Source organism: Pseudarthrobacter sp. LT1 (genome assembly GCF_035621795.1).
Lineage (GTDB): Bacteria > Actinomycetota > Actinomycetes > Actinomycetales > Micrococcaceae > Arthrobacter.
In genome coordinates, this window is record NZ_CP141830.1 from 281,777 (window position 1) to 393,446 (window position 111,670).

Consider the following 111,670-nt stretch of genomic DNA (forward strand, 5'->3'; position numbering starts at 1 on the left):
CACGAGCAGTTCCTGGCCGAAAACCGGGAGTCGATCGAGCTGTTCCGGGAAAAGCAGGGTGCGGCCTTCGCGGTGGAACGCCAGGCGTGGGCCGACGCCGGCGAGTTCGACCGCGCGGAGGCGCTGGCCGCCGTCGTGGCCCCTTCAACGGACGAGGTGGAGGTTCCGGAGGGCGGTGCGCTGGTCTCCGCACCCTTCGCCGCCAGCGTCTGGAAAGTGGACGTTGCGGCCGGGGACCACGTGGTCAAAGGCCAGCCGCTGGTGTCCCTGGAGGCCATGAAGATGGAAACCGTCCTCGAAGCGCCCTGCGACGGCGTGGTGCTCCGCGTCCTGCCCGCCGCGGGTTCACAGGTGGTGGCAGGCGAGGCAGTGGTGGTCCTAGGCGCCACCACCGAACCCACAGGGCTGGAAGAGCTGGAATTGGAAGAGGCAGCGGTATGAGCACCACAATCACCGGCAACGCCACCCGGCGCGTGAAGGCAGCGCTCGCCGCCATTGAAGCAGCGGACCGGCCCGAAATCTGGATCACGCTGCGCGGCGGGGACGATCTCCTGGCCGAGGCAGCATCAATCGACGCCGCAGTGACCGCCGGCGCGGACCTCCCCCTCGCCGGGCTCCTGCTCGGCGTGAAGAACAACGTGGACGTGGCAGGCATCCCCACCACGGCAGCGTGCCCCGGCTTTGCGTACAACCCGGACAAGGACGCCGAAGCCGTGGCCCGCCTCCGCTCCGCGGGTGCGCTGGTCCTGGGCGCCACCAACCTGGACCAGTTCGCCACGGGACTGGTCGGCACCCGGAGCCCGTTCGGCGCCGTCCGCGACTCGCGCCGCCCGGACCACATCTCCGGTGGGTCCAGTTCCGGGTCCGCGGTGGCCGTGGCACTGGGACTGGTGGACATCGCCATCGGTACTGACACGGCCGGCTCAGGCCGCGTCCCTGCCGGGCTGCAGGGCATTGTTGGAATCAAGGCCACGCTGGACGTCGTTTCCACGGCCGGAGTGGTTCCCGCCTGCCGGTCCTGGGACGCCGTCACCATCTTTGCCCGGGACCTGTCCACCGCTGAACTTGCCATGGGCGTCATGGCCGGCAACTCCCGCGCCTGGCCCACGGACGTCAGGCTGGCTGCACCATCACGGCCCCGCGTCGCGTATCCGGCCACCCTGCCGGCCCTTCCGCCGGCATGGGCTGCCGAGTTTGGCCGGCAGGTCGCCCGTCTCACCGCCTCCGGTGTGGAAACAGCCGGCATCGAATTCGACGACTTCCTCCAGGCGGCACGGCTGCTGTACGACGGCGGGCTGGTGGCCGAACGCCACGCCGCCGTGGGCAGCTTCCTCGAGGAGTACGACGCCGGCGCGGACCACGCGGGGATCGATTCCACGGTGGGGCGCATCATCCGGGCGGCCGGGACAGTGCTGGCGCATCAGTACGTTGCCGATACCGCCCGGCTGCAGGAACTGAAATCCAGGGCCATGGCCCGGCTGGAGGGCTTCGACGCCCTGCTCATCCCCACGGCGCCGTTCCACCCGACGCTTGCCGAAGTGGCAGCGGATCCGGTGGGCGTGAACTCCCTGATGGGCACCTATACCAACTTCTGCAACCTGTTTGACCTCTGCGCCGTGGCAGTCCCTGCCGGGGAGGTGGACGGCGCCCAGTTCGGGCTCACAGTGGTGGGCCGGACCTTCGATGACGCCGTGGCCGCTGACATCGCCCGCCGCATCGAAGCCACCCCCGCCCCGCCGGCACTGTTTGCCGCCGCGGGGGTGCCGGGCGGTGCAGGACCGGAGGCAACCGCAGGAGCCGGCCATCCGTCGTCGTCCGTTCCCTGGCCAGTGGCCGCCGGCGCCGGCGCCGTGGCCGTGCCGTTGGTGGTGGTGGGCGCGCACCGGAAGGGGCAGCCGCTGGCGCAGGAGCTGGAGGAGCGCGGCGCGTTCTGGGACGGCCCCGTCCGGACTGCTGCACGCTACCGGATGGTGTCGCTGGATACAGTGCCGCCCAAGCCGGGCGTCTACCGGTCCGACGACGGCGCTGGACTGGTGGGGGAGCGGTGGCTGTTGTCCCCGGCCGCCCTGGGGACGTTCCTGGCGTCCCTCCCCGAACCCATGCTGCTCGGTTCCATTCAGCTCGCGGACGGGTCAACTGCTGTCGGGTTCGCCTGCGACGCCGTTGCCGCTGAACGCGGGGAGGACATCACCGCCTGGGGCGACTGGCTGGCCGACCGCAGTGTTGCACCGACGCCGCGGACGGTATGGCGGGATCTCGGCGAGGCTGCGCTCGCCGGGTTCAGCCGCGGCGAACGGGGATAGCCTCAGGAGCGTCCGGGCGGGGGTTCCCGTCCGGACCTTCATCCTTGAAGTACGCCGAGATGTCCTTCACCAGTTCCTTCACGGCCGCTGGAATGGAGCCGTGGAAGCACTTGGGGGACAGCTGGTAGGTGCTCCCCGGCACTGCTGCGTGGAGCCGTTCCGCCGTCACCCTGTAATAGCTGGGACTCTTTCCGCCTGCCATGAAGTGGGTTCCGGCGGGCAGCACGCTGAAGTCCCTGGCGTGGTCCTTTTCGTCGTAAGCCGCCCTCAGCTCTCCCACGCCGCTGGGCATGACCTGCTGGAACATCCTGTTGACCTTGGTCCGCGACAACACCGCCATCAGGCCGGCCAGGACCGGTTCCGGAATCCTGGCCATGGCCGAGCCCGGGCTGGTGGCCTTCTTCATGTGCGCCAGCGCGTGACCCACCCTGCCGTTGTTCACGGCGTCCTCGAATCCGTCCAGCCACGCGGTGTCGATGCTGCCGTCGATGTTCACCGCCGCGTCGTACACGGCGAGCTTGTCAGGGACGAACCCGGTCCCGGTGAACTCCTGGACGGCGTTCAGGGCCACCGATCCACCCAGGCTGTGGCCCAGGATATTCCGGGCGCCGGTGGCTTTAAGCACAGTCCGGACATCCTCGATTTCGGTGGCCATGGAGTAGTCCGCGGGCTGTCCGGACGAGTTGCCCCGGCCCCGCCGGTCGTAAACGTCAACAGCCCAGCCGTCGCCCAGGCCGTTCGCCAGAGCAATGGAGAACGGCCGGTAAATCAGGGCCGTGAGGAACGCGCCACCGATCAGCAGTACCCGCTTTTCGCCGGGCGCATCCCCGGCGCCGTAGCTGTACAAAGCCAGCCTGCCGCCGTCGTGCGTTGGAAGTTCCCGTTCTTTCACCCGCCCATCCTAGGGCGCAAGCCTGCGCAGGAGCTGAAAGTCGGGGCAGCCAATGCCCGGTAAACTTGATGATTGTGACTTCCCAAAACACCCCCGCGCCCAAGAATGCCCAAGAGCCCATCGACGCCAGCGAGCAGATGCGGATCCGCATGGAAAAGCGCGCCAAACTTCTTGAGCGCGGCACGGAGGCGTACCCCGTGGGAGTGGAACGCACGCACTCCCTCGCCGAAATCCGGGAAAAGTACGCCCACCTCGAGGCGGACGACACCACCGGCGACATCGTGGGCGTCACCGGCCGGGTGGTCTTTGTCCGCAACACCGGAAAGCTCTGCTTCGCCACCCTGCAGGAAGGCGGCACCGACGGCAAGGGAACGCGCCTGCAGGCCATGCTGAGCCTGGCCAACGTGGGCGAGGAAGCGCTTGCCGACTGGAAGGCCCTGGTTGACCTGGGCGACCACGTCTTCATCAAGGGCGAGGTCATCTCGTCCCGCCGCGGCGAACTGTCCATCATGGCCGAGTCCTGGTCCATGGCCTCCAAGGCACTGCGCCCGCTGCCCGTCCTGCACGCGGAACTGAACGAGGAAACCCGCGTCCGCCAGCGCTACGTTGACCTGATGGTCCGGGACGAGGCCCGCGAGATGGTCTACACCCGAGCCGCCATCACCCGCTCCATCCGCGAAACGCTGTTCCGGCACCGCTACGTGGAAGTGGAAACGCCCATCCTGAACCTGGTCCACGGCGGCGCCCTGGCGCGTCCGTTCGAGACCCACATGAACGCCTTCGACCAGAAGATGACCCTCCGCATCGCCACCGAGCTGTACCTCAAGCGCGCCGTGGTGGGCGGGATCGACCGCGTCTACGACATGGGCCGCGTGTTCCGCAACGAGGGCGTCGACTCCACGCACAGCCCGGAATTCACCACCCTTGAGTGCTACGAGGCCTGGGCGGACCAGTTCGTCATGGCCGAGCGGATCAAGGAAATCATCCTCGACGCCGCGGACGCCGTGGGTGCCGGACGCGTCCTGCAGACCGAGGCGGGGGAGATCAACCTCGACGGCGAGTGGACCTGGCTGGCCGTCTACCCCGGACTTTCCGACGCCGTTGGGCAGGAGATCACGCCGGACACTTCCGCTGAGGTGCTTCGGGAAATCGCAGCCAAGCACGAAGTCAAGGTTGACCCCAAGTGGGACGCCGAGAAGCTGGCAGTGGAGCTCTTCGGTGAAATCGTGGAGCCCACCCTCCTGAACCCCACCTTCGTCTACGACTACCCGCCGTCCGCGCAGCCGCTGGCCCGCCCGCACCGCGAGGACGGCCGGCTGATCGAGGCCTGGGACCTGATCATCGGCGGCATGGAGCGCGGCACCGCCTTCTCTGAACTGATCGACCCCGTCATCCAGCGCGAACGGCTCACCGAACAGTCCCTGCACGCGGCTGCCGGCGACGTCGAGGCCATGCAGCTTGACGAGGACTTCCTGCGTGCCCTGGAATATGGCGCTCCTCCCATGGGCGGCATTGGCCTGGGCATCGACCGGCTGGTGATGCTCTTCACCGGAGCCGGCATCCGCGAAACCATCCTGTTCCCCCTGCTGAAGCCCGAAGGGCACTGATCATGGAATACGTTGCAGTGATTCTTCCCTCCCTCGTGGTGGGCCTGCTTTTCTGGTTCGCCATGAAGGCGATCTTTAACGCCGACAAGGCCGAGCGGCAGGCGGAAGCCCGCGCCCAGGCCGAAGCGGGCGGCCTCCCGGTTCAGCCTACGGACCGTCCGGGTTCGGAATCCAAATAGATAAACCCCCTACTTTCCGGTTTTATCCCCAAGGAACCATTAGGCGCTTTGACGCGTTGCCAAGATAAGAGTCATACTTTTTTTGGGAAACATCCTGCTTTTCTGAAAACCGAACTTTCCAGCAAGAGGAAGACCTTTAATGGCACAGAAAGTAAACATCATCCTCGTTGATGATTTGGATGGGGGATCCGCAGACGAGAATGTGAAGTTTGGCCTCGACGGGGCCAGCTACGAGATTGACCTGTCGGCAGCCAATGCCGCTGAACTCCGGTCTTCATTGGAGAGGTTCATCAACGCTGCACGCAAGGCTTCCGGTGGAAGCCGGGGGCAGCGGACCAAGGCGCCAACAGGGGGCCGCAGCCACGATTCGGCGCAAATCCGGCAATGGGCGCGGGATAACGGGTACACCGTTAACAGCCGCGGCCGAATTCAGGCCGAAATCCAGGAAGCCTACCAGAAGGCAAATTCCTAGCGCCGCCTTTAGCTCCACCGAAACCCCGCTTACCGCCGACAGGCGGGGCGGGGTTTTTCAATTTGCCGATATTGCTGCTACTGGCGGTGTCTGCCGTTGCCCATTTGACTCAATTGGGACGATGCAGCGGCCCCTTGGCAGCTGGCCGGATTGAAGGGGTTTGCCGGGTCCCTTCCGGGCGCCAGGGCCGGCTGCTGCCCCGCCTTCCCCGTCCAGGGCGCCGCGCTGCGGCTGCCCGCAACGTTATTCCCGCAAGGGGCGCGGTTTCCCCTGTGGCGAACACGCTCCACAACTCAGGGGCGGCCACGTAGCATCAAAGTACGTCGTAGCTAGGAGTGTGGCGAAATGTTTGAGCGATTTACGGACCGTGCCCGTCGCGTAGTTGTGCTTGCCCAAGAAGAGGCACGCATGCTGAACCACAATTACATCGGTACCGAACACATCCTCTTGGGTTTGATCCATGAGGGTGAGGGCGTTGCCGCCAAAGCTCTTGAGTCTTTGAGCATTTCGCTCGACGGCGTTCGCGAGCAGGTGCAGGAGATCATCGGACAGGGCCAGCAGGCCCCCTCCGGCCACATCCCCTTCACCCCCCGTGCCAAGAAGGTACTGGAGCTCTCGCTGCGCGAAGCCCTCCAGCTGGGCCACAACTACATCGGCACGGAGCACATCCTGCTCGGCCTGATCCGTGAAGGTGAAGGCGTTGCCGCCCAGGTTCTGGTCAAGCTCGGCGCCGACCTCAACCGGGTCCGCCAGCAGGTCATCCAGCTCCTTTCCGGCTACCAGGGCAAGGAAACCACCGGCGCAGGCGTCGGCGGCGGACAGCCTGAGGGCGCCCCTGCCGGGTCCGTGGTCCTGGACCAGTTCGGCCGCAACCTGACCCAGGCTGCGCGCGAGAACAAGCTGGACCCGGTCATCGGGCGCGAGCAGGAAATGGAACGCGTCATGCAGGTCCTTTCCCGCCGCACCAAGAACAACCCGGTCCTCATCGGCGAGCCCGGCGTCGGCAAGACCGCCGTCGTCGAGGGCCTGGCCCAGGCGATCGTGCGCGGCGACGTCCCGGAGACCATCCGCGACAAGCAGCTGTACACCCTGGACCTCGGCTCCCTGGTGGCAGGCTCCCGTTACCGCGGTGACTTCGAAGAGCGCCTGAAGAAGGTCCTCAAGGAGATCCGCACCCGCGGCGACATCATCCTGTTCATCGACGAGATCCACACCCTGGTGGGTGCCGGTGCCGCCGAAGGCGCCATCGACGCAGCCTCGATCCTGAAGCCCATGCTGGCCCGCGGCGAGCTGCAGACCATCGGTGCCACCACGCTGGATGAGTACCGCAAGCACATCGAGAAGGACGCCGCGCTGGAGCGCCGCTTCCAGCCGATCCAGGTCAAGGAACCCTCCGTGGCGCACGCCATCGAGATCCTCAAGGGCCTGCGCGACCGGTACGAGGCACACCACCGCGTCACCATCACCGACGGCGCCCTGGCCTCCGCTGCCAGCCTGGCCGAGCGCTACATCTCGGACCGCTTCCTGCCGGACAAGGCGATCGACCTGATCGACGAAGCCGGTGCACGCCTGCGCATCCGCCGCATGACCGCTCCGCCGGAGCTCAAGGCCATGGACGAGCGCATCGCCAAGCTGAAGATGGAGAAGGAATCCGCCATCGACGCCCAGGACTTCGAAGGTGCAGCTTCGCTCCGCGACAAGGAGCAGAAGATGATCTCCGAGCGGGCCGAGAAGGAGCGCCACTGGAAGTCCGGCGGCATGGACGACATCTCCGAGGTGGATGAGGATCTCATCGCCGAGGTGCTGGCCAACTCCACCGGCATCCCCGTCTTCAAGCTGACCGAGGAAGAATCCTCGCGCCTGCTCAAGATGGAAGAGGAACTGCACAAGCGTGTGGTGGGCCAGGACGAGGCCATCAAGGCACTGTCCCAGGCCATCCGCCGCACCCGTGCAGGACTCAAGGACCCCAAGCGTCCCGGTGGCTCCTTCATCTTCGCCGGCCCCACCGGCGTCGGCAAGACCGAGCTCGCCAAGGCACTCGCGGAGTTCCTGTTCGGTGAAGAGGACGCCCTCATCACCCTGGACATGTCCGAGTACTCCGAGAAGCACACCGTTTCGCGGCTCTTCGGTGCCCCTCCGGGCTACGTGGGCTACGAAGAGGGTGGCCAGCTGACCGAGAAGGTCCGCCGCCGTCCGTTCTCCGTGGTGCTGTTCGACGAAGTGGAAAAGGCCCACGCGGACCTCTTCAACTCGCTGCTGCAGATCCTGGAAGACGGCCGCCTGACCGACTCCCAGGGCCGAGTGGTGGACTTCAAGAACACCGTGATCATCATGACCACCAACCTGGGTACCCGGGACATCTCCAAGAGCGTTGCCACCGGCTTCCAGTCCGGCACCGACACGCAGACCGGCTACAACCGCATGCGTGCTCGTGTCACGGAGGAACTGAAGCAGCACTTCCGCCCCGAGTTCCTGAACCGTGTTGACGACGTCGTGGTGTTCCCGCAGCTCACCCAGGACGAGATCATCGAGATCGTGGACCTGTTCGTGACCCGCCTGGAGAAGCGCCTCAAGGACAAGGACATGGGCATCGAGCTCACCAAGGCCGCCAAGGTGCTCCTGGCAACCCGCGGCTACGATCCCGCCATGGGGGCCCGGCCGCTGCGCCGCACCATCCAGCGCGAGATCGAGGACCAGCTCTCCGAGAAGATCCTCTTCGGCGAGATCCACCCCGGCGACATCGTCGTGGTGGATGTCGAAGGCGAAGGCGACGACGCGAAGTTCACCTTCGCCGGCAACGCCAAGCCGCGCATCCCGGAAATCGCCCCGAGCGTCTAGGCGCCACAGCCAAAGCCCCGCCACTCCGCAAGGAGCGGCGGGGCTTTCGTTTTGCCCTCTGTACCCGTCAGTGGCTTAGGGTTTGTGACGGCGGCCACAAAGCGTGTTGAATCGGGGCATGGCTAATCAGAATCCGGCGATCCCGGACGAGCAACCACTGACTCCTTTCCACGACCTCGACCACTACCTGTCCATCCCGCGGGTAAGCGGACTGGCGCTGAGCCCGGACGGCTCCCGCCTGGTCACCACCGTCGCCACCCTGAACGGCAAGGGCACCGAGTTTGCCACCGCCCTGTGGGAGCTGGACCCGGCGGGGCAGAAGCACGCCCGGCGCATCACCCGCAGCGCCAAGGGCGAAGCGGGCGCGGCTTTCGCCGCGAACGGCGACGTCTACTTCACCTCCGCGCGCCCCGACCCGGACAGCCCCGACGAAGAACCGGTCAATGCACTGTGGCTCCTTCCGGCCGACGGTGGGGAAGCCCGCGTAGTCCTCAGCCGGCCCGGCGGCGTCAGTAAGGTGATGACTGCCAGGAACGCTGATGCGGCATTCGTGGCGGCTGAGGTTCTGGCAGGGTCAGCCGATGAGGAGGACGACGCCGAGCGGCGCAAGTCCCGCAAGGACAGGAAGGTCTCCGCCATCCTGCACAGCGAGTACCCGGTCCGGTACTGGGACGCCGACCTGGGTCCCGGCCAGCCGCGGATCTTCGCCGTGGAAGCCGGGGCGGACAAGGGGCCCGGCAAACCCGCAACCGTTGACGCCACAGCTCCCCTGGTCCTGCGGAACTTGACTCCGTATGCCGGCCCGCGGCTGAGGGAAGCCGAGACAGTGGTCAGCCCGGACGGGAAGACCGTCTACAGCAGCTACACCAAACCCCTCGCCAAGGCGGACAGCCGGTCCGTCCTGGTGGCGGTGGATGTGGCATCGGGCAGCCTCAAGGTGCTCCTGGACCAGGAGGGCATGAGCTATTTCCCGGGTCCGGTCAGCCCCGACGGCAACACGCTGGTGGTGGTCAGCGAAAGTGATTCCACCCCCCAGCGGGCCCCCGAGGTCAGGATGCACCTCCTGGACGTCTCCGGCAGCGCCGGGGATGCCGGGTTGCAACCGTTGGCCCATGACTGGGACCGCTGGCCCAAGCCGGCAGCCTGGCTTCCGGACGGTTCCGCCCTCCTGGTCACGGCGGACGACGACGGCGCGTCGCCGGTTTTCCGGGTCAGCGTCCCCGCGGCTGCCGCTGAGGTGGGTGTTGCCCGGGTGACGCAGGACGCGGCGGCCTACTCCGACGTCGTTGTTTCGCCGGAAGGGCGCTATGCGTACGCCCTGCGCAGCTCCTACGAATTCCCACCCGAGGCAGTGCGGATCGACGTGGCCACAGGGGAAACCACCCGGCTTCCAGCCCCTGCCGACCGGCCGTCCCGCCCGGGTCGGCTGGAGCGGATCGCCGCCACGGCTCCGGACGGTTCCCGGGTTCCTGCCTACCTTGCCCTGCCCGAGGGTGCATCAGCAGAGGAGCCCGCACCGATGCTGCTGTGGATCCACGGCGGTCCCCTGGGGTCCTGGAACGCGTGGACGTGGCGGTGGAATCCCTGGCTCCTGACGGCGAAGGGCTACGCGGTGCTGCTCCCGGACCCTGCATTGTCCACGGGCTACGGGCAGGCCTACATCCAGCGCGGATGGGGTGCCTGGGGCAAAGCGCCGTTCACCGACCTCATAGCCGTTACGGACGCGGCGGTGGAGCGTCCGGACATCGATGAGGCCCGGACTGCTGCGATGGGCGGATCCTTCGGCGGGTACATGGCCAACTGGGTGGCGGGCAACACGGACCGGTTCAAGGCCGTGGTCACCCACGCCAGCCTGTGGGCGCTGGACCAGTTCGGACCCACCACAGATGCCTCGCAGTACTGGCTGAAGGAAATGACCGAGGAGATGGCGCTGGAGAATTCACCGCACCTGCACGCGGAGAAGATCGGTTCGCCCATGCTGGTGATCCATGGCGACAAGGACTACAGGGTGCCCATCGGGGAGGGCCTGCGGCTCTGGTACGAGCTGCTGTCCAAATCGCGGCTGGCGGCGGACCAGGACGGGCAGACCCCGCACAGGTTCCTCTACTTCCCGGACGAAAACCACTGGGTCCTCCAACCGCAGCACGCCAAGGTCTGGTACCAGGTGGTGGAGTGGTTCCTGGCGAAGAACGTCCTGGGCCAGGAGCTCGAGCTGCCGGCCGAACTGGGCACCTAAGCTCCCGGCTCCTGCGGCTCGGAGGGTGGGACATTTACCGCTTGCTGCTCCGCCGTCGCTTTGACGGAAGCTACGTAAATGTCCCACCCTCCTTCGCCTCGTAGGATGGCTTTGTGACCGACTCCTTCCACATCCGCCCAGCACGCACCAGTGACGTCCCCGCCATCAAGAAGCTGGTGGCGCCCCTGGCCGAGGAACGCATCCTTATGGCGAAGGAGACGGTGGCGTACTACGAGAGCCTGCAGGAGTTCCGCATCGCCGAGTCGAGCGACGGCGAAATGATCGGCTGCGGGGCGCTGCACGTCATGTGGGAGGACCTGGCCGAAATCCGCACCCTCGCGGCGTCCGGGCAATGGCGGGGCAAGGGCGTGGGCCATGTCCTGGTGGAAAGCCTGCTGGAGGAAGCCCGCGCCCTCGGAGTGTCCCGGGTCTTTTGCCTTACCTTCGAGGTGGACTTCTTCAAGCGCCACGGCTTCGAAGTTATGGCGGACCAGTCCGCAGTGGACCCGGAAGTGTATTCGGAGCTTCTCCGCTCGCACGACGAAGGCGTGGCTGAATTCCTGGACCTGGCACGGGTCAAGCCGAACACCTTGGGCAACACCCGGATGATCCGCACCCTATAGGCCCCGGGGCCGCCCAGGACATACCCCTCTTGGTTTTACTCGAATTGATGGATAAACTATTGGAGGCCGATATGTGGGGGGCCTCAGGAAAGGGACAGTTATTGGGGGCTGTCCCTTTGCTGCGTCCCGGACCGGTCGCCGGCGGACGCTGACTGAAAACCGGGCCGGAGGAACCTACCGCCACCTGCGATCCCGGTAGTAGGGTCGGAAACACATCCTTCAGGAGCACAGCCAGGAGCACCGCCATGAAGAAACTCATCAACGATCCAAAAGCCGTTGTCCAGGAAGCTGTCCAGGGCTTTGGCCTGGCACACGCCGGGCTGGTCACCGTCAGTGAAGACCCTACCTACATCACGCGCAAGGACGCGCCAGTGGCAGGCAAGGTGGGGCTGGTTTCAGGCGGCGGCAGCGGGCACGAGCCGCTGCATGCCGGTTACGTGGGGCGGGGCATGCTCGACGCCGCCGTGCCCGGGGCGGTGTTCACCTCACCTACCCCGGACCAGATCCTTCCCGCCACCCTCGCAGTCAACTCAGGTGCCGGCGTCGTGCATATCGTCAAGAACTACACCGGGGACGTCCTGAACTTCGAGACCGCGGCCGAACTGGCCGAGGCTGAGGGCGTAAGCGTCCGGACCGTACTGGTCAACGACGACGTCGCCGTGGAGGACTCGCTGTACACCGCCGGCCGCCGGGGAGTGGGCGGCACCGTGCTCGTGGAGAAGATCGCCGGCGCCGCTGCCGAGCGTGGTGACGGCCTGGATGCCGTGGCCGCCATCGGAGAACGGGTCAATGCCAACGTCAGGACCATGGGCGTTGCGCTGTCAGCCTGCACGGTGCCGCACGCAGGCACGCCAAGTTTCGACCTCGCCGAGGATGAGATCGAGATCGGCATCGGCATCCACGGCGAACCCGGCAGGCACCGGATCCCCATGGAGAACGCGGACAGCATCACCAACCGCCTGCTGGAACCCGTCCTGGCCGATCTGAGGGTCAGCTCCGGCGACAAGGTGCTGCTCTTCGTCAACGGCATGGGCGGCACCCCGCTGAGCGAGCTCTACATCGTGTACCGGCGGGCGGTGCAGGTGCTGGCGGATGCAGGCGCCACGGTGGAACGTTCGTTGGTGGGCAACTACATCACCGCGCTGGAGATGCAGGGCTGTTCCATCTCGGTCCTCCGGCTCGACGACGAGCTCACCGAACTCTGGGACGCTCCCGTGCATACCCCCGCCCTGCGCTGGGGCGTGTAGCCGTGGTGCTGGATGCCAATTGGGCCGTCAAGTGGCTGACCCTGTGCGCGCAGGCCATGGCTGAACACCGCGTTGAACTGATCGAACTTGACCGCGCCATCGGGGATTCGGACCACGGCGAGAACATGGACCGCGGCTTCCAGGCGGTCCTTGCCAAGCTCGGTGAATCCACGCCCGAAACGCCGGGGGCGGCGCTGAAGATGACAGCCATGACCCTGATGTCCAAGGTGGGCGGCGCAGCCGGCCCGCTTTACGGAACAGCGTTCCTCCGCGCCGCCACCGCGCTGGGTGATTCCGCCGAGATTGATCCCGCCGCCTGGGCCGGCGCCCTGGAGGCGGCCCGGGACGGGATCGTGGCGCGCGGCAAAGCGGAGTCCGGGGACAAGACCATGGTGGATGCGTGGACACCGGCGGTTGATGCTGCCCGCGCGGCGGCCGACGGCAGCGGCACGGACGTCCTCAGCGTCCTGGTGGCCGCCGCCGAAGCTGCCGAGGCAGGGGCCGTGGCCACCGACCCGATGGTGGCACGGAAAGGCCGCGCCAGCTATCTTGGCGAACGCAGTGCAGGCCACCGGGACCCGGGAGCAGTGTCCAGCGCGCTGATCCTCCGTGCTGCCGTTGGGGCGGCCGCGTGAACGTCAGCATCGTGGTGGTATCGCACAGCGAAAAAATTGCCGACGGCGCCGTGGAGCTTGCCGCCCAAATGGCCCCGGACGTAATGATCCTGCCAGCCGGGGGCACCGACGATGGCAGGATCGGCACCAGCCTGGAGAAGGTCCTCGCGGCCCTGGAAAAGGCCGGGGGAGAGGCTGGCGGTGAACCTTCCGGGCGTGCCGGCGGGGATGGTGCCGGGGTAACGGGCACGGTGGTCCTGACAGACCTGGGATCAGCCGTGATGACCGCGGAATCGGCACTCGAGTTTTTGGAGAATCCCGCCGGTGTCCTGCTTGCCGACGCACCGTTGGTGGAAGGCCTGGTGGCCGCGGCCGTCGCTGCGCAGGGTGGTGCGGACGTCCACGCGGTCCTTAAGGCGGCCGAAGGTGTGCGGGGGCTGGCGCACGAACCGGAGCGGGGCGGGGCGGCAGCCGAACACGAGCCTGTCAGCAGCGCCCCGCCGGACTTCACGGGCGACTTTGAGCTGGTGAACCAGGCCGGCATGCATGCCCGGCCTGCTGCGAAAGTGGCAGGGGGCCTGGCTTCGCTGGACGCTGAGGTCACCATCAACGGCGTGGACGGTGCGTCCATGACCGGGCTGATGACCCTGGGCGCGGGCAAGGGCACCGTGCTGCACGTGGAAGCGTGGGGCGCGGATGCTGAACGGGCCGTGGAGTATGTGGGCGGCCTGGTGGAGGCCGGCTTCGGCGAGCCCTGAGCTCCCCGGCCGTTCCTGGGAATAAGCTCGATGGCATGGAACGGCCGCTTGCAGACAACACCCAGGAAATCGAAGTGCTGGACGGCCAAATCTCCGTGGAGGAACTGCTCGCCGAACTGGGCTTCAACTGGAGTGCTGAACCGGTGGGCAGTGGCCCCGCGGCCGGAGCTTCCGACGACGGGACCTTCACCCAGCCGGCGCTTTTCTAGCCCCGCGGCTTTTGGGATGCCGGCTGCTGGTGCAGCCCGTCGCCGTCCAGCGTAAGTGATGCCGACAGGAACTTCCCGCACTGCCCACCGAACGGATACAGCGCCTGCGGGCGGAACTCCAGGGTGCGGACGGCCAGCGCTGTCCCGTCAGGAGCCGTGCCGGAAGCGGTCACCGTCATGGGTGATTCCGCAAGGGTCTCCAGCATCAGTGTCGCCACCTTGGTGCCGTCGGGAGAAGCCGTGGCCGAACAGGCGCCCTCTTCCGTGCACCCCTGGTCAACGGAGGAGCTGCCGGGGCGCAGTTCGACGTCGGACTCCTTGCAGGCGCCGTCCTGGCATGCCCGCAGATGCAGCGTTTGTACCTGGGCGGAGTAGTCAGCGGTGATTGTCACGGCCACGACGGTGGCCTGCGCAATCGCCGGGCATGCGTTGCCGGCGGGCCCGCAGGCAGCGAGGAGCGCCGCAGCCATCCCCAATGGCACCAGCATTCCGGGCCTGTGCATGCCTTCAGGCTACCGCGCCGGCGGCACAGTCAGCCGATTGGAAAAATGCCGATAAACCAGAACGAGGCGACTGCGAAGACCGCGAAAAACGCGATCAGGCAGCCCATGGCCCTGCGCGGCTCGGAGGATACTTGGAGTGATTCGTTGGGGTTGGACGGGTTGTAAGCCACCTCGATCAGCGAACCCGGCACGGGCTGCTCCACCCCGGAGATTTCGGACTTGCCCATGAAGAGGGTGCCCTGCGGATCGGTGAACTGGTACGTGGGGAAGTAGCGGAGGTTCCGGCTGGCACCGCCCACGCCGCTGGTCCAACCGGTTGCGCTGCCGGTGACGGTTGCCTGCGCCTTGGGCCAGGATGCCATCTGTTGTTCCTGCCGCTTGGTCCGGCGCGACGCATAGAGCAGCGAAAATATCGCCGCGGCAACAAACAGTGCCCAGACGATGTACAGAATGGTCTTCATGGCTTCCCCCGGTTCCGGTCACCAAGAAGTATGCCATCCCGGGCCCACGCCGCCGGTGGGTCAGGCAGGAAGCCGGTAGCCGCCGTCGTGCATCTCTGCCAGCCCGTCCGCCAGCAGCCCCGCAAGCGCCCGCTCCAGCTGTTCAGGGGCGGAGTTGAGCCGGTGCAGCGCGGCCAGCGGCACGCCGATTCCTTCCGGGGCAAAGCCAAGGTCGGCAGGTTCACGCTGGAACATGTCCGGCGGCACGGGCGACTCCGCCAGCCGGAGCACGGCCAGCACGGCGCCACGGACCTGGCGGTCGGTGCCGTGCCATGCCTGCCCTTTGGGAACGTACGACGGCGGGGGCTCACCCGCCGCCAGCCACGCGCAGGAGTCTTTGACCGGGCAGGCGGCGCACTTCGGCGCCCGGGCCGTGCACACCAAAGCCCCAAGCTCCATGACCGCAGCGTTCCAGCGCACGGAAGTTTCGTCGTCGTCCGGCAGCAGGGCGGCGGCCAGGCGCATCTCCGCCGCGGTCAGCGCCGGGGCGGGAAGCGCGACGCCGGTGACCAGCCGGGCGTGCACCCTGCGGATGTTGGTGTCCACCACCGTTTCCCGGCGGCCGTACGCGAACGCTGCCACTGCGGCGGCGGTGTAGCTGCCCACCCCTGGAAGGGCCAGCAGCTCGGCGTGGGTGTCCGGGACCTTGCCGCCGTGGTCCTGCACGATCGCCGTGGCCGCGGCATGCAGCCGAAGCGCCCGGCGGGGGTAGCCCAGCCGGCCCCACGAGCGGACGGCTTCCCCTGCCGGTTCCCCCGCCAGCCCGGCGGGGGTGGGCCAGCGCTTCAGCCACTCATGCCAGACGGGAAGCACCCGGACCACCGGGGTTTGCTGCAGCATGATCTCGCTGACCAGGACGCCCCAGGGGGAGCAGCCGGGCTCGCGCCAGGGCAGGTCGCGGGCAATGCCGGCGAACCAGCCGTTGATCCGGTGGTGGAGCAGCTCCAGGTTTGCGGGGTCCGCCGGAGCGTGCTTTGCGGGGGAGGTTTGAGTGTCGATGCCAACACTGTAGTGGATTGGTTCCGGCGGCCCGCAAACCGGTTGTGACCAGCGCGATGGGCCTGCGGCGGCGTGGTGGCAGTGCAGATCCGGCGGGTTTCCCTAGCCTAGGAGGATGGGCAGGCAAGGCAATTCATCAGCGCGCGGCACGGCATCGGGTTCCAGCAGCGTCCGGAAGCCCAGCGCCGCCGTGTACCGCCGGCGACGAATGGTTGTTGGTGGTGCGCTCCTGCTGGTGATCGCGCTGGTGGCGGGCGGGTTCGCGCTCGCCGCAGCCTTCACGGGTGGGTCCCGGAAAGCATCCTCCACCCAGCCGTCGTCCACCGAAACCGCGTCGAACCCGGCCGCATCCCCGTCTGCTGCCGCCACGCCCTCTGCCTCCGCGGCTGCTTCCGCCACACCGTCGCCCACTGCCCCGGCGACCCCCACCTGCAACCAGAACCTGGTGACTGTCTCGGCTGCCACGGACAAGCCCGCTTACGGTCCCGGGGAAAACCCGCTGCTCACCCTGAAGGTGACCAACGGCGGCACCGTGCCCTGTGAGGTCAACATTGGAACCTCCCAGATGGAGTTCCTGGTGACCAGTGGCTCTGACCGGATCTTTTCCTCGAAGGACTGCCAGGCATCCAGCGAGGACCTGGTGAAGGTGATTGCGCCCGGTGCCAGCGAAACCGCCAACTTCCCGTGGAGCCGGAACCGCAGCGCCGATGGCTGCAAGGCCGTTGCTGCGGCCCCCGGTGGCGGCGGGGCGTACTACATCTTCACCGCGAAGCTGGGTTCCCGGGCCAGCCCCAAGGCCGTCTTCCAGCTGAACTGAGCTGCTGCTTCATCGATTGCTCCGTAACAGTCGTTTTCAGGCTTCATAACGACAACTACGGAGCACTCGATGAGCGTTATCCCACGGATGGGGATCTTAGAGGAAGCGGTCCAGGAGGCTTGCCTCGGCCATCCGGCTCAGGCCTTCGCGAACGGTGCGGGCGCGCTGGTCGCCGATGCCGTCAACGGTCATGAGGTCATCAATGGTGGCGGCCATGAGGTACTGCAGGCCCCCGAAATGGTCCACCAGGCGGTCCGCCACGGCCTTGGGGACTGCCTTGAGGCCGGACAGCAGCCGGTAGCCGCGGGGCTGGACCACTGCGTCCAGATTGGCTTCGCCGCCGGCAAACCCCACAATCGCGGAGATCTTGCCAAGGTCGATCAGTTCCGTGGGGCCCAGGCTGACAAGCTCATGGACGGCCTTGTCGATGTCGTCCGCGGAGGCATTGGGGCTGGCGTAGTCACGGATGATCACATCGCTGCCGGGGCCCCTGCCCACGGTGAGTTCGTCCAGCTGCAGAGAGAGAAGCCTGCCGTCTTCGCCCAGTTCCAGCACATACTGCGAGATTTCCTCCGAGATGCGGCGGACCATTTCCTGCCGCTGGAGGGTCACGGCCACGTCCCGCACCGTCACCATCGCCTCGATTTCCAGAGCAGACAGCGAACTGGTGACCTGGTCCAGCCGGGCGCGGTAGCGCTCCAGGGTGGCGAGTGCCTGGTTGGCGCGGGCAAGAACGTTCTCGGAGCCCTCCAGGACATGCCGGAGACCGTTGACGTAAAGGGCGATGATTTGCATGGACTGGCTGACGGAGATCACCGGGACTCCGGTCTGCTTGGCCACCCGTTCCGCAGTGCGGTGGCGGGTGCCTGACTCCTGGGTTTCGATGCTTGAGTCCGGGACCAGCTGGACCGCCGCGCGCAGGATGTTGCCCGCGTCCTTGTCGCAGATGATGGCACCGTCCATCTTGGCCAGTTCCCGCAGCCGGGTGGGCGAGAACTCGATGCCGATATCGAATCCGCCGGAGCAGATGGAATCGATGGTGCGGTCGGAGCCCAGGACGATCAGTGCGCCGGTCCGGCCGCGGAGGATCCGTTCCAGGCCGTCGCGAAGCGGTGTTCCGGGTGCAACCCTGCCCAGAGTGGCCCTCAGCGATTCTTCGGGGCTCCGCGCCATAGGTGTTTCCCTTCAAAGGTGCGGACCGCCGCCCGCAGGAATGCCGGCATCCGCAGTTGGCCGGCAGGATCAAAAAGTGCTCTGATTCCCGCAAGCTCAATGATAGGGGCAAGAAGCCCAAGTTCCGCACGGGCAAGCCCCAAAGTGCCCCATTAGGGGGTAACCGGGCAGGGCGGAAAAGTGCCCCCTGGATGTCATGCAGGGCAGGCACTTTTGCTCTTTTCAGACGCGGTCATGGCGGCCGGCTCAGGCAGCCCCTGCCAGGAGCGTGATCGTTTTGGTGCTGCTGTCCCACAGCCGGGCTGCCGTGCAGCGGCCCTCCACGCGAAGGTCCAGCAGGTCCATGGCCGTCCCGAGTTGATGGCCGGGGATACGGCGGGAGATGGTGACGTGCGGTGTCCAGCCCTCCGGAAGGGTGAGCGGCAATGCACCTGCAAGCCCTTGGTGCAGGTGCCTGTGCAGATCCAGCAGGGGAGCGGTCAGCAGGACAGACCGGGCCAGCACATACCTGCCGGCTCCGGCGGGAAAAACGATGGCGCCCGAAAACGTGATGTCCAGGGGCAGCGCCTGCCAAGGCCCTTCCTGGCCGGACTGCAGGTCCGCTCCTGCGGCAAGCGTGATGTGTGGACTGTTGCTGGGTGAGGTGTGCGCTGCCATGCTGGGGAGGCCGGCGGCTTCGAGCCGCGCCCAGTCGGCTCTGAGGAGGGCGTCCGTGCGGTCATCAAAGACCAGTTCGATGCTGCGCATAAGCACATCATGCCGTTACCCGCTGTCCCTTGCGCCACGTGTTGTGGCGCGCGCCGGGACAACCGGGCCGCCGACAGAGATTTCAGCGCCTGCGCTCCCTGAGCATCCGCTCCAGATCCCTGCTGACTTTCGAGAGGGACGCGGCGCGGAGCGCCTTGTGTTCCGCCGCCGTCTGGACGCCCCGTTGCCGCAGCGGGGCCGAGGGAATCGCTCCGCCGGGCCCCTGCGCACCCGCACCAACCGGTCCGGGGGCCAGGTTGGGGGCCAGAGGATCAAAGAAAAGGTTGCCTGAGAAAGTGGCGCCATGCATCATTCGCCCAAGCTAACGGTCCGGCATTTCGCGGCCTTGAACGGGCGGTTTCGCCCGCGTTAAGCACGGCCCATGCCGGTTTGCGGCCCTGCGATAAACTTGTACTTTGGCCGTTTGCCAATCCTGATTCCCCGCCCTCGAGTCGCAGCGCAGAACCCGAATGGCCCCTGGGCAGCCTCAACCGCAGCGAAAGTAGCACCGTGTCCCAAGATGTCCTGACCCCCGCCCGGATCTCCGAGATTCACAAGCAGGCGGGCCGCCGCAGGACCTTCGCCGTCATCTCCCACCCGGACGCCGGCAAGTCCACGCTCACCGAGGCGCTGGCCCTGCATGCAAAGGTGATCGGCACCGCGGGCGCCTCCAGCGGCAAGGCCAACCGGAAGGAAACGGTCTCGGACTGGATGCAGATGGAGAAGGACCGCGGCATCTCCATCAGCTCCGCAGCCCTGCAATTCTCCTACCGCGACACGGTCATCAACCTCCTGGACACCCCCGGCCACGCCGACTTCTCGGAGGATACCTACCGCGTGCTCGCCGCCGTGGACTGTGCCGTGATGCTGGTGGACGCCGCCAAGGGCCTGGAAACCCAGACCATGAAGCTCTTCGAGGTCTGCAAGCAGCGCAACCTGCCCATCATCACCGTCATCAACAAGTGGGACCGGCCGGGCCTGGACGCCCTGGCGCTGATGGACGAGATCACCGAACGCACCGGCCTGCAGCCCATGCCGCTGACCTGGGCCGTGGGCATCTCCGGCGACTTCCGCGGCGTGTGGGACCTGCGCAACGACCGCTTCGCACGGTTCCAGCGCAACAACGCCGGCGCCCAGATCGCCATCACCGAATACTTCACGCCGGAGGAAGCCGCCGAGAGCCAGGGCAGCAACTGGTCGGACGCCGTGGACGAGGCAGGCCTGGTGATCGAGTCCAACCTCGAATTCGACGTCGACGCCTTCCACGCGGGGAAGGCCACCCCCATCCTGTTCAGCTCCGCCGCCCTGAACTTCGGCGTCAAGGAGCTGCTGGACGCCCTGGTGGACTTCGCTCCGCCGGCGTCCCCGCGCCCCGACGTGGACGGTGCGCCCCGCCCGGTTGAGTCGCCGTTCTCGGGCTTCGTCTTCAAGGTGCAGGCCGGCATGAACAAGGCGCACCGTGACCACGTGGCCTTCATCCGTGTCTGCTCAGGCGTCTTCGAGCGCGGCATGGTGGTCACCCAGACCCGTACCGGCAAGTCCTTCGCCACCAAGTACGCTCAGCAGGTGTTCGGCCGGGAACGCGAAGTCATCGACGAGGCGTATCCCGGGGACGTGGTGGGCCTGGTCAACGCCTCGTCCCTGCGCGTGGGTGACAGCCTCTTCCTTGAGGAACCCGTCGAGTACCCGGCCATCCCGCTGTTCGCCCCCGAGCACTTCCAGGTGGCCCGGTCCAAGGACCCCAGCAAGTTCAAGCAGTTCCGCCGCGGCATCGAGCAGCTCGAGCACGAGGGCGTCATCCAGGTGCTCCGCTCCGACGTCCGTGGCGACCAGGCCCCGGTGCTTGCCGCCGTCGGGCCCATGCAGTTCGAAGTGGTGGAGGACCGCATGGCCCACGACTTCAGCGCCCCCATGCGCCTGGAACGCCTGCCCTACTCGCTGGCGAGGATTTCGACGGCGGACGCCATGCCCGCGCTGGCCAACGTACCGGGGGCGGAGGTGCTTTTGCGGTCCGACGGCGAATACCTCGCCTTGTTCAACGACGTCTGGGCGCTCCGGCGGATCGAGAAGAACCACCCGGACCTGACACTCGTGCCCATCGGCACGCACAACCCGGCGAAGTAAGGCATCCGTGAACACTCCTGCACCCCGCGCCGTCGTCACCGGTGCCGGCACCATCAACCCGCTCGGCACCACGGTCAAGGAGACCTGGGAGGCGCTGCTTGAGGGGCGCTCCGGGATCACCGCGCTGGACCAGGACTGGGCGGAGCAGCTGCCGGTCAAAATCGCCGGGCAAATTACTGCCGACCTTTCGGAGCACCTCAGTACCCGCGAAATGAAGCGGATGGACCGTTGCGGCCAGCTCGCCCTGGTCTCAGCCCGGGAGGCATGGACGCAGGCCGGCAGTCCCGAGGTTGACCCCGAGCGGTTCGCGGTGGTGATCGGTTCCGCATACGGCGGCCTGGGCTCCACCATCGAGCAGGACCGCACGCTGAACCAGTCAGGGCCGCGGAAGGTTTCCCCGCACACGCTTACCCGGCTGATGGCCAACGGTCCCGCCGCCTGGGTCTCCATCGACCTTGGCGCCCGCGGCGGTGCGCGGACGCCCGTCAGCGCCTGCGCCTCCGGGGCTGAGGCGATTGTCCAGGCAGCCGAGCTGATCCGCTCCGGTGCCGCCGACGTCGTCATTGCCGGCGGCGTTGATGCCTCCGTCAATGACCTGGTGATCAGCGGCTTCGCCCAGATCCGTGCACTGTCCACCCGCTCGGATAACCCGCAGCGGGCCGCGCGCCCGTTCGACGGCGGCCGGGACGGCTTTGTACTCGCAGAGGGCGCCGCGGTGGTGGTGCTGGAGAGCGAAGAACACGCCCGTGCCCGCGGCGCCGCCATCCTGGGTGCCGTCGCCGGGGGAGCGGTGACATCCGATGCCAACGACATCGTGGCGGCAGATCCTGCGATGCAGCGCCGCGTCATGCAGAAAGCGCTGGACTCGGCCGGGATGGAACCGGCGGAGATTGGGTTTGTCCACGCCCACGCCACGTCCACCCCCGTGGGCGACCGGCTGGAAGGCCAGGCAATCAACGCCGTCTTCGGCGCCTCCGTGCCGGTGACGTCCACGAAGGGCCACACCGGACACCTGCTGGGCGGCGCGGGCGCGCTGGCCGCCGTCGTGGTCCTCGAAGCCCTCCGCACCGGCCAACTCCCCGGGACGCTGAACGTGGAGGCGCTGGACCCGGAAGTGGACCTCAACGTCGTCACCGAAAGCGCCCACCAGCTCCCGCCCGGGTTTGCCCCGGCAGGACTGGTGAATGCGTTCGGCTTCGGCGGCCACAGCGTGGCTCTGGTGCTCACCGGCGCCTAGCCAAACGCCGAAAACGCCGGAACGGTGCGGGGACGCCGGAACTGACCGGCGTTCCCGCACCGTCCCGGCGATCCGGATGCAGCAGCGCGTCAAACGGGTGGTCTAGCTGGCCGCCATGTTCTCAACCAGTGCATCGAGGATGGGCAGCTGGCCCTTGACGAGTTTGAGCCGGGCCTCCTGCTCAGGGAACCAGCGGGCGTCGTCAATTTCGGGATAATGCTGGATCCGGCCGGACCCCTTGGGCCATTCCAGCGGAAAAGTGTTGCTGTTAATCACCTCCGGGGCGAACTCAGCCTGCGCCGCGTAGGCGGTAATGAGCTTCCCCGAGGACTGCCGGAACTCGCCAAGCAACCGGTATTCAGCCTCCGGGGCAGCAGTCCCCATCTCCTCTGCGAACTCCCGCAGTGCAGCAGCCAGCGGGTCCTCGCCGTCGGCGTACTCGCCCTTGGGGATGGACCAGGCGTGGGTGTCCTTGCGCGCCCAAAATGGACCGCCCATATGGGCTATCCATACCTGCAGCCCGTCCGGGGCGCCGTCGGGGGCGGCCGGGTCCCGGCGGTACAGCAGGATGCCTGCGCTTCGAATGGGCATTTGGTCTCCGGATCGTCAGGAAGTGCAGTTGCCGTCCGCCGTTAACGTGGAGTTCACGGCGCTGCTCTAGGTTATTCCTTCAGGCACCCTTGCCAGGCACTCCGCTCGAAAGGAGCACTCATGGCCAACATCGCTGAGGTTTTGGGACGGCTCACCCCGGAAGAAGTGGACGAACTCCGCAGCCTTGGTCCGCAGGGCCACCTGCCGCGGCATCTGGTGGAAGCCCTGGACCGCGCGGCCGGGGGAACAGGGTCGGGCCGCGGGTACTACGTGGCCAATGGCAATGTGAGCGCCACCGGCGGGCCGCTGCTGGTGCTGCGCAGCGACGTTTCCAGCTGGCTGGCCGGCGCCTCTTCCTGACTGTCCGGAGCTGTCAGAGTCCCGGCAGGATGAAGGTTGCAGTGGTGCCCACGCCGGGCTCACTGTGCAGGGTGATGGATCCACCGTGGCCCTCAACGATGGTCTTGCTGACGGGCAACCCCAGCCCCGCGCCCGGGATGGCCGTGTCCCGCGACCGGGCCGAACGGAAGAACTTGGTGAAGGCCTGTTCCTGCTCTTCCTCCGTCATTCCCACCCCCGTATCGGTGACGGAACAGACCAGGCCCGCATCGGTCCTGACGGCCCCGGCAGTGATTAAGCCGCCGCTGGGGGAGTACTTGATGGCGTTCGAGAGCAGGTTCCTGACTACCTGGCTGATTCGCTCCGGATCCACCCTTGCCGGCAGCGGCTGCTCCACGTCAAGGACCAGCTGCAGCCCGTTGCCTGCGGCCTTGGGCAGTGCGGCATCCACCTCCAGCGCCAGCAGCCGGGCCAGGTCCGTTTCCTCCAGCGACAGGTCCATCCGCTCGGATGCCACAGCGATCAGGTCATTGACCAGGCTCAGCAGGTGTTCCGCATTCCGGCGTACCACCAGGAGCTCCTCCCGGATGTCCTCATGCCCGGGTTCGTCCAGGACCAGTTCCAGGTAACCCAGGATGGACGTGAGCGGTGTCCGCAGCTCGTGAGAGACGGTGGCAACAAAATCGTCCTTGGCGGCCAGCGCACTGACCAGGGTGGTGACGTCCACAAAGGTGATGACGGCACCACCTTCCTGGCCGCCGGCGGAAGGGAAGCCATGCGAGCTTACGGAGTAGGCGCGCTGGCGGTCTGCGGGGCCGGCCCAATACAACTCGTCCGTGAAGGCATCGCCGGCTGCGGCCCGGGCTGCGGGAAGCAGGCCTGACGGTACCGGCGTACAGCGGTCCGCCAGCATCAGCATGCCCGGCCCCCCGGCAGGGTCCATCACGCCGCCGAGGGCGGGGTCCGTGCGCATCGCCCTGTTGGCCAGCACCGTGTGGCCCCGGGTGTCCACGACCCAGACGCCCACCCCAACGGCCTTCAGCACTGCGTCAAGCAGGGCCTGGCGGCGTACGCTTTCAGCCAGCGTGCGGGCCAGGTCCTGTTCGTTTTGGACAAGCCTGACGCGATGGCGGCGGATGGTGGTGGCCACCACGTGGGCAGTCACCGCGATGACGGACATGACCAGGGGCAGGATGAGGGTGCGGATCATGGATCCCCCGGTAAGCGGCGCCCCTTGGACAACGGACGGGGCCAGCGTGCTGAGGACAGTCCCTGCAATGGCCAGGACCGGCATGTACGGCCGGGCCTGCGCCGAGAGCCAGACAACGGGGAACACCAGCATCATGCTCAGCACGTTGAAGGCGGGACCTCCAGCCTCGCGGGTGAAGCCGATGGCAAGGCAGTCCAGGAGCGGGATCACGGCGAATGCCCCGGCGGGAAGCCTGGCCCAGGGAACGGCCAGGCACGTTGCGGCGATTGCGAGATGAAACAGCAGCGCGGCGAGAAAGATACTGTTGGCCAGCGTCGCCGGACTGAAGATTGCCGCGGCGAGGACCACGAGCGCAATGGTCAAGGTGACGGGCAGCTGGCTCGCCACCACGCGCTTCCGAGCACTGAGTGCACCGAATAAACCGTCGAGACGGTCGGACACAACAGGCTGCATGGGCCCCCTGCGTGCGTGGCCAGCAACGCCTGCGGCGCCCTGCTGTTCCTGGATGACCAAGCTTCCCCCAGCACAGAAATCTTTGACCTCCGTTGGCGTGAAGGTTCTGGACTTAGAGTACCCGCCGGGAAGCAGTGCCCTGCCCGGTATCCTCCGCACCCGGCCCCTTGAACGGATCCGCTAGCCAATCAGGAGGCTGAGCGCCTCCGTGAGGTGCTCGACTTCACGCACCGAGAATCCCGCCGGCACGGGACCGGGCCCGGTGTGGCTTGCCGGAACCACGGCGTGGGTGAATCCCAGCCGGTGGGCTTCCTGGATGCGCTGGTTGATGCCCGGTACGGGCCGGACCTCGCCTGCCAGGCCCACCTCGCCGAACGCGATCAGCCGGATGGGCAAAGGCTTGCGGGCCTTGGCCGACGCCACGGCAAGGGCCACCGCAAGGTCCGTGGCCGGTTCGCTGAGCTTCACCCCGCCCACGGTGGCAACGTAGGAATCATCCTTATGCAGCATGGTCCCTGCGCGCTGCTGCAGCACGGCCAACAGCATGGACACGCGTGAGCTGTCCAGGCCGCTGGTAGCGCGGCGGGGCTGCGCGTTGGGGCTTTCGGCGAGCAGCGATTGCACTTCCGCCAGCAGCGGGCGGCGCCCCTCCATGGTGACGGTGATGCAGGTCCCGGAAACCGGGTCCTTGGTGCGGCTGACGAACAGCCCGCTGGGATCGGCCAGTCCCTCGATGCCGTTTTCGTTCAGGTCGAAGCAGCCAACGTCGTCGGTGGGTCCGTACCGGTTCTTCACGGCGCGCAGCAGCCGCAGCCGGGAGTGCCGCTCGCCCTCAAACTGGCACACCACATCCACCAGGTGTTCCAGCAGGCGGGGCCCGGCAATGGAACCGTCCTTGGTAACGTGCCCCACCAGCAGGGTGGTCATGTTCCGCCGCTTGGCGGCCGCGATAATGGAGGCCGCCACCTCGCGGACCTGCGACACCCCGCCGGCGCTGCCGTCAACATCGGCGCTGCTGAGGGTCTGCACCGAGTCCACGATCAGCAGCCGCGGTTCGATCTTCTCCACCTGGCCCAGGGCCTGGCCGAGGTCCGTCTCCGCAGACAGGTACAGGGATTCGGCGACGGCGTCGATCCGTTCGGCCCGCAGTTTGACCTGCGCGGCCGACTCCTCGCCAGTGACATAGAGGACGTCCTGGGCGGTGCGGGCGAACTTTGCAGCGACGTCCAGCAGCAGCGTGGATTTACCGACGCCGGGTTCGCCGGCCAGCAGGATGACCGCACCCGGGACCAGGCCGCCGCCCAGCACCCGGTCCAGTTCGTCCACGCCGGTGGGCAGGAAAGCGGCGGTGGTGGCATCGACGTCGGCAATCCGGCGCGCGGGCTCCGCGACTGTTGTGGCCGCCGTCGTCCGTGCCACGGCCGTGCCTGTTTCCTCCACCGTGCCCCACGCCTGGCACTCGCCGCAGCGGCCCACCCACTTGACCGTGGTCCAGCCGCACTCGGCGCATTTGTACGCGGGCGCCTTGGACGCCCGGGAAGTCTTTGTTGCCATGCGTCCAACCCTAGCGGCGGGCACCGACACACCCCACCCCGCACTGGCCTCGCAAGCCGGCCAGGGAACCCTGCGGCTGTGGGCCCACCCCATCCGCCCGTCCGGAGCTACAGCGCGGGCAGCACGTCCCTGGCCTCGCCCGCATCCATACCGGTGGCTTCCAACAGGTCCACCATCAGCGGCCGGAACAGCATGACAACGGTTTCGCCCTCCAGCCGCGTCACCTCCAGCAGCTTGGGATGCAGGCGAAGGGCGATCTCGCTCAGGTCCCGCCGGGCAGTGCGCAAGTGGGCGCGGCGAACGCCTTCGTGCGTCTCCGCAAGGCCCAGGGAAAGCTCATCAATGGCGGCAGCGGTCTCCTGCAGCACCCCCGCGATGCTGTCCGTCGCCTCGTCCGAGAGCGCCGTGTGGTTGATGGCGCTGGTCAACCGCCGCGCAAACACGCGGCTGTTCCTCAGGGCAAGGTCGATGAAATCCAGCGACTGCTTCAGCCGGTCCAGTTCATCACGGTGCCGCCGGTAAGCGGGCGCCAACGTGGCCACCTCGCCGGACGCGCGGAGGGACTGGCGCATGGCATCCACCAGCGGCTGGCAGTTCCGGCCGCGGATCAGCGCATGCCAGGCCTGGGTGGAGTCACTGTTGGCCAGCGCCCCGGCACATTCACGCAGTACCTCCGCCAGTTCATGCAGCAGTTTCTGCACATCCCGGCGCGGCTCCTGGCGGGGGTCCTTTGGCACCAGGATGGTCACCAGCAGGGCGCACATGCCGCCCACCACGGCATCGATACTCCGGGTGAACGGGCCCCCGGACGGTGCGGGCAGCAAGACCACGAGCAGCGATTGAAGCGCCAGCTGGGTGGTGAAGATACTTCCGCTGTCCAGGAAGCGGGCCAGCAGGATCGAGAAGAGGAGCACGACGGCGGCCACCCAGATATCGCCGCCCAGCCAGTGCAGGAGCAGGTCACCGACGGCGATGCCGATGGTGCAGCCCAGGCCCACTTCCATCACGCGCCGCAGCCGTGGCTCCCGGGAAAATCCAAGGGCGATCAGCGACGAGGTGGCAGCGAACAGGGGGCCGGAGTGGCCCAGGATGTATTCGGCGAACGCATAGGCGCCCACCGCGCACACGGTCATCTGGATGGCGGGCACAAAGGAGTTGCGGCTTCGGATCAACCCGGTCCGGATCCGGCTGCGCAGGAACCGCCTGGTCGCTGAGAGTCCTGCTGGGATGGCCATGGGTCCAAGTCTATTCAGTGCCGATCCACTGCCCGGCGCAGGTGCACTACGACTGCGCATGTGATCTGCGCAATGGTGACCCGGCATTTGTCAGCCAATATCCCGCCGTCGTTAATCCTCCGTTCACTTTGGACAGCCCATCCCGTTACCTGCGGCCCTTAACTTTCTTGAAGGTACAAAACGTACGCATCGCGCAGCAGGGTTCTCCGTCCCTGTCCCGCACCTGAATAACCCTGGAAGGGGTACATCTAGTGAAGGCACTCCGCTTCGGCCGCCACGCGGCTATCGCTGTTATCGCAGCCGGCGCACTCGCGCTCTCCGCCTGCGGTTCAGACAACGCCACGGGCACCGCCCCTGCCGGCACCCAGTCCGCCGGCGGCACCAAGGTGACCGGTACGCTGACCGGCATCGGTTCCTCCGCCCAGGGCGCCGCCATGGACGCCTGGAAGACCAACTTCGCCTCCGCCAACTCCGGCGCCACCGTGCAGTACTCCCCGGACGGCTCGGGCGCAGGCCGCAAGGCCATCCTGGACGGCTCGGCCCAGTTCGCCGGCTCGGACGCCTACCTCAAGGATGACGAGTACGCCTCGTCCAAGTCCGTCTGCGGACCCGACGGCGCCATCAACGTCCCCGTCTACATCTCCCCGATCGCCGTGGCCTTCAACGTTCCCGGCGTCACCGACCTGAAGCTGGACGCCACCACCGTGGCCAAGATCTTCCGTGGCCAGATCGCCAAGTGGAACGACCCCGCCATCGCAGCCCTGAACGCCGGCGTCTCGCTGCCGGACCTGAAGGTCACCCCGGTGAACCGCTCCGACGACTCGGGCACCACGCAGAACTTTACTGACTACCTGGCCGCCGCCGCCTCGGACGTCTGGACCGACAAGGCCGCCGGTGTGTGGCCCGCCAGCCTCCAGGGCGAAAACGCCAAGGGCACCTCCGGCGTGGTCAAGACCGTCACGGACACCCCCGGTGCGGTGACCTACGCCGACGACTCCGCCGTCAGCGGCAAGCTGGGCGTTGCCCAGATCAAGGTAGGCGACTCCTTTACCAAGATCTCCGCCGATGCTGCTGCCAAGGCAGTGGACGCCGGCAAGCCCGTTGAAGGCCGCGCCGCCAATGACCTGTCCATCAAGCTGGACCGCAAGACCACCATCGCGGGCGCCTACCCGATCGTCCTGGTGTCCTTCCACGTCCTGTGCACCACGTACGACAAGCAGGAGACCGTTGACCTGGTCAAGGCCTTCGAGCACTACGTAGTTTCCGCAGAGGGCCAGAAGGCCGCAGCAGAGTCGGCCAAGTCCGCCCCGCTGTCCTCGGACCTGGCAGCCAAGGCCGCCAAGGCCATCGACTCGATCAAGGTCAAGTCCTAGCCAACGCTGTAAAACCGGGTTCCCCGCCTGCCGGACGGCAGTGCGGGGAACTTGGCTTTGCACCCCGCATCCTTAATCCAGCTACGAATCGAAGGGCCGTCGAATGACCGCCACCTCCCTGACCAGTACCCAGGGCGCCGGGCGCGCCGGGGACAAAGTCTTCTCCGGCGCCACGCTGGCAGCCGGGTGCCTGATCCTCGCCGTCCTTTTCGGCGTCGCGCTTTTCCTGGTAGTCCAGGCAATCCCCGCGCTGACCGCGCCCGCAGACAAGATCCAGGGCGGCCAGGGCTTCTTCGCCTACATCGGGCCCATCGTGATCGGCACGCTCATCGCCGCCGCCATTGCGCTGGTGATCGCCACCCCCGTCGCCATCGGCGTGGCGCTGTTCATCTCCCACTTCGCACCCCGCCGACTGGCCTCCGGCCTCGGCTACGTGGTGGACCTGCTCGCCGCCATCCCCTCCGTTGTCTACGGCGCCTGGGGTGCCGCTTTCCTTGCCAAGGAGATCGCGCCGGCGTACGGCTGGCTCGCGGCCAACATGGGCTGGCTCCCCATCTTCCAGGGCCCGGCCTCAACCACCGGCAAGACCATCCTCACCGCCGGCATCGTCCTTGCCGTCATGGTCCTGCCCATCATCACCTCGCTGTCCCGCGAGATCTTCTTGCAGACCCCCAAGCTGCATGAGGAAGCTGCGCTGGCACTCGGTGCCACCCGCTGGGAAATGATCAAGATGGCCGTCCTGCCCTTCGCCCGGCCCGGCATCATCAGCGCCATCATGCTGGGCCTGGGGCGCGCACTGGGTGAGACCATGGCCGTTGCCCTGGTGCTCTCTTCCGGTGCCCTGACCGCCAGCCTGATCCAGTCCGGCAACCAGACCATCGCAGCCGAGATCGCCCTGAACTTCCCCGAAGCCAGCGGCCTCAAAGTCAGCACCCTGATCGCCGCCGGCCTGGTGCTGTTCATCATCACCCTGGCCGTGAACATGATCGCGCGCTGGGTCATTACCCGGCACAAAGAATTCTCGGGAGCCAACTAAATGACCTCCACGCTTACCCCCGTCCGCAGCAAGCGGTCGGCGCTTACCAAGGGCCAGCTGCCCAAGTTCGCACCCTATGCAGTGCTCGGTGGAGCGCTGATTGTCGGCGCCGCCATCCTTGCCCTGATCGGCTTCAACCCGTTCGGCTGGGGCCTGGTCTCCTCCATCCTGTTCGCTGTGGGCCTGGTGTCCTGGAGCGCCGCGGTGGAAGGCTCCCGCAAGGCCAAGGACAAGCTGGCCACCTGCCTGGTGGTCGGCTCATTCCTGGTGGCTCTGCTGCCCCTGGTCTCAGTGATCTGGACCGTGCTGGTCAACGGCATCCCCGGGCTCATCGATCCCGGGTTCCTCACCACCTCCATGAACGGCGTCACAGGCGCGTTCGACAACAAGGCCGTGGAAAGCGGTGCCCCCGTAATGGGCGGCATCTACCACGCCCTCCTGGGCACCGTGCAGATCACGCTGCTCGCCACCGTGATCTCTGTCCCCGTGGGGCTGCTCACGGCCATCTACCTCGTGGAGTACGGCAACGACGGCCGCCTGGCCAAGGCCATCACGTTTTTCGTGGACGTCATGACCGGAATCCCCTCCATCGTGGCCGGCCTGTTCGCTGCCGCGTTCTTCTTCGTGGTGGTGGGCCCGGGCACCAAGACCGGTGCGGTGGCCGCCGTCGCGCTTTCCGTGCTGATGATCCCCGTGGTGGTCCGCGCCAGCGAGGAAATGCTCAAGATCGTCCCCAACGAGCTCCGCGAGGCGGCCTACGCCCTGGGCGTCCGCAAGTGGCGGACCATCCTCAAGGTGGTCATTCCGACGGCGATCTCCGGCATCGCGTCCGGCGTCACCCTGGCGATCGCCCGGGTCATCGGCGAGACGGCGCCCATCCTGGTCACCGCCGGCTTTGCCACCAGCATCAACTCCAACGTGTTCGGCGGCTGGATGGCCTCGCTGCCCACGTTCATCTACACCCAGATCCTCAACCCCACCTCGCCGTCCAACCCGGACCCGTCCTCCCAGCGGGCGTGGGGTGCGGCCCTGGTCCTGATCATCCTGGTGATGGTCCTGAACCTGGTGGCGCGCCTGATCGCCAGGATCTTCGCCCCTAAAACCGGCCGGTAACCAGGCTTTCCTTCCGCCATACCGCGGCGGATCCTAGACTTCAATCCATACCCAGCAAGTGAAGGAACACCATGTCTAAGCGCATCGACGTCAAGGACCTGAACGTGTACTACGGCGACTTCCTCGCCGTTGAGGACGTCAGCATCAACATCGAGGCCAAGTCCGTCACCGCGTTCATCGGCCCCTCCGGCTGCGGAAAGTCCACCTTCCTCCGCACCCTGAACCGCATGCACGAGGTCATCCCCGGCGCGCGCGTTGAGGGCGAGGTCCTGCTGGACGGCGACAACCTCTATGGCCCAGGCGTGGACCCCGTAACCGTGCGCTCGCAGATCGGCATGGTCTTCCAGCGGCCCAACCCGTTCCCCACGATGTCCATCAGGGACAACGTGCTGGCCGGCGTGAAGCTGAACAACAAGAAGATCTCCAAGGGCGAGGCCGATGTCCTGGTGGAACGCTCCCTCAAGGGCGCCAACCTCTGGAACGAGGTCAAGGACCGGCTGGAGAAGCCCGGGTCCGGCCTCTCGGGCGGCCAGCAGCAGCGCCTCTGCATCGCCCGCGCCATCGCCGTGGAGCCGCAGGTGATCCTCATGGATGAGCCCTGCTCCGCCCTGGACCCCATCTCCACCCTGGCCATTGAGGACCTCATCAACGAGCTTAAGGACCAGTACACAGTGGTGATCGTTACCCACAACATGCAGCAGGCCGCGCGCGTGTCCGACAAGACCGCCTTCTTCAACATTGCGGGCACCGGCAAGCCGGGCAAGCTGATCGAGTACGGCGACACGCACACCATCTTCAGCAACCCCGTACAGAAGGCTACGGAAGACTACGTCTCCGGACGCTTCGGGTAAACCGTTTCCCGTTGGCGATCTACTGACCGGTTTAGTACGCTAATCGAGATACTTTCGCAACTAGTAGTAAGCCCGCTTAAGGAGTTTTGCCATGACGCAGACGGCCAGTGAACCCCTGGGCCCCCAGCTTACTGTTTCCGTACCCGGGGTGGACGCAGTGCAGGACGCTGTTGAACCGGCGCAGGCTTTCGCCGCTGCGGCGGGGCTGGCGGGACCCCTGGCCGCCGGTCCGCTGGCGCCGGAGCTCGAACCGCACCTGGCCCTGGCCGCGGCCGGAGTTGAGGAAGCCATCGAGGAAGAGGATGTCCTGGCCGAGGTGTGGCGCACCAGCTCGCGCCTCGAAAGCATGCAGTGGGAACTGGACACCGCCCAGGAGTCCCTGCGGCAGGCTGTCCGCAAGGCTTCCGCTGCCGGAGTGGCGGACGGCGAACTGTGCAGCGCCGCCAACCTGACCCCGGAGGAGCTCGCCACCGTGCTGATGGCCGCCGCCGTCGTCAGCCCTGTGGCCCTGGAGCTCTAGCAAAACCTTGAGGCGCGGCGGCCGCGGTGCCTATTCCGGGACCTCCAGCTGGAACCCGCAGTGGCAGCGCAGGACCCGGGTCGGCAGGGATACGGCGTTGAGCCCGCTGCCTGACCTGCTGCTGCGGTAGCAGAGCCGCTCTACCTCGAACTCCGCCTCTTCCATGGGGAAGCCGCAGTGGATGTAGTCGTCCCCGAAGAGGACCACCTGGGCCATCCAGCGGACCTGGTTCAGCGCGGCCGCGACGTCGGTGGCGTAGGCCGTGTGTTCCTGGAACAGGTCGCAGTCGTTGCAGGTGTAGGACACCGTGACCAGGTCCCCGCCGGCAGCGCCGATGGCAGTAATGGCGTGGATGGTCAGCTGGTGCTCGGTTCCGCAGGCCTCGCACTGGGGTTGCCGGGGCTGTGGAAGGTGGCGCCGGGAATAGGAGGGAGACATGACGCCTGCTCTTTTCCGCGTTGTGCATCCAGGCCGCCGGGTGGCTGCAGCGGCGCCGCGTCCGCAGCCCTGCACACGGCGCGGACGCCGGTCCCCGGCACCGTTGACCGGGGGCGCACTTTCGAATCTACGTCACGGCGGATTCCCTGTACAGGGCAGCACCGCCCCCGGCACGCCCCGCCTAGGCGGAAATGGGGGAGAGGGCCAGCGCAAGCACGAAGCCCAGGGCGCACGTCGCCAGCGGGGTCAACCCCCAGAGCCACAGGATCCGGATGACCAATTTTCGGTTCGTGACCGAAAAGTGCTGGTTCTCCCCGGCGCCGAGGGCACCGGCCGTGACGGTGTGGGTGGTGGAAAGCGGCCAGTGCAGCCCGATGGCCCCCACGAAAAGCATCAGCGCGCTGAAGGTCTGGGCCACGGAACCACGCAGGGGATCGATCCTGGTGATCTTGTATCCGATGGTGTGGGAGATCCGCCATCCTCCGAAAAGCGTCCCGGCAGTCATCATCACCGCGGAAAGTGCCGCAACCCAGGTGGGGATCCCGCCGTCGGAATAGCCTGCTGCCAGCAGGGCCAGCAGCAGTACCGCGCTGACGCGTTGGCCGTCCTGCAGGCCGTGGCCAAAGGCCACCGCGCCGGCGGCAACGGCCTGGCCCCGGCGGAAGCGCTGGTTCACCACGTTGGGCTGGGTATAGCGGGCCACCCACGTGGCCGGATACACCAGGAGGAAGGAGCCGCTGTAGGCCACCAGCGGGGACAGCACCAGCGGCAGGACCACTTGGAACAGGAGCGACTGGTCCACCCCTGCCACTCCCTGGCCCCCGATCGCAAGGCTGGCGAGGCCTGCGCCGGCGAGGCCGCCCACCAGGGCGTGGGTGGAGGAGGCAGGGATGCCGCGCCACCACATCAGGACGCCCCAGGCGCAGGCGCTGGCCAGGCCCGCCACCAGGATGGCCAGGCCGTCAGTGCCGGACGGAAGGTTGATCCAGGTACGGCTGACGGCGACGGCGAGCAGGGCGCTCAGGAGGGCGCCGACAAAGTTGAAGAACGCGGCGAGGAGCACGCCGACGCTGGGGGTGAGCGCCCGGTTCCGCACGGCCAGGGCCACCGAGGTGGACGCGTCGCGGAACCCGTTCAGGAAAGCAAACGCCGCGGCCAGCAGGACCACCGCGCCAAAGATGACTGCCGTCACGTCAGGATTCCTTGACGATGATGCTGCCTACCTGGGTGGCCACCCGCCGCATGTCCTTGGTGACCTCCACCAGCTGGTTGGCGATGTCCCGGTTGCGGGAGTACTGGGCCCACTTCATGTCCGCGATCATGTCCGCCACCCAGACGCGGTGGGTCCGTTCGGCCCGCTTGGCGAGGCGCAGGATTTCGATCCAGTAGTCCTCGAGGTCGTCCAGGTTATTGAGCCTGCGCATGGCGTCAACGGTCAGCTCGGCCTGCCTGCTGATGATCTCCAGCTGGTCCGCCGCGCGCTTGGGGAGGCGGTCCAGCCGGTAAAGTGCCACCAGCTCCGCCGCGGCGTCCATCTTTTCCATGGCTTCGTTGAGGTACCGGGAGAGGGCGTACATGTCCTCGCGGGGCAGCGGATTCACAAAGCTGGTGCGCATATGGGTCAGCAGCGCGAAATGCAGTTCGGCGGACTTGGCCTCGATGTTGTGCATGTCCTCAACGAGCTTGCCGTGTTCGTCCGCGGGTACGCCTAGGATCTCGGCCAGGGTGGCGGTGGCCAGCACGATCTGTTGTGCCATCTGTGAGAGCAGGTTCAGCCCTGCAGGCTCCTGTGGAAAAAGGCGCAGCTTCACGTGTTTACCGGTCTCCAGGACGTATCAAGGCGGGGGTTGCTGCCGTGTGACTTGACGGCGGCGCGCAACTGACGCTTACTCTACCGGCCCGTAACTGCACCCTCTGAATTGACCACCTGGAAGAGGGCAGAAAAATGGTGCCGAACCGGATACGCCTCTCGGCGGTAGGCCGCTCTAGGCGGCTAATTGTTGAAGCCCGGGGGTTTCGCGGCTCGGCACCGGTTTCAGTCTTCTACTTCACCCGGCCCAAGTCAATCTTGACAGCGGAGGCTTGGTTCGTCCCGGAAATCCGGTCCGCCGGGGGACGGGCGCCTCAGTCCAGTTCGCCCAGGCGCCACGCGTTGGCCGCGTGTTCAAGGTCCTCGGCGGTCTTGACCAGCTGGTGGGAGTTGCGGGTCAGCTTGCTGGCGTGTGCCTCGTTGGCATGCTCGGCGCCGTCGGCGAGGGTGGCCTGGCCGAGCGCCACCACGCGGCAGAACGCGGCAGAGCGTTCCAGCGCGACGTCGAAATCGCCGTCGAACGCGCCGGAAAGGATGGCGTCCGCCATGGTGCGCATTTCGTCGGCGCCCGGTGGCTCAGCCGCGCCGGCCACCACGTTGGATACCTGGGCGGTGTCCCTGCCCGCGCGGAAGTAGACGGAGATGCGTTCGGGGTCCTGGACGGTGGCGGCACGGAGTGCGTAGAGCCGCCAGAGGGCGCCGGGAAGGGACCGGGCAGGGCTCTCCGCCCACATCTCGGCGATGGCGTCCAGGCCCTGTTCGTCCGCGAGCTTCACCAGGCGTTCGGTGATCACCGGATCGTCGCTGTCGCGGCCATGGCGGACCAGGGCCTGCGCGGCAAGGTGGGCAGCCTCCGACACGCGGGCGGGATCGGCACCGCCTGCGAAGGGCTCGAAGTCCATCGGAGCGAAGGGCTTGGGCTTATGGTGCCGGTTGCTGCCGCCGTACGGAGTTGTTCCTGCTTGCTCGCTCATGCCCCCCACGCTACTCCTGTGCCACAGCGGAAATCGAGCGTCCGCGGGGCTTGTCCGGTGACGGCAGCAGGGTCCCGGACCGCGGGGTTAAAACGTACGACGGCGGCGCCCGGGGCGTGTGCGAAGTGCCCGGAACCATGGGTTACAGTATTAACGTCCAGAAATGGATTGGGCCGTACGGGCAGGCACTGCGTGTTTGACCGGCCGGCAGGGGCCTTTAGCTCAGTTGGTAGAGCATCGGACTTTTAATCCGTGGGTCGTGGGTTCGAGCCCCACAGGGCCCACCCGTCAAGACCGAGAGGGTCCGCCGCGAACGCGCAGGCGGGCCCCGTTCTTTTAAGCAGCCCCGGTCACACAGCCACGACAGTCCCGTTCCGCGGCAGTCCGCCCGCGAATGAGACGGGAACCGCGGAAGCCTGTCCAGGATCTGCGGAGTCCATGGCCTGCACGTGCACATGCGGTTCGGTGCTGTTGCCCGAGTTGCCGCACCGTCCCACCGGCTCCCCGCTCCGGACCAGCTGGCCCGGCTGGACGCAGATGCTCCCGCGCTTGAGATGGCACAGCGCGATGAACACCCCGCCGACCTCGATGATCACGTGGTTGCCCGCCAAGCCCACCCACCCCTCCCGCACGCGCCGAGCCTGGGTTGCGGCATAACCGATCGAAGGAAAGCCGCGGAAAGCTGCATGGTCCGGCTCCCCGTCACGGGCGGCGCGGACCAGGCCGGACGCCGGTGCCATCACAGCCCTGCCGAACCCTGCAAAGCGTTCCGGCTGCTCGGACCGGAACAGTGAGGCCAGGGTGACCGGCGCCGACTGCCCACTGGCGTCCACCGGTGTGAAGTCGATGGCGAAGCTCGTGGCAAAGAGCCGTGTCCCATGGCTGGGGACCCGGTCCGCCGGTGAGTTCTGCACCAGCCAGGTGCCCGTGAAGGGATAGGCCAGGTCAACCGGGCCTGCCGGATTCACGGTTCAGCGGCGGGGTCGTATTGGAAGGCGCGCAGCTCCTGCGGGCAGCGGCAGGCCACCGCGATCTTCGCAGCCCACTGCACCGCGGCATCGTACGCGGGCAGTTCCAGCACCGTGTAGCCGCCCTCGATCTGCGCGGTCTGGGGGTAGGTGCCCGCGCGTACGGTTCCGTCACCGCTGACGGTGACGGGCGGGACGCTCTCGTCAATGCCGCCCCCGAAAACCCAGACACCGGCGTCTTTTGCCTCCTGGACCACTGCGTGTGCGGCGTCAGCTACTTCCTGCAGCCCGCCGGCGGGGATGTCCATGGCGCCGCTGGGAAACGAGATCAGGTACTTGGTCATTCCGCCGGCTCCTTCTTCGCAAACGGTGGACACCCTCATCCTTCCCACTGGTCCGCTTCCGCGCAAGGATTCAGCCGCACTCTTCACGGGCGCCCAAGCCGGTGCCCCAGGCGGGCGCAACAGGGGGAGCCGCAGGGACGGCAACAGGCACAATAGGCACATGGCAAAAACCAGCAAGGGCCGGATGCCGCGCCTGGAAGACGTGGCCAAGGTGGCCGGCGTCTCCCACCAGACCGTCTCCCGCGTGGTGAACAACCACCCCAACGTGAGCAAGGCGACCCGGGAAAAGGTTGAGGCGGCCATTGCCGAACTGGGGTACCGACGCAACACCGCGGCCCGGAGCCTGGTCACGCGGCGCTCGCAGACCATCGGCGTTCTGGCCAGTGAGCTCTCCCAGTACGGGCCCGCGAACACCCTGCTGGGGGTTGAACATGCGGCCCGCAACGCCGGCTACTTTGTCAGCATCGCGGCGTTGCGGGAAGTGAGCAGGGACGCCATCGCCGATGCGGTGGGCCACTTCATGGACCAGGCCGTGGACGGGATTGCGGTACTGGTCCCGCACGCGGACACCCTGGCCGTGCTGGAGCAGCTGAACCTTCCGGTGCCCGTGGTGGCCGTGGGCTCCGCCGGCAGCGCCTCCGTCAGCGGGGCCATGGTGGACCAGCGTGCGGGCGCCAGGCTCGCCGTCGAACATCTGGTCAAGGAGGGCCACCTGCGGATCGGGCATATCGCCGGCCCTCCGGACTGGACGGACGGTGCCGAGCGCGCGGAGGGCTGGCGCGCGGCGCTTCGCGAGGCAGGGCTGGACGAATCACTCCTGGTGGAAGGGGACTGGAGTGCGGGGAGCGGCTACGCAATCGGCCGCCGCCTGGCGTCCGGACTCACGGCCACGGCCATCTTTGTGGGGAACGACCAGATGGCCCTGGGCCTCCTGCGCGCGTTCACCGAGGCGGGCGTGAGGGTGCCCGACGACGTCTCCGTGGTGGGCTTCGACGACCAGCCCGAAGCGGGCTACTTCACGCCGCCGCTGACAACCGTTCGCCAGGACTTCGAGGAACTGGGGCGCCGCTGCATGGACATCATGCTCGACGAAATTGAGTCAGGTGCCGCGGTGAGCTCCACCGTGGTCCCGCCGCAGCTTGTCCTCCGCGCCAGCACCGCCGCCCCGGCGTCCGCTTAGAACCCCGGGGAAACCGTCCGGGAAGCCGGCTTAAGCTGCGGAAGAAGAAAAGTTAAAAAATCTCCATGAATCTGCATCCAAATCCGGGCCTGCGCCGGTAGTAGGGGTGTCAGCAAAAAACGCCCGGCAGCCGGGCCGTTCAAGGAGATGGACATGCGCAACACAATCTTTACCGCAGGTGCCGGGGCGGCAGCCATTGCAGCCGCAATCGCCCTGGCCGGCCCCGCCAACGCAGCAGAAGGAGATGCCCAGCTCTCAGTGCTGCACGGCGTTCCCGGACTGACCGTGGACGTCTGGGTCAACGGCGACCGGACGCTGGACGATTTCACCCCGGGAACCCTCGCCGGTCCGCTGGCCCTTCCCGCGGGCACCTACGAAATTGCCATCACGGCAGCTGACGCAGCCGACGCGTCCGCCCCCGCCATCGGTCCCGTCAGCGTCAACCTGGCTGCCAATGGAAACTACACCGCAGCCGCCCACCTCGGCGAGGACGGCAAGCCCACGGCAAGCCTGTTCACCAATGACGTCTCCCGGATCGAGGCCGGCAAGGGCAAACTGACCGTCCGGCATGCCGCCGCCGCCCCTGCCGTCGATGTCCTGGCCGGCGGCACCGCCGTCGTCACCAACCTGGCCAACCCGAACGAACAAACCCTGACCCTCGATCCCGGCACGGTCCCGGCCGCCGTTGCCGCCGCCGGCACCACCACCCCCGTGATCGGCCCGGCAGACGTCACGGTGGCCGAAGGGACGCACACCATTGTCTACGCCTGGGGCAGCCTGGCGGACCAGAACCTGAAGCTGGCCGTTCAGACCATCGAGGGCCTGCACACCGCTCCGGCGTCGGTGCCCGGCGCCCTTGACGGTTCCGCAAATACAGGCGGGGCGGGCCCCGCAGTTGCCACAGCCGGGTTCGGCCTGGCAGCCCTGGCCCTGCTGGCCGGGGCGGTGGGCGTCAGCCGCGCCGTCCGCGCCCGGCGGGCCGAACTGTAGCCGCCACTCTGTAGGACCATCAGCGCAGGGGCCCGGCCGCACACCCGCGGACGGGCCCCTGCGCCGGCCCTTTTGTTCCCCAACCGATGTCTTCTTTGGAAGGAACTCCTCATGAACGGACGCACGACGCCGGCAGGCTGGTACCGCCGTCGGCCTGCCTTAAGGGGTGCGGCAGCAGCGCTGGTGGCTGGGGTGCTGGTTCTCTCCGGCTGCGGTTCCGCCGCCCCGTCCAATTCCGGGCAGGCACCGCCCCCTGCGGCTGCAGCCAGTTCGGTGGCTCCGCCGGATTCCCCGCTGCCGCAGGCGGCCGCCCCTTCCAGTCCTGGCAGCGCGCAGCCGGGGGACATCCCGCTCCGGCCAGCGACCCTGCCGGCGAATGCCCCAGCACCGGCACCCACTTCGCTCACCGTAGCCGGCACGGCCATTGATATGCCGGTGGTGCCCGGGGGAGTGTCCACCACAGGAGCGATGGAGATCCCGGACGTGTTCGACCGTGCCGCCTGGTACAGGTTCGGCCCCGCCCCCGGGGCGGCCGAAGGCGCCGCCGTCATCGCCGGACATATCGACACCACCTCGGACCGCGCGCCCTTCTCCGCCCTGAAGTCGCTCCCGGCGGGAACCATCATCCGCGTGGGAAGGGACGGCGCCCCCGCGTTCAGTTACCGGGTGGTGGGCGTGGAGCTGATGGCCAAGGACAGGTTCGACGGCGCGTCCCTCTTCAGGCGGTCAGGGCCCCATGAACTCAAACTCGTCACCTGCGGCGGCAAATGGCTGGACGAGCGGATGGACTACAGCGACAATGTGATTGTCACCGCAGTCCCTGCCTGAACCGGTCCCCGCATGAACCAGTTCCTGCACAGCCGGTGGCCAGCCATGTATCTCGTCGCCGAAGCCGGGAGGGAGCCGCCCGTGACGCTCCCCGGCCGCGCGTCCCCTGGATGGGATGACGGGCTCACCGCCTCTTTCCTGTCCGGCGATGAGCATGCGCTGGCGGCGGCCTACCGCGAGTTCGCGCCGCTGGTGCATACGCTGGCACTCCGGTCCCTCTCGGACCGCGCGGCGGCGGACGACGTGACCCAGGAGGTCTTCATCCGGGTGTGGCGCTCCCGGAACACCTTCAACCCGCAGGTGGCCCGGCTCCCGGCGTGGATTGTTGGCATCACGCGCAATGCCATCGCGGATGCCCAGCAGTCGTCGGCCCGCGAAGCGCGCAAAGCCTATGCCGCTGCGGGCGCCGGCATGGCCGGGGACGCGGGGGCCGGAACAGAGGCCGCGGAAACGCTGGCGGACCGGCTGCTCCTGGACGGCGAACTGGAAAAGCTGGGTGAGCCCCAGGGGTCCATCATGAAGCTTGCCTTCTACGAGGACCTGACGCACGAACAGATTTCGCGGAAACTGGACCTTCCCCTTGGTACCGTCAAGAGCCACATCCGCCGCAGCCTGACCCACCTGAGAAGCAGATTGGAGGTAGACCATGCCGCATCTTGATCCGGAACAGTTGAGCCTCCTGGCGCTGTACGACGACTGGGATGACCCTGGCGGTAGGGAGCACCTCCTGGCCTGCCCCCAGTGCGCCGCCGACTACGCCGCCCTGCGGCGTGCCGTCGAAGCGGTGAAGACGACGCCGGACACCAGCCGGCTCTCCGTGCCCGGCCCCCAGGTATGGGCGGGAATCCACCGCGAACTTGGCCTGGGCGAGTCCGTCCGGGAGGACCCGCTCGCGGCGGGGGAGCCGGCGGAACCCGGGTCTGTGGGAGACGTTTCGGAGGAACGCGGGGCTGAACGTGGCGGGGCTGATGGAGGTGCCGCAACACCTGCCGTCACGCCCGCACCCGGGGACGTGCCGCCGTCGAACATTGTCCCCCTCGGTGACAAAGCAATCGGCAACCGGCCAAGGGGAACCCGGACAAGGGGTGCCGGAACGGACACTGCCCGGACGAGGGGCGCGTGGCAGCGCCCCGGAACGTGGCTGGCCACGGCGGCAGCTGCTGTCCTGGTGGTTTTCGGCGCCGTCTGGGCCTTAAACCGCCCGCCCCAGCCCCAGCAGCTGGCGGCAACCCAGCTGACCCCGCTTCCGCAGCACTCCGCGGCGGGATCGGCCAAAGTGGTGGAGGCCAAGGATGGTTCACGCAGCCTGGAGGTCAGCCTGGACAAGGATGAAGCCAGGGGCTACCAGGAGGTGTGGCTGATCGCGCCGGACCTTTCCAAGCTGGTCAGCCTGGGCGTCATGAACTCCACCTCCGGAACGTTCCAGGTGCCTGCCGGCCTTGACCTGTCCCAGTACCCGGTGGTGGATGTCTCGGACGAGCCCATGGACGGCAACCCCGCCCACTCCACCATAAGTATTGCCCGGGGCACTCTCACATCCTGATCTGGGCCCGCGGACGCACCCGCTGAACAGGCGGAACCGGCAGCGGGTCAGCGGCCGAAGTGTGAGTGCGGCGCACCTTCCGGGAGCCGCTCCAGGATGTCCTCGGCCACCTTGCGCACCTTGATGTTCCGGTGGCTTGAAGCCTTGGCGAGGATGGCGAACGCCTCCTGGTAGGAGCACCGGTTCTGGGCCATGATCACGCCGCAGGCCACATTGATGGACGTGCGGCTGTCGAGGGCCGAGCGGAGGTCCGTGGCCAGTGACCGGGCAGTGTGCAGGTTGATGGCCATCTGGAGGCTTTTGGTTGCCAGCAGCGCGAAAGTGCGTGCCTCCGCGATGGCCTGGAGCGGAAAGGCCTTTGAATCCTGGGCGAAGAAGGCGAGGGCGGCCCTTGACTGGCCGAGTTCGCTGTTGCCGGGAATCCCGTCGTCGGCAGGAATCTCTGCGTCCAGGCGGAGCCTGACCGCGAGGGCGCTGCCAAACCCGGCGGCCTGCAGTTGGCCGGAATAGTGCTGCCAGCGGAAGTCCCCGTTCCTCTGGAGGACCGCCACGGGGTGGCCGCCGGCCATGACGTCGGTCACCGGGCCCTCGGCCGTTTCCCGTTCCCACTCCAGCAGGCTGACTACCTCGTCGGTGGTGCCGGTGATGGCGGGACCACGCTTGGGTTGGTGGAGCACCAGGCCACAGCCGACATCTATTCCAGCGGTCCTGACCACGTGCGCGGCCGATGCAGCCACCAGCAGGTCCAGGGAGTCTGCCAGGGACCGGGCGCCATTGACCAGGTCCAGCAGCAGAGCCGTGTTCCGCGGGTTTGCCTGCTCATGGCTGCCCTCCCCGGGCAGCGGTGCGTGGCCCCTCCGGGAGAGCGGAGGGGCAAGAGGGCCGGCGACGGCTGGGGGAGAGTCCTTGGTCTCGAAGGACTCCTCGTCGCCGGCCCCGCCTATCACCCGGGTCCGATGGACCGGGAAGCCTGCGCGGCCTATGTGTGGTGAACGATGCATTGCCAGTCTCACACCCCCTAGTGAGCCAAGTACCAAGAGCCTGAAGGTCTTGTCTCTGTGAAAAACCTAATGGCCCTCCGGGCCCCGGTGAATGCGTAGCTGGTACCTGTTTTTTCGATTAGGTAGTACTTGGAGGTTCCGGCTCCCGCGCCGTTTTGAGCGTCGCCGCAGGTGGGACCGCCGCAGCGTCCTCCGGCCGCGGCTGGAACCTTTTGGCGGGACCGCAGGCCGAACCCTTGACTCCGGGACCAGCGCAACAAACAATGTCTTCTATAACGTTGTAGAAACTACCTGAGGATACCTTCGTGACCCAGCCACAACCCCCCGCAGCCAAAATCACCGTCGACCCGTCGTTCACGGTAGGTCCCGTCCGCCGTCGTACATTTGGCGCGTTCGTTGAGCACCTTGGCCGGTGCGTGTACACCGGCATCTTCGAACCGGAACACCCGGAGGCCGACGAGGACGGCTTCCGCAAGGACGTCCTGGAACTGACCCGTGAGCTTGGTGTTTCCACCGTGCGCTACCCCGGCGGCAACTTCGTCTCCGGCTACCGCTGGGAGGATGGCGTGGGCCCGGTGGACCAGCGTCCCGCCCGCCTGGACCTGGCCTGGCACTCCACTGACCCCAACACCGTGGGCGTGGACGAGTTCGCCAAGTGGTCGGCCAAGGCCGGCGTGGAACCCATGATGGCCGTCAACCTGGGCACCCGCGGCGTGCAGGAGGCATTGGACCTCGTGGAGTACTGCAACATCGACGGCGGGACCGCCCTCTCCGAGCAACGCCGTACCAACGGGGCCGGCAATGGCTACGGCATCAAAATGTGGTGCCTGGGCAACGAAATGGACGGGCCCTGGCAGATCGGCCACAAGAACGCTCTGGAGTACGGCCGGCTCGCGGCGGACACCGCCCGCGGCATGCGCATGATCGACCCTGACCTGGAACTCGTGGCCTGCGGCAGCTCCGGGCCCAGTATGCCCACCTTCGGGGAGTGGGAGCGCGTGGTCCTGACGGAAACCTACGACCTGGTGGACCTGATCTCGGCGCACCAGTACTTCGAGGACTTCGGCGACCTGCAGGAACACCTGGCTGCCGGGCACAAGATGGAAGCCTTCATCCGCGACATCGTGAGCCACATTGACCACGTGAAGTCGGTCAAGAAGTCCAGCAGGCAGGTGAACATCTCTTTCGACGAATGGAACGTCTGGCACATGAGCCGCGACGAGTCAAAGGTGCCCACAGGCAAGGACTGGCCCGTGGCCCCCGTCCTGCTGGAAGACACTTATACAGTGGCTGACGCCGTGGTGGTGGGGGACCTCCTGGTCACGCTGCTCCGGAACACCGACCGCGTCCACTCGGCCAGCCTGGCGCAGTTGGTGAACGTCATCGCACCCATCATGACCGAACCCGGCGGCCGGTCCTGGAAGCAGACCACCTTCCACCCCTTCGCCCTGACCTCCCGGCATGCGTCGGGCACGGTGCTGCAGCTCGCCGTCGAATCCCCCCTGGTCAGCGGCGGCACGACGACCGGCTTCGCGGCACTGTCCGCCGTTGCCACCTACGACCCGGACAAGGGCGAGGCCGTAGTGTTCGCAGTGAATCGATCGGCCGCCGATGCCCTCGCACTGGATGCTGCCGTGGCAGGCCTGGGCCATGTCCATGTCGTGGAGGCCGTCACCTACGCCAACAAGGACCCTTACTGGCAGGCGAGTGCTGACGATTCCACGTCCGTCCTGCCGTCGGAAAACGGCACGGTGAAGGTGGAAGGGGGCCGGCTCACCGCTGAGCTTCCGGCAGTGTCCTGGTCCATGATCCGGCTGGCTGTGGAGTCCTGACCCGGCGAAATTTTCTTGGAGGTGTGCTTATGACGACGGCGGGCCGCAGGTGGGAGGATGGACGGCATGGAACTGCACATCACGGGGGACCCCGCCGCGGACAAGTTGTTGAATGAGGACGACTTCGCCCTCCTGACCGGCATGCTGCTGGACCAGCAGGTGACGATGGAATCCGCGTTCGCCGGACCGGAAAAGATCCGGACCCGGATCGGGTCGTTGAAGCCCGAGGCCATTGCGGCGCACGATCCTGCGGCGTTCGTGGAGATGTTCAAGGAACGGCCCGCCGTCCACCGTTTTCCGGGCTCCATGGCTGCGCGCGTGCAGGCGCTCGCCGAAGCGGTCCAGAACGAGTGGGACGGCGATGCCGCCGCCATCTGGACCAAGGGCTCGCCGGACGGTGCCGAGGTGCTGCGCCGGCTCAAGGCGCTGCCCGGTTTCGGGGAGCAAAAGGCGAAGATCTTCCTTGCCCTGCTGGGCAAGCAGCGGGGCCTCGAGGCTCCGGGCTGGCGCGAAGCGGCAGGCCACTACGGTGAGGATGGCACCTACCTGTCGGTGGCCGACATTGTGGACCCGGAATCCCTGGTCAAGGTGCGGGCCAGCAAACAGGCTGCCAAGGCGGCGGCAAAGGCAGGAAAAGAACCTTAATGGCAGTCACCATGAACGACGTTGCGAGGGCGGCAGGCGTCTCCCTCAAAACCGTTTCGAACGTCCTGAATGACTATGAATTCATCCGCCCCGCCACCAAGCAACGGGTGCAGGATGCCATCGCGGAGCTGGGTTACGAGGCCAACCTCACCGCCCGCAGCCTGCGGTCCGGCAAGACGTCCATGCTGGGCCTGGTCCTGTCCGACCTCTCCGCCCCCTACTATGCCGAGCTGGCGTCCAGGCTGATGAAGGCTGCCGCCCGGCACGGCTACCGGGTGATGGTGGAGCAGTCCGATGCCGAAGCCTCCGCTGAACTTGGCGCCCTCCGAGGGACCTTCCGGCAGCTCACCGACGGCCTCCTGTTCACGCCGCTGGTGGTGGACGCGGATGCCATTGCCGCGCGGGCGGGCAAGAAGCCGCTGGTGATGCTCGGCGAGCACATCGTGGATCCCCGTTTCGACCTGGTGACCATGAAGAATGAGGAAGCCGCGGCTGCGCTGACCAGGCACCTGCTGGCCGGCGGCCGCCGTCGTATCGCCGTGGTGGGAGCGAACACGGGGGAGTCCGCCGGGACTGCGGGCCTGCGCCTGAACGGGTACCGGAGTGCGCTGGCGGAAGCAGGCATCCCCTTCGACGCCGCGCTCGTGGCACCCGCTGAATGGCGGCGCGATACGGGTGCTGCCGCCGTCGCCGGCCTGCTGGATAAGGGCGTGGAGTTCGACGCCGTCTTCGGGCTGAATGACGTACTGGCGCTGGGTGCCATGCATGAGCTGCTGATCCGCGGCGTCAAGGTGCCGCAGGACGTGGCGGTGGCCGGTTTTGACGACATCGACGAGGCGCGGTTCGCATCCCCCTCCCTGACCACCGTCTCGCCGGGCATGGATGAGATCGCCGAGCGGTCCATCAGCCTGCTGCTGGAGCGGATCACCGGCCGCGAGCCCTCGGAACAGGGCGTGCACGTGGAAGCCGGGTTCGAACTGAAGGTCAGGGAATCCGCACCCTAGGGTTTCGCCGCGCTCCACGCGGGTAACTTTTCCTCACCACCCGCCGGCCCACCGGTTCAACGAGGAAAGGTGCCCACATGATTGCCCTCCTGGTCATCGACATGCAGAACGCATTCTTCGAAACGCCCGAACTGGCGGCCCAGCAGGACCGGGTGGTCAGTGAGTGCAACCGGCTGCTGGAAGGGTTCAAGGCTGCCGGACATGCGGCGCTCCTGATCGGCACCGAACATGAGCGGGACAAGTCCACGTGGACCCTCAGCATGCTGGACGACGACCAGGGCTTCATTTTCCGCGGGAGCGCGCAGGCCCAGTCGGTGCCCGGCCTCATCAAGGAGGACCTGCCCCAGTTGAACAAGACCCGGGACAGTGCTTTCGTGGGAACCAACCTGCTGGCCCGGCTGCGGAACTGGGATGCCGACGAGGTGGTGCTCGCCGGAGTCTCCACGCACAACTGCATCGCCCAGACCGCAGCCGACGCATTTGCGCACAACATCCGGGTCACCTACGCCAAGGACGCGATGGCCTCCGAAGCCGACCAGGACGCTGCCGACATGCTCCGCATCCTCTCTACCACCTACCGCCAGCCCATCCAGTCCAGTGGCGAGATCCTTGCCCGGCTCAGCGGGGCGGAGTAGCCTCCCACCGTTGGGGCACATCCCCAGCTTTCGTTGATACTCCTGAAACCTGGCGGAAACGTGACCCGCCTACGCTGGCAGCACGCCGCAGGCCGTCGAAGGGAAACCCATGCATCTCATGCCGCGTGAGCAGGAAAAACTCCTGATCGTGGTGGCCGCCGACCTGGCCCGCCGAAGGCAGTCCCGCGGCCTCAAGCTGAACTACCCCGAGGCCGTGGCCATCATCAGCTATGAACTGATCGAGGGCGCCCGCGACGGCAGGACCGTGGCCGACCTCATGAGCTACGGCACCACCCTGCTCACCCGGGCCGACGTGATGGAAGGCGTGCCGGAGATGATCCACGACGTCCAGATCGAGGCCACCTTCCCGGACGGCACCAAGCTGGTCACCGTCCACAACCCCATCCGCTAAGGAGCGCGGCAATGATTCCAGGCGAGTACGTCCTGCGGCCGGAGCCCGTGACCGCGAATGCGGGCCGGGAGGCCATCGAGGTGGCCGTGACCAACACCGGCGACCGGCCCGTCCAGGTGGGGTCGCATTTCCATTTTGCCGAGGCCAACGCGGCCCTGGCCTTCGACCGCGAAGCAGCTTACGGCCGGCGGCTGGACATTCCCGCGGGAACGGCGGCCAGGTTTGAGCCGGGGGATTCGCGGAGCGTGCGGCTTATTGAACTGGCCGGGACCCGGGAAGTGCACGGGCTCAGCAACGCGGTCAATGGAAGGCTCGACGGCGGCACCCGGCAAAGCGGGCCTGTTACGGAAGGGGACGGCGAGTGAGCTTCGACATTACGCGCCGGCAGTACGCGGACCTCTACGGCCCTACCACCGGGGACAGGATCCGCCTGGCGGACACCGAACTCTTCCTCGAAATCGAAAAGGACCTCACCGTGTACGGCGAGGAAGTGGTGTTCGGCGGCGGCAAGGTGATCCGCGACGGCATGGGGCAGAACGGCCAGGCAACCCGTGACGGGGACGGCCGGCATGAAGAGATCCCGGACACCGTCATCACCAACGCCGTTATCCTGGACCACACGGGGATCTACAAGGCAGACGTGGCGCTGAAGGACGGCCACATCTTCCGGATCGGCAAGGCCGGCAACCCGCAGATCACCGACGGCGTGGACATCGTGATCGGCTCAAGCACCGAAATCATCGCGGGCGAGCGGAAAATCCTCACGGCCGGCGGCATCGACACCCACATCCACTTCATCTCCCCGGACCAGATCCCCACCGCCCTGGCCAGCGGCGTGACCACGATGATCGGCGGCGGCACCGGGCCCGCCGAAGGCACCAAAGCCACCACCGTGACCCCCGGAAAGTGGCACATCCAGCGGATGCTGCAGGCCGCCGAGGCGTTCCCCATGAACATCGGCCTGTTCGGCAAGGGCCACGCGTCCGCCGTCGAACCGCTCGCCGAGCAGATCCGCGCCGGTGCCATCGGGCTCAAAGTCCATGAAGACTGGGGCGCCACCACCTCCTCCATCGACACATCGCTGAGGGTCGCTGACGAGTACGACATCCAGGTGGCCATACACACCGACACCCTGAACGAGTGCGGGTTCGTGGAAGACACCATCCGCGCCATCAACGGCCGGGTCATCCACACCTTCCACACCGAAGGCGCCGGCGGCGGCCATGCACCCGACATCATCAAGATCGCGGGCATGCCCAACGTCCTGCCCGCCTCCACCAACCCCACGCTCCCGTACACGCGCAACACCATCGAAGAGCACCTGGACATGCTGATGGTCTGCCACCACCTCAACCCGGACATCCCCGAGGACGTGGCCTTCGCCGATTCCCGCATCCGCGCCGAGACCATCGCCGCGGAGGACGTCCTGCAGGACCTGGGCATCTTCTCCATCACCTCCTCCGACTCCCAGGCCATGGGCCGGGTGGGCGAGGTGATCACCCGCACCTGGCAGGTGGCGGACAAGATGAAGAAGCAACGCGGGATGTTGGAAGATGCCGACGGCGGGGCGCACGGCAGTGCGGACAGCGACAACTTCCGGCTCAAGCGCTACGTGGCCAAGTACACCGTCAACCCCGCCATCGCACAGGGCATCGCTGATTCCGTAGGATCAGTGGAAGTGGGCAAGTTCGCGGACCTGGTGCTGTGGGACCCGGCATTCTTCGGCGTCAAACCGGAACTGGTGCTCAAGGGCGGGCAGATCGCCTACGCACTCATGGGCGACTCCAACGGGTCCATCCCCACCCCGCAGCCGCGCACCATGCGTCCCATGTTCGCCACCTTCGGCAAGGCCGTTCAGCAGTCCTCCATCACCTTCCTGTCCAAAGCAGCTATCGACGCCGGTGTGCCCCAGGAGCTGGGGCTGGAAAAGGTCATCCGGCCCGTCTCCGGAATCCGCAACCTCACCAAGGCCGACCTCAAGCACAACGACGCCACGCCCGACATCCAGGTGGACCCGGAAACCTACCAGGTGACGGTGGACGGCGAGGACGTCACCTGCGAACCGTCCGACGTGCTGCCCATGGCCCAGCGGTACTTCCTCTTCTAGAACCGCGAATTCCAGACCCCCGAAAGCAACCACATGATCATCGACAAAGTCTTGGGCAACCTGCACGACCTGCCGGACTCCGACCTCGCCGCCTACGCCGGCCTGCACCGCGAAAAAGTCGTCCTGCCCAGCGCCCAGCTGGTCAAACGCATCCAGCGCGCCACCACCGACCACGGCAAGGAAATCGGCATCCGCCTCCCCGCCGGGTCCGGAGACCTCCGCGACGGCGACATCCTCCACGTCGAAGAAGCCAACATGATCGTGGTGTCCGTCCTGCCCACCGACGTCCTGGTCATCGCGCCACGGACCATCCACGAAATGGGCGTCACCGCGCACTCCCTCGGCAACCGCCACCTCCAGGCACAATTCTTCGACGCGGACAGCGAATACGGGGCCTCCGTCATGGTGTGCGCCTACGACCACACCGTCGAGGACTACCTCCGCCACAACGCCGTGCCCTACACCCGCCAGGAACGCGTCATGCCTGTGCCCTTCCGCCATGCTGAACACTCGCACTGACTCTCACGCGCTGCGCGCTCTTACGGGTGCGTCCGCTTGGGACGCCGCGAGGGATATGGGGCCGTGCCCGCTTCGCGGTGCCCGCCACACCGCGGCCCCATATCCCTCGCGTCGCTTGGGTTTCGCGCCTTTGGGAGGCGCTTAGTGGGTGGGTATCAGCTTGCTCTTCAGCAGCTCACTGACTCTGCTTTGCCTACCGGGGCTTTTGCTCACTCCTTTGGGTTTGAGACGTACATCGATCGGGAGCTCGTTTTTGATGAAGGGTCTTTCGGGCTCTGGCTAGGTGCCTTCGTCGGCCAGCAGCTGACCTATTCCGATGGGTTGGCTGTCCGGCTTCTGTATGAGGGGGGTGAGCTTGGGGAGCTGGATTCGCTTTTGTCTGCCTCTCTTCTGCCGCGGCAGGTTCGGGAGGCCAGCGTGAAGATGGGCGGCCGCTTGCTCGAGATCGGGGCTGAGGTGTTTCCCTCGCCTGCGCTGGAACTGTACCGGGACCTGGTGGCCACGGGCCGGGCCGCCGGGCACCAGCCGCTGGCGTTCGCCGTCGTCGCCCGCTCCCTGGGTGTTCCGCTGCAGGAGGCGCTCGCCGCCTACCTCTTCGCAACCGTCACGTCCCTCACGCAAAACGCCGTCCGCGCCATCCCGCTCGGCCAGAACGCGGGGCAGCGGGTGCTGCGGAAAGCGCACGACGACGTCGCTGCCGCCATCGACGCGGTCGCGCGCCTCACGCCGGACGACCTCGGCGCCGTGAGCCCGGGACTGGAAATTTCGCAAATGCGGCACGAACGCCAGCGTGCCCGGATGTTCATGAGCTGACCGTGCTCGTGACCTAGGAGGAAACCATGACTGAACCCATCAAAATCGGTATCGGCGGGCCCGTCGGCGCCGGCAAAACCCAGCTCGTGGAGCGGCTCACCCGGCACATGAGCGGCGATATCTCCATGGCCGCCATCACCAACGACATCTACACTATCGAGGACGCCAAAATCCTCGCCGCCAACGGCATCCTGCCCGTGGACCGGATCATCGGCGTCGAAACCGGGGGCTGCCCGCACACCGCCATCCGCGAGGACACCTCCATGAACACTGCCGCCATCGAGGAACTCAAAGCCCGGCACCCCGATCTGCAGGTCATCTTCGTCGAATCCGGCGGCGACAACCTCTCCGCCACCTTCAGCCCCGAACTGGTCGACTTCTCCATCTACATCATCGACGTGGCCCAAGGCGAAAAGATCCCCCGCAAAGCCGGGCAGGGCATGATCAAATCCGACCTCTTCATCATCAACAAAACCGACCTCGCACCCCACGTCGGGGCAGACCTCGCCGTCATGGAACGGGACTCCAAGGAATTCCGTGGCAACAAGCCGTTCTGCTTCACCAACCTGAAGACAGACGAAGGACTCGACAAGGTCATCGACTGGATCCGGCACGACGTCCTGATGCTCGACCTGGCATGACGTCCAGCATTCCCCTTGTCAGGTCACCTTGGGCGGCGCCCGCGGATGAAGGGGGCCGTGCCCGCTCCGCGGTGCCCGCCACGCCGCGGCCCCCTTCATCCGCGACCGCTCATCGCCCAGTGCGAGGGCGATTGGAGCTGGGCATCAGCGTGCCCGGGCGACGGTCAGTAGCATCCCGACAGTTCCATGAGGGGGCACTTCGGGTGCTCCGGCCGCATTACCTCGATGACTCCGGGCAGGTTTGCTATGTCGTCGTGAATCCCGGCGGGGCTTATCTTGGGGCGGATCTTTTCCTGATTGATGTGGAGGTGGGGGACTCTGCTTCTCTGCTGCTGACTACCCAGTCCGCCACCAAGGTTTACCGGACTCCGGGGTCCTTTGCGGAGCAGCGGATGGCTCTGCGGCTGGGGGAGGGGGCGCGGCTGGAACTCATGCCGGACCAGCTCATCGCCTACCGGGAAGCCAGCTACCGGCAGCGGACGTCCGTGACCCTGCGGCCCTCGTCATCGCTGGTCATGGCCGAGGTTGTGACGCCCGGATGGTCGCCCGACGGCGCGGCCTTCCGCTATGAGGAAGTGCGCCTGAGGAACCACATCTGTGTGGAAACCGGGGTGGGCACCGAACTGCTGGCGCTGGACAACCTGTTGATCCGGCCGACGCTCCACGACGTTACCGGGCTCGGGTTCATGGAAGGCTACAGCCACCTCGGATCGCTGGTGGTGGTGGACCCCCAGGTGGACCAGGCGCTCGCCGACGAACTGCACCTGCTGACCGCTGACCACCAGGCTCTGACCGGCATCTCGCTGACCCGCACTGTTTCGGGGACCACCGGGCTGGTGCTGCGGAGCCTCTCCAACAGCACCGACGAACTGAACCGCCTGCTTCGATCCTGCACGGACCTGCTGCGCGGACGCTGGTACGGCCAAGAACCGCTGGACCTGAGGAAGCACTGATGGCCGGCATCGCTGCGCTCTACCGGGACCGGGACTCGTTGCCGCTCCGGACCCGGGCGCTCTTCACCTTTGGCGCCGTGGCCGCGCTGCACGCTGCCGCCGTCGTCCTTTTGCTTGCCGGAACCCGGACCGGGGGCGGCGGGGCGCTGTCCTGGGGACTTGTCCTCACCGCCTATTTGGCCGGAGTGAAGCACAGCTACGACTGGGACCACCTGGCCGCCATCGACAACTCCACCCGGAAGTTCGTGGCACAGCGGCAGCATCCGGTGAGTGTGGGCTTCGCGTTCAGCCTGGGCCACAGCTCGGTGGTGACCCTGGCCGGGGTGCTGGTGATCGCCGGTGCGTCCATGGTTGGCGGCCTGATGGAGGACGGTACGGCCGGCAATCTGGTGCTGGGGCTGATCGGCAGCGGTGTATCAGGGCTGTTCCTGCTGGCCATGGGGCTGTTCAACGGCTCGGCTTTCACCCGCTCGGCCGCTGCCTTCCGGCGCTCCCGGTCCGGAGCAGCCATCGATCCCCGCGACCTGGAACCGCCGGGACTGGTGGCACGGCTGCTGGTCAAACCCCTCGCCAGGGTGCGCCGGCCCCGGAACATCTACGTGATCGGCTTCCTCTTTGGGCTGGGTTTCGATACCGCCACCACCATCGGGCTGCTGATGATGACGACGGCGGCGTCCCTGGCCGGGGTGCCCCCGTTCGCCCTGCTCGCCCTCCCGCTCGCCTTCGCAGCCGCGATGACGCTGTGTGATTCGGTGAACGGCCTGGTGATGATGCGGATGTACCGCTCGGCACTGGCTGACCCGCGGCGGAAGCTTGGCTTCAATGCTGTGGTGACGGGCATCTCGGCGGTCTCGGCCCTGTTCATTGCCGTGATTACTTTGGCCGGCTTCATTCACGCCGCATTCGGCCTGCACGATCCGGTGACGGCTTGGCTTTCATCGATCGACCTGGGCGACGCCGGCGTGCTGCTGGTGGCGCTGCTGCTGGCCGTCTGGGGCGGCGCCGCGCTGGCGAGGAGGCAGGCCCGGAACGGATAGGGGCGCGGAGCCGGCATCCACTGCCGGCGCCGCGCCCCGTTGGGGTGGGCGGCTCCTAGCCGAAATCGGCCACGTAGCTGGGAACTCCGACGGCGTCCGTGGACACCGGCGCTCCGGTGTCATTGACCACGTGGTCCAGTGTCCCGGCGCCAAGATTCACGGTCAGCAGGCTGTGCAGCTTCACGCCGGGCGTCACCGGGACCTCGAAGCCGCGGGTGGCGTGGATGGTGGGGTCCACGTTGTTGTACACATAGCTGCCGCCGCCCCACAGTTCATGGGTTTTGACGGAGTCTGCCACCTTGTACCCGGCCCAGCCGAGGACCCCGTCATGCTGCCACGCTGCCTGGTTCGGGGCGTCGTAGGGCAGTTCGTTCTGGAAGAAGACGGTTTTGCCGTTTTCGCCGTTCCAGATGACGTTGTACTCCTGGTAGTGCTCCACGAACAGGCCGGTGGCAGTGACGTTGTTGCCGTTGACGATCACGCCGTTCCTGCCGGTGTTGGTGGTCCAACCGACACCGTTGCCGTGGTCGGCGCGCCAGGCCCAGATATGGTCCAGGAGGACGTTGTCGCTGTTGACTTCCAGGCTGACCGAGGCTTTGCCCACGTGGGGCCCACCGATGCGGAAGAACACATCGTGGAGCGTGGTGGGGTTGGCCGGATCACTGCGGACGGCGGAGTCTGCTGATCCGCCGCCTGCGCCCGGGATTGCCTTGCCGACTCGCATCAGGGCAGGGGAGTTGACCTCGCCCGCGTCCACGGTGACGGCGGCAATGTCCACGCCGGGGACATCCGCGACTGTAAGGGGCACTGATCCGTTGACGGCGGTAAGTGATGCCATGCCCAGACCGAGCACTACGGTTCCGGCCCTCTTGACCTCGATGCTGCGGTCAATGTCGTAGACCCCGGGGGTCAGGATGAGGTTCTTTCCGCGGGCCAGCTGGGAGTTGATGGCCTGCACTGAATCGCCGGGCTTGGCGATGTAGAACTCTGCCAGCGGGATGCTGCGGCCTTCCGTGGGACCGTTTTCCCACGTGGTCCCTGCTGCATCCTGGCGGACGGAAGGCACGAATACGCTGTACTGGCCGGCCGGATCCACCGTCAGGTACGGCTTCTCCCTGCTGACCGGAGTCTTGTCCAGCGTGGTGTACGGCGGGGTGGGGAAGGAGTCGGCGGGCGCGCCGTCCACGCCCGAGAAGACCTGGTTCCAGACTCCGTTGGACCACCTGCCGATGCTGCTGTCGCGCACCAGGTACTGCTGCTGGGAGCCATTGATGACGGCACCTGTCTTTGAGTCCGCGATGAACCCGCCGCTGGCGTACTGCGGGCCGGCGGTGCAGTAGTCCATCAGGGAGAGGGTGCCGCCGGTGATGTTGACCCTGCGCATCGGTGAGGCCTGGGATGCCGCCCAGAAGTTGGCGGAGCTGCGGCAGCCTTCGAGGCCCGTGACATTGATGGTGAGGTTGGACAGTGAGCGCCAAAAATTGTTCAACGCAATGCAGTTATCCGCGGTGAGGCACCGGTTGTAGACGTCCACGTGTCCGTTGATGGTGACATCGGTGGGTGCTGCGCCCAGGCCCGCCACCTCGGTGGAGTAGCCCACCTGGACGATCAGCGGCTCCTCGGGCGTGCCATAAGTTCCGGGCTTGAACAGCAGCGAGTAGCGCTTTGAGCCCATCTCGTCGTCCACCTGCTGGGCCGCAATGGCGTCCACGGTGGCTTGGATTTGGGCCACGGGCATTCCGGGATCGAAGACGTACGTGTTGGGCCCGAAAGGGTTTTGCGGGGTCTGTGCCGGCGGCGGTGGCGACGCCGGAGCCTGGACTGCGGGCTGCGCGGCTGACGGTGCGGCCTGTGCTGGAACGGTCGCGCCGGCGGTCGCAAGACCGATGAGGAGGGCGGTGCTTGCGGCAACGATGCCAGGGTGGGGCCGGCGCTGTGCCGGAAGGGGTCTGGGTACTTCAGGGCGTAAGGATAGCGGCATTGCTGGTCCTGTCAGTGGTGGGACTGGACGACCCGCGGCGGCTGCACTGCGCAGCTTGGGATCGGATGGTGGGAGCGCTCCCGTCGGGGAAGCGTAACATCGGCTCCCGGCGCCAGCAAGGGTTGGTGGGAGCGCTCCTAAAAGTTCTTGACAATCTCTTGTGAGGTGGGACACCATGTGTGAGAGCGCTCCCACCGCCGGCCGCCGTGCCGGTCAACCAGACCGCTCCACCCTCCATGCCTCCGACCGTGCACCCGGATCGATAGGGCATCCCTGACGAAGGAGTCTTCCCCCTGTGAAAAGCCCCAGCAAGTTCTCCGTGCTTTCGGCCGCCGCCGCGTGCCTTGCCCTGTCGCTCACGGCATGCGGTTCGTCATCGCCCGAGAAGTCCGGCGTGAACGGCGCCACCGGGTCCGAGGCAGTTACCCTCACGGTCGGCACCTTCAACGAGTTCGGCTACGAGAAACTCTTTGACGAATACGAAGCGCTGAACCCGAACGTGACCATCGAACACAAGAAGGCGGCAACCACCAACGAGGCACGGGACAACCTCACCACGCGCCTTGCTGCGGGCTCAGGGCTGTCCGACATCGAAGCCGTAGAGGTGGACTGGCTTCCGGAACTCCTCCAGTATCCGGACCGCTTCGCCGACCTGAAAGACCCTGCAGTGGAAGGGCGGTGGCTGGACTGGAAGGCCGAGGCCGCCACCACCCCTGACGGCAAGCTCCTTGGCTACGGGACCGACTCCGGCCCTGAAGCTGTTTGCTACAACGCCGAACTGCTCAAGAAGGCCGGCTTGCCCACGGAACGCGGGGAGGTGGCCAAGATGCTGGGCACCACCTGGGACAGCTATTTCCAAGCCGGCAAGGCATTCAAGGCTGCAAGCCCGGATTCTGCATGGTTCGATTCGGCAGGGGCAATTTACCAAGGCATGAGCAATCAGCTTGAAAAGGTCTACGAGGAGGAGGACGGCACCGTCATCGCCACGGAGAACCAGCAGGTCAAGGACACGTACAAGCAGGTTCTGAAAGCCTCGACCGAGGACGGGCTGTCCGCCCACCTCAAGCAGTGGAGCGACGATTGGGCTTCCGGTTTCCAAACCGGCGCCTTCGCCACAACACTCTGCCCGGGCTGGATGCTTGGTGTTATCGAGGGTAACGCGGCCGGTGTCACCGGCTGGGACGTGGCCAATGTCTTCCCCGGCGGCGGCGGAAACTGGGGCGGCTCCTACCTGACAGTTCCCACCCAGGGCGCACACCAGGCCGAGGCCAAGAAGCTGGCCGGATGGCTGACTGCGCCAGAGCAGCAGATCAAGGCATTCACCGCCAAGGGCACCTTCCCCAGCCAGAAGGAAGCCCTCGACAGCAGCGCACTGCTGGGCCAGACGAACGCGTTCTTCAACGGCGCCCCTACCGGCGAAATCTTTGCCGAACGGGCCAAGGCCGTTGACGTGACCCCCTTCAAGGGCACCAAATTCTTCGCCATCAATGACGCCATGCAGCAGGCCCTCACCCGCGTGGACGTCGACAAAACGGACGACGCCGCCTCCTCCTGGGAGAAGTTTGTCACCGCAGTGAAGTCCCTCTAAACATGGCTGTCACCGACCGGGTCAAGCCACGGAGCCCCCGGAGGCAGTCCCTGCCTCCGGAAGGGACGAAGGGTGTCCGGCGCCTGGCCTTCTCCCAGCAGGTGTCCAAGTGGGACGTCAAGGTGTCCCCCTACCTCTACATCTCGCCGTTCTTCATCCTGTTTGCCATCACCGGGCTCTTCCCCCTGGTGTACACGGCGTGGGTTTCCCTCCACAACTGGAACCTCATCGGTGGACAGGGCAAGTTCACAGGCCTGGAAAACTACGCCTTTGTGGTGGCCCAGCCCTACTTCTGGAACGCGGTGGGCAACACCTTCAGCATCTTCATCCTGTCCTCCGTCCCCCAGGTTGTTATTGCACTGGTGATAGCGGCGGTGCTGGACGCGAACCTGAGGGCAAGGACGTTCTGGCGGATGGGGGTCCTGGTGCCGTTCGTCGTGGCGCCCGTGGCGGTGGGCCTGATCTTCAACAACCTCTTCGCAGACCAGTTCGGACTGATCAACGGGGTGTTGACGGCGGCAGGGCTGGACCCGGTCCGGTGGCATTCCGAATCTGTAGCCAGCCACCTGGCGATCGCCACCATGGTGAATTTCCGGTGGACAGGCTACAACGCGCTGATCTTCCTCGCGGCCATGCAGGCCATTCCCCGGGACGTGTTCGAGGCGGCAACGATCGACGGCGCCGGCCGGCTCCGCCAGTTCTTCTCCGTTACCGTCCCCATGCTGCGTCCGACGGTGATCTTCGTGGTGATCACCTCGACCATCGGCGGCCTGCAGATCTTCGACGAGCCGCGGGTCTTCGACCAGTCGGGCCTGGGCGGAGCGGACAGGCAATGGCAGACGCTGACGATGTATATCTGGGAACTCGGCTGGGGCCAGCGCAACTTTGGCAGGGCCTCGGCTGTGGCGTGGCTGCTTTTCCTGATCATTGTGCTGATCGCCCTGTTCAACTTCCTCATCGCCAAGCGCATCGCAAGCCAGGGAGGCCGCAAATGAGCTCCATCCCCATGATCGAACAGACGGCCGGCAAAGGGGCCGCACGGGCAGCCGCGCGGCGCGGGCCGGGTGCCAGGGGTCCGAGGGCCGGCCGCAGGAGTGCCCGCAGGCCCGGTCTCCTCACGTACGGGTTCCTCGGCGCTGTGCTTCTGGCGTCCCTCTTTCCGCTCTACTGGTCCTTTCTGGTCGGCAGCCACGACAGCACCGTCCTGAGCCGTGGCATCCCGCTGTTGCCCGGGGGCAACTTCCTGGTCAACGCCGCGAAGGTTTTCGACAGCATCCCGTTCTGGAAGGCGATGGGCAACAGCCTCATCGTCTCGTGCGTGACTGCGGCCTCCGTCGTCGTGTTCTCCACCCTGGCCGGCTTCGCCTTCGCCAAGCTCCGGTTCCGGGGCAGTAAGGGGTTGTTGGTGTTCGTCATCGCAACGATGGCGGTTCCCACCCAGCTCGGCGTGGTTCCGCTGTTTATCGTGATGTCCAAACTGGGGTGGACCGGCTCGCTCTGGGCTGTCATCATCCCCGGTGTTGTCACGGCTTTCGGCGTGTTCTGGATGACCCAGTACCTGCGCGACGCCCTTCCGGATGAACTCATTGAGGCAGTGAGGATGGATGGGGCTTCCATGATCCAGGCCTTCTGGTACATCGGATTCCCGGCTGCCCGGCCCGCGGCCGCCATGCTCGCGCTGTTCACCTTCGTGGCCACCTGGACGAACTTCTTTTGGCCGTTCATCGTCCTGGGCCCCTCGAACCCCACCCTTCCGGTGGCCCTGCAATTGCTGCAGGCTGCCCATTTCGTGGACTACTCCGTGGTCCTGGCCGGTGCCGTCCTGGCCACTGTCCCGCTCCTGCTTCTGTTTATCGCAGCAGGCCGGCAACTCGTATCTGGAATTATGCAAGGAGCAGTCAAGGGATGAGTTCCACCCAACTTTCGTTCCCGGAGGGGTTTCTCTGGGGCACGGCAACAGCTGCCTACCAAATTGAAGGGGCAGCACATGCCGAGGGCCGGCAGGACTCTATCTGGGATGCGTTCGCGCGGCTGCCCGGTGCGGTGGCAGACGGTCACAACGGGGAAGTGGCGTGCGACCACTACCGGCGCTACAAGCAGGACGTGGCCCTCATGGCCGATATGAACATGGGGGCCTACCGGTTCTCTACTTCCTGGGCCCGTTGCATGCCCGACGGCGCCACGCCCAATCCCGAAGGCCTCGACTTCTACTCCCGTCTGGTCGACGAACTCTTGGCGGCAGGCATTACGCCTTGGCTGACCCTGTACCACTGGGACCTGCCCCAGGCGCTTGAGGACAAGGGCGGCTGGGCCAACCGGGACACGGCATACCGTTTCGCCGAGTACGCGGCCCTCATGCACAGCGTCCTGGGCGACCGGGTCCGGATTTGGACGACCCTCAACGAGCCGTGGTGCTCGGCGTTCCTGGGCTATGCGGCCGGCATCCATGCACCGGGGAGACAGGACCCGCGGGCTGGGTTGGCTGCCGCCCACCACCTGCTGCTTGGGCATGGACTCGCAGCACGGGAAATTCGCCGCCAGGACTCCGGGGCCTCAGTAGGCATCACCCTGAACCTGACAGTCGCGGATCCGCGGGATCCCGGCAGCGAGGGTGACAGGGACGCGGCAAGGAGGATCGACGGCCAGTTCAACAGGATCTTCCTGGAACCGCTGTTCAAGGGGGAGTACCCGGCCGACCTGCTGGCGGACGTTGCGCACCTTGGCCTGGCCGAGCTGGTGCAGGACGGGGACCTGGAGACCATTTCCACGCCCCTGGACCTGCTCGGCGTCAACTACTACCACGGTGAATCGCTGACCAAGGATCCTGCCGATGTCCCGGGCCAGCCTGATGCAACGACGACGGCGTCTCCTGAGCAGGTGGTCCGCGCGGTGTCCTCACCGTTCGTGGCGGCTGACGGCGCGCGTTCGGTGCCCCGCGGCCTGCCGCTGACGGGAATGGGTTGGGAGGTCCAGCCGGAGGGGCTGCGGCGCCTGCTCAACCGGCTGCAGGCAGAGTACACCGGTCCGGCGGGGATCCCGGTGTACATCACGGAAAACGGCGCAGCTTACGATGACGTCCCTGACAGGGATGGGTTCGTGGACGACCAGGACCGGCTGGGATTCTTCGCGGCCCATCTCCACGCAGTACATGGTGCGATCGCAGATGGTGTGGACGTCCGCGGGTACCTGGCCTGGTCCCTGCTGGACAACTTCGAGTGGTCCTTCGGCTACCACCAGCGCTTTGGACTGGTCCGGGTGGACTATCCAACCCAGGAACGCATCCCCAAAGCCAGTGCCTTGTGGTACTCGGCGGTGGCTTCTTCCAATGCCGTTCCAGCCCCCGGCAGCCCGGTGCCGACTACGGAGCAAGGTGTCGTATTGTCGGTGTAATGAACGAAAAGACCAGCCGCCCTGCCTTGGCCACAGCAGGGCGGACCAGTCCCACGCTGGAGGACCTGGCGTCGGCCGCCGGGGTGTCCCGCTCCACTGCATCCCGTGCCATCAACGGCGGATCCAAGGTGAGCCCGGAAGCCCAGGCTGCGGTTGACGCCGCGATCGTGGCGTTGGGCTACACCCCAAACCGTGCAGCGCGAAGCCTGGTCACCCGGCGCACGGGTTCGGTGGCGCTGGTCATCCCCGAACCCGACGCCCGGGTCATGATGGACCCGTACTTCGCCGCAGTCATTACTGGAGTCAATGAAGCACTGCGCGAGACGGACCTGCAGCTGGTACTGCTGATGTCCCGTGCCGGCGACGACTCTGCGCGGACCATCCGCTACCTGCGCGGGGGCCACGTTGACGGGGCGATCGTGGTATCCCACCACCGCGCCGACGACTGGGTTGAGACCCTCGGCGCTACCGGTTTGCCCACCGTCTTCATCGGCAGGCCGTGGGACACGGAATCCGGGATTCCCTATGTGGACCTGGACAACTTCGAGGGCGGGCGGCTGGCGGCACGGCACCTGGCGGGCATCGGCTGCACCCGGCCCGCAACTGTCGCCGGCCCCACCGACATGACGGCCGCCGTCGACCGCCTGGAAGGATGGCTGCAGGGACTCAGGGAAGCCGGCCTTGAGCCCGGACCGGTCATCCACGGGGACTTCACGACGCCGGGAGGTGCCGATGCTGCGGCCCAACTGTTGGCCACGTCGCCTGACGTGGACGGGATATTCGCCGCATCAGACCTCATGGCGCTCGGCGTGGTGGACACTCTTCGCGGAAGCGGGCGGCAGGTGCCGGGTGACGTGGCGGTGGTGGGCTTCGACAACCACCCCATCCAGGCGTCAAACGGCCTGGGACTCACCACCGTGGCCCATCCCGTGGCGGACATCGCGGCTGCGGCCGGAAAGCTGCTGGTCAGCGCCATTGGCAACCCCGGCGAGGCCTGGGAGCCCGTCATATATCCGGCGGAACTGGTGGTGCGCGGAAGCACTGCTTTGTAGCCCGCGGCGCCGAAGCGGCCCGGCCTAGGGCCCGGCTTACGCGGCCAGCCCGCCCTTCGCCTTGCGGTGCGTCCGGTGCCGGGCCGGTGCCAGGCGTGAATGGGCGCCCGCCAGGACCTCGCTGCCATCCGGCACGGTGCTGTCCGAATCCAGGTGTACGCCGTGCTCGATCAGGACGCTGGAGCCAATGCGCGAGTGGCTGCCAATGTGGACGCGGTTGCCGATCACCGTGCCCCGGCCGATGCGCACGCCGTCGCCGATGACCGTACGGTCACCGATGGTGGCGCCGCGGTCAATCCAGCTGCCGTGTCCAATCCGGCAGCCTGATCCCACCTGCGCGCCGTGCTCCACGTAGGTCATGGGGCCGATCCGGGCGCTGTCCGCCACGCTGGCCCCTGGAGCGATGAGCCCGCCGCCGTTGTCATGGCGGCTGTACCGGGTGACCTTCCCGGCGTCGTCCTCGACTGACACAAACTTTGCGGTCATACCATCCCTCGTTACCACCGCGGTTTTTTACCGCGCAGTAGGTTAACGGCCGGGAGGCCGCGAGGATTCCCTGGACAGGGCCGCGAAAAGGCTACGCCACCAGGTTGGCGGCGGCGGTGTCCATGTGTTCCAGGATGGTCTTCCGGGCCAGGGTGGCGTCCCCGGTGTCGATGGCGCCCACGATGTCCTTGTGGCGGTCAACACTCATGTTGCTGACACCCTTTTCCAGGCCTGCGAACATGATGGACATCCGGATGGACCCTTCCAATGACTCCCAGGAGTGGAGCAGGGTTTCATTGCCCGTGAGCCGGCAGAGGGTGCGGTGGAATTCGAGGTCGGATTCGATCCGCTCCTCCAGGCTTCCGTTCGTGGCCTCCGTCATGGCGTCGATGGCTTTGTGGAGGGACTCGGTGACGTGCTGCCGGTCCGGGAGTTCGCAGAGTGTCCGGGCGGCGAGTGATTCCAGGGCGGCGCGGACGGCGTAGATGTCCCGGATTTCCTTTTCGTCCAGGTGGCGGACGGAGAGGCGGCCGCGCGGTCCGGCGGACAGCAGGCCCTCCTGTTCCAGCTGGCGGAGGGCTTCACGAAGGGTGCCGCGGCTGATCTGCAGCATCTCGGACAATTCGGTTTCAACCAGATGGCGGCCCGGTTCCAGCTCGCCGCTGGTGATGGCGGTCCTCAGCGCCGAGAGCGCCTGCTCGCGCAGGCTTTTCTTTTCCAGTCCCAGCAGCGGGGCGGTCAGTCCGGCCATGGCTTCTGTCCTCAATGTCATAAGTCGACTGTTTACAGTCGGTAGTGGTTTCGATAGTACGGCAGAAAGCACGGCACCGGACGGGACCTGTGCCGTGCTTTCTGCATCGGTTTCCTTCCCTAGCCGAGTTCGGCGAGGACTTTGGCCACGATGCGGTCCACGGCGAGGCCGTACCGGTCGTGCAGGGTGGGCAGGGCGCCGGCGTCCAGGAACTGGTCCGGCAGTCCGATGGGCACCACACGCTTGCCCACACCGGCGGTGACGACGGCGGAGGCAACAGTTTCGAACAGCCCGCCCACCACGGAGTGGTTCTCCAGGGTGACGGCCAGGCGGTCCGTGTTGACCTCCTTAAGGACGGTCCCGGCGTCGAACGGCTTGATGGTGGGGGTGTGCACGACGGCGACATCCACGTTGTGTGCCGCCAGGGCCTTGGCTGCCTGCAGGGCGCGCATGGTCATCAGGCCGGAGGAAATGAACACCACGTCGTTGCCGCCGCGCAGCACCTTGGCCTTGCCGAGCTCGAACGTGTAGTCGTACTCGTCCAGGACGGTGGGCACATTGCCGCGCAGCAGCCTCAGGTAGGTGGGGCCTTCCGAGGCGGCCAGTTGCGGGACGGCCTGCTCGATGTCGATTGAGTCGCAGGGGTCCACGATGGTCAGGTTGGGCATGCCGCGGAAGATCGCCATGTCCTCGGTGGCCTGGTGGCTGGGGCCGTACCCGGTCGTGAGGCCCGGCAGGCCGCCAACGATGTTCACGTTCAGGTTCGGCTCGGCCGCGTCCAGGCAGAGGAAGTCGTAGGCGCGGCGGGCGGCGAACACCGAGTAGGTGGACGCGAAGGGCACCAGGCCGGATTCGGCCAGGCCCGCGGCTGCGCCGAAGAGCAGCTGCTCGGCCATGCCCATCTGGAAGAACCGTTCCGGGAAGGCCTGGGCGAAGATGTGCATGTCCGTGTACTTGCCCAGGTCCGCGGTCAGGCCCACGATCTTGTCGTTCTCCTGTGCGGCCTTGACCAGGGCGTGCCCGAACGGTGCGTTGGAGGTCTTCTGGCCCGGGTCGGCGAACGATGCGATCATCGCCGAGGTCTTCAGCTTCGGCTTGGCCGCTGCTGCGGTGTCGGGGGCCTCGGTGGTGGTGCTCATGCTGAAGCCTTTCCTTCGTAGCCGGCAGTGAGCTGCTCGCGGCAGATCTGCCATTCGTTCTCTTCGATGCGCATGAAGTGCGCCTTTTCGCGGTTCTCCAGCAGCGGCACGCCCCGGCCAACCTTCGTGTCGCACAGGATCACGGAGGGGCGTCCGACGGCGGCGGCCTGGGCAGCTGCGTTGTCGAACGCCGCCAGCAGCGCGCCGACGTCGTTCCCGTCCACCCGCTGGGTGTACCAGCCGAAGGATTCCCACTTTTCCGTGACCGGTTCGGTGCGCAGCACCGTGTCCGTCTTGCCGTCCGCCTGCAGGGCGTTGATGTCCACCATGGCGGTGAGGTTGCCCAGCTGGTGGTGGTGCGCGCCCATCGCGGCCTCCCAGGTGGAGCCCTCGTCCAGTTCCCCGTCGGAGAGGAAGTTGAACACCCGGGCGGACGAGCCCTGGTAGCGCAGGCCCAGGGCCATGCCGACGGCGATGGTCAGGCCGTGCCCCAGCGAGCCGCCGGAGATTTCCATGCCCGGCGTGTAGGTGGACATGCCGGACATCGGCAGGCGGGAATCGTCCGAGCCGTAGGTTTCCAGTTCCTCCACCGGAACGATCCCGGCTTCGGCCAGGGCCGCGTAGTGGCCGATGGCGTAGTGGCCGGTGGAGAGCAGGAACCGGTCGCGGGCTTCCCAGTGCGGGTCATCCGCGCGGAACTTCAGCTGGTCACCGTAGACGGTGGCGAGCATGTCCGCGGCACCCAGGGCCTGGCCCACGTACCCCTGGCCCTGCACCTCGCCCATGTTCAGGGCGTGGTGCCGGATCCGGTAGGCGGCGGCGCTGATCTTCTCCAGCCGTTCCGGAGTCACCGCAGTCTGCAGTGTTTGTCCCTGCGGGGCGGCGTCCTGGACGGTATCTGTAGGCATTGCTGGCTCCGTGGTCGTTTGATGCGTGGTGGTCATTCAGGCGTTCACAGTGTTCGGGGTGCTTTTGGTGGCCTCGTCAGCCAGTTCGCGTTCCCGCCTGCCCCAGGTTTCCCGGGTGGCGACGGCGGCCCAGAGGCCGATCAGGGCATACGCGCCGAAGAGCAGTGCGGGGCCCATCCAGCCAAAGCTGACGAACAGCAGGGTGGTGATGAACGGGGTGAAGCCGGACACCATGGCCGAGATCTGGTACGCCAGGCTGGCGCCGGAGGCGCGGGTCTTGGCCTGGAAGAGTTCCGGGAACCAGGCGCCCTGGGCGCCGGCCAGGGAGTTCTGGCATACCGCGTAGGAGATCACGATGGTGAGGATGATGGCGATGAACAGGCCGGTGTTGACCAGCAGGAACATCGGGATGGCGAACAGCGCGGCGAAGGCGGTGGACCAGATGTAGAGCGGGCGGCGGCCAATGCGGTCCGTCAGCGCGGCCCAGGCCTGGGTGGCGAAGATGCCGATGGCCGAAGCGATGCAGAGCGCGATCAGGGTCTGGCTCTTGTCCGCCAGGTGCTGGCTGTTGATGTAGGAAATCATGTAGGTGATGGATACGGCGTAGCCGGCGGTCTCGGCGATGCGGAGGCCGATGCCTTTGACGATGTTGCGCCAGTCCGTCTTGATGACCTCAACGATGGGGGCCTTCACGATGGCGCCGCTGTCCTTGACCTCATCGAACACCGGGGACTCGGGGACCTTGGAACGGATGATCAGGCCCACGATGACCAGCAGGATGCTGGCGAGGAACGGGATGCGCCAGGCCAGTTCGTTGCCGAGCTGGACGCTGAACAGGAAGGTCAGGTTAGCCAGCAGCAGGCCCACGGGGAAGCCGGCCTGGACGATGCCGGTGTACTTGCCCTTGGCCTTCCAGGGTGCGTGCTCGTAGCTCATCAGGATCGCGCCGCCCCATTCCGCGCCGAAGGCCAGTCCCTGGACGATGCGGACAAAGACGAGCAGGGCCGGAGCCAGCAGTCCGACTGCCGCGTAGGTGGGGAGGAGGCCGATGGCGAAGGTGGCCAGGCCCATCAGGATCAGGGAGGCGACCAGGACCGGCTTGCGGCCTACCTTGTCGCCGAGGTGTCCGCCGATGATGCCGCCAAGGGGGCGGGCTGCGAAGCCGACGCCGAGGGTGGCGAAGGAGGCCAGGGTGCCGGTCACCGGATCGGTTCCGGGGAAGAAGGCGGTGCCGAAGTACAGCGCGGCAGCGGTGCCGAAGCCGATGAAGTCATACGTCTCAATCACGGCCCCCACGCCGGATCCGATGGCAACTCGCCGGGCATCCTTGGTGCCGTGGACCGGGCCGCGCATGGTCAGAGCATCTTTGCTCATGGTGGTTCCCTTTCGAAAAGCGGCTGAAGGAGGTCCGCCGCTGTCGACTGTTAACAATTGATGGAATCCAGTGTGACCTAGATCATTCTCACTGTCAACAGTCGACTTTTAGAGTTGACTGTTGACAGTTAACGTCCGTATTGTGGTCCCCATCACTACAGCCCGGCACGAACCAAAGGATCAATGATGTTCCATTCCAGACTTGGGTGCTCGTCCATCAGCTTCAGGCACCAGGACCTGGGCACCGCCCTGCGGACCATGAAGGGGCTGGGCTTCGAGGAGATCGACCTGGGCGCGTTGCCCGGCGTCTGTGACCACGTACCGTACGGGCTCGACGCCGGCGCCGTCGCCGCAGTCTCCGCGGAGGTCAACGCTTCGGGCCTGCGCGTCCGTTCCGTGAACGGCGACATCGGGGACTTGAACAAAGTGCTCGACGACGAGGGTCGGGCCGGGCGGGAGCGCCACCTCGACGCCCTGCTGACCCTGACGGCCAACGTCGGTGCGAAGGCACTGGTCCTGCCGTGCGGTGCCCTGGACCATACCCCGGTCCGGAGCGTTGGCGAGGACCTGGACCTCGTTGCCGCCCAGCTCATTGGTGCCGGGCGGCGGGCGGCGGAGTTCGGCGTCGAACTTTGGACCGAATCCCTGCACTTCCTGCGGTTCTGCTGGAACCTGGAGCGCGCGGGACTCCTGGCCGACCGCCTTGCTGGTTCCGGCGTCGGAATCGTCATGGACTTCAGCCACGTTGTGGCGTCGGGCGAGGACATCCAGGCCTACCTGGACCGGCACCAGGGCCGCATCAGCCACGTCCACTTGCGCGACGCCGTGCCGGGGAACATCAACCTCAGCATCGGCAACGGGGACGCCGACTTCGCCGGCGGCCTGAAGCGGCTCGCCGCCGACGGCTACACCGGCCCCTTCTCGCTCGAACTGGAAACCCGGGACGTCACCAATGACGAACGCCCGGCCGCCGCCGCCAAGGCAGCAAGCTTCATCACCGACCTCATCTGACCTGACCCCTTCATCGATTGCTCCGAAAACGCCGTTTTGACGCCTCATAAGGGCCGCTGCGGAGCAATCGATCCACCAAAACAATTCAAGGAGCACCACCATGACCACCATCCAGCGCACCGCCGTCCTCACCGGAGCAACCTCGGACCGCGGCATCGGCATCACCACCGCCCGCCGCTACGCCCGTGACGGCTGGGGCATCGTCATCCTGGACCTCGACGGCGAGAAGTCCGCCAAGGTCGCAGCCGAAATCGGCAACGAATTCAACGTCCCCGCCTTCGGCCACGAGATCGACGTCGCCAACGAAGCCTCCGTCACCGCCGCCCAGGCCGCCGTCGCCGCCGAGGTGGCCGCCGGCAACCTCCCGCCCGTCGGCGCCCTGGCCAACATCGCCGGCATCACCTCGCCCATCCCGTTCCTGGAGACCACCCTCGAGCTGTGGCACAAGGTCATGGACGTCAACGCCACCGGCACCTACCTGGTGACCAAGGCCTTCCTGCCGGACATGATCGCCAACGGCTGGGGCCGGATCGTCAACATGTCCTCCGTCTCTGCCCAGCGCGGCGGCGGCGTCTTCGGCAAGGTCCCCTACTCCGCCGCAAAGGCAGCCATCCTGGGCTTCACCAAGGCCCTGGCCCGTGAACTGGGCACCACCGGCGTCACCGTCAACGCCATCACCCCCGGCGCCGTGGACACCAACATCCGCGTCGGCAGCACCGAGGAGCAGGAAGCGGCCATCAACGCCGGCATCCCGCTGGGCCGCAACGCCACCACCGAGGAAGTGGCCGCCGTGATCGCCTTCCTCTCCTCCGAGGACTCGGCCTACCTCACCGGCACCACCATCGACATCAATGGCGGCAGCCACATCCACTAGCAGCCCCTGACAGCCCCCAGCACTGACAGCACCCGGACGCCGGAGAACCCACCATGACCAAAATCTTCAACGACCCCTCAGAGTTCGCCGAGGAGGCCCTGGCAGGCTTCTGCGACGTCCACTCGGACCTGGTCCGCCAGGTCCCCGGCGGCGCCGTCCGCCGCTACCGGCCAGCGCAGCCCAAGGTCGCCGTCCTGGCCGGCGGTGGCTCCGGGCACTACCCGGCGTTCGCCGGGGTGATCGGCACCGGCTTCGCGGACGGCGCGGTGGTGGGCAACATCTTCACCTCGCCGTCCGCCCAGCAGGCCTACTCGGTGGCCAAGGCCGCCGAGTCCGGCGCCGGCGTCGTCTTCACCTACGGCAACTACGCCGGCGACGTGATGAACTTCGGCATGGCCAGCGAGCGCCTGGCCGCCGAGGGCATCGCCGTGGAGAACGTCCTGGTGACGGACGACATCGCCAGCGCCCCGCCGTCGGAATCCGCCAAGCGCCGCGGCATCGCCGGTGACTTCACCGTCTTCAAAGTGATGGGGGCCGCCGCCGAGAACGGCGCGGACCTGGCCGAGGTGGTCCGCCTGGGCCGCAAAGCCAATGACCAGACCCGCACCATCGGCAGCGCGTTCGCCGGCTGCACGTTCCCCGGCGCCGGCGCCCCGCTGTTCACCCTTCCGGAAGGGCAGATGGGCCTGGGCCTTGGCATCCACGGCGAGCCGGGCCTGCACGACACCGATCTGCCCTCGGCGAAGGACCTGGGCCGGGAACTGGTGGCCAGGGTCCTCTCCGAAACCCCGCCGGATGCCGGCAGCAGGATCGCCGTCATCCTCAATGGGCTCGGCTCCACCAAACACGAGGAGCTGTTCGTCCTCTGGGGAACCATTGCACCGCTGCTGCGCGACGCCGGCTACACGCTGGTGATGCCTGAGGTGGGCGAGCTGGTCACCAGCCTGGACATGGCCGGCGTCTCGCTGACCATCACCTGGCTGGATGAGGAGCTGGAACCACTGTGGGCTGCCCCTGCCGAGACTCCGGCCTACCGCCGGGGTGCCGTGGTCACCCGGGCGGGCACTTCCGCCGGGGAAGAAGCGGCCGACGCCGGCGCCCCCGCGGAGGCGTTCGTCGCCACGGGCGTCTCCCGTGGGTATGCCGCGGCCTGCGTCGAGGCCATCGGTGCCGCGCGCACCCTGCTGCACGGGGCCGAGGAACGGCTGGGCTGGATGGACGCCATCGCCGGCGACGGCGACCACGGCCGCGGCATGGTCCGCGGGGTGGACGCAGCAGCCGCAGCAGCAGCTGCCGCCTTCACCGGCGGTGCAGGTGCCGGCGACGTGCTGGCTGCTGCCGGCGACGCCTGGGCGGACAAGGCCGGCGGAACCTCCGGTGTCCTCTGGGGAGCGGGCCTGCGCGCCTTCGGCGAGACGGTAGGAAACTCCTCCGCGCCCGGGGCCAACGTCCTTGCGGCCGCCGTGACGGCGTTCGCGGACCGCATCGTCCAGCTGGGCAAGGCCGAGATCGGCGACAAGACCATGGTGGACGCGCTGCTGCCGTTCGCTTCAACATTCAGCCGCGCGGTGGCTGACGGTGCCGAGCCAGGCCTGGCCTGGCAGGACGCCGCCCGGGAAGCGGCAGCCGCGGCGGAGGCCACCGCCGACCTGCTGCCCCTGAAGGGCCGCGCCCGCCCGCTGGCCGAGAAGAGCCTGGGCACCGCCGACCCCGGCGCCACGTCCCTTGCCATGGTCTTCGCCGTGTTGGGGCCGCATTTCACCACCACCAGCACAGCCGGCGCTGCGCCGGCGGGAGCCAAGTAATGACGACGGAAGGACACACCATGGGGCTGCGGCTCATTGTCGGCGCGGACGAAGCCGGTGTTGATTACAAGGACAGGGTCCTGGCGGATCTCCGCAACGACACCCGCGTCAGCGAGGTGATCGACATCGGCGTCAACCGCACCGACGCCGCGGACGACTTCACCAGGCCCTACCCCTACGTGGGCATTGCGGCCGGCGAGATGATCCGCGACGGCCGGGCCGACCGGGCCATTCTCTTCTGCGGCACGGGCATCGGCGTGGCCATCGCGGCGAACAAGGTGGAAGGCATCCGCGCCACCGCAGCGCACGACTCGTTCTCGGTTGAGCGCTCCATCCTGTCCAACGACTGCCAGGTCCTCACCATGGGCCAGCGCGTGGTGGGCATCGAACTTGCCCGCCGCCTGGCAAAGGAATGGATCGGGTACACGTTCGATCCGTCGTCGGCCTCGGCGGGCAAGGTCAAGGTCCTCACCGACTTCGAGTCCTGCTAGCCGGACACATGGGGGGAATGTCATGAAGCCCTATCCCTGCCACGACTGGGGCCGCCTGATCGGGGTGCCGGTGGAGATCCGACTGGACTCCGAGGTGGTGCGGGCCGGTGTGGTGGATGACGCCATGCCGCGCCCGGCCGCGCTGTGGCTCGCCGCCGACGCCGGTGGCGGCAGGGAACTGTTCACCGCCGCCGAAGGGTACGAGGCATGGATCCGGCCCCGTGAGCTGGGCGGAAAACTCTGCTACAAGATGGCTGCCGCCCCATTGCGCGGTGCTCCTAGACTGGGGTGATGATCACAGTCACCGGAAGTGTGGAAACCAACCTGTCCGCCGAGAAGGCCTTTGCCTTCATGCGTGAGTTCGAAAACACCAGCAAGTGGGACCCCAACACCCCTGTCATGGACAAAATCACGCCGGGACCCGTGGCCGTGGGGCACAAGTACCACGCCGAGTCCGAGTTCCGGGGGAAGCGCCAGACCCTGGTCTATGAGGTCATCGAGCTGACGGACAACCACATCAAGCTGCGCGGCGAGAACAAGACCGTAACCTCGTTCGATTCCATCGATGTCAGCCCCAACGGGACAGGTTCGGTGGTGAAGTACACGGCCGAGTTCAGCATCCACGGGCCGGCCAAGATCATCCAGCCGCTCCTGAAGCCTGCCTTCAATTCCTTGCGCGATCCCGCACTGAACGGGATCCGGGACACGCTTAACGCGCTGGCAGCGGCCTGACGGCTTCGAAGAACTCCCGGAGCTCCCGGCGCGGATCGTTCTCCAGCCGGATTTCGTCGCGCAGCACCATGGTGCTGCGCGCGTCGCCGTACTCGGGCCATTCCAGTTCCTCAGTTGCCGGGTTTCCGGTGCCGGCGAAGGCCGCCCAGGCCCCGCTTATGGCGTCGCCGAGGGCTGCCGGTGCCTTGCCCCTGGTGAGGAACGCAGCCTCCGGTGCGTCCAGGTGCCGGAAGACGAAGGGGATGTCCAGGGCGTGGCAGGCGCCAAGTTTTCCGCCCATCGCCGGGCTGCGCCACGTGAACAGGTAGGCGAAGGTCTTTCCGGTTGCTCCGTTTCGGGCCGCGAGGCTCCTGGAATCCAGCAGGCGGTTGCTCGGCTGGCGGTACAGGGAGTCCGCGATCGAGGCCTCGAGTAGTTCCTTCCCCGTGGCTTCCCGGCCCATCACCCGGGCCAGTGCTTCGGTGTAGCCGGAGGCCGCTGCCTCCGGCACTCCGCTGCCGGCAAGGGTTGCGGCGGCGCGGCCAGGGTAGTCGGGGTCGCCGGCGGCAGGCGGCCGCATTTCGACGGCGAATGAACCCTCATTGAGGTTGGTCCCGATCAGCAGGTCCACCCAGCCGTTGAGCCCGTTACGGATGCTTTCCAGCGGCGGCGCGGGAAGTGACGGTGTCCCGGACGTCGGCTGGAACGGCAGAGGCACCGCGAAGGATTCAGCGGCGAAACGCTTCTCAAGGTCCTGTTGGGCGGCCAGCAGCCGCTCCACCGGAAGCGTGAGGAGTTCCGCGGCGGAGGACGGCGCCAGGCCGCACAGCTCAAGGAACAGCGAAGTGATGCGGGCCGACTCCTCCGGCCGGCGGTACCGTTCCGCTGTGCCGCTCTGCATGATGGCCCGGCGGAAGAGCCCATCCGACGCCGGCATGCCCAGCAGCGTGCCGATCGCTGCCGCGCCTGCGGACTCGCCGAAAGCGGTGACGTTGTCCGGGTCGCCGCCGAACGCGGCGATGTTCCGGCGCACCCAGCGGAGGGCCTCCAGCTGGTCCAGCAGGGCGAGGTTTCCGGAGTCTTCATACCCGGCCCCCAGCAGATCAGCCAGGTGCAGGAAGCCCAGCGCGCCCAGGCGGTAGTTGATGGACACCAGCACCACGCCCGCCGCGGCGGCGAGCCGGGCGCCGTCGTACATGCCGTCACTGTTGGCGCCCAGAAGGTACGCGCCGCCATGGATCCATACCATGACCGGCCTGGCGGGACCGTCCGTCCCCGGTGTCCAGATGTTCAGGTTCAGGCAGCCTTCCTCGCTCCAGGTGCGCGGATTGGCTCCCGGGGGTGCGGGGGATTCCGGGTTCTGCGGCGCTGCGGGACCCGGTGCGGTGCAGTCCAGCCCTTCGGTCCACGGCGGGACCGGGACCGGGGGCAGGAAACGGTTGGCGCCCGACGGCGGCGCGGCGTAAGGGATGCCAAGGAACCGGTGGATGGTGGTCCCGTTAGTTTCCAGGGAAGTGCCGTGGACGGGTCCGCTGGGCGTGGAGAGGCGCGTCATGGTTGACAGGTTACGGTGTCCGCACAGGTAGGCTGTCATCACCGTTCGGCAGTGGGCGGCCACGAATGCTGTGGCGTTTAACCATTGTCCGGAGGTAAGACCCGTGCTGAACGCCGGCGTCCCTGAATACAGGGACTTCGCAGACGTTGCCCTGCATCTCCAGGATTCGTTCCTGCAGAACCAGGAGGTGGAGGCGTTCCTCCATGACCTGGCGGAGTATGCTGCCTCGCGGCTCGGCTCTCGGGACCATGAGTGTTCGTGTGAAATTACGGTGCTGCGTCCCAAGAAACCCGCAGCGACCGCCAGCAGCCGGCCGGGTGGGGCGCTCATAACCCCGCTGGAGTCCAAGTACGGTGACGGTCCGGGACTGACTGCCATGGGCAGCGGAGGCACGGTCCTGGTGGGTGACCTGCGGCGGGAGCAGCGGTGGCCGGAGTACGTCAAGGCGCTCCGGCGGCAGGGAATCCTTTCGGTGCTGAGTGTCCCGGCCGTGCTGGAGGGGGACGCCCGGGGCGTCCTGACGTTCTACTGCTCAGAGCCCGTTGCCTCCGGCGGCGACGGCGTCCACGCCGCGGAGGCCTTTGTGCGCCAGGCGTCCAAGGGCCTGAAGCTTGCCCTGCGGATGCTGAAGCTGGAGGAGACAAGGGACGGCATGAGTGCGGCCATGCAGACCCGCACGGTAATCGACCTGGCAACGGGGGCCATCATGGCGCAGAACCGCTGCACCCAGGCGGCCGCCTTCAAGCTGCTGCGGGACGCGTCCAACAGCAGGAACATGAAGCTCCGCGAGGTTGCCGCGGCCGTGGTCGCATCCGTGGCCGGCGCCGCGGAGACCTTCACCTACTTCGACGAGTAGGGGTCCTTCCGCTCCGGGTCATGCCGCTCCGGCCGGAGAAGGAACAAATGGGAGTTGCTGAGGGGGGCCCGCAGCGGCAGGCCTTCGGCGGCGCAGTGTTCATTGACGGCCTGGGCCAGCGCGTCCCGCTCCTTCGGCGAAAGGGTCCCCTGGCCGTCGCAATAGTCGCGGATGAGCTGCTCGGAGGCATCGCCACCCAGCGCTACGAACTCCAGCCACAACTGGGCCAGGTCAAGCCGGTGTTCCTTGATGACAGCACCGGTCAGGGCCTGCTGGTCCACGGCATCCATCGTCCCGTCCTCGCGATTGGCTATACTCCTACACTTTGCTTTCGGAGCGGCGGAGCAGGTGGATGGGAAAAGGTTCGAAACTTTTTTTGCCTGCAAGAATGGGTCCATGCCTCTGCGCACTTACCCCGTCCGGCGGCTGGCAGAGGATCCCGGGAACGTTCTGGACCGGGCTCTCTGGCCGGCCGTGCTGCCACCGGTGTCCCAGGTCCTTGACCAGGGACTCGACCTGGGGCCGGCCACCATCCTGGTCGGCGAGGACGGGTCGGGGAAATCCACGCTGGTGGAAGCCCTTGCGCTCGCCTGCGGGCTGTCTCCAGAGGGTGGCTCCACAGGCGCACGGCATGCCACGCGCCGCAGCGAATCAGTCCTGGGCGACCACCTGCAGCTGATCCGGAACGCCGGTGCCACCCGGCGGGGGTACTTCCTGAGGGCTGAGACGATGCACGGGTTCTACACGTACCTGGAGCAGAACCCCAGCACAGCCCTCCCGGACATTCCGTTCCATGACATGTCCCACGGAGAGTCCTTCCTGCAGCTGGCAGCCGACCGCTTCAACGGTCCTGGGCTGTGGGTCCTCGACGAACCGGAATCCGCCCTGTCCTTCTCGGGCTGCCTGAGCCTGCTGTCCGTCCTGAAGGAACTGCTTGCCGACGGAGGATCCCAGGTGGTGATGTCCACGCATTCCCGGCTGCTGGCGGCCCTTCCCGGGGCCTCGATCCTCGAAGTGGGGCCCTGGGGATTACGGCCCCGGGCCTGGGCGGAACTGGAGCTCGTCACGAACTGGCGGCGGTTCATGGACTCGCCCGAACGCTACCTCCGCCACATAGCCCCGGGGGACCTTCGCCCCTAGGCAGCAAACCCGCCCAGGCAGTCAACTTGAGTGTCTGGGGCAGGAAACACAACAGGAGGCAAGGACCATGGGCGCATGTGACGTCTGCGGCAGCAGTGAGGGCCGCATGTTCACCGTCAGTATGGGGAACCAGACCGGAACATTCGACAGCTTCGAATGCGCCATCCACATGATGGCTCCGGCGTGCGAGCACTGCGGCTGCCGGATCCTGGGCCACGCCGTTGAAAGCGAGGCCGGCATCTACTGCTGCCTGCACTGCGCGAAGGAAGCAGGGAATCCGCACCAGGCCGCCAAGGCGGAGCATTCGACGGTGGCCGTGCCTGCGCAGGGGACCGCAGCGGGCCAGGCCTAGTCCCGCCGGAAGAACTTCACAACAGGAGAAAGGGAAACGGTGGCCGGCAACGGAAGTTTCAGGATAGTGGTGGGCGTGGACGGGTCAGACCAGTCCAAGGCAGCCATGGATTGGGCGGTCGAGGAGTCCAGGCTGCACAAGGGTGAGGTCCGGGCATTGACGGCCTGGAGCTTCCCCTACGTCAGTGATGCCATGGGCACTTCCTGGGACTACGAGATCTTCGAGAAGGACGCCCAGGCCATCCTGGAAGCGGAGCTCGAGCGGGTCAAGGACCGGGGTGTAACCATTACCGGGCGCATCGTGGAGGGGAATCCGGCGTCGGCGCTTATTGACGCTTCCCGGGATGCGGACCTGGTGGCGGTCGGTTCGCGCGGCCACGGCGGATTCACCGGGATGCTGCTCGGCTCCGTGTCCCACCAGACCATCCACCACGCGCACTGTCCGGTGCTGGTGATCCGCGAACCCAGCTCCGACTAAGGCGTGCGGCGGGCTCCACGGAACGTGGGGACCCAGCAGCGCACCGCTTCGCGGTAGTGCTGGAACTCGGCACCGAACCGCTCCGCGAGGTCTGCTTCTTCCAAGGGCCGGACCGCATAGTTCCATACCAGGGAGCCCAGGACTGCATAGGCCACCACGAGCCACGACTGCAGCAGCAGGCCCACCGCGGCTCCCTGCACTATGCCTGCCACCGCCATCGGGTTCCGGATCCACCGGTAGGGCCCGGCGATCACCAGGCGGTTGGGCATGGCCGACGGCAATGGCGTTCCATCTCCCAGGGTGGACATCACCACCGCCGACCAAATCCCCAGGCCGCTCGCCAGGACCAGGATGGCGGTACCGGCCGGAACTGCCAACGGGGGAAAGGCCAGGGACAAGCCCCAGCGCTGTTCAAGGAAACCCAGGATGGGCGGAACAAGGCCCAGGAAGAAACCCCAGAACACCATGATCTGCGCGAGCGTTCCGGCCATGTGGCGTCCCGGTCGTGGGCGGCTGCGGGCCTGCCGGAAAGCGAAGGGGCCGCGCACAATCCACTCGGTGGGGATGCGCCCCAGCAGGACAAGGCAGAGCGCAGCGGCTGTACCTGAGGTTGCAGCCCCCATGGCCAGCACACCCAGGCCTGCCTGGGCCGTGGCGGTGGCATAGACGGCCAGGGCGGCGGTGACGAGGACGGTCCACGAGGTGCTGACGACGGCGGCTGTCCGTACTCCGGCGGCCGCGGCAGCGGAGGCAACAACAAAAAGGGGAACGTCGAAGGTGGCGGTGAGGACGGGGTCGAGTCCGCCGAGGGTGGTCCGGCGAATCCCGGGCGATAGGAAAACAGCGACCCACCAGAGGCCGCCAGCCACTGCCTGCAGGGCAAAATACGCCCGGCCCCACCAGGCCAAATCCCCTTGGGCCAAGCGTGGCACGGATCCCCCCGAATCGTTCCAGTGAATGAAAGCTGCCAACCCTCCGGCGTGTCTGGCAGCAAGACTTGTTCCTGAGACTACCTGTTGAGCCGGGACTGTCTGCCGGCCTGGGGGAGGGATCACTCACCGGCTGAATCCCCGGACCTGTGAAAGGACCAGCATGGACATGATTCGGGTCGAGCCCCGGTGCCGCGTGATAATCGACAACGACTGGGCAGGGGACCCGGACGGGCTGGCGGCCCTGGCCCACCATGCGTTGTCGCCCGCCAACAACATCGTGGCGGTCACCAGTTCATTGACCAACCCGATGTTTGGACCGCCCGGGGGCATGGCGCAAAGGGGCGCGGACCTCGCGGCCGGTTTGCTGCGGGTACTGAAGCGGCCGGAAGTGTCAGACGTGCAGGCCGGGTCCGATGCCCCCTTCACCGGGCAAGCCCGGGACAATGCGGCTGCCCGTGCCATTGTGGACGCCGTGGCGGCCGGAGGAGAGCTGCCCCTGATCCTTGTCTGTGCCGGCCCGCTCACCAACGTGGCCGATGCGCTCCTGCTGGATCCCGCCGTCGCCCTTTCCCTCACCCTCGCGTGGGTGGGCGGGGCCGCGGCGAACGGGGAGGAGTACAACTACTTCACGGATCCCGCCGCCGCGGACTTTGTGCTGGGAAACCAAGAGTTGGCCGTCTGGCAGTTCCCGGCGGAGACGTACCGGCAGGTGGTTGCCCCTGTGGCTGAACTCGATCATGCCTTCAGGAACTCAGGGCCGGCCGGCGCGTGGCTGTGGGAGCTCTTCAACAACCTGGAGGTACCGGATTTCGTGAAATGCGGGCCGTTGTGGTGCCTGGGCGACAGTGCACCCCTGGTGGTGACCGGGCTCGACGACGTCACGTCCACCTTCACGGAAACGGGCACCCAGCCCTCCCGCCGGACCTACACCTCGGTGGATGCACGGTTGATCATGGCGGACTTCCTCGCGAAGCTGCGGCTGCATCAGTAGCAGGCAAGGACAAGCCCGGACCTCCAAGGGAGGTCCGGGCCGTTCGCTGTTGTCAGGCGGGCTGCGGCGCCCCCGCCTGGGCGTGTTCCCTGGCGAAGTTGCCCAGCCAGCGTGCGCTGTCCTTGGGCGTGCGTTCCTGGGTGGAGCGGTCGACGGCGATCAGGCCGAACTTGGGCCGGTAACCGAAGATCCACTCGAAGTTGTCGAACGCCGTCCAGGCGATGTACCCCCGCACGTCGATGCCGTCGGCAAGGCAGGAGGCAACGCCGTCGACCGCTGCCTGGAGGTAGGCCAGGCGCTGGGTGTCATCTTCCGTGGCCATCCCGTTCTCGGTGACGATCACCGGGGTGCCGGCAATGCGCCGGGCCTCCCGGATGGTCGCTTCCAGGCCCTGGGGGTAGATCTCCTCACCCATCTGGTTGGTGGGCACGCCCTCCGGCGCCGGCGTATGGCCGTCCGGGCCGTACACGGTGCGCCCGTAGGTCTGGATGCCCACGAAGTCATCGCCGCGGGACGCTTCCAGGAAGCGCTCGTTGACGTCGCGGCGCACCCGGTCCGCGATCTCCTCACCGCCCGGGATGGCCTGGATGTCCGAGTTGGCCAGGGTCCAGCCCACCTGCAGCTCCGGGCGGTGCGCCTTGATCGCTGCAGTGGCGGCCCGGTGCGCGGCCAGTTTGACGTTAAAGCCCGCCTCCGTGGAGCAGAACTGGAACGGAGCCACCGTGCTGGCGTCGACGCCAAGGCGCTCCGCGGCGGCTGCCCACATGGGGACCGTGCCGCGGTTTTCCGGCGCTTCGCCGCCGATGCCGAACGATTCCAGCAGCCACGGAAGGTTGGGCTCGTTCAGGGTGCAGGCGACGCCGACGAGGTCACCCAAGTGCGCCATCACGCGGTCGCAGTACCGTGCGAAAAGCTCCGGTGTGCGTTCGCCCTCCCAGCCGCCCGACCGCAGCAGCCAGAGTGGCGACGTGAAGTGGTGGAAGGTGACCACCGGGGTGAGGCCGTGTTCGTGGCATGCCTCCAGCACCCGCTTGTAGTGCTCCAGTTCGGCCACCGAGAAGTGGCCCTCTTCCGGCTCGATCCGGGCCCACTCCAGGGAGAAGCGATAGCTCGTGAAACCAAGCCCGGCGATCAGCGCGATGTCCTCCCGAAACCGGTGGTAGTGGTCCACGGCGTCCCCCGAGGGCTCCGCAAAGATGGTGCCCGGAAGATGTTCCAGGAACCAGATATCGCTGTTGACGTTGTTGCCTTCCACCTGGTGGCCTGCGGTGGCCACACCCCATAGGAAGTCCTGCGGAAACGGGTTGGTCATAGGGGTTCCTTTCGTGATGGACGCGCTCGGCGTCCCAGGCCTCGCTGCCTGCATCCATCCTGTCCGGCCGCGTGACCGCCGCCACAATACCTTTTCAATCAATGACATTGTCATGTTTGGTGCAGGCAGCCCCGGCTGATTCTTGAAAGGAGCCGGGCACCTCCGGCCCCGCTGATTTCTTTCCGTTGCAGTCATAGAAGAATGCGAAGGCGCACCACATGAAACTCTTGACCACCACCGCACGCGGCAGCGCTGCCGTCCTGACCGGTGCCCTGCTGATCGGCTCCCTGGCCGCCTGCGGCGGCGGATCCAGCCAGGCCTCCGCCAAAGCCGACACCAGCAGCATCACGCTGGCTATCGACAGCGACTCGGCCTCCTTCGGCTACGACCCGCTGCGCGTCTCCGCAGCGCAACGCCAGTTCTTCGAGGGCCTCTACGACAGCCTGATGACCCTCCAGCCGGACGGCTCCACGGGCCCCGGCCTGGCCAAGGACTTCAGCTACAACGCGGACAACACCGTCCTGACGCTCAACCTCAAGGACGACATCACCTTCACGGACGGCTCGAAGCTCGATGCGGCACTGGTCAAGGCCAACCTGGACCGCCGCTCCGATCCCGCACTAAGCGCGTACTCGGCCGTCGCCAAGGGCGGCGCGCAGGAAATCACCTCGGTGGACGTGGTGAGCCCCACCCAGGTGTCCCTGACGTTCGCCAAGCCGCAGCCGGGATTTGAAAAGAACCTGGCCTCCACCACCGGCATGATCGTGGGCAAGAACGGTGTCACGGACACCGCCAGCCTGTCGGCGACGCCTGACGGTTCCGGCCCGTACACCCTGGACCCCTCCACCGTGAAGGGCAACAAGTACGTGATGGTGAAGAACGACAAGAGCGCCGACGCAGCCAAGTACGCCTACAAGAAGGTGGTCTTCAGCGTGGTCCAGGATCCGCAGGCCCGGGCCAACGCCCTCTTGTCCGGCCAGGCGGACGTGGCGATGCTGACCTCGAACACGGTGGACTTCGCCAAGTCGAAGGGCGTCGGGGTCACCCAGATCGGCGGCACCGTCAACACCATGATCTCCTTCGACAAGATTGGCAAGACCGCACCGGCGTTCGCCCAGGAAAAGGTCCGCCAGGCCATTCAGTACGCCATCAACCGCCAGGCCCTGGTGGATGCCCTGCACAAGGGCGACGTCCCTGCATGGAACGCCCTGCCCAAGGATTCGGCCGGCTTCACCAAGGACCTCGAAACCACATTCGCGTACAACCCGGACAAGGCCAAGAGCCTGCTGGCCGAAGCCGGCTATCCCAACGGCTTCGAGTTCACCATCATCGCCAGCGCGCAGACCCAAACGGACCTGCAGGCCGTCCAGAAGGACCTCGCCGCCGTCGGCATCACCATGAAAGTGAAGATGGCCGCTTCCACCGACGAAGCCTTCGCCGCCGTTGCCACCACGCCCCTGGGCTACGCGCCGCTGAACTGGGACAACCCGGTCGGCGTCATGTACGGCGTCGTCCTCAACGGCTTCACCAACGTCCAGAAGGCCACCGATGCGCAGCTCAGCGCCGCCACCGGCGAACTGGCCGCGGCCAAGGACGACGCCGCCGTCAAGGCAGCCGCCACCAAGCTGAACACCCGCCTGGTGGAGTCCGGCTGGATGATCCCGCTGTACGAGGCGCTCACCAACCAGGGCTACAACACCAAGAAGGTAGCCCCGGTGAAGTTTGCCGGCACCAACGCCTACCCGCTCCTCTCGTCCTACACCCCGGCCAGCTAGCACCCGCACCGTCCCGCCGGCCCCTCCCCACCACGGGGAGCGCCCGGCGGGACGGGCCTGACCGATGGAGGTCACCATGGCACTATTCATCACTAAGCGCCTGCTGATGGCGCTGGCCACCGTGCTGGTGGTTGCGGTGCTGGCATTCCTGCTGGTGCACGCAATGCCTGGCAGCCCCGGGGCCGTGTCCCTCGGCGCCGGCGCCTCCCAGGAGGCCATCGACGAGGTTAACCAGAGGCTGGGCTGGAACGACCCGCTCCCCACGCAGTTCTTCACCTGGCTCGGTTCCGCGGTCCAGGGCGACCTGGGCATCTCGCTCATCGACGGCCGTTCGGTCAGCGCCGACTTGGCGAGCCGGCTTCCCGTCACCGCCTCGCTTGCCGCCGGCGCCACCATCCTCAGCGCCGTCCTCGGCATCGCCCTGGGCGTCACGGCGGCGGTCCGCGGGGGACTGCTGGACCAGGCCATCGGCGGCTTCGTTGGACTCCTGGTCGCCCTGCCGGCGTTCTGGGTGGGCGTCCTCTTCGTCTACCTTTTCGCCGTCCAGTCCTCCATCTTCCCGGCCACCGGCTACGTGCCGTTCGACGTCTCGCCGCAGGACTGGGCCCTGTCCCTGGCGCTGCCGGTGATCACCCTTGCCGTGGGCGGTGCCGCCTTCATTGCCCGCCAGACCAGGGCCTCCATGCTGGAGGCGCTGCAGCAGGAACACATCCGCACGCTGCGAGCCACGGCCACCCCCACCTGGAAGATCCTCTACGTCCACGCCCTGCGGTACGCCAGCCTGCCCATCGTGGCCGGCATTGCCCTGCAGTTCATCGGCCTGTTCGGCGGCTCCGTCATTGCTGAGCAGCTGTTCGCCATGCCCGGCCTGGGCCAGGCCGTCCAGACCTCGGTCAGCACCCATGATGCCCCCGCAGTCCAGGGCGTGGTGGTCATCGCCACCGTGGTGGTGGTTGCCGTTAACCTGGTGCTGGAGTTGGCCACCAAGTTCCTCGACCCGAAGTTGCGTGCCTCATGATCCCTTCAATGGCTCCGGCACCCGCAGACCAGGCAGAAACCACGACGGCGGCAGCGGACCCCGCTCGCAACGCCGGCAGGGCGGCCATCACCAAATTTTCCCGGCACCGGCTGTTCACCTCGCCCGGCGCCGTGGCCGGCCTCGCCTGGCTCGCCGCGCTGGTCACCGCGTCCCTGACCGCACCGCTGTGGCTGCCGTTCAAAACCGAGGACCAGGACTTCACTGCCGTCCTCTCCGGCCCCACCGCCGCGCACTGGCTCGGAACGGATGAACTGGGCCGCGACATCCTCAGCCGCATCTTCGCCGCTGCGGCCGGAACCCTGGGGACCTCAATGCTCACGGTGATTGTCGGCGTCGGACTGGGCACCGTCCTGGCCATGCTTGCCGCCGGCGCCGGGGAACGAACCGAAGCCGTGATCAGCCGGGTCACCGAGGTCATGATGTCCCTGCCCGGAACGGTGATCATCCTGGCCGTGATTGGCGCGGTGGGAACCAACATCCCCGTGGTCATGGCCATCCTGGGCGTCCTGATGTCCGCCGGTGTCTACCGGGTGATCCTGGGCCAGGCCAAGTCCCTGCAGTCCCAGCTCTATGTGGACGCGGCAAAGGTGGATGGCGTCAGCCCGCTGCGCATCAGCCTCCGCCACGTCCTGCCCGGGCTTGCCAACACCATCGTGGTCCAGGCGGCACTCATCTTCGCCGTGGGCATGCTCATCCAGGCCGGCCTGGCCTTCATCGGCTTCGGGCCGCCCATCCCGCAGCCCAGCTGGGGCGGAATGATCCAGGGCGCCTCCCAGCATGTCTACGACGCCCCTTGGATGATGGTCCCCACCGGTGCCGTCCTGGCGCTCACGGTCCTGTCGGCCAATGCCATCGGCAATGCCCTGGGCAAGGCCCCCAACGCCGCCGCGCCGCACCTGCCCTCGGCCGCCGCACGCCGGCAACGGGCCAAGGCTGTCGCCGCCATCGCCGCCGCCCCCGTTCATGCCACGAAGGACGGCGCCCCCGGTGGGGAAACGGCCAAGGGGACGCTCAGCGTCCGCAACCTCTCGGTCGGCGTCGACAGTTCAGGTGCTGGCACCGGCGTCCGCCTCGTCACTGATGTCTCGTTCGACGTCGGACAGGGCACGGTCCTGGGCCTGGTGGGGGAGTCCGGCTGCGGCAAGACCATGACTGCGCTGTCCCTGCTCGGACTGCTGCCCTCCGGCGTTTCCGTCACCGGCGGACAAATCCTCTGGAACGGCAGGAACCTTGCCGCCACGACGGACAAGGACATGGAATCCGTCCGCGGCCGCGAGATCGCCCTGATCAGCCAGGAACCCATGCGCGCCCTGGACCCGATGTTCACCGTTGGCTACCAGCTCACCGCCACCATCCGCCGGCTCCGCGGAATGGGCAAGGCCGAGGCCCGCAAGGAAGCACTCAGCCTGCTGGAGAAGGTGGGCATCGTTGACGCTGCCCGGATCCTAAAGACCTATCCGCACCAGATCAGCGGCGGCATGGCACAGCGTGTGGCCATCGCCCTCGCGCTGTCCGGCAAACCCAAACTGCTGGTGGCGGACGAACCCACCACTGCCCTGGACGTCACGGTCCAGGCCGAAATCCTGTCCCTGCTCCGTGCACTGGTGAAGGACACCGGCATGTCCGTGGTCATGGTCACCCACGACCTCGGCGTGGTGGCGGACATCTGCGACCAGGTGGCTGTGATGTACGCCGGGCAGGTGGTGGAAAACGGCAGGACCGCAGCCATCCTGGACAGCCCCCGCCACCCCTACACACTGGCCCTGCTGGCCGCGGACCCGCACGCCAATCACGCGGACAGCATGCCCGAGCGGCTTGCCACCATCAGCGGCCAGGTCCCGCAGCCCAAGGACTGGCCCTCCGGGTGCCGGTTCGCTGCCCGCTGCCAGTTTGCCGGCTCCGCCTGCCTCGAACCCGTCCCGCTGCTGCCCTCCGGCGCAGGAGAAGGCCTGGTGCGGTGCGTGAAGGCGGACCAGCTCGCCGTCGAAGGCATGGACTGGCTGGCCACGGACATCCCGGCCTCCCGCCTGCTCGAGGTCACCCCCAAACAGACGCTACTCACCGAAAAGGACATGGCATGAGCACCGCAGTCACGGAGCGCGCCGGTTCCACGCCGGCCACCGCCGTCCCCATGCTCGAGGTCAAGGACCTGGTGGTCCGCTACGGCCGGGGACGGAAGGCAGCCGCCGCGCCTGCCGCCGTCGACCGCGTCAGCTTCACTATCGCCCCCGGGGAGACCGTGGGCCTGGTGGGGGAATCCGGCTCCGGAAAGTCCACCATCGGCAAGGCAATCCTCGGCCTGCAGAAAGTTTCCGGCGGCACCATCAGCTACCAGGGCAAGGACATCACCTCCGCTACCGCGGCCCAGCGCCGGGACCTGGGCGGGGAACTGCGGGCCGTCTTCCAGGACCCCAACTCCTCCCTGAACCCCCGGAACACCATCGGCACCTCCCTGGCCGAACCCCTGCGCCTGCGCGGCACCGCCGCTGCGGAGGCCCGGGTAAAGGCCGAGGACATGCTGGAACGCGTCGGCCTGCCCCGCGAAGCCGTGGACCGGTACCCCAGCCAGTTCTCCGGCGGCCAGCGCCAGCGCATCTCCGTGGCCCGCGCCCTGATCTGCGACCCCCAGCTGGTGGTCTGCGACGAAGCCGTCAGCGCCCTGGACCTATCCACCCAGGCCCAGGTCCTCAACCTCCTGGCCGACCTCCGCGACGAACGCGGCCTCAGCTACCTCTTCATCGCCCACGACATCGCCGTGGTCCAGTTCCTGGCACAGCGCGTAGTGGTGCTCTACCGCGGCCAGGTCATGGAAAGCGGACCGGCCGCCGCCGTCACGGAAAACCCGCAGCACCCCTTCACCCAGGCCCTCGTGGCAGCATCCCCGGTGCCCCGGCCGGCGGAACAGGCGGAACGCCGCGAAGCCCGCGAATCGCTGGGCGTCCGCTCAGGAGCGGCTGCGGTCCCCGGGCCCGGCGGCTGCCCCTTCCGGCTCCGCTGCCCCCTGGCCACCGAACTGTGCGCCACCGAACGGCCGGCGCTGCGCCGGGTGGGCACGGCCGACGTCGCCTGCCATTACGCCTAGTACCTTTGCCTCCACTTCAGAACGGATCATCTCATCAATGACTTCCACACCCTGGCTTGCCGCCATGATCACCCCCGGTCAGGACTTCGACGGCGCCCCGCGCCTCCGCAAGGAATTCCGGCTTGAGGAGGGCCACGGCGACGTGGTGAAGGCGACGCTGCGCGCCACCGCCCTCGGCATCTACGAGGCCTGCATCAACGGCACGCCAGTGGGGGAGGATGTCCTGAGCCCGGGCTGGAGCTCCTACGAGTGGCGGCTCCGGTACCGCACCTACGACGTCACCGCCCTGGTGGGACCCCGCACCGTCATTGGTGCGGAGCTCGGCAACGGCTGGTACCGCGGCAGGCTGGCGTGGCACGGCATGTCCAACCTGTATGGCAGCGAACTGGGCTTCCTGGGCCAGCTGGACATCGAGTTCGACGATGGCCACGTCCAGTCCGTCGGCACCGGCGCCAGCTGGCAGGCCGGCCCGTCGGCCACCACCTTCAACGACCTGTACGACGGGCAGACCATCGACGCCCGGAACGCTGTCCACGGCTGGGCGGAGCCGGGCTTCGCCCCCGACGCCAACTGGACCGGCGTGCGTACCCTCGCGTTCGACGCCGACCGGCTGGCTGAGCCGGTGGGCCCGCCCGTGGTGCGTGCCGGCGTCGTCCGTCCCGCCGAAGTCTTTACCTCGCCTTCCGGCAGGACCCTGGTGGACTTCGGCCAGAACCTGGTGGGCTGGCTCCGGTTCACCGTCCAGGGGGAGGCCGGACAGGCCATCACCGTCCGGCATGCCGAGGTGCTGGAAAACGGGGAACTGGGCGTCCGGCCGCTGCGCTCTGCAAAGGCCGAGGATACGTTCGTCCTCTCCGGCGGCAAGGACCTTTTCGAACCCACCAAGACCTTCCACGGCTTCCGCTATGCCGAGATCACCGGCTGGCCCGGGGAGCTCACGGAGGAGGACCTGGAAGCCGTGGTGGTCCATTCCGACCTGGAGCGCATCGGTACCTTCGAGTGCTCAAACGAGCTGGTCAACCAGCTGCACCGCAACATCGTCTGGGGGCTGCGGGGCAATTTCCTGGACCTGCCCACGGACTGCCCGCAGCGCGACGAGCGGCTCGGCTGGACCGGTGACATCGCCGTTTTCGCCCCCACCGCCGCCTACCTCTACGACGTCAAGGGCTTCCTGCAGGACTGGCTGCTGGACCTCGCCGCGGAGCAGAAGGCGCAGGATGGGCTGGTGCCGATCACCGTGCCGGACGTCCTGAAGTACTGCCCGCAGCCGCCGGAATTTCCGTCGCCCGAGTCCTCGGCGCTGTGGAGCGAGGCCTCGGTCTTGGTGCCGTGGGCGCTCTGGGAGGCATACGGTGACCTCGGCGTTTTGCGGAACCAGTACGAATCAATGGCCGCGCACACCCGCCGCGTGGAGGGCCTGCTGTCCCCTGCTGGGTTGTGGGACTCCGGCTTCCAGTTCGGTGACTGGCTGGACCCCGACGCCGCACCGGACCAGCCATGGGCTGCCAAGGCGGATACCGCCGTCGTGGCCACCGCCTGCATGTACCGCACCGCGCGCCTCACCGCGCAGGCGGCCGGGCTGCTGGGAAAGCACGACGACGAGGCCCACTTCAACGCGCTCGCGGACCGAGTGCGGGCTGCCTTCGCTGAACACTACGTGGCGCCCGGCGGCACCATCCGCAGCGACTGCACCACCGTCTACGCCCTGGCCATCTCCTTCGACGTCCTGTTGACGCCGGAACTGCGGGAGTTCGCCGGGAACCGCCTCGCGGAGCTGGTGCGGGACAACGGCTACCGGGTGTCCACCGGGTTCGCCGGGACCCCGTTCATCACCCACGCGCTCACCGACACCGGCCACGTGGATGAGGCCTACCGCCTCCTGCTGGAGGAGGGCTGCCCGTCCTGGCTGTACCCGGTCACCATGGGTGCCACCACCGTCTGGGAACGCTGGGATTCCATGCTCCCGGACGGCACCATCAACCCCGGGCAGATGACCAGCTTCAACCATTACGCCCTGGGCGCTGTGGCGGACTGGATGCACAAGGCCATTGGGGGCATCCGTCCGGCCGAACCTGGCTACGCGCGCGTGCTGATCCAGCCGCAGCCGGGGGAGGGGATCAACTGGGCCAGGACGTCCCTGAAGACCCCGCACGGCGAGGTCCGCGTGGGTTGGACGTCCGACGGCGGGGAGTTCCGGCTCGAGGCGACCGTCCCTGACGGGGTGGCGGCCGACGTCGTGCTTCCGGACGGAGCGCGGCGCACGGTTGAGGGCGGGGAGCACCATTTTGCCTGCGCGCCGGCACCTGCGCTCGATTACCAGGCGAGCCGCTGATAGGCCCACAGGCGATGGTCCACAGCCACGGCGGCGTCCGGATCCTGTGAGGCGGGTCCTGCGGTGCCGGATGCAACAGGGGCGCTGATCTGCAACGATGTGCCACAGGACCAAACCCAGGAGGACACATGCCGTACACCGTGGATTTCAAGAACGTCTCCACCACCGGCCTGGAATCGTCACCGGTGGCGGAGGCGCTGGCGGGGCTGCGCGCGAACGAGGCGCGCTATTACAAGAACAAATACGACCACGACTTCACCGTCACTCCGGCCGAAGACGACCCGGAGACGCTGCAGTACATCACCAACATCCTGTCCACGGAGCGGAACCTGGTGATCGCGTCCAAGCCCCTTGAGGTGTCCTCCTTTGAGGTGGACGGGCTGCGGATGGCGTACGTGTTCTACGAGTCCGGGCTGTCCATCAATGTCATGTACAGCCTTGAAGAGGGCGGCAAGCGGGCCGTCGGCTTCAAGCTGTCCGACGGCATGGAGGTCCCGGAGGAACTGGCGTCCAGCTTCAAGTTTGCCCGGCAGAAGTCCAAGCTCGCCGGCACCATCCGCGGCTCCTACTTTGTTATCAAGGGCCAGTACTAGGCGGGAGCGCCGAAGAACGCGTTCCAACGATTGAAACCGGGTCCCGCTGCGGGTGCCTCCGCGGGGCAGGATGGCTGGATGCACGCCAACCCCATCCTTGCCGGCTTCAATCCGGATCCGAGCATCGTCCGCACGCCGGACGGCTATTACCTGGTCACATCGTCCTTCGAATACCTGCCGGGCCTGCCGGTCCATCACAGCCCGGATCTGGAAGGCTGGCAGCTGGTGGGCCATGTGGCCACGCGGGAGGCGCAGGTCCGGATTGCCCATGTCCCCACGCCCGGCGGCGTCTGGGCGCCGACCCTCCGCTACCGGGACGGCGTGTTCTACCTGATCGTCTCCGTGTTCCTCGGTGGGCGCGGTTGCGTTGTTTTCACGGCCGCTGATCCCGCCGGGCCATGGAGCGACGGGACGGTCATCGGGGCGGTGGACGGCATCGACCCGGACCTCGCCTGGGACGACGACGGGACTGCGTACGTGACCTTTGCCCGCCACCCGGACGCGATCCAGCAGGTGCGGGTGGACCTCGCCACCGGAGAAGCGCTCGAGAAGCCGCGGCCACTGTGGTCCGGCAGCGGGCTGTATTCACCCGAAGGCCCGCACCTTTACCGGCGCGGTGATTGGTGGTATTTGCTGGCAGCCGAGGGCGGCACGGACAGGGGTCACGCTGTGACCGTGGCACGGTCGCGGCGGCCGGACGGCCCGTTCGAATCCGCTCCGCACAATCCCCTCCTCACCGCCGCGGGAACCGGCTCGCCCGTCCAGAACACCGGGCACGCAGACCTCGTTGAGCTTCCCGACGGCGGAACAGCCATGGTCCTTCTGGGTGTCCGCCCGGTGGGGCTGGCGAGGTCATTCTCACCGCTGGGCCGTGAGACGTTCCTGACCACCGTGGACTGGATTGACGGCTGGCCGCACGCCCGGATGCCCCAGCCCGGCGTGACGCCGCCGGAGCAGCTTGAGTACGACTTCAGCAACGGTGCCGGGCTGGAGGATCCGCGATGGATCGGTGTCCGCAGGACGCCCGCTGAGTTCTCGGCACCCACCTCCAAAGGGCTTCTGCTCAGGGGCGAAGGCAGCACCATGGGGTCGCCCAGGCCTTGTTTCGTCGCCCAACGCCAGCGCCACCTCGCGATGGAATTCAGGGCCGTGCTGGACGTCGGCTCCGGCGCGGGCGGCATCGCCGTGCGGAACGCCGAGGACAACTGGTTCGGCATCGAGGCCCGCCAGGACGGCGACGCCGTCAGGATCACGGCACGTGCCGTGGTCGCGGGCTTTGACTGCACCTGGGAAGCAACTGTTCCGTCCGGGGACGTTGAACTGGCAGTCGAGGCCAGCCCGCCGCCGTCGGACTTCCGCGCTGGAGCCGTGGGCGGCGACAGGATCCGCCTGCTGGTCCGCGGCTCAGGGCCCGGCTGCAGCGCCGAAGGGGAACTGCTCACCGAACTGGACGGACGGCACTGGGCCTTCGAAACTGCCAAGGCCTTCACCGGCAGGGCTTTTGGCGTCTTTGCTGTGGACGGCGAGGTCCTGGTCCGCGGCCTGTCCTACCGCGGCGAGGACTGACCTCCGGGGTCCATGCCGGGACATGGCGACGGCGGAAAACAAGGACCCGGGCAAACCAGGACCTCCGTCAGCCATCCTGACCGGCGGAACGCCCCCATCCGGCTTAGACTGGCCGACGCACCAGGTTGCCGCGACACGTCAACCGCTGAGCCGGCGAGAGGAGGAAGATGTCCTTCTTCCAGCTTTCGCTGATCGCGGCCGTCGCGCTCCTCGGACCGCTGCTGGCATTCCCCAGGAAATGGAACCTTCCCACAGTCCTTGGGCAGCTCCTGGCAGGCATCGCCATCGGGCGCACCGGCCTGGGCCTGGTTGATTCCGCAGATCCCACATTTACGTTTGTGGCCGACGTTGGTTTCGCGCTCATCATGTTTGTCGCCGGAACGCATGTGCCCGTGCGGGACCGGGCCATCCGTCCCGCCCTGGGCGGCGGCGCGCTGCGGGCCGCCATCGCCGCAGCCCTCGCGGCGGCCGCAGGAACCGTCATTGCCTTCGCCTTCGGAACCCGACATGCGCCGCTTTACATCGTGCTGCTCGCGTCCTCGTCAGCTGCCCTTGTGCTGCCCATTGTTGATTCCCTGCGGCTGGCGGGGCCGAAGGTCCTGACGACGACGGCGCAGGTGGCGGTGGCCGATATCGCCTGCATTGTGGCGCTTCCACTGGCCGTCGACCCGCCCAACGCACCGAGGGCAGCCATCGGGGCGACCGCAGTCGCGGCGTGTTCGGTGGTGTTGTTCTTCGTGCTTCGCTGGCTGGAAGTCACTGGCACCCGCGGGCGGGTGCACGACGTGTCCGAGGAACGGAAGTTCGCCCTGGAACTGCGGATCCAGCTTGCCTTGCTCTTCGCGCTGTCCGGGCTTGCCGTGGCGGGCCACGTGTCCGTCATGCTCGCCGGATTCTCCTTTGGACTGGTGGTGGCGGCAGTGGGGGAACCCCGCCGGCTGGCACACCAGCTCTTTGCGGTCAGTGACGGCTTCCTGGGGCCATTGTTCTTCGTCTGGCTGGGCGCATCGCTGGACCTGCGCGCGCTCGCCGGCACCCCCGCCATGGTGCTCCTCGGGGTCTGCCTTGGAGCGGGGACCCTCCTGGTGCACGGAAGCCTGCGCCTGCTGGGCCAGCCGCTGCCCCTCGCCGTCCTGTCGGCATCCCAGCTGGGCGTGCCGGTTGCCGCGGCCACCATCGGCTCCCAACTGGACCTGCTGGAACCGGGGGAAGCCTCGGCGTTGATCCTGGGCGCCCTCATCACCATTGGGGCCAGCGCCGCGGCAGGTTCACGTGCTGCCCGCACCTTTGCGCGGAACGCCGAGGCACCGGCGTAGCCGGCGCTACCCCCGGGAGTGGGTCCATACGCCGGTGCTCGCCTGCGCCTGGAAGCCCAGGTTGCGGGACACGGCGCGGGCGGCGGCGCGGACCGCCGGGGCAAGGACGTTGGGCGGAGTTGCACCGTCCGGAACCACGATGGACAGCGACGCCACCACGGCGCCCTGGGCGTCGAAGATGGGGGAGGCCACGGATACGGTGCGGGACGGGACGGTCCGTCGGATCATGGCGATGCCGGTCCGCCGCACGTCGGACAGGGTCCGCCGCAGCTGGCCTTCGGGCATCTCGGGCACGCCGGGCTCGTTTTCCGGCGGGCGCTTCAGGATGGCCTCCTGGAACTGCTGGTCCGCCCCGGCGAGCAGCACCAGGCCGATGGCGGTGGACCTCAGCGGCGCACGGCCGCCCACCCGGTATGCCACCTCGGTGGCGTCCTTCCCGGAGAGGCGTTCGATCAGCACTGCCTCCTCGTTGTCCCGGACCGCCAGCAGCACGTGGTGCCGGGTGACCTCGAACAGGTCCTCAAGGTAGGGGAGGGCAATTTCCCGCACGCCGTGCCCGCGCGGAGAGAGGGATGCCACTTCCCACAGCCGGACCCCCACGACGTACCGGCCGTCGTCGAGTCTTTCCAGGGCACCCCACGCCACCAGCCGGGCAATCAGCCGCAGCGCCGTGGGGGCAGGCATGTCCGCGTGGCGGGCCAGTTCGGAGAGGGTCAGGGCCCGGCGCCGGTCGGAGAAAACGGCGAGCAGGCTCAGTGCCCGGTCGATGACCGGTTCGCCTTGTTTGGGCCGCTTTCCGCGGGCAGGCGGGGTGTCCGTGTCCGGAGTGGCAGTCATGGCAGTGGTTCCTAGCGCCGTCGGCAGATCCTGTGGCCCACGGGGAAAGTGGTGAGCTGAACCACAATACTATTCCAACCATTGGAAGCTCCCTGTCGAGGGGAAATGACGGAACGCGATGCTGGAACTCCCAGCAACCGCACTTCAGGAGTCCCGCCGCATGAGCGCCCCCACCCGGCTTCGGGCCGAACACCTGCCTGAGGCGCTGGGCCTGACCGTCACCGCACCCCGGCTGGGCTGGACGCCGCCCGCCGGCACCAACAGCCAGACGGCCTACCGGATCACCGCCGGCAACGGCTGGGACACGGGCCGGCAGGAATCAGCCGCGTGCAGCGGCATCCCGTACACCGGCCCCGCGCTGGACTCCCGCAGCCGGTTCGAGTGGCGCGTCCGCACTTGGAACACCGGCGAAGACGGCGCCGAAACAGCGACCGGTTGGTCCCAGCCGATGCCGGTTGAACTGGGTCTCCTGCATGCCACCGACTGGACAGCGCAGTGGATCGGCGCTGACGAACCGGAGATCCCGGCGGCGGGGGAACGCCCCGGCTACGCCTTCACCAAAACCTTCACGCTCGAGGCAGCCCCGCAGAAGGCCCGCGCGTACGCCACCGCCCACGGCATCTACGAACTCTTCATCAACGGCCGCCGCGTGGGCGACCAGCAGCTCACCCCCGGCTCCACCAGCTACAACACCACGCTCCAGGTCCAGGCCCACGACGTCACGGACCTGCTCCGCGGGGGCAGCAACACCGTCCGCGCCGTCCTCACCGACGGCTGGTACCGCGGCACCTTCGGGTACACGCGCGACGCCGGCATGTACGGCACGCGCACAGCCTTCCTGGCGCAGCTCGAGGTGGAGTCAGCTGCCGGCCGGCAGACCATCGGCACCGACGGCTCCTGGCTGGTGTCCGCAACGGAGATCACCAGCGCCGACCTCATGGCGGGCCAGCGGGTTGACTTCCGGATGCACGACGGCGGGAGCGCACTGTCCGCAGTCACGTCACCCGGGGTGCGTCCCGCCGTCGTCTGTCCCGGCGGCTTTACGGAGCTCACCGGGCCCCTCGCCCCTCCCACCCGGGTGACGCGGGACCTGGCGCCGGTATCCATCACCCGCCTGTCCAACGGCCACCAGGTGGTGGACTTCGGCCAGAACATCCACGGCTGGGTCCGGCTGTCTCAGTTGGGTGCCCCGGGCGAAACCGTCACGCTGGAATACGGCGAATCGCTCGGCGACGACGGCGATGTCACCCGGGACCACCTGCGTCCCTTCGACTTCCGGACGCCCGGTGCCTTTCTTGATGCCGGCCAGGTGGACACCGTCATCGCCTCCGGCGCCCCGGGCGAGGTCTTCGAGCCCCGGCACACCACGCACGGGTTCCAGTTCGTCTCGGTCCAGGGCCTCGCCATGGACCTGCCGCCGGCGGAAATCTCCGGCTGCCTGGTCCGGACGGACCTGGAACGGATCGGCGCCTTCAGCTGCAGCGACGCCCGGCTGAACAAGCTTCATGACGTCGTCGAATGGAGCTTCCTGGATAACTCCTGCGAGGTCCCCACCGACTGTCCTCAGCGCGAAAAGGCCGGCTGGACCGGGGACTGGCAGCTGTTCATCCCCACCGCCGCGTACCTGTTCGACGTCACCGGATTCTCCCGGAAATGGCTCCGCGACGTCCGAGCCGATCAGTGGGAGAACGGCGTCATCGCCAACATTTCGCCTTCGCCCGGGCCTGCTGTCACCTCGGCTGAGTTCATGGGCTTCACCAACGGGTCCGCCGGCTGGGGCGACGCGATCGTGTTGGTGCCGTGGGAGGCCTACGTCGCGTCCGGGGACGCCGGGATCCTCGCCGAAAACTGGGAGGCCATGCAGCGCTGGCTGCGCTTTGTCCGCACCACTGCCGAGACACAGCGGCATGCCGCCCGGGCCGCCGCACGCACCACCCCTGCACCGCACGAGCAGTACCTGTGGGACACCGGCTTCCACTTTGGCGAATGGATGGAACCGGGCGGGCCGGAACCTGACCTGTTCGCTGCCCGCAGCGCCGACCAGGGGATCGTGGCCACCGCCTACTACCGGCACACCACGGACCTGATGGCACGCATCGCCAGGGTGCTGGGGTTCGCCGGGGAAGCCGTTGCGCTGGCGGAACTCTCGGCGAACATCGGGAACGCCTGGGAAACGGAATACCTTCACGCAGACGGCCACGTGACCCAAGCCAGCCAGGCCAACTGCGTCCGCGCCCTGGCCTTTGACCTGGTCAGCCCGGAACACCGCGCCACCGTGACCGCGCAGCTCGCAGGACTGATCCGGGACGCCGGCACGCACCTGGGCACGGGCTTCCTGGCCACGCCCTACCTGCTTCCGGTCCTGGCGGACAACGGCGAGCTGGACCTCGCCTACGAACTGCTCATGCAGGACTCCGAACCGTCCTGGCTCACCATGGTGGACCGGGGCGCCACCACCATGTGGGAGCTGTGGAACGGCATCGATGCCAACGGCATTGCGCACCAGTCGCTCAACCACTACAGCAAGGGCGCGGTGGTGTCCTTCCTGCACCGCTTCACCGCCGGCCTGCGGCAGGCCCACGGCAGTGCGGGCTGGGAACGGATCGTCATCGAGCCCCGGCCGGGGGCCGGACTCACCGCCGCCACCACCTCCCACCAGGGGCCGCGCGGCCTGATCGAAGTGCATTGGGCTACCGACGGCGCCGTGCTGACGCTCACCGCCACGATCCCCTCCGGCACCACCGCGGAGGTAAGGCTGCCCGGTGAACCGGCCGCCGTCGTCGGGCCCGGACACCATACTTTCCTTGCCGCAACCGGCCGGGACACCGCACAACCTGAACTGATGAGGAGCACACTATGACAGTGGACAACGCTACCGACGTAATGGACCCGTCGCGCCCTGAAACTTCCCGGCCTGGAGGCAGGGAGGTTCCGCCGATGCCCGTCTTCGATGCGCCGGGAACCCCTGAGCACGTCTCGGACGCCTCATCGGTGCACCGTGAGCTCACCTACGCCAAGGCCATCGGGTTCCGGCCGCTGAAGCTGGACATCTGGCTGCCCCGCAACGCAACCGGGCCCACGCCGCTGGTCCTCTGGGTGCACGGCGGCGCGTTCCAGCTGGGCGACCGCCGGGAACTGCCGCCCACCTTCGCGCCCGACTCCGTGTTCCGGCTGCTTAACCAGGCCGGCATTGCCTGCGCCACGGTGGACTACCGGCACTCCCTGGAAGCCCCGTTCCCGGCACAGCTCCACGACATCAAGGCCGCGGTCCGCTACCTCCGCGAATTCGCCGGTGACCTGAACATCGACCCGGACCGGTTTGGCGCCTGGGGCGAATCCGCCGGCGGCCATCTGGTGGCGCTCTTGGGACTCACCGGCAACCGCGGCGACCTGGATGGCGGTCTCGGTGTGCAGGGGCACCCAAGCAGCGTCAGCGCCGTCGTCGATTTCTACGGCGTTTCCTCGCTGGTGGACATCCCGCCCATCAACATTCCTGACGAACTCTTTCCCCCGGCCCTGACCGCCGCTGTCCCGCCCGGAAGGTCATTGCAGCCGGAGAACATGCTGGTGGGCGGCTCGGATGATCCCGAACTGCTGGCCGCGGCCAGTCCCGTCAGCTACGTGACGGCTGACGCCGCACCGTTCCTCCTGGTCCACGGCGATTCGGATGGCTTGGTCCCGCACTCGCAGACCGACCTCCTGGCCGCCGCGCTCGCCAAGGCCAACGTGGAACATGAGGTGGTGACCATCAAGGGCGGCGACCACTGCTTCTTCGGCGCCGAGGACCAGCTGGACACCATCCTGGCCGCCGCCGTCGATTACTTTTCACGGAAGCTGGGAACTCCATGACATCCCGGACAGAACCAGCCGCAGGGTCCCCGGGGCTCTCCCGGAGCGCCCAGGGGGAGACTGCGGCCGGTTTCGCGGAGTACCTGGCCACGCCGGAAGGCCCGAAGTTCCTCAACCCGGACGCCGTGCGCTCGCCGGGCCCCGACGTTCCCATCCGCACGGTGACGGCGGATGGCCGGCACGGGCCGGTGGCCATCCGGATCTACGGGGAGGCCGCCGCTGCCGGCAGCCCTGCCCTGGTGTGGCTGCACGGTGGCGGCTTCGTCAGCGGGAGCGTGGACATCCCCGAATCGGATTACCTGGCACGGGTGCTCGCGGCCCAGGGGACGCCGGTGCTGTCCGTGGACTACCGCCTGGCGCGTAATGGCGTGTCCTTTCCCATCCCGCATGATGACGCCCTGGCCGGTTGGTTCTGGGCGCGGAAGAACGCCGAATCACTGCGCCTGGATCCGGACCTGCTCTGCCTGGGCGGTGCCGGTGCCGGCGGCAACCTCGCCGTGGGCGCCGCGCTCTACCTGATCGACGCCGGCAAGCCACTGCCCGCGAAACTCCTGCTGGCCTATCCCTTCCTGGATGCCGAACTCCCGCCGCCGGCGGGAGGACTGGACGAAGAGGTCATGGCCGGGCTGCCGCGGCACCTGCGGTTCACGCTGGAGGACTGCATCCGGACGGCGGAGAACTACGTGGGCGGTCCGGTCAGCATGGCACCGTCCTATGCCATGCCCGGCTACGCGGATCCTGCCGGACTTCCGCCCACCGCTTTGCTTGCCTGCGAGTACGACGACGCCCGCGGCTCAACCGAGCAGTTTGCCTCGGCATTGGAGCGGGCAGGGGTTCCGGTGTCCTACTTCCTTGCCGAGGGCGCAGTACACGGCCACCTCAACCACACGGCCGGGCTGCCGGAGGGCCAGGCGGCCCTGGACTTCCTGGCGGGCGAGCTGGCGGCGGTGCGGAGGCCTTAATCGCGGAGGCGGGTCAGGGCTGCCCGGAACTTTCCTCCTGGTGGCTGCTGGACCAGATGTCGCCCATTTCCTCGGTGGACTGCTCCACGATCCTGCTCATGGCCGCGTGCGCCGCGGCCGCCTGGCCCCGCTGGATCGCACTGGCCACGTCCACATGCATCTGCAGTGCTTCATGGTCCGGAAGGTGGGGCATCAGGCCGTGCTGGGTCCGGCCCGCCAGCACCTCCGCCACGAGTTTATGCAGCTGCGAAAACATGAGGTTGCCGGAGGCGTCGAGGACCGCTGCATGGAACTCGATATCCAGTCGCAGGAAATCGTCCTGGTCTCCCCGCTGCCCGGCCGCCCACAGCCTGGCGGCCATGGAGACAAGGTCGCTGGCCTGGTCCAGTGAGGCGCGTTCGGCGGCCAGGCGGGCGGCCTGCGGCTCAATGGCGCCGCGCAGCTCGTTAAGGGCCTGCAGCTGCTCCAGCCGCTTGGCCGAGGCCAGCCGCCACCGGATCACCTGGGGGTCGTAGAGGTTCCAGCTGGCCTCAGGCTGCACCACTGTCCCGAGACGCCGGCGGGACTCGAGCATGCCCATGGACGACAGGACCCGGGTGGCCTCCCGGATCACGGACCGCGACACCTTGTGCTGCGCCTCCAGCTCGTCCAGCCGCAGGATGGAGTTCGGTGCCAGCGTTCCCTCGGCAATGGCGAGCCCCAGGTTCTCGACCAGCGATGAATGCAGGTCAGGGGACAACGCCGCCTTTGGGATGGTCATGAATAAATCATATGGGGGCATAGCAAGGTCTTGTATATGTCTGCCTTATTTGTCTATGCTCGCTGAACAGAGCAGACGTAACGAGGCGTTTGTAACCAGCCCGCGCTGATGCGGGCCTAAAGGCAAAGGGAGTCGTAATGAAGCGGCGTTCAATTGTGAAGTACGCGGCCGTGGCCGCGGCGATGTCGCTGGGGCTCACCGCCTGCAGCGGCGGCGGTGGCGGCAGCGACCAGGCGAAAGAGTCCGGCACCGTCCGCGTCACCCTCGCCAACCACGTGTGGACCGAAGGCATCAAGGCCGCCATTCCGGAGTTCGAAAAGTCCAGCGGGCTCAAGGTCGAACTGACCCAGCTCGGCGAAGACCAGCTCTCGGACCAGTACAACGTCAAGCTCAACGCGGGCAGCGACGAAGTCGACGTCATGATGTACCGCCCGCTGCAGGAAGGCAAGGCCTTCGCCAAGAACGGGTACCTGGCGGACCTGACCAGCAAGGTGTCCTCCGACTCCAGCTGGGACTGGAAGGATTACCAGGAAGGCCCGGTCAAGGCCACCACAGCCGACGGCAAGGTAGTTGGCGTGCCGATCATCACCGAACGCGAAGTCCTCTACTACCGCAAGGACCTGCTGCAGGCCGCAGGGCTCCAGGTCCCCAAGACCATGGAGGAGCTTGAAGCCGCAGCCAAGGCCATCAAGGCTTCTTCGCCTGACACTGCAGGCTTCGTTGCCCGCACCGGCAAGTCCACTGCCGTGACGCAGTTCTCCAGCTTCCTGTACAGCTTCGGCGGTGATTTCATCGACTCGAGCGGCAAGGCTGCCGTCAACACCGATGCAGCCAAGAAGGCCTACGCCTACTACGGCGGCCTGATCCGTAACTACGGCCCCGCCAACGTCAGCACCGACATGAGCTGGCCGGAGGCAATGGCAATCTTCACGCAGGGCGGTGCCGCCTTCTACACCGAGGCTGACTCCCTGTACAAGAACGCCACCGACCCGGCTAAGTCCAAGGTTGCGGACAAGGTAGGTTTTGCGCCGCTGCCCGCCGGCCCCGCCGGAAGCAAGCCGTACAACATCCCTTCCTGGGCCCTTGGCGTCAACCAAAACTCCAGCAACCAGGACAACGCCTGGAAGTTCATCCAGTGGGCCACCAGCAAGGAGCGCACCCTGGCAGCCCAGAAGGCCGGCGTCCCGGGCCCGCGTACCTCGGTCTGGTCCAACCCGGACGGAACCTCCACCTACCCCAAGGACCTTGCTGACGCCATTGCCGCCAGCGCCAAGAACGGCGTCGGACACGACCGCCCCGAAGTAATCACCGTCGGCAAGGCACGCGAAATCGTGGGCGGGCCCATTGTTGCCAGCATCACCGGCGCGGACACTGCCGCCGCTGCCAACGAGGCCCAGACCGCTTTCCAGACCTTCCTGGACAGCGAAAAGAAGTAGCGCCTTCGTCATCAGCCCGCCGGGACGGGCAGCAACCCCCCGTCCCGGCGCGGCCCCACTTCACCCCCAACTTTTTAGGTGAACCATGTCTGTTTTGAACCCTCCCCGCAGCGCCGGCACCCGCAAGGCCAGTGGCCGCAAGGGCGCAGGGGGGAGCTTTTCCGCCTGGGCCAACCGGCACCGCAAATGGCTCTTCGCCGCACCGGCCATGATCTTTGTCGGCGTCCTGATCATCTTCCCCCTGGCCTGGACCGTGTACCTGAGCCTTACCGACTCCCAGGGCTCCGTCCGCGCCGCCACCGACTTCATCGGGCTGCAGAACTACCTCACCGTCCTGACGGACCTGGAGCGGTTCTGGCCGGCGGTGGGCCGCACACTGTCCTTCACCGGCCTGGCACTTGCCTTCGAGGTAGTCCTCGGCATGGGCATCGCGCTGCTCCTGTGGCGGCCCTTCCGCGGGGAAAAGTGGGTACGGGTGGCCATCCTGCTGCCGCTGGTGGCCACGCCCGTGGCCGTCGGCATGATGTGGCGGCTGATCTTCGATCCCAACATCGGCTTCGCCAACCAGCTCTTGGGCGCAATCGGCATTCCGCCCCAGCCGTGGCTGTCCGGGCAGGACACCGCCCTGGGCACCACCATCTTCATGGACGTATGGCAGTGGACGCCCATGGTGGTACTGATCCTGCTCGCCGGCCTGACCTCGCTGTCGGACGAGCCGGATGAAGCTGCCCGCGTGGACGGCGCAAACGCCTTCCAGCGGTTCTTCTTCATCACCCTCCCGCTGATGATGCCCACCGTTATCGTCGCCATCCTGCTGCGGGGCATCGACGCCCTGAAGACCTTCGACATCCTGTACGCCACCAAGGGCAAAGGCGGCGGCTCGTTCCACGAAGTGGAGACCCTGAACGTCTACGCGTACGGGCTGAGCTTCGACTACAACCAGTACGGGCTCTCCTCCGCCGTGTTGATCCTGTTCTTCATGATCATCATCGGCATCATGTGGCTGCTGACCATGCGCAAGAAAGCGGTAAGCAAATGACCGTCGTGACAGATTCCACCACCGCTGCCAAGCGGACGCCACGGCGGCGCAAGCCGCTGGCCACCCGCGCCTACAAGGTGTTCCGGGTTGTCGCCCTGATCGTTGTGGTGCTGTTCCTGCTCGCCCCGCTGTTCTGGATGCTGCTGGCGTCCCTCAAGACCAACGTGGACATCTATGACACTGCCAAGGCGGTGGTGTTCTCGCCCACGTTCGAGAACTACGCCAACGTGCTCCAGCGCAACAACTACTTCGTCTTCATCTTCAACAGCTTCTGGGTGGCCTTTGTCTCCACGGCACTGTCGATCGTCCTCGGCGTCCCCGCGGCGTACGCGATGAGCCGCTTCACCATGCACCGCTCCGCCTTAGTGGTCCTGATGGCACGGGTTATCCCGGGCGTCTCGCTCCTGGTGCCCTGGTACTACGTCTTCTCCAACCTGCGGATGGTGGGCAGCTTCGAAGTGCTGATCCTCAGCCACATGTTCGTCGCCCTGCCCCTGATCGTCTACATCATGATGAGCTACTTCGATTCACTTCCGCTGGAACTGGAGGAATCGGCCGAGGTGGATGGGCTTACGCCCATCGGTGCGTTCCGCCGGATCACGTTGCCGCTGGCCGTGGCCGGCATCGCCACCGCCGGAATCCTGTCCTTCATCTTCTCCTGGAACAACTTCATGTTCGCCCTGGTGCTATCGGGCGCCAAGACCAAGACCCTGCCGGTGGCGATCTTCGACTTCGTCTCCTACGCCAGCATCGACTGGGGCGGGCTGATGGCCGCGGCGACGGTCGTGACAATCCCCATCATGATCATTGCGCTCTTCACGCAGAAGTACATCGTCTCCGGCCTGACCGCCGGCGCCACCAAGGGTTAGGAACCGCCGCGTGACCGTCATCAGCCGGATCGAAACATTCCTCATTGCCCCCCGCTGGCTCTTTGTCCGGATCGAAACCGACAGCGGCATCGTGGGGTGGGGCGAGGCCACCTGCGAGGGCCGCAGCGAAACTGTGCGCGCCGCCGTCGGACAGCTCTCGGAGCTGCTCATCGGCAGGGATGCCCTCCGGATCGAAGACCACTGGCAGGTCATGACCAAAGGGTCCTTCTACCGCGGCGGGCCCATCCTGGCCAGCGCCGTCTCCGGCCTGGACCAGGCGCTGTGGGACATCGCCGGCAAGCACTTCAACACCCCGGTGCACCAGCTCCTGGGCGGCCACGTCCGCGACCGGATCCGGATGTACGGCTGGGTGGGCGGCGACGAGCCCAACGAGGTGGCCGACCAGATCAGCGCCCAGCTGGAGGTGGGCCTCACCGCCGTCAAAATGAACGCCAGCGGCCGGATGAGCCCGGTGGCGTCGGTGGCAGAGATCGACGGCGTCATCCGCCGTGTCGCGGCAGCCCGCCAGGTGCTGGGCGACCACCGGGACGTCGCCGTCGATTTCCACGGCCGCTTCAGCCTGGCCAACGCCAGGCGGGTGGCACCCCTGCTGGAGCCGTTCCGGCCCTTCTTCCTCGAGGAGCCGGTGGTCCCGGAAAACACCCACCTGCTCCGCGAATTCACCTCATCCACCACCACCCCGGTGTCCACGGGGGAGCGGCTCTACAGCCGGCAGGAATTCCTGCCCGCGCTGCAGGCAGGCATCGCGGTGGCTCAGCCGGACCTGTCGCACGCCGGTGGGATCACGGAGGTCCGCAAGATCGCCGCGCTGGCCGAAGTGTACGAAGTCCAGTTGGCGCCGCACTGCCCGCTGGGCCCCCTGGCGCTCGCAGCCTGCCTGCAGGTGGGCTTCGCCACGCCGAACTTCCTCATTCAGGAACAAAGCATCGGGATCCACTACAACCAGGGCGCCGAAGTCCTGGACTACGTGGTGGACAAGACGCCGTTCAAGTTCGTCGATGGCCACATCGAGCGGCTCACCGGGCCCGGACTGGGCGTCGAGATTGACGAGGCCGTGGTGCGGGCAGCGGACAAGCGCGGCCACGCCTGGCGCGGACCGGTGTGGCGCCACCCCGACGGATCCTTCGCAGAATGGTGAACCCCATGACATCCCAGAACCCAGCTGTTACCTCCGCCGGCCTGCTCGCCGGTATCCGGCAGGCGCGCCTCGTGGGCATCGTCCGCGGGAACGACGGCGGTGCTGCCGCCAAGGCCGCGCTGGCCGCCATGGAGGAGGGCTTCCAGTACGTGGAGATCGCCCTCACCACGCCCAACGCGCTGGACGCCATCCGCGAGGTTCGCGCGGCTGCCCCGGCCGGCTGCCTGGTGGGCGCCGGGACCGTCCTCAGCCAGGCCGACGTCGAACACGTCACCGCAGCGGGCGGCCAGTTCATCGTCACCCCCTCCCTGGCCCCCTCGATCAGCGAGGCCGCCAATGCCGGCATCCCCGTCCTTGCCGGGGCCTTGACTCCCAGCGAGGCCTATGAGGCGATGGAACGCGGCGCCACCGCCATCAAACTGTTCCCCGCCTCGATCGGCGGCCCCGGCTACCTGAAGGCAGTCCGCGATCCCTTCCCGGACATCCCCTTCATCGCCGTCGGCGGCGTGGGCCTTGACGAAGCCGCCGGGTACTGGGAAGCCGGGGCCATCGCCGTCGGGCTGGGGGGACCGCTCTTCGGCACGGCGGCCTCGGGCGGTGACCTTTCGGACATGCGGGACCGCGCCCGCCGTTTCCTGGGCCTCGCTGCCGAATTCGCGGCCCGTACCGGGACCCCTTCGTGACGGTGGACCTGCTGACCTTCGGCGAGTCCATGGTCTCGCTCCGGTCCACCGGCCCGCTGGCCTCCGGCGGGACCCTGAACATGCAGGTGGCCGGGGCGGAATCGAACGTTGCCATCGGCGTGGCGCGCCTTGGCCACACGGCGGCCTGGGCCGGGTCCGTGGGCGCGGACCCGCACGGCGAGTTCATCGTCAAGCAGCTCCGGGGCGAGGGTGTCCAGCTGCACCACAGCGTCCACCCGGAGCGCAGCACCGGCGTGATGTTCCTGGAGCAGCGCACCGCAGACCTCAGCCGGGCCTTCTACTACCGCGCGGGGTCCGCAGGGGCCACCATCTCGCGTGCGCACGTGTCGGCCGCGCTGGATTGCGGTGCCCGGATCCTGCACCTGACCGGCATCACCGCAGCGCTCAGCCCGGAAGCCCGCGACGCCGTGGAATACGCCGCGGAACGGGCGGCCGCTGACGGTGTGGTGGTCAGCCTCGATGTGAACTACCGCAGCAAGCTCTGGTCCCCGGAACAGGCGCGCGCGGTGCTCGGCCCCCTGGCGAGGCACGCCACCATCGTCATTGCGTCCGACGACGAGCTCGACCTGATTGCCCCGGCGAACGAGGGGAGCGGGGCGGCTATGGACGAAGCTTCCGCCGCGGCCCGGCTGCTCGACGCCGGAGTCAGCGAAGTGGTGGTGAAGCGCGGCGCAGCGGGCGCGGCGGTTTATACCGCGGAAGGGCGCCTGGAAGCACCGGCCCTCGCCGTGACCTGCGTGGACACCGTGGGAGCCGGGGATGCCTTCACCGCCGGCTACCTCTCGGCGCTGCTCGACGGCGTCGGTACCGCCGACCGCCTGCGGCAGGGCATCCTGGCAGGCGCCTTCGCTGTCAGCACGCGCGGCGACTGGGAGGGGCTGCCGCGTCGCGAGGAGCTTGCCCTGCTTGGTGCCGCCCGGGGCAGCACCGTGCGCTGACTCCTGCCCTTCACACTCCAGACCTTTAGAGATTCCAACCCGAAAGCCAGCCATGAAAATCGTTGCCGCCGATGTGTTTGTTACCAGTCCGTCCCGGAACTTTGTGACCCTCCGGATCACGACGGAGGATGGTGTGACCGGTATTGGTGATGCCACGTTGAATGGCCGGGAGTTGGCTGTTGCTGCGTATTTGAAGGAGCATGTGGCGCAGCTGTTGATCGGGAAGGATCCGCACCGGATCGAGGACACGTGGCAGTTCCTGTACCGGTCCTCGTACTGGCGGCGGGGCCCGGTGACGATGGCAGCGATCGCCGCGGTCGATATGGCGCTGTGGGATATCAAGGGCAAGCTCGCCGGGATGCCGGTGTACCAGCTCCTCGGTGGTGCGTCGCGGAACGGGTTGCGGGCGTACGGGCATGCTTCGGGGTCGGATATTGAGTCGTTGTTTGATTCGGTCCGGGAGCATTTGGAACTTGGGTACAAGTCGATCCGGATCCAGACCGCCGTCCCCGGCATCAAGGCTGTCTACGGTGTGGCGGCGCAGGCGCAGGCGTCGGGGGAGCGGTATGACTATGAGCCGGCCGGGCGGGGTGCGTTCCCGGTGGAGGAGGACTGGGACGCCCGCGCCTACCTGCGGCATTTGCCGACCGTGTTCGAGGCGGTCCGGAACGAGTTCGGCCCGGAGATCCCGTTGCTGCATGACGGGCACCACCGGATGACGCCGATCCAGGCCGCGAAGCTGGGCAAGGCGCTGGAGCCGTATGACTTGTTCTGGTTGGAGGACTGCACTCCGGCGGAGAACCAGGAGGGTCTGCGCCTGGTCCGGCAGCACACCACCACGCCGTTGGCGATCGGGGAGATCTTCAATACCGTGTGGGATTACCAGACGCTGATCAAGGAACAGTTGATCGATTACGTCCGGGCCGCGTCCACGCATTTTGGCGGGATTTCCCCGTTGAAGAAGGTGATGGACTTCGCCGCGCAGTACCAGATCAAGTCCGGCTTCCACGGCCCCACCGACATTTCCCCGGTGGGGTTCGCGGCGCAGCTGCACGTGGGGTTGGCGATCCATAACTACGGGATCCAGGAGTACATGCAGCATTCGGATAAGACCAACGAGGTCTTCGAGCAGTCCATGACTTTCGTGGACGGGTACCTGCACCCGGGCGACAAGCCCGGGATCGGCGTCGAATTCAACGAAGAAGCCGCAGCAGCCTACCCGTACCAGCAGGCCTACCTGCCCTACAACCGCCTCGTCGACGGCACCGTCCACGACTGGTAATCGCGCTTCGCGTTGACCCTGCAGCCGCCCGGTGTGACGATGGCGCAATGAACCAGGTTTCGGCGTTCTACACCGGCCCCGGCGGACTTGTGGGGGCCATCGGTTCTGCCTTGGACGCGGCCGGTGTGGACCGTACGAGGCTGCGGCCGGCCGATCTCGCTGCTGTTGACGAGTTCCACATCCGTGGCCGCAGGGCAACCCTGGAAATCATCGAAGCACTCGCGCTCACCGCCGATTCCCATGTGCTCGACCTCGGCAGCGGACTGGGCGGGCCCGCGCGGACCCTCGCCGAAATGACCGGGTGCACGGTCACAGGGGTCGACCTCACCCCGGAGTTCTGCCAGGTAGCGACGGCACTCTCGGAGTGGACAGGCCTGTCCGGCCGTACCCGCTTCCGCGTTGGGGACGCCACAGCCACCGGTCTTCCCGATAGGTCAGCGGATGCGGCGCTGACCATGCATGTGGCCATGAATATCCCCGACAAGCATGCGCTGTATGTGGAAGCTTTCCGTGTCCTCCGGCCGGGCGGCAGGTTCGTGGTTTACGACGTCCTGCAGGGGGAAGGCGGCGAGGTGCACTACCCGGTGCCGTGGGCCGCCGACTCCTCGACGAGCTTTCCCGCGACGCTGGAAGAGATGCGCGAACTCCTCCCGTCCGCAGGTTTTGATGTCGTTTCGGAAGTCGACTCGTCGGACGAAAGCCTTGTCTGGTTCCAGAGGATGCTCGCCAAGATCCAGAGGGAGGGGCCACCGCCGGTGACCTTCGCGACCTTCTTGGGGGACGATTTCGCGCAGATGACAGCCAACCAGGTGGCCAACCTCGCCGAGCGGCGCATCCGGACCGTCATGTTCGTGTGCTCGAAGCCGTCTTGATCGTCTGAGCGTCCCAACCACTTAGCTTCCGCGGGACTTCATGCCGCACTAGTGCTTCCTAAGGCGACTCGTGGCTGATGCGGCGGCCGGTGGCAACCCGGTCCTTTGGACTCTGGGGCTACGTTTGGCGCAACACTACGCTGATGCCATGAGCGACGTGCTGACGCTGAGTCCTCCGGTTCAACGCAACGTGGGCGCCAACCGGGCGCTGCATCCGGACCGCGTCTGGATCCGTGTAGTACGTGGCGGCGCCGGACTTGCCATGCTCGCGGCCCTCGGCCAGGAGCTATATGACGCGACCCAGCCCGGCAATTCCGTCGATATCCCCCAGCTCATTTCCCAGTTCACGTTCCAGTCAAACCTCGTCCTCGGGCTCGTGTTCCTTGTGTCCGCCGCGCGGCCGCGTGCGCGGCTGCCACAGTGGTGGGACCATCTCTTCGGTGCCCTCGCGTTCTACCTGGTGATGACGGGCATTATTTATGTGGTGCTCGTGGCTCCGCCTGGCGAACCGTGGTGGACGCTGGACATGTACTGGCCGTGGATGGTGACCCATCGCATCGCACCGCTGGTCGCGGGGCTCGACTGGCTCCTGGTCACGCGCACCGTCCGAGGTCCGTGGCGGCGGCCCCTCGTCTGGCTTTGCTACCCGGGGGTGTTCCTAATCTTCTCCTGGGTGCGCGGTGCCCTCGACGGCTGGTACCCCTACGACTTCCTCAACCCGGGGCTCGACGGCGGCTGGCCGGCGGTCCTCGCCACCAGTGCCCTGGTACTCGCCGCGTTTCTCGTGGTGGGCATACTCGTGCACCTCGCCGGCAATGCCCGGGTGGGTCTCGCCCGCGGACCCGGAAAGGAAACCCCTGCCCAGCTGGCAGTCCCGGCCGGCTAGATGCGTCGTCACGCTCGGGAGATTTGCTGGTCCACCCACGTCGCAAACTGCCGTGTGAAGATCCCTATCCTCAATAGCCAAAAACGACCGTTTAGGGAGGCGGTGTTAGTGCAGTGGGGGAGGGGATGATTGGGAGCCCAGTCTTCCTACGGATTAGGACTGTGTCAATAACGTTGTTTCACGGCTTGAAGCGGCGCCCATGATCCATCATCCCAACCTTTATCGGGCATTTCCCCGACGGCGCATACTGAGGAATTACGTGTAGCGTCCAAGAGATCGACCGATCTGCCGGATGGCGGCATCATAGGCCGCATCCCACGTCCAGCCAGCTGCGGGTGCGCCGGCCAGCTCTAGTGACACCAGCCCGTGGACCTGGCCCCAGACAACGCCGACCATAGAGGCGATCTCATCATCTGCTGCTCCGGGCAGGGCTGCGGCGACCGCGGCGAACAGCGGCGCGATCGATGGCTCAGTGGCTCCCGGCGTCGGCGTACACGGCACTTGGCTGGCCAGCGAGCCGCCGAACATCAAGCCGTAGAGGGCGGGATGCTCGAGCGCCCAGGTTCGGTAAGCCCGGCCCAATGCTTCGAGGCCGGCAGCGCCGGCTGCTTGTTGGGAGGCAGCAAACGACGCGAAGCCGTCGTCAAGCACGGCAGTCAGCAATTCCGCCTTGCCCCCGAAGAGCGAGTACACCGCCGTCGTCGAAGTCCCAGCGGTTGCGGCAATACTGCGCAACGATACGGAGGCAACGCCGTCACGGCTGATCAAGGAGGCTGCGGCGTCGAGCAGCCTGCGACGCAGGGCCTCATCGTGGACTACGGGTCTTGCCATAGGACAAGTATTGCATAACAATGTTTTGTAACAGTGTTATGGATAGGAGAAGCGCATGTCACAGCAAGTGCTCAAAGGACGTTTCACTGCCGATCCCGGGGGTGGCCCCGTGACGGTCTTCCTGATCGGGATGCGTGCAAACCGGTGGTGGAAGTTCGGGAAGGTGGTACGGGTGGGGGCGGCCATGCCCAAAATGCTTGCCTACCTAGCCAAGACGCCGGAGGCTGGCTTCCTGGGCTACCAGCAATGGTTCGGGCGGACCACCATCATGGTCACCTACTGGAAAAGCCCGGAGGATTTGCAGCGGTTCGCGGCCGACCGGTCGGCGCCGCACCTTGAGCCCTGGCGCCGGTTCATGCGCGAATCAGCCGGCAATGGCGACGTCGGCGTATGGCACGAAACCTATGAGACGGTTCCGGGTGGCAGGGAAAGCATGTATAGCGATATGCCGGTCTTTGGGTTGGCAGCGGCCACCGGCCATGTGCCGGTGGGAGCAGGACTGAACACCGCACGCCAGCGTTTGGAGGCAGGTGGCCCAGGCGGTCGACCGTCGGCGCGGGGTTGAATGCCCGGTCCGTGCGTACGCGACGTACGCGACGCCTCTTTGAGTAGATGTTACGGATGGACCTCTTCGGGACGCCGTGAGCTGAGGGTCCTTGTGTGACATCCGGCGATAAATAGCGGTATCTTCGCGACGCTATTTGTCGCACAGGACAGCCCAAGAGGGGATTGATTAGCTGCCCGTTAGCCGATCGGTATACGGGCATGCCAGGTACTTGCAGTTACTTTGAAGGGACTGGGATTGCGGGGCGTCCGGTTTCGGTTGTCGACAGGCCGGGGCAGGGGTAGGTTTCGCCAGGACCCAGTGTGGGCGGAACTCCGGCGCATTCCGGTGCCGGTTCTCCCACGACTCCGGAGGTGCCGGTTCCGCGGCCGATGACGAATTCGCCGACCACGGTTTTGCCCGTTGAGTCGTAGACGGGGACGACGAACTCTTTGCCCTTGATTGATTCCTGCCAGGCGAGGGCGTCCGCGGGGCTTTTGAACGTTTTGCTGGCTGTTGTTCCGTTGGCGTCCTCGAGGTCGGTTCGGTAGGCGTATCCGCTTGTCCCGTTTGTTGCTATGACGGCGACCAGGTCGGGGCTTCCGTTTTCGTTTGCAGCACCGTAGGTATCTCCATGGGGGTTCACTGCCCAGTCGGTAATTTCGGTATTGACGTACTGGGCTGTTAGTTTCCAGCTGGCTTGGGGGCTCGTAGTGATGGTGATGCTCTCTTTTCCGGCCGTGAGAGGCAGCGTGTAACCGGTCCAGTCCTGGCGTGTTCCAACGTCCTCCGGTTTGCAGGTGGCGTTGGCGCCGTCCTCGAATTCAAAGCGCCCAGGAGTGAGGCAGTTGAGCTGCAGTTCGATGCCTGTGGCGCCTTCGGGTGCGTGACCGAGCTGAACAGTGGCCGTTCCTGTGTGTATCTCTGTCACAGGAGATGCCAGGGGTGTCACCTGCGAGGAGCCGGGAGTTGAAAACAGGCCGGCGGCGGTCGCGCCGACACCGCCTAGGAGGCCGATGCCGGCAACTGCCGCAGTTCCAGCCCAGAGTCTGGCGCGCTTCTTTGCCCGGGAAGGAGCGATTTTTTCGACTTCTGTCACGAGTTTCGTGCGCAGGGCGTCACTGAAGAGGTCGTCCACGTGGAGCTGATTCATGGCCGTTCTCCTTCCAGAACTGGGGTTGCAGCCGTGGGTGAGTTCGTTGATGCATCCCCGTTCAGGGCGGTTCTTAGCCGCTGTCTGGCTCGGTGCATGCGTGATTTCGCTGCTGACGGTGTCAGATTCAGGATGGCCGCGGCTGCAGCGATGGTGTGTTCTTCGAAAACGACCAGGCTCACCAGCTGCAGATCCTCAATGGTCAAGCTGGCCAAAGCCTGTGCCAGGTCGTTGTCCAGCTGGTTTTGGTATCGGCGGTAGGGATCTGCACTGGCGTCGTCAGGTTCCCGGCTGCGCGGCAGCGAGTTCAGAAGCCGTTGGTAGCGAGCGGCAGCACGGGCACGGTTTCGCGCAACGTTCGTGGTCGTGACCAGCAGCCAGGGAAGAATGGATCCCTCGACCACTCGGACGTGCTTTCGCCGGCGCCACAGTTCAAGGAACGCCGCGGCCATGATGTCTTCGGAATCGTGGTGGTTTCCGCACAGCCGGTAGGCGTGGCGGAAAACCCTGTCGCGGTGCCGGTCGTACAGGTCGCCAAAAGCGTCGCCCTGTCCCAAAAGGCTCCGGCGCCACAGCGTCTCATCACCCGTATCTATGGTCCCCATGCCCTTTAGTGTCCGGCAAAGTCCAAAAGGTTTCGCCCGATCAGGAAAGCTTCAAGAGCGGAAACAGAGCATGTCCGCTTATCGATCGGGTTACTTGCGGTGGTGAGACTCCCAGAAAAATGGGGATGTTCAATGATCCAGGTCGAAGCTAGGCTTCAGCACATGAACGAGCACGCGGTTCCCAGTCCTGCCGACGGGTACTTGTTTGAGTTCAAAGGAAAGCACCCCCTTCGTGAGACAGCCCGCTGGGTATGTGGCGTCGGTTTGGTTTGCGCGGGAGTAGCCATCGCAATCATAGGGACAGCCTTCCATTCGTACTTATCCATGCCGCTTGGGATTGCCGTAGCGGTTCTTGGTGCCATCATGCTTGTCTTGTACGCACTGACAAAGAGCCGAACGAAGGCCACGGCGGCTGCTTCTGGCACGGTTGGCAAGCGCCATACGAAGAATCAAAGCACCGGCCCGCACCCGGTCGCAGCGGATCTTTCCCTTCTTGCGGACCTCTATTCGAGGGGCGCCCTCAGCACAGAAGAATTTTCCGCAGCCAAACGTCGCATACTCGAAAGCTAAGCGTCCACGCTAAAGCCGCCCGGTCAGGGATCCTCTACCGAGCGCCACTCTGTACCAGGCGGATAGGCCGTCTAGCGATTCACTCGAGCCGCGACCCTGACGGGTGGGAGGGCTCGTTGCCGTTCAACCTTTTGTGGCTCTTGCGAGAGGAAACGGCTATCGCCATAGCAAAGACCACGACGCAGGCTACAGGCACGGCCAACGCATCGGGAGCTATCGGGCTGAAGTTTCTGACTATCCATGCAACACCCGAACCAACCGGGATCGCTGCAACCAGCCATAACCAATTCATCCAGCGCGGCTGGACTTTCCGTTCTTCCAGGTTCCCCATTGTGGAAGCATAATCCCGCCTCCAGCGGAATGCCCCAGCTGCTTTTTACTCCAAGCCGATCCGGGCTGAGCCCCGACGTGGGCCACCGTGCGGTGGAGGATCCTTCACCGGCCGCCGTTGATGTAGTCAGCTCGGCGAGTCAGGCGTCTCGGTACGCGCAGGTGCGGTTTCGTCGGCTGATGGCTTTCTCCACCGTTGGATTTGGAAAACCAGCCATGCGGTGGCGGCAATTGGCACTAGCGGGAAGACGGGCCTCCCGCTGAATGCAACTACGGCAAAGGCGATCCAAAGGACACCAGTGAGGACGCCCATGGAGATCAATGACTTGCGGGTAACCCGATAGGAAGGCAGTTCAATCCCTTCGGCGCGGAGCTGTCGGGCCTCCGAAGCTGCGGCCCGGATCAAGGGAACAAACATTGCAGCCAATGCGGCGGCTACAAGCGTGGATCGCCACGGTTCCGGAACGCCGAATGCCTCTAGGGCGGACCCCAGCAATGATCCCAGGATAATGAACCAAAAAATTGCCCAGCCGGCCAAGCGCCTCCGCTTAGGCGGCATTCCCTCTAAGGAATCCGGTGGCCATGATTGCCACTCATATCTGTTGTCGCTCTTGCCTGCCCCCATGGCCATGTCCACAGGATACGCCGGCGCTGGGTGCGGGGGGCGGAAGTGTTCACCGTTGAGATTCCTTGCCGGGGTTGTGCCCGTATGGCGGTCGTTTACCGTGCAGCCAGGCATGGATTTTTGTTTCGCAACCGCTGCTGACCATACATGCACGTTTACCCCGCACGATGAAATGCACGGTGAAGGTGCCCTAACCGCAACGCTCCAGAGTGTGTCGGAACCCTTGGAATGAGTAACGTCTCATCGGTCCCCGAACGGGTTCACGGAGTTGCCCAAGCTCGTGTAGCTAAACCTTAAAAACGGAAATCCAGGCAGCCGCCTACTCCGCCGCGCCCCACAGTGCCTTGCGGAGCAGCCGCTTCAATTCCTGCGACTCCTCCCCGGACAGTACGGCCAGCTGGTTCAGCTCGGCGGCGTCCATGGCGGTGCGGGCCTTCGCGTGCATCTTCCGCCCCTCGGCAGTGGAGACGATGATCTTGGCGCGCCGGTCCTGCTTGCCCTGCGCCCGTTCCACGAGGCCGCGGCGTTCCAGGTCGTCCACAAGGGTGACCACCTGGCTGGGGTCCAGGCTGAGGAAGTCCGCCAGTTCCCGCTGCGTGGGCTCGAGCCCGCTGCACGCCAGCGTCAGGATGGAGAAGGAGCGTTCCCGCAGGCCGAAGTCAGCCAACGCCTTGTTGTTCAGCACCGAGCCGGCGGCGTGCAGCTTGGCGAGCAGCAGGCCCACGTCGCTGCCGATCCTGGCTGCCGCAAGGCGGGGTGTCTGAACTTCGGTGCCCAAGGTGGCCATCACAACTCCGGTGTAAAAAACAATCGTTGACTTTTTCAATGATCCGTAATTTCATTGATTTCAACAAGGATCTCACACCGCAGTGGGACCACCCCAACGGCTTCGGCCGGCGCATGCGAAGGAGCAGGCCATGAGCTTGAACGGCAAGGTTGCAATTGTCACCGGCAGCGGGCAGGGCCTCGGGCTCGCCTACGCAAGGGAACTCGCCCGCCAGGGTGCCGCCGTCGTCATCAATGACGTCAACGCGGACACCGCCGCGCAGGCCGTCGCGCAGATCGAGGCCGACGGCGGCCGCGCCACCGCCGTGGTGGTTCCGGTGGGCACCACGGACGCTGCCAAGGCCCTGGTGGCCGGAGCCGTGGACACCTTCGGCCGCCTGGACATCCTGGTCACCAACGCCGGGATCCTCCGCGACAAGTCCCTGCTGAAAATGACGGACGAGGACTTCGACTTGGTGATCAACGTCCACCTCAAGGGCACGTTCACCTGCGTCCGCGAGGCCTACGCCTACTTCAAGGAACACGACGTCCAGGGCCGCATCATCACCATCGGCTCGCCCACCGGCCAGCGCGGCAACTTCGGCCAGACCAACTACGCCGCCGCCAAGGCAGGCATCGTGGGCATGGTCCGCACCTGGGCGCTGGAAATGAAGAAGGCCGGCGTCACGGTCAACAGCGTCATCCCCGTCGCCGCCACCGCCATGACCAAGACCGTGCCCTACTTCCA

Annotated in this window: 111 protein-coding genes and 1 tRNA gene (2 of these 112 cut by a window edge); 78 read left to right on the top strand and 34 right to left on the bottom strand. The window is 66.8% G+C overall.

Translation table 11 applies throughout. The annotated features are described in order from the left end of the window. Together uca and atzF are read left to right on the top strand one after the other, a co-directional pair. Positions 1-441 carry the final stretch of an urea carboxylase gene (uca, locus tag VIK36_RS01375; protein ID WP_324645346.1) on the top strand. The gene continues 3,303 nt to the left of window position 1, outside the view, so only the last 441 of its 3,744 coding nucleotides appear in the window; its start codon lies off the left edge, out of view; the stop codon is at positions 439-441. Next, positions 438-2,303: an allophanate hydrolase gene (atzF, locus tag VIK36_RS01380; protein WP_324643807.1), complete on the top strand. Its 1,866-nt coding sequence runs from the start codon at positions 438-440 to the stop codon at positions 2,301-2,303. The genes uca and atzF overlap by 4 nt, the downstream gene beginning before the upstream one ends. Here the strand turns inward: atzF and VIK36_RS01385 are convergent. Beyond that, complete coding sequence (locus VIK36_RS01385; protein WP_324643808.1) at positions 2,281-3,195, bottom strand: alpha/beta hydrolase; 915 nt, start codon at positions 3,193-3,195, stop codon at positions 2,281-2,283. The two genes, atzF and VIK36_RS01385, sit on opposite strands and share 23 nt — an antisense overlap. Before the next feature lie 68 nt (positions 3,196-3,263). Between VIK36_RS01385 and lysS the strand changes: the two genes are divergently transcribed. The 10 genes from lysS to VIK36_RS01435 all read left to right on the top strand — a co-directional run bounded on the left by lysS (position 3,264) and on the right by VIK36_RS01435 (position 13,978). Next, positions 3,264-4,802 carry a lysine--tRNA ligase gene (gene lysS, locus VIK36_RS01390; RefSeq protein WP_159634312.1) on the top strand — a complete coding sequence of 513 codons (1,539 nt, stop codon included), beginning with the start codon at positions 3,264-3,266 and terminating at the stop codon, positions 4,800-4,802. 2 nt (positions 4,803-4,804) lie between these two features. Continuing rightward, on the top strand, positions 4,805-4,981 hold the full coding sequence (locus VIK36_RS01395) for a hypothetical protein (RefSeq protein WP_324643809.1): 177 nt from the start codon (positions 4,805-4,807) through the stop codon (positions 4,979-4,981). Positions 4,982-5,120: 139 nt separating this feature from the next. Further along, positions 5,121-5,453 (top strand): Lsr2 family protein, encoded by a 333-nt coding sequence (locus VIK36_RS01400; protein WP_324643810.1) that lies wholly within the window; start codon positions 5,121-5,123, stop codon positions 5,451-5,453. Positions 5,454-5,798: 345 nt separating this feature from the next. After that, the gene (locus VIK36_RS01405; RefSeq protein ID WP_026264823.1) at positions 5,799-8,291 is read left to right on the top strand and encodes an ATP-dependent Clp protease ATP-binding subunit; all 2,493 of its coding nucleotides are present in this window, start codon (positions 5,799-5,801) and stop codon (positions 8,289-8,291) included. Between the two features lie 118 nt (positions 8,292-8,409). Continuing rightward, positions 8,410-10,527, top strand: a complete 2,118-nt coding sequence (locus VIK36_RS01410) for a prolyl oligopeptidase family serine peptidase (protein ID WP_324643811.1) — start codon at positions 8,410-8,412, stop codon at positions 10,525-10,527. A 113-nt stretch (positions 10,528-10,640) separates the two neighbouring features. Next, positions 10,641-11,150 (top strand): amino-acid N-acetyltransferase, encoded by a 510-nt coding sequence (locus tag VIK36_RS01415; RefSeq protein WP_255174058.1) that lies wholly within the window; start codon positions 10,641-10,643, stop codon positions 11,148-11,150. A 245-nt stretch (positions 11,151-11,395) separates the two neighbouring features. Next, positions 11,396-12,397 carry a dihydroxyacetone kinase subunit DhaK gene (gene dhaK / locus VIK36_RS01420; RefSeq protein WP_324643812.1) on the top strand — a complete coding sequence of 334 codons (1,002 nt, stop codon included), beginning with the start codon at positions 11,396-11,398 and terminating at the stop codon, positions 12,395-12,397. Positions 12,398-12,399: 2 nt separating this feature from the next. After that, the gene (gene dhaL / locus VIK36_RS01425; protein ID WP_255174060.1) at positions 12,400-13,032 is read left to right on the top strand and encodes a dihydroxyacetone kinase subunit DhaL; all 633 of its coding nucleotides are present in this window, start codon (positions 12,400-12,402) and stop codon (positions 13,030-13,032) included. After that, positions 13,029-13,769 carry an HPr family phosphocarrier protein gene (locus tag VIK36_RS01430; protein ID WP_324643813.1) on the top strand — a complete coding sequence of 247 codons (741 nt, stop codon included), beginning with the start codon at positions 13,029-13,031 and terminating at the stop codon, positions 13,767-13,769. Before dhaL ends, VIK36_RS01430 begins: the two co-directional genes overlap by 4 nt. Positions 13,770-13,804: 35 nt before the next feature. Next, positions 13,805-13,978: a hypothetical protein gene (locus VIK36_RS01435; RefSeq protein ID WP_255174062.1), complete on the top strand. Its 174-nt coding sequence runs from the start codon at positions 13,805-13,807 to the stop codon at positions 13,976-13,978. Here the strand turns inward: VIK36_RS01435 and VIK36_RS01440 are convergent. Genes VIK36_RS01440 through VIK36_RS01450 form a run of 3 tightly spaced genes read right to left on the bottom strand, consistent with a single transcriptional unit; the run spans position 13,975 to position 15,821 of the window. Then, positions 13,975-14,481 carry a hypothetical protein gene (locus VIK36_RS01440; protein WP_324643814.1) on the bottom strand — a complete coding sequence of 169 codons (507 nt, stop codon included), beginning with the start codon at positions 14,479-14,481 and terminating at the stop codon, positions 13,975-13,977. The genes VIK36_RS01435 and VIK36_RS01440 overlap by 4 nt on opposite strands. A 29-nt stretch (positions 14,482-14,510) precedes the next feature. Next, complete coding sequence (locus tag VIK36_RS01445; protein WP_324643815.1) at positions 14,511-14,942, bottom strand: DUF3592 domain-containing protein; 432 nt, start codon at positions 14,940-14,942, stop codon at positions 14,511-14,513. Between the two features lie 60 nt (positions 14,943-15,002). Next, the gene (locus VIK36_RS01450) at positions 15,003-15,821 is read right to left on the bottom strand and encodes an A/G-specific adenine glycosylase (RefSeq protein WP_324643816.1); all 819 of its coding nucleotides are present in this window, start codon (positions 15,819-15,821) and stop codon (positions 15,003-15,005) included. Between the two features lie 274 nt (positions 15,822-16,095). On the opposite strand from VIK36_RS01450, the gene VIK36_RS01455 reads away from it, so the two are divergent. Beyond that, positions 16,096-16,797 carry a hypothetical protein gene (locus tag VIK36_RS01455; RefSeq protein WP_324643817.1) on the top strand — a complete coding sequence of 234 codons (702 nt, stop codon included), beginning with the start codon at positions 16,096-16,098 and terminating at the stop codon, positions 16,795-16,797. Positions 16,798-16,893: 96 nt separating this feature from the next. Here the strand turns inward: VIK36_RS01455 and disA are convergent, their stop codons facing one another. The 3 genes from disA to VIK36_RS01470 form a co-directional block, all read right to left on the bottom strand. Continuing rightward, the gene (gene disA, locus VIK36_RS01460) at positions 16,894-17,970 is read right to left on the bottom strand and encodes a DNA integrity scanning diadenylate cyclase DisA (RefSeq protein WP_255174067.1); all 1,077 of its coding nucleotides are present in this window, start codon (positions 17,968-17,970) and stop codon (positions 16,894-16,896) included. 246 nt (positions 17,971-18,216) lie between these two features. Continuing rightward, positions 18,217-18,717 (bottom strand): 2'-5' RNA ligase family protein, encoded by a 501-nt coding sequence (locus tag VIK36_RS01465; RefSeq protein WP_324643818.1) that lies wholly within the window; start codon positions 18,715-18,717, stop codon positions 18,217-18,219. 82 nt (positions 18,718-18,799) lie between these two features. After that, entirely contained in the window at positions 18,800-19,030 is a 231-nt protein-coding gene (locus VIK36_RS01470; protein ID WP_324643819.1) for a hypothetical protein, read from the bottom strand. A gap of 197 nt (positions 19,031-19,227) precedes the next feature. Here VIK36_RS01470 and VIK36_RS01475 point away from each other — a divergent pair, with 197 nt between their 5' ends. Both VIK36_RS01475 and VIK36_RS01480 read left to right on the top strand, forming a co-directional pair. Further along, entirely contained in the window at positions 19,228-20,841 is a 1,614-nt protein-coding gene (locus tag VIK36_RS01475; RefSeq protein WP_255174070.1) for a peptide chain release factor 3, read from the top strand. A 7-nt stretch (positions 20,842-20,848) separates the two neighbouring features. Then, positions 20,849-22,078, top strand: coding sequence for a beta-ketoacyl-[acyl-carrier-protein] synthase family protein (locus VIK36_RS01480; RefSeq protein ID WP_324643820.1), 1,230 nt, complete (start codon positions 20,849-20,851; stop codon positions 22,076-22,078). Positions 22,079-22,180: 102 nt separating this feature from the next. On the opposite strand, the gene VIK36_RS01485 is transcribed toward VIK36_RS01480, so the two are convergent. After that, the gene (locus tag VIK36_RS01485; RefSeq protein WP_324643821.1) at positions 22,181-22,669 is read right to left on the bottom strand and encodes an NUDIX domain-containing protein; all 489 of its coding nucleotides are present in this window, start codon (positions 22,667-22,669) and stop codon (positions 22,181-22,183) included. 120 nt (positions 22,670-22,789) lie between these two features. On the opposite strand from VIK36_RS01485, the gene VIK36_RS01490 reads away from it, so the two are divergent. Next, the gene (locus VIK36_RS01490) at positions 22,790-23,029 is read left to right on the top strand and encodes a hypothetical protein (protein ID WP_324643822.1); all 240 of its coding nucleotides are present in this window, start codon (positions 22,790-22,792) and stop codon (positions 23,027-23,029) included. Between the two features lie 13 nt (positions 23,030-23,042). Here the strand turns inward: VIK36_RS01490 and VIK36_RS01495 are convergent, their stop codons facing one another. The 3 genes from VIK36_RS01495 to VIK36_RS01505 all read right to left on the bottom strand — a co-directional run bounded on the left by VIK36_RS01495 (position 23,043) and on the right by VIK36_RS01505 (position 27,460). Further along, entirely contained in the window at positions 23,043-24,671 is a 1,629-nt protein-coding gene (locus VIK36_RS01495) for a HAMP domain-containing sensor histidine kinase (protein WP_324643823.1), read from the bottom strand. A gap of 180 nt (positions 24,672-24,851) precedes the next feature. Further along, positions 24,852-26,225: a DNA repair protein RadA gene (radA, locus tag VIK36_RS01500; RefSeq protein ID WP_324643824.1), complete on the bottom strand. Its 1,374-nt coding sequence runs from the start codon at positions 26,223-26,225 to the stop codon at positions 24,852-24,854. 107 nt (positions 26,226-26,332) lie between these two features. Further along, positions 26,333-27,460, bottom strand: coding sequence for an FUSC family protein (locus VIK36_RS01505; protein ID WP_255174076.1), 1,128 nt, complete (start codon positions 27,458-27,460; stop codon positions 26,333-26,335). A 251-nt stretch (positions 27,461-27,711) separates the two neighbouring features. Here VIK36_RS01505 and pstS point away from each other — a divergent pair, with 251 nt between their 5' ends. From pstS to VIK36_RS01530, 5 genes are all read left to right on the top strand, one after another. Continuing rightward, positions 27,712-28,833, top strand: coding sequence for a phosphate ABC transporter substrate-binding protein PstS (gene pstS / locus VIK36_RS01510; protein WP_255174077.1), 1,122 nt, complete (start codon positions 27,712-27,714; stop codon positions 28,831-28,833). A 103-nt stretch (positions 28,834-28,936) separates the two neighbouring features. Then, a complete protein-coding gene (gene pstC, locus VIK36_RS01515; protein ID WP_324643825.1) occupies positions 28,937-29,869 on the top strand; it encodes a phosphate ABC transporter permease subunit PstC in 933 nt (310 codons plus the stop codon). After that, positions 29,870-30,982, top strand: a complete 1,113-nt coding sequence (gene pstA, locus VIK36_RS01520; RefSeq protein WP_324643826.1) for a phosphate ABC transporter permease PstA — start codon at positions 29,870-29,872, stop codon at positions 30,980-30,982. Positions 30,983-31,053: 71 nt separating this feature from the next. Continuing rightward, positions 31,054-31,833: a phosphate ABC transporter ATP-binding protein PstB gene (gene pstB, locus VIK36_RS01525; protein WP_018763202.1), complete on the top strand. Its 780-nt coding sequence runs from the start codon at positions 31,054-31,056 to the stop codon at positions 31,831-31,833. Positions 31,834-31,924: 91 nt separating this feature from the next. Continuing rightward, on the top strand, positions 31,925-32,353 hold the full coding sequence (locus tag VIK36_RS01530; protein ID WP_324643827.1) for a hypothetical protein: 429 nt from the start codon (positions 31,925-31,927) through the stop codon (positions 32,351-32,353). Between the two features lie 30 nt (positions 32,354-32,383). Here VIK36_RS01530 and VIK36_RS01535 read toward each other — a convergent pair whose 3' ends face one another. From VIK36_RS01535 to VIK36_RS01550, 4 genes are all read right to left on the bottom strand, one after another. Beyond that, positions 32,384-32,791: a hypothetical protein gene (locus VIK36_RS01535; protein ID WP_324643828.1), complete on the bottom strand. Its 408-nt coding sequence runs from the start codon at positions 32,789-32,791 to the stop codon at positions 32,384-32,386. Positions 32,792-32,972: 181 nt separating this feature from the next. Next, on the bottom strand, positions 32,973-33,983 hold the full coding sequence (locus tag VIK36_RS01540) for an inorganic phosphate transporter (RefSeq protein ID WP_324643829.1): 1,011 nt from the start codon (positions 33,981-33,983) through the stop codon (positions 32,973-32,975). A gap of 1 nt (position 33,984) precedes the next feature. After that, positions 33,985-34,602 (bottom strand): DUF47 domain-containing protein, encoded by a 618-nt coding sequence (locus VIK36_RS01545; RefSeq protein ID WP_255174084.1) that lies wholly within the window; start codon positions 34,600-34,602, stop codon positions 33,985-33,987. A 313-nt stretch (positions 34,603-34,915) separates the two neighbouring features. Then, a complete protein-coding gene (locus VIK36_RS01550; RefSeq protein ID WP_159634234.1) occupies positions 34,916-35,575 on the bottom strand; it encodes a hypothetical protein in 660 nt (219 codons plus the stop codon). A gap of 211 nt (positions 35,576-35,786) precedes the next feature. Here VIK36_RS01550 and VIK36_RS01555 point away from each other — a divergent pair. Further along, positions 35,787-35,859 (top strand) — tRNA-Lys (locus VIK36_RS01555). A gap of 66 nt (positions 35,860-35,925) precedes the next feature. Here the strand turns inward: VIK36_RS01555 and VIK36_RS01560 are convergent. Together VIK36_RS01560 and VIK36_RS01565 are read right to left on the bottom strand one after the other, a co-directional pair. Continuing rightward, positions 35,926-36,543: a M23 family metallopeptidase gene (locus VIK36_RS01560; RefSeq protein ID WP_324643830.1), complete on the bottom strand. Its 618-nt coding sequence runs from the start codon at positions 36,541-36,543 to the stop codon at positions 35,926-35,928. Continuing rightward, positions 36,540-36,887 (bottom strand): YciI family protein, encoded by a 348-nt coding sequence (locus VIK36_RS01565; protein WP_255174087.1) that lies wholly within the window; start codon positions 36,885-36,887, stop codon positions 36,540-36,542. The genes VIK36_RS01560 and VIK36_RS01565 overlap by 4 nt, the downstream gene beginning before the upstream one ends. Before the next feature lie 160 nt (positions 36,888-37,047). On the opposite strand from VIK36_RS01565, the gene VIK36_RS01570 reads away from it, so the two are divergent. The 5 genes from VIK36_RS01570 (at position 37,048) to VIK36_RS01590 (ending at position 41,428) form a co-directional block, all read left to right on the top strand. Continuing rightward, positions 37,048-38,067, top strand: a complete 1,020-nt coding sequence (locus VIK36_RS01570; RefSeq protein ID WP_324643831.1) for a LacI family DNA-binding transcriptional regulator — start codon at positions 37,048-37,050, stop codon at positions 38,065-38,067. A 153-nt stretch (positions 38,068-38,220) separates the two neighbouring features. After that, entirely contained in the window at positions 38,221-39,057 is an 837-nt protein-coding gene (locus VIK36_RS01575) for a DUF4397 domain-containing protein (protein ID WP_324643832.1), read from the top strand. A gap of 111 nt (positions 39,058-39,168) precedes the next feature. After that, positions 39,169-39,885, top strand: a complete 717-nt coding sequence (locus VIK36_RS01580; protein ID WP_324643833.1) for a class F sortase — start codon at positions 39,169-39,171, stop codon at positions 39,883-39,885. Positions 39,886-39,930: 45 nt separating this feature from the next. After that, complete coding sequence (locus VIK36_RS01585) at positions 39,931-40,545, top strand: RNA polymerase sigma factor (protein WP_420716282.1); 615 nt, start codon at positions 39,931-39,933, stop codon at positions 40,543-40,545. Continuing rightward, complete coding sequence (locus VIK36_RS01590) at positions 40,532-41,428, top strand: anti-sigma factor (protein WP_324643835.1); 897 nt, start codon at positions 40,532-40,534, stop codon at positions 41,426-41,428. The genes VIK36_RS01585 and VIK36_RS01590 overlap by 14 nt, the downstream gene beginning before the upstream one ends. A 47-nt stretch (positions 41,429-41,475) precedes the next feature. Here the strand turns inward: VIK36_RS01590 and VIK36_RS01595 are convergent, their stop codons facing one another. Beyond that, complete coding sequence (locus tag VIK36_RS01595) at positions 41,476-42,375, bottom strand: ANTAR domain-containing response regulator (RefSeq protein WP_324643836.1); 900 nt, start codon at positions 42,373-42,375, stop codon at positions 41,476-41,478. Between the two features lie 359 nt (positions 42,376-42,734). Here VIK36_RS01595 and VIK36_RS01600 point away from each other — a divergent pair, with 359 nt between their 5' ends. The 12 genes from VIK36_RS01600 to VIK36_RS01655 all read left to right on the top strand — a co-directional run bounded on the left by VIK36_RS01600 (position 42,735) and on the right by VIK36_RS01655 (position 53,027). Beyond that, positions 42,735-44,261, top strand: a complete 1,527-nt coding sequence (locus VIK36_RS01600; RefSeq protein WP_255174094.1) for an alpha-N-arabinofuranosidase — start codon at positions 42,735-42,737, stop codon at positions 44,259-44,261. Between the two features lie 57 nt (positions 44,262-44,318). Beyond that, the gene (locus VIK36_RS01605; RefSeq protein WP_324643837.1) at positions 44,319-44,906 is read left to right on the top strand and encodes an HhH-GPD-type base excision DNA repair protein; all 588 of its coding nucleotides are present in this window, start codon (positions 44,319-44,321) and stop codon (positions 44,904-44,906) included. Continuing rightward, the gene (locus tag VIK36_RS01610) at positions 44,906-45,910 is read left to right on the top strand and encodes a LacI family DNA-binding transcriptional regulator (RefSeq protein WP_255174096.1); all 1,005 of its coding nucleotides are present in this window, start codon (positions 44,906-44,908) and stop codon (positions 45,908-45,910) included. The genes VIK36_RS01605 and VIK36_RS01610 overlap by 1 nt, the downstream gene beginning before the upstream one ends. A gap of 77 nt (positions 45,911-45,987) precedes the next feature. Next, the gene (locus VIK36_RS01615) at positions 45,988-46,545 is read left to right on the top strand and encodes a cysteine hydrolase family protein (protein ID WP_255174097.1); all 558 of its coding nucleotides are present in this window, start codon (positions 45,988-45,990) and stop codon (positions 46,543-46,545) included. Between the two features lie 109 nt (positions 46,546-46,654). Next, positions 46,655-46,957 carry an urease subunit gamma gene (locus VIK36_RS01620; RefSeq protein ID WP_324643838.1) on the top strand — a complete coding sequence of 101 codons (303 nt, stop codon included), beginning with the start codon at positions 46,655-46,657 and terminating at the stop codon, positions 46,955-46,957. An 11-nt stretch (positions 46,958-46,968) separates the two neighbouring features. After that, positions 46,969-47,322 (top strand): urease subunit beta, encoded by a 354-nt coding sequence (locus VIK36_RS01625; protein WP_324643839.1) that lies wholly within the window; start codon positions 46,969-46,971, stop codon positions 47,320-47,322. After that, positions 47,319-49,064 carry an urease subunit alpha gene (gene ureC / locus VIK36_RS01630; RefSeq protein WP_324643840.1) on the top strand — a complete coding sequence of 582 codons (1,746 nt, stop codon included), beginning with the start codon at positions 47,319-47,321 and terminating at the stop codon, positions 49,062-49,064. Before VIK36_RS01625 ends, ureC begins: the two co-directional genes overlap by 4 nt. A 33-nt stretch (positions 49,065-49,097) precedes the next feature. Next, positions 49,098-49,583, top strand: a complete 486-nt coding sequence (ureE, locus tag VIK36_RS01635; protein ID WP_324643841.1) for an urease accessory protein UreE — start codon at positions 49,098-49,100, stop codon at positions 49,581-49,583. Between the two features lie 144 nt (positions 49,584-49,727). Next, entirely contained in the window at positions 49,728-50,396 is a 669-nt protein-coding gene (locus tag VIK36_RS01640) for an urease accessory protein UreF (RefSeq protein WP_324643842.1), read from the top strand. Between the two features lie 26 nt (positions 50,397-50,422). Further along, on the top strand, positions 50,423-51,037 hold the full coding sequence (gene ureG / locus VIK36_RS01645) for an urease accessory protein UreG (protein ID WP_110542400.1): 615 nt from the start codon (positions 50,423-50,425) through the stop codon (positions 51,035-51,037). Continuing rightward, a complete protein-coding gene (locus tag VIK36_RS01650) occupies positions 51,034-51,990 on the top strand; it encodes an urease accessory protein UreD (protein WP_324643843.1) in 957 nt (318 codons plus the stop codon). Before ureG ends, VIK36_RS01650 begins: the two co-directional genes overlap by 4 nt. Further along, the gene (locus VIK36_RS01655; protein ID WP_324643844.1) at positions 51,990-53,027 is read left to right on the top strand and encodes a nickel transporter; all 1,038 of its coding nucleotides are present in this window, start codon (positions 51,990-51,992) and stop codon (positions 53,025-53,027) included. The genes VIK36_RS01650 and VIK36_RS01655 overlap by 1 nt, the downstream gene beginning before the upstream one ends. Before the next feature lie 55 nt (positions 53,028-53,082). On the opposite strand, the gene VIK36_RS01660 is transcribed toward VIK36_RS01655, so the two are convergent. Further along, positions 53,083-55,008, bottom strand: a complete 1,926-nt coding sequence (locus VIK36_RS01660) for an adenylyl cyclase (RefSeq protein WP_420716241.1) — start codon at positions 55,006-55,008, stop codon at positions 53,083-53,085. Positions 55,009-55,303: 295 nt separating this feature from the next. Here VIK36_RS01660 and VIK36_RS01665 point away from each other — a divergent pair, with 295 nt between their 5' ends. The 5 genes from VIK36_RS01665 to VIK36_RS01685 are packed head-to-tail and all read left to right on the top strand — an operon-like array spanning position 55,304 to position 61,038. After that, a complete protein-coding gene (locus VIK36_RS01665; protein WP_324643845.1) occupies positions 55,304-56,596 on the top strand; it encodes an ABC transporter substrate-binding protein in 1,293 nt (430 codons plus the stop codon). A 2-nt stretch (positions 56,597-56,598) separates the two neighbouring features. Then, the gene (locus VIK36_RS01670) at positions 56,599-57,591 is read left to right on the top strand and encodes a sugar ABC transporter permease (protein ID WP_324643846.1); all 993 of its coding nucleotides are present in this window, start codon (positions 56,599-56,601) and stop codon (positions 57,589-57,591) included. Then, a complete protein-coding gene (locus VIK36_RS01675; protein ID WP_324643847.1) occupies positions 57,588-58,505 on the top strand; it encodes a carbohydrate ABC transporter permease in 918 nt (305 codons plus the stop codon). The genes VIK36_RS01670 and VIK36_RS01675 overlap by 4 nt, the downstream gene beginning before the upstream one ends. After that, a complete protein-coding gene (locus VIK36_RS01680) occupies positions 58,502-59,986 on the top strand; it encodes a beta-glucosidase (RefSeq protein WP_324643848.1) in 1,485 nt (494 codons plus the stop codon). Before VIK36_RS01675 ends, VIK36_RS01680 begins: the two co-directional genes overlap by 4 nt. Then, complete coding sequence (locus VIK36_RS01685) at positions 59,986-61,038, top strand: LacI family DNA-binding transcriptional regulator (protein ID WP_324643849.1); 1,053 nt, start codon at positions 59,986-59,988, stop codon at positions 61,036-61,038. Before VIK36_RS01680 ends, VIK36_RS01685 begins: the two co-directional genes overlap by 1 nt. Before the next feature lie 36 nt (positions 61,039-61,074). On the opposite strand, the gene VIK36_RS01690 is transcribed toward VIK36_RS01685, so the two are convergent. The 5 genes from VIK36_RS01690 to VIK36_RS01710 form a co-directional block, all read right to left on the bottom strand. Next, positions 61,075-61,524, bottom strand: a complete 450-nt coding sequence (locus VIK36_RS01690) for a DapH/DapD/GlmU-related protein (protein WP_324643850.1) — start codon at positions 61,522-61,524, stop codon at positions 61,075-61,077. A gap of 91 nt (positions 61,525-61,615) precedes the next feature. Next, on the bottom strand, positions 61,616-62,275 hold the full coding sequence (locus VIK36_RS01695) for a GntR family transcriptional regulator (RefSeq protein WP_159635915.1): 660 nt from the start codon (positions 62,273-62,275) through the stop codon (positions 61,616-61,618). 119 nt (positions 62,276-62,394) lie between these two features. Next, positions 62,395-63,414 (bottom strand): transketolase family protein, encoded by a 1,020-nt coding sequence (locus VIK36_RS01700; protein ID WP_255174110.1) that lies wholly within the window; start codon positions 63,412-63,414, stop codon positions 62,395-62,397. Beyond that, positions 63,411-64,322 (bottom strand): transketolase, encoded by a 912-nt coding sequence (locus VIK36_RS01705; protein ID WP_255174111.1) that lies wholly within the window; start codon positions 64,320-64,322, stop codon positions 63,411-63,413. The genes VIK36_RS01700 and VIK36_RS01705 overlap by 4 nt, the downstream gene beginning before the upstream one ends. A 36-nt stretch (positions 64,323-64,358) precedes the next feature. After that, complete coding sequence (locus VIK36_RS01710; protein WP_255174112.1) at positions 64,359-65,696, bottom strand: MFS transporter; 1,338 nt, start codon at positions 65,694-65,696, stop codon at positions 64,359-64,361. 186 nt (positions 65,697-65,882) lie between these two features. Here VIK36_RS01710 and VIK36_RS01715 point away from each other — a divergent pair, with 186 nt between their 5' ends. The 6 genes from VIK36_RS01715 to VIK36_RS01740 all read left to right on the top strand — a co-directional run bounded on the left by VIK36_RS01715 (position 65,883) and on the right by VIK36_RS01740 (position 70,609). After that, positions 65,883-66,707: a sugar phosphate isomerase/epimerase gene (locus VIK36_RS01715; RefSeq protein WP_324645348.1), complete on the top strand. Its 825-nt coding sequence runs from the start codon at positions 65,883-65,885 to the stop codon at positions 66,705-66,707. A gap of 100 nt (positions 66,708-66,807) precedes the next feature. Continuing rightward, positions 66,808-67,581, top strand: coding sequence for an SDR family NAD(P)-dependent oxidoreductase (locus VIK36_RS01720; RefSeq protein WP_255174113.1), 774 nt, complete (start codon positions 66,808-66,810; stop codon positions 67,579-67,581). 53 nt (positions 67,582-67,634) lie between these two features. Further along, positions 67,635-69,386 carry a dihydroxyacetone kinase family protein gene (locus VIK36_RS01725; protein WP_324643851.1) on the top strand — a complete coding sequence of 584 codons (1,752 nt, stop codon included), beginning with the start codon at positions 67,635-67,637 and terminating at the stop codon, positions 69,384-69,386. Beyond that, the gene (locus tag VIK36_RS01730) at positions 69,386-69,877 is read left to right on the top strand and encodes an RpiB/LacA/LacB family sugar-phosphate isomerase (RefSeq protein WP_324643852.1); all 492 of its coding nucleotides are present in this window, start codon (positions 69,386-69,388) and stop codon (positions 69,875-69,877) included. The genes VIK36_RS01725 and VIK36_RS01730 overlap by 1 nt, the downstream gene beginning before the upstream one ends. A 22-nt stretch (positions 69,878-69,899) precedes the next feature. After that, on the top strand, positions 69,900-70,169 hold the full coding sequence (locus VIK36_RS01735) for a hypothetical protein (RefSeq protein WP_324643853.1): 270 nt from the start codon (positions 69,900-69,902) through the stop codon (positions 70,167-70,169). Further along, positions 70,169-70,609 (top strand): SRPBCC family protein, encoded by a 441-nt coding sequence (locus VIK36_RS01740; protein ID WP_324643854.1) that lies wholly within the window; start codon positions 70,169-70,171, stop codon positions 70,607-70,609. Before VIK36_RS01735 ends, VIK36_RS01740 begins: the two co-directional genes overlap by 1 nt. On the opposite strand, the gene VIK36_RS01745 is transcribed toward VIK36_RS01740, so the two are convergent. Then, positions 70,587-72,143, bottom strand: coding sequence for a carboxylesterase/lipase family protein (locus tag VIK36_RS01745; RefSeq protein WP_324643855.1), 1,557 nt, complete (start codon positions 72,141-72,143; stop codon positions 70,587-70,589). The genes VIK36_RS01740 and VIK36_RS01745 overlap by 23 nt on opposite strands. Before the next feature lie 103 nt (positions 72,144-72,246). Here VIK36_RS01745 and VIK36_RS01750 point away from each other — a divergent pair, with 103 nt between their 5' ends. After that, entirely contained in the window at positions 72,247-72,999 is a 753-nt protein-coding gene (locus VIK36_RS01750) for a GAF and ANTAR domain-containing protein (RefSeq protein ID WP_324643856.1), read from the top strand. On the opposite strand, the gene VIK36_RS01755 is transcribed toward VIK36_RS01750, so the two are convergent. Then, the gene (locus VIK36_RS01755) at positions 72,984-73,289 is read right to left on the bottom strand and encodes a hypothetical protein (protein WP_324643857.1); all 306 of its coding nucleotides are present in this window, start codon (positions 73,287-73,289) and stop codon (positions 72,984-72,986) included. The genes VIK36_RS01750 and VIK36_RS01755 overlap by 16 nt on opposite strands. A 106-nt stretch (positions 73,290-73,395) precedes the next feature. Here VIK36_RS01755 and VIK36_RS01760 point away from each other — a divergent pair, with 106 nt between their 5' ends. The 3 genes from VIK36_RS01760 (at position 73,396) to VIK36_RS01770 (ending at position 74,968) form a co-directional block, all read left to right on the top strand. Further along, positions 73,396-74,139: an ATP-binding cassette domain-containing protein gene (locus tag VIK36_RS01760; protein WP_324643858.1), complete on the top strand. Its 744-nt coding sequence runs from the start codon at positions 73,396-73,398 to the stop codon at positions 74,137-74,139. Positions 74,140-74,206: 67 nt separating this feature from the next. Further along, positions 74,207-74,491 carry a hypothetical protein gene (locus VIK36_RS01765; protein WP_159634125.1) on the top strand — a complete coding sequence of 95 codons (285 nt, stop codon included), beginning with the start codon at positions 74,207-74,209 and terminating at the stop codon, positions 74,489-74,491. 39 nt (positions 74,492-74,530) lie between these two features. Beyond that, complete coding sequence (locus VIK36_RS01770; protein WP_324643859.1) at positions 74,531-74,968, top strand: universal stress protein; 438 nt, start codon at positions 74,531-74,533, stop codon at positions 74,966-74,968. On the opposite strand, the gene VIK36_RS01775 is transcribed toward VIK36_RS01770, so the two are convergent. After that, a complete protein-coding gene (locus VIK36_RS01775) occupies positions 74,965-75,846 on the bottom strand; it encodes an isoprenylcysteine carboxylmethyltransferase family protein (RefSeq protein ID WP_324645349.1) in 882 nt (293 codons plus the stop codon). The two genes, VIK36_RS01770 and VIK36_RS01775, sit on opposite strands and share 4 nt — an antisense overlap. Positions 75,847-76,060: 214 nt before the next feature. Between VIK36_RS01775 and VIK36_RS01780 the strand changes: the two genes are divergently transcribed. Then, complete coding sequence (locus VIK36_RS01780) at positions 76,061-76,891, top strand: nucleoside hydrolase (protein ID WP_324643860.1); 831 nt, start codon at positions 76,061-76,063, stop codon at positions 76,889-76,891. 52 nt (positions 76,892-76,943) lie between these two features. Here VIK36_RS01780 and VIK36_RS01785 read toward each other — a convergent pair whose 3' ends face one another. Then, the gene (locus VIK36_RS01785; protein WP_324643861.1) at positions 76,944-78,203 is read right to left on the bottom strand and encodes a glycoside hydrolase family 1 protein; all 1,260 of its coding nucleotides are present in this window, start codon (positions 78,201-78,203) and stop codon (positions 76,944-76,946) included. 218 nt (positions 78,204-78,421) lie between these two features. Between VIK36_RS01785 and VIK36_RS01790 the strand changes: the two genes are divergently transcribed. From VIK36_RS01790 to VIK36_RS01825, 8 genes are all read left to right on the top strand, one after another. Continuing rightward, positions 78,422-79,978: an ABC transporter substrate-binding protein gene (locus tag VIK36_RS01790; RefSeq protein WP_324643862.1), complete on the top strand. Its 1,557-nt coding sequence runs from the start codon at positions 78,422-78,424 to the stop codon at positions 79,976-79,978. 64 nt (positions 79,979-80,042) lie between these two features. Then, positions 80,043-80,996: an ABC transporter permease gene (locus tag VIK36_RS01795; RefSeq protein WP_324643863.1), complete on the top strand. Its 954-nt coding sequence runs from the start codon at positions 80,043-80,045 to the stop codon at positions 80,994-80,996. Between the two features lie 8 nt (positions 80,997-81,004). After that, the gene (locus tag VIK36_RS01800) at positions 81,005-83,098 is read left to right on the top strand and encodes a dipeptide/oligopeptide/nickel ABC transporter permease/ATP-binding protein (protein ID WP_420716242.1); all 2,094 of its coding nucleotides are present in this window, start codon (positions 81,005-81,007) and stop codon (positions 83,096-83,098) included. Further along, the gene (locus tag VIK36_RS01805) at positions 83,095-84,099 is read left to right on the top strand and encodes an ABC transporter ATP-binding protein (RefSeq protein ID WP_324643865.1); all 1,005 of its coding nucleotides are present in this window, start codon (positions 83,095-83,097) and stop codon (positions 84,097-84,099) included. The genes VIK36_RS01800 and VIK36_RS01805 overlap by 4 nt, the downstream gene beginning before the upstream one ends. A 37-nt stretch (positions 84,100-84,136) precedes the next feature. Further along, the gene (locus VIK36_RS01810; protein ID WP_324643866.1) at positions 84,137-86,431 is read left to right on the top strand and encodes a family 78 glycoside hydrolase catalytic domain; all 2,295 of its coding nucleotides are present in this window, start codon (positions 84,137-84,139) and stop codon (positions 86,429-86,431) included. A gap of 128 nt (positions 86,432-86,559) precedes the next feature. Beyond that, complete coding sequence (locus VIK36_RS01815; protein WP_224024363.1) at positions 86,560-87,024, top strand: phage tail protein; 465 nt, start codon at positions 86,560-86,562, stop codon at positions 87,022-87,024. A gap of 78 nt (positions 87,025-87,102) precedes the next feature. After that, positions 87,103-88,590 (top strand): glycoside hydrolase family 43 protein, encoded by a 1,488-nt coding sequence (locus tag VIK36_RS01820; RefSeq protein ID WP_324643867.1) that lies wholly within the window; start codon positions 87,103-87,105, stop codon positions 88,588-88,590. 167 nt (positions 88,591-88,757) lie between these two features. Beyond that, positions 88,758-89,906, top strand: a complete 1,149-nt coding sequence (locus VIK36_RS01825) for a cation:proton antiporter (RefSeq protein WP_324643868.1) — start codon at positions 88,758-88,760, stop codon at positions 89,904-89,906. A 6-nt stretch (positions 89,907-89,912) separates the two neighbouring features. Here the strand turns inward: VIK36_RS01825 and VIK36_RS01830 are convergent, their stop codons facing one another. Then, positions 89,913-90,743, bottom strand: a complete 831-nt coding sequence (locus VIK36_RS01830) for an IclR family transcriptional regulator (RefSeq protein WP_255174129.1) — start codon at positions 90,741-90,743, stop codon at positions 89,913-89,915. Positions 90,744-90,903: 160 nt separating this feature from the next. Here VIK36_RS01830 and VIK36_RS01835 point away from each other — a divergent pair, with 160 nt between their 5' ends. The 3 genes from VIK36_RS01835 to VIK36_RS01845 are packed head-to-tail and all read left to right on the top strand — an operon-like array spanning position 90,904 to position 95,554. Then, positions 90,904-93,603, top strand: a complete 2,700-nt coding sequence (locus VIK36_RS01835; RefSeq protein WP_324643869.1) for an alpha-L-rhamnosidase — start codon at positions 90,904-90,906, stop codon at positions 93,601-93,603. Further along, a complete protein-coding gene (locus tag VIK36_RS01840) occupies positions 93,600-94,592 on the top strand; it encodes an alpha/beta hydrolase (protein WP_255174131.1) in 993 nt (330 codons plus the stop codon). Before VIK36_RS01835 ends, VIK36_RS01840 begins: the two co-directional genes overlap by 4 nt. Continuing rightward, positions 94,589-95,554 (top strand): alpha/beta hydrolase, encoded by a 966-nt coding sequence (locus VIK36_RS01845; protein ID WP_255174132.1) that lies wholly within the window; start codon positions 94,589-94,591, stop codon positions 95,552-95,554. The genes VIK36_RS01840 and VIK36_RS01845 overlap by 4 nt, the downstream gene beginning before the upstream one ends. Positions 95,555-95,567: 13 nt before the next feature. Here VIK36_RS01845 and VIK36_RS01850 read toward each other — a convergent pair whose 3' ends face one another. Beyond that, positions 95,568-96,314: a FadR/GntR family transcriptional regulator gene (locus VIK36_RS01850; protein ID WP_255174133.1), complete on the bottom strand. Its 747-nt coding sequence runs from the start codon at positions 96,312-96,314 to the stop codon at positions 95,568-95,570. Positions 96,315-96,451: 137 nt separating this feature from the next. On the opposite strand from VIK36_RS01850, the gene VIK36_RS01855 reads away from it, so the two are divergent. The 9 genes from VIK36_RS01855 (at position 96,452) to VIK36_RS01895 (ending at position 105,499) form a co-directional block, all read left to right on the top strand. Beyond that, positions 96,452-97,750, top strand: a complete 1,299-nt coding sequence (locus VIK36_RS01855) for a sugar ABC transporter substrate-binding protein (protein WP_324643870.1) — start codon at positions 96,452-96,454, stop codon at positions 97,748-97,750. Positions 97,751-97,835: 85 nt separating this feature from the next. Beyond that, positions 97,836-98,789 (top strand): carbohydrate ABC transporter permease, encoded by a 954-nt coding sequence (locus VIK36_RS01860; RefSeq protein ID WP_255174135.1) that lies wholly within the window; start codon positions 97,836-97,838, stop codon positions 98,787-98,789. Then, positions 98,786-99,658: a carbohydrate ABC transporter permease gene (locus VIK36_RS01865; protein WP_324643871.1), complete on the top strand. Its 873-nt coding sequence runs from the start codon at positions 98,786-98,788 to the stop codon at positions 99,656-99,658. The genes VIK36_RS01860 and VIK36_RS01865 overlap by 4 nt, the downstream gene beginning before the upstream one ends. A gap of 10 nt (positions 99,659-99,668) precedes the next feature. Next, entirely contained in the window at positions 99,669-100,817 is a 1,149-nt protein-coding gene (gene dgoD / locus VIK36_RS01870) for a galactonate dehydratase (protein ID WP_255174137.1), read from the top strand. A gap of 5 nt (positions 100,818-100,822) precedes the next feature. Next, positions 100,823-101,500, top strand: coding sequence for a bifunctional 4-hydroxy-2-oxoglutarate aldolase/2-dehydro-3-deoxy-phosphogluconate aldolase (locus tag VIK36_RS01875; protein ID WP_255174138.1), 678 nt, complete (start codon positions 100,823-100,825; stop codon positions 101,498-101,500). After that, the gene (locus tag VIK36_RS01880; protein WP_324643872.1) at positions 101,497-102,459 is read left to right on the top strand and encodes a sugar kinase; all 963 of its coding nucleotides are present in this window, start codon (positions 101,497-101,499) and stop codon (positions 102,457-102,459) included. The genes VIK36_RS01875 and VIK36_RS01880 overlap by 4 nt, the downstream gene beginning before the upstream one ends. 52 nt (positions 102,460-102,511) lie before the next feature. After that, positions 102,512-103,741: a D-mannonate dehydratase ManD gene (gene manD, locus VIK36_RS01885; protein ID WP_324643873.1), complete on the top strand. Its 1,230-nt coding sequence runs from the start codon at positions 102,512-102,514 to the stop codon at positions 103,739-103,741. Positions 103,742-103,788: 47 nt separating this feature from the next. Beyond that, a complete protein-coding gene (locus tag VIK36_RS01890) occupies positions 103,789-104,613 on the top strand; it encodes a class I SAM-dependent methyltransferase (protein ID WP_324643874.1) in 825 nt (274 codons plus the stop codon). 148 nt (positions 104,614-104,761) lie between these two features. Then, entirely contained in the window at positions 104,762-105,499 is a 738-nt protein-coding gene (locus VIK36_RS01895; RefSeq protein WP_324643875.1) for a Pr6Pr family membrane protein, read from the top strand. Positions 105,500-105,754: 255 nt separating this feature from the next. Here VIK36_RS01895 and VIK36_RS01900 read toward each other — a convergent pair whose 3' ends face one another. Next, on the bottom strand, positions 105,755-106,330 hold the full coding sequence (locus tag VIK36_RS01900) for a TetR/AcrR family transcriptional regulator (protein ID WP_324643876.1): 576 nt from the start codon (positions 106,328-106,330) through the stop codon (positions 105,755-105,757). A gap of 55 nt (positions 106,331-106,385) precedes the next feature. On the opposite strand from VIK36_RS01900, the gene VIK36_RS01905 reads away from it, so the two are divergent. Then, positions 106,386-106,895: a DUF4188 domain-containing protein gene (locus VIK36_RS01905; protein ID WP_324643877.1), complete on the top strand. Its 510-nt coding sequence runs from the start codon at positions 106,386-106,388 to the stop codon at positions 106,893-106,895. A gap of 217 nt (positions 106,896-107,112) precedes the next feature. Here VIK36_RS01905 and VIK36_RS01910 read toward each other — a convergent pair whose 3' ends face one another. Further along, positions 107,113-108,027, bottom strand: a complete 915-nt coding sequence (locus VIK36_RS01910; protein ID WP_324643878.1) for a peptidase M56 family protein — start codon at positions 108,025-108,027, stop codon at positions 107,113-107,115. Continuing rightward, positions 108,024-108,632 (bottom strand): sigma-70 family RNA polymerase sigma factor, encoded by a 609-nt coding sequence (locus VIK36_RS01915; protein ID WP_324643879.1) that lies wholly within the window; start codon positions 108,630-108,632, stop codon positions 108,024-108,026. Before VIK36_RS01915 ends, VIK36_RS01910 begins: the two co-directional genes overlap by 4 nt. 162 nt (positions 108,633-108,794) lie before the next feature. Here VIK36_RS01915 and VIK36_RS01920 point away from each other — a divergent pair, with 162 nt between their 5' ends. Then, positions 108,795-109,202: a hypothetical protein gene (locus tag VIK36_RS01920; RefSeq protein WP_324643880.1), complete on the top strand. Its 408-nt coding sequence runs from the start codon at positions 108,795-108,797 to the stop codon at positions 109,200-109,202. Positions 109,203-110,476: 1,274 nt separating this feature from the next. On the opposite strand, the gene VIK36_RS01925 is transcribed toward VIK36_RS01920, so the two are convergent. Further along, the gene (locus tag VIK36_RS01925; protein ID WP_224027260.1) at positions 110,477-110,944 is read right to left on the bottom strand and encodes a MarR family winged helix-turn-helix transcriptional regulator; all 468 of its coding nucleotides are present in this window, start codon (positions 110,942-110,944) and stop codon (positions 110,477-110,479) included. Between the two features lie 130 nt (positions 110,945-111,074). Here VIK36_RS01925 and VIK36_RS01930 point away from each other — a divergent pair, with 130 nt between their 5' ends. Continuing rightward, positions 111,075-111,670 carry the 5' portion of an SDR family NAD(P)-dependent oxidoreductase gene (locus VIK36_RS01930; RefSeq protein WP_324643881.1) on the top strand. It continues 346 nt past the right edge of the window, so only the first 596 of its 942 coding nucleotides appear in the window; the start codon lies at positions 111,075-111,077; its stop codon lies off the right edge, out of view.

What these genes read in the sequence shown, in the direction of transcription:
- VIK36_RS01490 (WP_324643822.1), top strand. Translation starts at nt 22,790, where the DNA reads ATGGCCAACATCGCTGAGGTTTTGGGACGGCTCACCCCGGAAGAAGTG.
- pstC (WP_324643825.1), top strand. Translation starts at nt 28,937, where the DNA reads ATGACCGCCACCTCCCTGACCAGTACCCAGGGCGCCGGGCGCGCCGGG.
- VIK36_RS01875 (WP_255174138.1), top strand. Translation starts at nt 100,823, where the DNA reads ATGACATCCCAGAACCCAGCTGTTACCTCCGCCGGCCTGCTCGCCGGT.
- VIK36_RS01780 (WP_324643860.1), top strand. Translation starts at nt 76,061, where the DNA reads ATGGACATGATTCGGGTCGAGCCCCGGTGCCGCGTGATAATCGACAAC.
- VIK36_RS01840 (WP_255174131.1), top strand. Translation starts at nt 93,600, where the DNA reads ATGACAGTGGACAACGCTACCGACGTAATGGACCCGTCGCGCCCTGAA.
- VIK36_RS01435 (WP_255174062.1), top strand. Translation starts at nt 13,805, where the DNA reads ATGGAACGGCCGCTTGCAGACAACACCCAGGAAATCGAAGTGCTGGAC.
- VIK36_RS01675 (WP_324643847.1), top strand. Translation starts at nt 57,588, where the DNA reads ATGAGCTCCATCCCCATGATCGAACAGACGGCCGGCAAAGGGGCCGCA.
- ureG (WP_110542400.1), top strand. Translation starts at nt 50,423, where the DNA reads ATGACTGAACCCATCAAAATCGGTATCGGCGGGCCCGTCGGCGCCGGC.
- VIK36_RS01450 (WP_324643816.1), bottom strand. Translation starts at nt 15,821, where the DNA reads ATGCTGCAGCAAACCCCGGTGGTCCGGGTGCTTCCCGTCTGGCATGAG.
- VIK36_RS01765 (WP_159634125.1), top strand. Translation starts at nt 74,207, where the DNA reads ATGGGCGCATGTGACGTCTGCGGCAGCAGTGAGGGCCGCATGTTCACC.
- VIK36_RS01795 (WP_324643863.1), top strand. Translation starts at nt 80,043, where the DNA reads ATGGAGGTCACCATGGCACTATTCATCACTAAGCGCCTGCTGATGGCG.
- VIK36_RS01915 (WP_324643879.1), bottom strand. Translation starts at nt 108,632, where the DNA reads ATGGGGACCATAGATACGGGTGATGAGACGCTGTGGCGCCGGAGCCTT.
- VIK36_RS01785 (WP_324643861.1), bottom strand. Translation starts at nt 78,203, where the DNA reads ATGACCAACCCGTTTCCGCAGGACTTCCTATGGGGTGTGGCCACCGCA.
- manD (WP_324643873.1), top strand. Translation starts at nt 102,512, where the DNA reads ATGAAAATCGTTGCCGCCGATGTGTTTGTTACCAGTCCGTCCCGGAAC.
- atzF (WP_324643807.1), top strand. Translation starts at nt 438, where the DNA reads ATGAGCACCACAATCACCGGCAACGCCACCCGGCGCGTGAAGGCAGCG.
- VIK36_RS01535 (WP_324643828.1), bottom strand. Translation starts at nt 32,791, where the DNA reads ATGTCTCCCTCCTATTCCCGGCGCCACCTTCCACAGCCCCGGCAACCC.
- VIK36_RS01845 (WP_255174132.1), top strand. Translation starts at nt 94,589, where the DNA reads ATGACATCCCGGACAGAACCAGCCGCAGGGTCCCCGGGGCTCTCCCGG.
- ureE (WP_324643841.1), top strand. Translation starts at nt 49,098, where the DNA reads ATGATCATCGACAAAGTCTTGGGCAACCTGCACGACCTGCCGGACTCC.
- VIK36_RS01605 (WP_324643837.1), top strand. Translation starts at nt 44,319, where the DNA reads ATGGACGGCATGGAACTGCACATCACGGGGGACCCCGCCGCGGACAAG.
- VIK36_RS01530 (WP_324643827.1), top strand. Translation starts at nt 31,925, where the DNA reads ATGACGCAGACGGCCAGTGAACCCCTGGGCCCCCAGCTTACTGTTTCC.
- VIK36_RS01925 (WP_224027260.1), bottom strand. Translation starts at nt 110,944, where the DNA reads ATGGCCACCTTGGGCACCGAAGTTCAGACACCCCGCCTTGCGGCAGCC.
- VIK36_RS01850 (WP_255174133.1), bottom strand. Translation starts at nt 96,314, where the DNA reads ATGACCATCCCAAAGGCGGCGTTGTCCCCTGACCTGCATTCATCGCTG.
- VIK36_RS01820 (WP_324643867.1), top strand. Translation starts at nt 87,103, where the DNA reads ATGCACGCCAACCCCATCCTTGCCGGCTTCAATCCGGATCCGAGCATC.
- VIK36_RS01805 (WP_324643865.1), top strand. Translation starts at nt 83,095, where the DNA reads ATGAGCACCGCAGTCACGGAGCGCGCCGGTTCCACGCCGGCCACCGCC.
- VIK36_RS01910 (WP_324643878.1), bottom strand. Translation starts at nt 108,027, where the DNA reads ATGAATCAGCTCCACGTGGACGACCTCTTCAGTGACGCCCTGCGCACG.
- lysS (WP_159634312.1), top strand. Translation starts at nt 3,264, where the DNA reads ATGATTGTGACTTCCCAAAACACCCCCGCGCCCAAGAATGCCCAAGAG.
- VIK36_RS01855 (WP_324643870.1), top strand. Translation starts at nt 96,452, where the DNA reads ATGAAGCGGCGTTCAATTGTGAAGTACGCGGCCGTGGCCGCGGCGATG.
- VIK36_RS01725 (WP_324643851.1), top strand. Translation starts at nt 67,635, where the DNA reads ATGACCAAAATCTTCAACGACCCCTCAGAGTTCGCCGAGGAGGCCCTG.
- VIK36_RS01550 (WP_159634234.1), bottom strand. Translation starts at nt 35,575, where the DNA reads ATGAGCGAGCAAGCAGGAACAACTCCGTACGGCGGCAGCAACCGGCAC.
- VIK36_RS01590 (WP_324643835.1), top strand. Translation starts at nt 40,532, where the DNA reads ATGCCGCATCTTGATCCGGAACAGTTGAGCCTCCTGGCGCTGTACGAC.
- VIK36_RS01610 (WP_255174096.1), top strand. Translation starts at nt 44,906, where the DNA reads ATGGCAGTCACCATGAACGACGTTGCGAGGGCGGCAGGCGTCTCCCTC.
- VIK36_RS01470 (WP_324643819.1), bottom strand. Translation starts at nt 19,030, where the DNA reads ATGATGCATGGCGCCACTTTCTCAGGCAACCTTTTCTTTGATCCTCTG.
- VIK36_RS01650 (WP_324643843.1), top strand. Translation starts at nt 51,034, where the DNA reads ATGACGTCCAGCATTCCCCTTGTCAGGTCACCTTGGGCGGCGCCCGCG.
- VIK36_RS01720 (WP_255174113.1), top strand. Translation starts at nt 66,808, where the DNA reads ATGACCACCATCCAGCGCACCGCCGTCCTCACCGGAGCAACCTCGGAC.
- VIK36_RS01895 (WP_324643875.1), top strand. Translation starts at nt 104,762, where the DNA reads ATGAGCGACGTGCTGACGCTGAGTCCTCCGGTTCAACGCAACGTGGGC.
- VIK36_RS01905 (WP_324643877.1), top strand. Translation starts at nt 106,386, where the DNA reads ATGTCACAGCAAGTGCTCAAAGGACGTTTCACTGCCGATCCCGGGGGT.
- VIK36_RS01495 (WP_324643823.1), bottom strand. Translation starts at nt 24,671, where the DNA reads ATGCAGCCTGTTGTGTCCGACCGTCTCGACGGTTTATTCGGTGCACTC.
- VIK36_RS01695 (WP_159635915.1), bottom strand. Translation starts at nt 62,275, where the DNA reads ATGGCCGGACTGACCGCCCCGCTGCTGGGACTGGAAAAGAAAAGCCTG.
- VIK36_RS01705 (WP_255174111.1), bottom strand. Translation starts at nt 64,322, where the DNA reads ATGCCTACAGATACCGTCCAGGACGCCGCCCCGCAGGGACAAACACTG.
- VIK36_RS01825 (WP_324643868.1), top strand. Translation starts at nt 88,758, where the DNA reads ATGTCCTTCTTCCAGCTTTCGCTGATCGCGGCCGTCGCGCTCCTCGGA.
- VIK36_RS01755 (WP_324643857.1), bottom strand. Translation starts at nt 73,289, where the DNA reads ATGGATGCCGTGGACCAGCAGGCCCTGACCGGTGCTGTCATCAAGGAA.
- VIK36_RS01410 (WP_324643811.1), top strand. Translation starts at nt 8,410, where the DNA reads ATGGCTAATCAGAATCCGGCGATCCCGGACGAGCAACCACTGACTCCT.
- VIK36_RS01690 (WP_324643850.1), bottom strand. Translation starts at nt 61,524, where the DNA reads ATGACCGCAAAGTTTGTGTCAGTCGAGGACGACGCCGGGAAGGTCACC.
- VIK36_RS01625 (WP_324643839.1), top strand. Translation starts at nt 46,969, where the DNA reads ATGATTCCAGGCGAGTACGTCCTGCGGCCGGAGCCCGTGACCGCGAAT.
- VIK36_RS01585 (WP_420716282.1), top strand. Translation starts at nt 39,931, where the DNA reads ATGTATCTCGTCGCCGAAGCCGGGAGGGAGCCGCCCGTGACGCTCCCC.
- VIK36_RS01680 (WP_324643848.1), top strand. Translation starts at nt 58,502, where the DNA reads ATGAGTTCCACCCAACTTTCGTTCCCGGAGGGGTTTCTCTGGGGCACG.
- VIK36_RS01670 (WP_324643846.1), top strand. Translation starts at nt 56,599, where the DNA reads ATGGCTGTCACCGACCGGGTCAAGCCACGGAGCCCCCGGAGGCAGTCC.
- VIK36_RS01440 (WP_324643814.1), bottom strand. Translation starts at nt 14,481, where the DNA reads ATGCACAGGCCCGGAATGCTGGTGCCATTGGGGATGGCTGCGGCGCTC.
- VIK36_RS01615 (WP_255174097.1), top strand. Translation starts at nt 45,988, where the DNA reads ATGATTGCCCTCCTGGTCATCGACATGCAGAACGCATTCTTCGAAACG.
- VIK36_RS01580 (WP_324643833.1), top strand. Translation starts at nt 39,169, where the DNA reads ATGAACGGACGCACGACGCCGGCAGGCTGGTACCGCCGTCGGCCTGCC.
- VIK36_RS01710 (WP_255174112.1), bottom strand. Translation starts at nt 65,696, where the DNA reads ATGAGCAAAGATGCTCTGACCATGCGCGGCCCGGTCCACGGCACCAAG.
- VIK36_RS01800 (WP_420716242.1), top strand. Translation starts at nt 81,005, where the DNA reads ATGGCTCCGGCACCCGCAGACCAGGCAGAAACCACGACGGCGGCAGCG.
- VIK36_RS01740 (WP_324643854.1), top strand. Translation starts at nt 70,169, where the DNA reads ATGATCACAGTCACCGGAAGTGTGGAAACCAACCTGTCCGCCGAGAAG.
- VIK36_RS01900 (WP_324643876.1), bottom strand. Translation starts at nt 106,330, where the DNA reads ATGGCAAGACCCGTAGTCCACGATGAGGCCCTGCGTCGCAGGCTGCTC.
- VIK36_RS01575 (WP_324643832.1), top strand. Translation starts at nt 38,221, where the DNA reads ATGCGCAACACAATCTTTACCGCAGGTGCCGGGGCGGCAGCCATTGCA.
- VIK36_RS01655 (WP_324643844.1), top strand. Translation starts at nt 51,990, where the DNA reads ATGGCCGGCATCGCTGCGCTCTACCGGGACCGGGACTCGTTGCCGCTC.
- VIK36_RS01455 (WP_324643817.1), top strand. Translation starts at nt 16,096, where the DNA reads ATGGGCAGGCAAGGCAATTCATCAGCGCGCGGCACGGCATCGGGTTCC.
- VIK36_RS01830 (WP_255174129.1), bottom strand. Translation starts at nt 90,743, where the DNA reads ATGACTGCCACTCCGGACACGGACACCCCGCCTGCCCGCGGAAAGCGG.
- VIK36_RS01405 (WP_026264823.1), top strand. Translation starts at nt 5,799, where the DNA reads ATGTTTGAGCGATTTACGGACCGTGCCCGTCGCGTAGTTGTGCTTGCC.
- VIK36_RS01445 (WP_324643815.1), bottom strand. Translation starts at nt 14,942, where the DNA reads ATGAAGACCATTCTGTACATCGTCTGGGCACTGTTTGTTGCCGCGGCG.
- radA (WP_324643824.1), bottom strand. Translation starts at nt 26,225, where the DNA reads ATGGCAACAAAGACTTCCCGGGCGTCCAAGGCGCCCGCGTACAAATGC.
- pstB (WP_018763202.1), top strand. Translation starts at nt 31,054, where the DNA reads ATGTCTAAGCGCATCGACGTCAAGGACCTGAACGTGTACTACGGCGAC.
- VIK36_RS01790 (WP_324643862.1), top strand. Translation starts at nt 78,422, where the DNA reads ATGAAACTCTTGACCACCACCGCACGCGGCAGCGCTGCCGTCCTGACC.
- dhaK (WP_324643812.1), top strand. Translation starts at nt 11,396, where the DNA reads ATGAAGAAACTCATCAACGATCCAAAAGCCGTTGTCCAGGAAGCTGTC.
- VIK36_RS01835 (WP_324643869.1), top strand. Translation starts at nt 90,904, where the DNA reads ATGAGCGCCCCCACCCGGCTTCGGGCCGAACACCTGCCTGAGGCGCTG.
- VIK36_RS01860 (WP_255174135.1), top strand. Translation starts at nt 97,836, where the DNA reads ATGTCTGTTTTGAACCCTCCCCGCAGCGCCGGCACCCGCAAGGCCAGT.
- VIK36_RS01485 (WP_324643821.1), bottom strand. Translation starts at nt 22,669, where the DNA reads ATGCCCATTCGAAGCGCAGGCATCCTGCTGTACCGCCGGGACCCGGCC.
- VIK36_RS01810 (WP_324643866.1), top strand. Translation starts at nt 84,137, where the DNA reads ATGACTTCCACACCCTGGCTTGCCGCCATGATCACCCCCGGTCAGGAC.
- VIK36_RS01715 (WP_324645348.1), top strand. Translation starts at nt 65,883, where the DNA reads ATGTTCCATTCCAGACTTGGGTGCTCGTCCATCAGCTTCAGGCACCAG.
- disA (WP_255174067.1), bottom strand. Translation starts at nt 17,970, where the DNA reads ATGGCGCGGAGCCCCGAAGAATCGCTGAGGGCCACTCTGGGCAGGGTT.
- VIK36_RS01890 (WP_324643874.1), top strand. Translation starts at nt 103,789, where the DNA reads ATGAACCAGGTTTCGGCGTTCTACACCGGCCCCGGCGGACTTGTGGGG.
- VIK36_RS01700 (WP_255174110.1), bottom strand. Translation starts at nt 63,414, where the DNA reads ATGAGCACCACCACCGAGGCCCCCGACACCGCAGCAGCGGCCAAGCCG.
- VIK36_RS01815 (WP_224024363.1), top strand. Translation starts at nt 86,560, where the DNA reads ATGCCGTACACCGTGGATTTCAAGAACGTCTCCACCACCGGCCTGGAA.
- VIK36_RS01570 (WP_324643831.1), top strand. Translation starts at nt 37,048, where the DNA reads ATGGCAAAAACCAGCAAGGGCCGGATGCCGCGCCTGGAAGACGTGGCC.
- VIK36_RS01395 (WP_324643809.1), top strand. Translation starts at nt 4,805, where the DNA reads ATGGAATACGTTGCAGTGATTCTTCCCTCCCTCGTGGTGGGCCTGCTT.
- VIK36_RS01465 (WP_324643818.1), bottom strand. Translation starts at nt 18,717, where the DNA reads ATGCGCAGCATCGAACTGGTCTTTGATGACCGCACGGACGCCCTCCTC.
- VIK36_RS01505 (WP_255174076.1), bottom strand. Translation starts at nt 27,460, where the DNA reads ATGGCCATCCCAGCAGGACTCTCAGCGACCAGGCGGTTCCTGCGCAGC.
- VIK36_RS01685 (WP_324643849.1), top strand. Translation starts at nt 59,986, where the DNA reads ATGAACGAAAAGACCAGCCGCCCTGCCTTGGCCACAGCAGGGCGGACC.
- VIK36_RS01760 (WP_324643858.1), top strand. Translation starts at nt 73,396, where the DNA reads ATGCCTCTGCGCACTTACCCCGTCCGGCGGCTGGCAGAGGATCCCGGG.
- VIK36_RS01620 (WP_324643838.1), top strand. Translation starts at nt 46,655, where the DNA reads ATGCATCTCATGCCGCGTGAGCAGGAAAAACTCCTGATCGTGGTGGCC.
- VIK36_RS01865 (WP_324643871.1), top strand. Translation starts at nt 98,786, where the DNA reads ATGACCGTCGTGACAGATTCCACCACCGCTGCCAAGCGGACGCCACGG.
- pstA (WP_324643826.1), top strand. Translation starts at nt 29,870, where the DNA reads ATGACCTCCACGCTTACCCCCGTCCGCAGCAAGCGGTCGGCGCTTACC.
- VIK36_RS01735 (WP_324643853.1), top strand. Translation starts at nt 69,900, where the DNA reads ATGAAGCCCTATCCCTGCCACGACTGGGGCCGCCTGATCGGGGTGCCG.
- VIK36_RS01660 (WP_420716241.1), bottom strand. Translation starts at nt 55,008, where the DNA reads ATGCCGCTATCCTTACGCCCTGAAGTACCCAGACCCCTTCCGGCACAG.
- VIK36_RS01920 (WP_324643880.1), top strand. Translation starts at nt 108,795, where the DNA reads ATGAACGAGCACGCGGTTCCCAGTCCTGCCGACGGGTACTTGTTTGAG.
- VIK36_RS01400 (WP_324643810.1), top strand. Translation starts at nt 5,121, where the DNA reads ATGGCACAGAAAGTAAACATCATCCTCGTTGATGATTTGGATGGGGGA.
- VIK36_RS01730 (WP_324643852.1), top strand. Translation starts at nt 69,386, where the DNA reads ATGACGACGGAAGGACACACCATGGGGCTGCGGCTCATTGTCGGCGCG.
- VIK36_RS01745 (WP_324643855.1), bottom strand. Translation starts at nt 72,143, where the DNA reads ATGACGCGCCTCTCCACGCCCAGCGGACCCGTCCACGGCACTTCCCTG.
- VIK36_RS01565 (WP_255174087.1), bottom strand. Translation starts at nt 36,887, where the DNA reads ATGACCAAGTACCTGATCTCGTTTCCCAGCGGCGCCATGGACATCCCC.